Origin of the sequence: Pontibacter sp. Tf4 (assembly GCF_014212495.1) — a bacterium.
Classification (GTDB): domain Bacteria; phylum Bacteroidota; class Bacteroidia; order Cytophagales; family Hymenobacteraceae; genus Pontibacter.
The window spans coordinates 1-115,343 of sequence record NZ_JACKZC010000010.1; the positions used below are offsets into that span (position 1 = coordinate 1).

Sequence of the window (115,343 nt, forward strand, 5' to 3'; positions counted from 1 at the left end):
ACAAAGCCGGGTTAGAAGGCATGGGCGAAAAGGCTATAGGTGCGCCATCCAACCGGAACGATGCGGCCTGCGCCGTAGGGATGACCACGTTGATGAAGTGCTCGTGGATGTTGACCAGGGATTTGGAAGTGATCGTCGCTTCTGTTACCCCCTGCTCTACCGGGGCCAGCATCACGGTTTCCGGCTCCCCTTTCGTCTCATCCCAGTCGCGGTGAAAGTACTGCGCCACGGCAATGGGCTTGTCAGCTACAATATGACAGGCAGCTTCGCTGTCGAACTGGATAAACTCTCCCTGCCCGATGGTGACCGGGGCTGCGTTGTTGATGCTGACCTTGGTGTTGCAGTAGGCGGCCACCACTTTGTAGGTATGGCGGACGGCCCTGTTTAAGAGCGGCGTTGAGACGTATTCCTGGCCCCACAAACGCACCGGGAAAAGTTGCTGGTGGAAACCATCTATCTCGCGGATAAAGGTCAGATTTGGCGACATGTTAAGGCTTGTAGCAGTGACGGCAATCTTTTTCCGCCCATGAGTACCGTCGCTGATGGACCTGATCCTGCTGCCCGTCGGGTCTGCCTCACCCGAACCCGATCCTAAGGAATAGCTTTGCCCGGCCATCAGGCGCAGGGTGAAAGGCTGGTGGGCCGGCTGGCTTAGGGAAATACTGAAAGTTGGGGTTATCTCTACTATGGTGTTATCTTCTATGGCCAGTACAGTAAAGACGCTGCGAGATACACCGGGATACTGGTAGCGAAGCTCCTGGTTCAAAGTAAAGTAATCGTACCCAAGCATAGAGGCAGGGTAATGTTGTGTGATCTGATGCCTGTTGTTCCCAGCAATAGTACTGACCATCACCTCAATGGGCTTTTCAGAGGTGACATGCATATCCGATTGCTGGATCGACTGTAATGAGCCCGAACCTCGGTAATAAACTAATGGTATGGCCTTTGTTTCCCCTGCCGCAACAAAGAAAGGGGTAACATGGCCTATAGATGGAATTTCTATCTTACCGGTAGTGGCAAACGCTGATGTAACATAAAGTGTGGGGGGTTCCGTACTTGAATGCTCCCTGACAAACAACCAAAAGTCAGTACCCCCCGGACCTGGCAGTTGCTGCGCACCGGCGAGGTAAGGTAGCAGAAACAGTAAAAGATATAATAGGCACCCTTTCCTGTTTATAGCTGCATTCAGGAAACAGGCGGGGAGCAATAAGTTTGTTTTCAAGGTTAAAAATTGCCGTTTTTTCACCATACAATTAAGTAAATATATTGGATGTTAGCAATCTTTATATGCTTTAGGTAAAACAGACTTTCATCACAGTGCATCTATATATTTGAGGTTAATACGTAGATATAACTTTAAGTAATTAGTCCGGCTGATCTCGGTGTTTGTTATTAAAGTTTTAAAGCTTGAAGTTGCGATGAAGGGAAGCCAGACCCAGCCAGAGGGAGAACACCCGAGAGGTGGGCTTTGTTTTTTCGCCCTCTTGCCTGAGACGTATTATAAACTCAAAAAACATAATAGCAACAACCGTGAGGAGTACAGCAGGTTGGCAAGCATAGGCAAAAACAAGTCCGGCTAAAGGACATTTATTTAGCCTTCCTTTTGCCGGAGCGCAGTCCAGGCGAGGACACGCACGGACGCCGCTTATCTTGTCAACAGCTTTAGCTATGGTAGTCGCGGTGGCTCTAGTATGAACGGGGGAAAAGTAAAAGCCCAATCCACGATGGAAAGGACTTTTACTATGGAATAGGAGTGTGGACACTGGCTTCAAGCCCGCGCCAGCAGAGGGAGTGTCACAGAACCTGAGAATAAAAAGAATTTGCCTTCAATTATATTTACTAAATATTAATCAGGATCTCCGATAATCTTAAACCTACTCTTTGTACAATTGTAAGTAAATGTAGGAGGATATTTGCTACTATCTTTATTCTTGTTTAGCTTATTATATACATCTACCTCTTGTTCTTCACACTGCCAATCTGGAACTAGGCCTACTTGTCTTGGAGAGAACATTTGTACTAAAATTAGTGTATCAGAAACATTGTTTTTTACAAACCAGTATGTTCTATAAAACTTATCATAATAGTCATAGTAATTGGCTTTTATTGAATTCTCAAATTGTGTAATGCATACATCTTTTTTATCTGTTTCAAGATAAAATGGTTTAACTACATATCCTATTAAATCTCCGTTATTCGTAACTTCATAGCTACCACATTCTGTCTTTGAAAGAGTAATAGTAAGATCGTTCGTATTTATAATTTTTTTTGACACACTACACGAAGCAAAAATTATTAAAATTATTATAGCCAGTACCTTCATTACCTCTGATTTTAAAGTCCAAGAAGTGTTTGCAAAATATGAATTATAGGCATGTTAATACCTTGAGACGCAAGATTAGCAGGCAAAGGTTCTAAATTACCTTTTGCATCGAGTATATTTCCTTGAGTTACGCCATTTGCTTCATAATAAGCTGCTCGTCGTGGCAAACCATTTGCTTGACGTAGAATGTTTTCATAATACATAGCGTTATATTCATCAACACCTCTTTGATCCGGCGGAACTCCAAACCATGGATAATTTTTACCTCCTAGATTTTGCATGAACTTATGAGCCATTTCATGTCCTAAAACAACATAACTTGGCGAATAATTTGCTTGGCTACCCTCCAGTACTTTCTGAATATCACTTACAGAACCACTGTAATAAATATTAGGATCATGCAAGGTATTATTATTGGGACTGCCTCTTTTAACATAGTGATCTTTTGTGTCTGTAGCTAAATTGGTAACTATTGTATTGCCAAGTTTATTTCCTTGATTAGTTTTTAAATCATTAAGGACCATGTTAGAAAACTTGGTTGTCTTTCCAGTATAGGCGCTTCCATCTCTGTTATTCCAACGCTGGTTTTTTTCGTCGTAAGTAAGGTCGGCCCTCTTTCCAAAAATTCCTAAAAAGCCAGTTCTAAAACTATGTCGAATAGTATCTCCAAGTGGGTCTGAAAATCGTAACGGATTATTATCCATGCTTGCATAACCGCTTATTCTTACGTTGGGTTTAGGGTCAATTTGCCACCAACGGCCCAGTTGGGGATCAAGGATACGGAATTTGGCTTCTAAAACATTCAAATCAAGAGCATCATTTTTCTCAATGCCGTTGTACTGGAACAGGTGATCCGGTGTATTTTGCCTTTCAATGCCGGCGAGATTCAGGCCCCACGGATCGTAGTGCTACAGAAGGCAAGACTGTACCCGGTCGGTGCAATTTGTGTTACTAAAGATAGTGGATTTACTATATATAATGCGTAACGGGAAATGGCAAAAAGGAGGATTTCATAGCACGAGTGAGCCGAAGGGTAGCCTAACTTTGTGGTCTGCCGTAACTAAGTGAGCAGCCACTACCACTAAACCGCGCAATAGCATGTCTAGTGGTAGTGGCTGCTGTTCTTTTGATGAACGGCGGAAAAGTAAAAGCCAGATCCTAAAGACAAGGGCTTCTGCTGTGTTTTGCAAGCAAAATATTCACACGGACTATAAGCCCGTATTAGAGGAGGATATGGAATATCTCTTCTTATTAACTAAAAAGAACAACCAAAAGCATAACTATCAAACCAATTAATAATATTATTAATTGGATACTACCCGCTCTTGAAAATGGATTATCATTATTTTTCTTCATTGAAATATTCAACTGTTTTACTATAAATTTTATTAAACATAGTAGAGATGGTTCCTAATGCTGTTTCTTGAGTAACCTCCTGCTTAGAGTTAGTTATATTTCCAACTCTCTTAGATTGATTAATTGCTGCACCTGTTAATTTATTAGTTACAGCTCCTACAGCAACATTACTTGCCTCTTCAAGTGCTTTGTTATAATCGCCATTCGCTGTATACATTGTAGCTTTAGTCATCTTAGCAGTAGCTGAAATTCCTTCTCCAACAGGGATTAAACTAAGGGAAGCTCCTTTTGTAAAGGGAGCAGCAAGTAAGCCACCATCTGCCAGAGCTTCACCTCCTGCATCGGCCACATTAGCAGCATCTATAACCGCTTCTCGACCCAGCTCTTTCCCAGTTTCAGCAACCTTGACAGCATCTTGTGACACACCAACTACCTTAATTATTCTTCTTGTACTCTCACCCATATTTATATTAGAGGGTGTAGAGCCTGATTTATTAGACAAAAGCCTTTGAGCAGGAGCGTGAGCCTTCTGAGCAATAGCAGAATATTTAGTATAAAGTTGTACTAATTGAAATATACAGTCAGGACAATCACCATCAGGGTCATCATACCTTATAGGATTGTTTAAGTTTGAATTATAAGGAGTTAGGTCATAAAACTCCTCTACCATTGGATCTACCTGCCACCATCGGCCTAATTGCGGATCCAGCGTTCGGTATTTAGCCATGAGTACATTTAAACCCAAGTCTACTTGTTTCTCGATTCCGTTGTACTGGAACTTATGATCAGGGCTGCCTTGCCGTTCGATGCCTGCCAGGTTCAGGCCCCATGGATCGTAGTGCTCTAGAGCACATTCCAAGGCTATAAAAGTATTTCTTTTCTTATGTAAAGATAGAAGGTAATGTCAAGCAGGCAACGGATAATTTCTTGCGTAATTTATTACAGGGTTTTCTTATAACTATTTTCTGGACTACATGTATACGATCTTTACCTAGCGCAGCCTATTAGCAGCTGTAAGCAGCGCAAGAACTCTGCTAATCCTACCAAACACATTTGAAGGATAATGGCTTTAAAACTAGTATTCTACAAAGAAAGATACGGCCTATAACCCCAGCTAGTACCTCTTATAATTAATTAAAGTATTTATCCTTAATGGTATGAGGAACTAAAAGATAGATGCTGTCCTGCGTTACCAGATAGAAGTCTTCTTTTTGTTTATTATAATTAGGAGGTATCACAATTATCTCGTAACTAATTGAGTCTGATCTAGTAACTAGTATGGCATTAGAACTTTCCATATCAAGCAGACGCTTTACTGAATCAATATGTCCTTGTAGCAGGGAATCATTATAAACCTTGATTTTGCTGCTGTCTATTATCTCTTTTAGCCTTTTAGCAACTATATAATTAAAATCAGGATCTACAATAGATGCTCTACTCCTACCGCTTTCATTATTACAAGCCCAAATAATACTAGCAACTATGAATACAAGTATAGCTTTACTTAAATGATTCTTCATTTTTACTTTACTTAGTGAGGTGATCAAAGTATCTCGTTTCTCCATTGTAATTGTTTAAGTCAGATTTATTAATACCTGGCTGATCTTTATATACCGTATATACAGTTTTTGCAAACTCTTTAACAGCTGCCCTAAAGGCTTTTTCATTTGCCTTGATTGCTTTTGTATCACCAGATCTTAGAGCTTCAAAATAGCCTTTAGATGCTTCAGCGAATTTCTCCCCATTTGAAACAGTTTGCTCCCCACCTTCAAAAATTCTTATAATTTTTGCTTCGACCTCAGTAGCAAGTTCATTGTTCTTGATAGCACCGTTGTCATCTCGACCATAAAAGCTTGCCTGCCCAGCATGATAGACTTCTTCAGCTATTGTGCCAGCATTATCTACTTTTCCTGGTCTTAACTTTATGTAACTTTCATACTTCTCTACTAGCCCAGTCCACCCAAATAAACTGTGCATAGTGGTTCTTGAAGATTCGTAGCTCCCATTTTCTGGAACAAAGGCATTTGAGGTATATGAAATGTTGTAAGTTTCACTACTACTTTCTAATTGTGAATAAATACGATTAAATATTGAAGAACTGCTTTTTAGTTGTGATACTGCTGCATTGTATTTTTTTTGATCTTGGAGAGTCAGAAAGCTCTTAACATCATTCCCATCTGGATCAAGGAAAACAATAGGGTTATTGAGGGCATAATTATAGGAGGAATAGCTACTATATTTATCCGCCATCTGATCCACCACGTGCCACCTACCGATCTGCGCATCGTACATCCTGGCCCCGTAGTCACTCCAGTTCAAGCCCAGCTCTTGTTGCTTCTCCTTACCGTTGTACTGGAACAAATGATCTGGCGTATTCTGCCGTTCAATGCCCGCGAGATTTAGGCCCCATGGATCATAATGGTTCTCCTGCACCAGGATTCCCCGCTGGTGCTCCACTTCCAGGTCATCAAAATAGATGTCCACGTTTTCAAAAGCATCATGGCTTAACTCGATCATGACATAACCTGCCTTTTTCATCTCAGGCACCGTCAATTCCAGCACCTGGTGCTCCTCAAGAAGTGAAGCCTGGCCGGTAACCGCAGCCTGAGCACCAACAAGTTTTGTATCACTACCTAATTCAATTCCATAGTCATCCCATACCATGTAGTTTAAACTGGCTTTAGGCAGTGTCTGTGGATCAGGCTCCACAAGGCTTGCCACAATAGTATTGGTAACAGTATTCGTAATAACCGTTGCCCCTGCAGCATCTGTAGCGAACGAATAGCCTGGAGCATTTGTCAGTGCTGCCACAATCGCATTTGCATTTACAGTAGTACTAGGATGGCGGAGGTCCACATACTTTACATGCACCCGTGCCTTTACCTTATCACCTGGCATGACTTTTAACGTAATGCTTGGCCGTGCTATTGTGCCTGCTGCTGTGTTTAACCTTACCACTTTGGGTTGCGCATCTGTTGGATGTGCAGTTTTATTGGTGTGGTCTAGCTGAGCAATAACACTCACCCGTACATCAGGCTTGTCCTCCTGCATATTCTTATCTGGCACTCTAAAGCTGTAATCGTTAAAGTAGAAGTCCTCGTCTTCCCTCCTGTTTTCTTCCATTGTAGCCATATATACCGTTGTTGTCGGCTCAGCGAAAGCTACCCGTGTATTACCCAGATGGTCTTTAATGTGATACTCATAGTTCCACTGGCTACCATCAAGCAATACCCTACCTTCTGAAGTATGGGCAAACACAGTATCTTGTTGATAAACAAACGATCCTACGTAATCCATGGTAGCCTTAAGCGTCGTTGAGGTGCCGCCCGGGGCATATTCGAATACTTGTTTTCTTAACTTACGACCGTCACCTGCATAGGAATAAGTAATATAACCCTTATTCGTATTATTCTCCCGGACATAAATCTTCGCCGGCAGGTTCATGTCGTTATAGATTACCTTATGTATTCCTTTGTTCTTATCTCTGATCATGTTGCCATTAAGGTCATAAATATACTCCATCGTAGCAGTATCACCTTCTATATAGTTCATGATGGAACCATTATCACGGAAATCCCCGGCCGGGTTTTTACTGAGATCCAGCGGCACTACCTTATCGTTGACAACAGCCAGGCGATTGCCTTTGTAAGTATAGGTAAGGTCGTCGACCAAATCAAAGCTCATTCCATTAAAAGTGCGTCTATCGTTTGCCGAGCCTTCTTCTAATCCAAAACGCTTCATTTTGCGGATATTTCCATTGGCATCATAACCATGTTCCGGCTGTCCATTTGCATTGATGATAGTTTTAATTTCGATAGAGTATTTTTCCTTTTCATCGGTCCAACCTGCTGTCGCTGTTTCCCTGGAACGGTATAGACCATGAGTTAGGCGATTAGCTTTATCATAAGCATAGGCATAGCCTCGCTCTATTCCGTCCCCAATGCCCTTCCAGCGCATCTCTGAGATGTTGCCATTTAACTGGGCTTGTGTTAAGTTTAACACCTGATCTTGATTGTATCTTAACTCAAGGCCAAACAAATCGCCATACGGCCCTTGTCCGCTATCATTATTTTTGTCGTCTGTTTCAGAGTCCCAACTGTTAACACTTGTTAGCCAGCCACGTATGTTATAGCGGTAATCCACTGATTGCAAAAAAGCAGGAGTTTCATATTTTGTAGTGTAATCAGTAGAATGCAGCCCCTTGTCCACCAACTGCCCCAACTCGTTATAGAATGAATTGGAGAGCAAAACAAAATTTGCCGGCTCTGTACCACTTCCATTCACACTGGTCCAGATTTTATGCTCTTCTATCTTTTGCCTGCCCATGTGGTCGTAGGTAAACTTCTGGCGCACAAAATGGGTGGTTGCTGCATCTTTGTGATGAGCTGTTAAGACTTCTTCTGGACTGCCGGTGAAGTTGAACCTAGTTGTGGCTTGGTCTACTTCACCTAAGTGGTTCTTGGCCAGCACCTGAATGGGCTGATACTTCTCATCGTAAAAGGTGACAGCTTTGAGCCACTCACTGTTGTCTAGCCTGCGGGTACGGGTGCCGGTCACTTGCCCTAGGAGCCTTTCATTTTTGCTCCCTAATGTGTATCCCAGCTCTGGACTAAAGTTAAAGTCAGAGTCAGTTAAGGAACCATAGCTATCATAGTAGGTTTCTGTGAGCAGCGATGGTTCAGTTACAGGAGGAAATGCTTTTCCTAACGTATAACCGATACCCGACTCATTCCGCTTTTCAAACAGTGGAGCAGGAGCTGTCAGATCGGGCGTCGTATAATTATCAGCAGTTGCCTGCATGGTAGCCCTGTCCCTGCTGTCCGCTACCACGCCCGTCATCACCTGCCGGCCTAACTGATCATACTTAATGTACGACCAGCGCTGCGTGTTTTCAGGATTAGCAGAAGCCTGATTGGCATCCCGCGTCAGGATCACCTGGTCGCGCTTGTTATAGACCATCTCCACTTTCCCGGCCCCGGGCACCTCCTTTTCAATGATTCTTTTCCTGTTATCATACTTGTACCGGAAACACCAGTTTTCTTTAAAGGCAGGTGTTAAGGTAACCGTACCGGTAGCTGGTAAACGGCGATGACCTTCGGGTTGTATCACCAGTACCAGGTTGCCCAGGTCATCGTATACATATTGGGTCAGCATAAAACCTGCATCTGCATGCGTGGCAGTTATTGTAGCATCTTCCTGCACTTTCCGGGCGACCACACGGCCCAATAGGTCTGTATACTGTATTGTCAGAGACTCCTGCTCGTCCCGGCTTTCTGTCACATATAAAGTATTCGGTAAATAGAAGCCTGTAGATGTGATGCCATCGGTTGCAAAATCATAGTCCCAGATCCTTACTTCATCCACAAGGTTCGTACGCCATGCCGACTTGATGGTATTGCCTGTGGCTGGTCCTGCCACGGGCTGCCATGCTGCTCCAGGGGCTCCTTGTTCCAAAATTCTGCTCAATGGCGATGCTTCATACTCGGACACAGCAAATGGGCTGTTGTCTTTGGCTATCGTACCATCTCCAGGAGATGAAGGATCATAGAATGTTGCCTGCTCACTTACTCCATCCGGGCGATACATCCCCAGATCACCCTGCACATAAGGCAGGTAAGTTTTGTCTTTACGGCCTAGTGGGTCATATGTTACAGGTGTAACAATGTCCTGCTTTGAACGGCTAGCCCGGGTTAAAACAGTTTGTAGTACTCTTCCTAATCCATCAAAGTACACCACTTTCTGGCGCATAGACTCCTCTGACAACAGGTTGGCCGCAGCTGTGCTGGTAATATCTTTTTCTGTTATGGTGTTTTCAATGACGTAGTTCATATCCGAAGCCATTGGCCCGGAACTTACCCCAACAGGCGCTGCTGTGTATGTGAATGTCATGCCATCAAGCATGGCTGTTACGACTACCCTATAATACCCCCATTCTTTTACATCTATTAAAGAAGAGGCCGTTTTTCCAGTTAATGACAGCCCGTCCCGCTGCCATTGGTAACTATTGTATACTGACTGCACCGAAAGCGACACCTGGTCCCCCGGGCCTAAGATGGTTGATCCTTCCAAAACCGTTACTACCGGCACCGTGAATACGCCAGCGGTTACAGCTTTGCGACTACTCTCGCAGCCTTCCGGACTTACTGCCGCCACATAATATGTTTTAGTGGCAGATAAGTTCGGGGTAAAGGATGTACCGGTATGGACTAAAGTTCCGCCCGAAGCGGCATCATACCATCTGTAGGTTTGAGTAGAAAGCGCATGCTGTACTTCCAAAGCTACCGGCCCCGAACCAAAGCGCCCGTTGGATGAAATGACAGGCTGAGAAGGAATTGAGTTCATCGTTACCTGTACGCCTACAGCAGGGCCCCAGCAGCCCGTTTGATCATTTCTGCCCCGCAGGTAATAGGTTCGGGTGCCTGAAAGTGTTACTGCATAGGAGCTATTGCTATTAGCGGTACTCTCGCCGTTCGCATTGGTTCCCTGCCAGTACCAGGTTATGTTTCCACCATCAGGCAGCGCTCCCCTACTCAATGTTTTGGTACCACAGAAATTAGCAGACAAAAACGGCGTAGCTGGTGCTTCCGGTATTGGGTTTACCGTTACCGGGATAGCCATGGAAGATCCCCAGCAACCGGTAGCATTATCTTGCGCCCGGAAATAATAAGTACCTGACACCTGGACCGTGTGCGTTATAGCTCTATTCTCAATACCTGTGGCAGTTCCATTAGCATTAAGCCCCTGCCAATAGTGGGTCACCCCATCCGGGGCAGCCGGCAGGGTTACTGTTTTAGGACCGCAAGTATTTGTTGAAACAGTCGGAAACGGAACCGGCGGGAAAGACGGTTGATTGACATACACAGAAACACTCTTCTGCCCAGATAGGCAGCCATAGGCACTTACTCACTGTATAATTATGCGAACCTCCTGCTAAAGTATTTGGTATTTGGTAAGTACTGCCTTCATGTAGCTGCGTTCCAGAACTATCATACCACCGAAATGTGCTGGCCCCACTCCCACTGGCGGAGAGCGAAGTGCCCTGCCCGTAACAAATGGTGCCGCCCCCAGTTACGGTCGGCACTGAAGGCACAGGGTTCACATTAATTGTAATCTCAACTGTTTTTGGACTACATCCGCTGTTAGTACCTGTTATGGTATAGGTGGTTGTCACAGTAGGTGTTACTGTTTTTGAAGAACCTGTGCCTAAGCTATGGGACCAGGAATAAGTGTTGGCGCCGGAAGCTGTCAGCGTCACCGCCGTACCCGCACAAACAGTAGTGGCTGATGCCGTAACTGAAGTAGCCGGTGCCTGAACGACATTCACATTCATAGAACCGCTGGTTAAGTACATGTTTCCATTACCATCTGGGCATCCTCCGAAGGCCATTACACTATTATTCCCAGCTTGCGTCCAGGTTACGATAGCCTGATTCCCGTTTTGGACATAGGTGCCCCCTTCAATATTCCAAGTGGGCGTACTACATCCTCTTTCTCCATATGCTGTATACGTCTGTGTCGTACCAACACACACGCTTGATGGTCCAGATATAGTATACACGGCCCCACCGGGAGAACCGAACTGGGCGATAGCTGAAGGCACCCAACAGAAGAATATAATGACAAATAGAACAGTTTGCCATAACAGCGAAGTGTGGTGCTTGTAGAGGGTGTAAATATTTTTCATTCTGAGTTTTCTTTAGCTATTGGCCCTTGTAGTGGTACTGGTAAGTTTTGAGAACTTGCCCTTGATCATCCTTTGCAGCCTGCAATCTGCCAAACCCATCATATTCATAATAGGTGGTCCGGCCATTAGCATCAGTTGACGAAGTCATCCCTACTAAAAGGTCATAAGTATAGGTTGTCATAAGTGCGCCAGGAGGAGTAATTCGCACTTCATCAATTCGCTCACCATAGCATGTAACATTGCCGCCAGTATACTCTTCCTCTTCCCATGTCCATTTACCTGTAGCACTAGACCAACTATAGTAGGATAATTTACTGCCTGAAAGTGGTGTAAAATCCGCTGGGGGGGTAAAAGTGAAGTTCCCGATGTGGTACCTAGACCCCGTTTTGGCACCTTCGTCAGCTGTACCCGAATCTTCAAAGCTGGTATGAAAAACCTGGGAAGGCAGTGCATTCTGTACTCTTGCAATCGGCAACGTCTTATTATAGCCCCAAAGGAAAGAGTCTGTCAGATCACTTTGTTTAACAGCATGTAATAAGTTGCCTTTGTCATCATAAGGCCCCAGATTAAGCTCCACCTCATAACGGGCATCCTGCATGAATTGGTAATCGCTGTTTATATGTGAAACGGTAAAGTCCGTACTAGGCAGGGGTGCTTCTAATGGAGCCCTTAAAACACTTTGTAATTGTATTCCACCTGCAGTAGCTCCGTAGTCTTTGTATTGGTTAAAAGTAGCCCCCGTAAGCCTTTTAATACTCCCCTTTTCAATCCAACTCAGTTCTTCAATAACGGAGGCCGGCATAAAGGCATCCTGCATTTTCTTAATTAATAAGGGAATGGGATTATTGGCTACAGCCTGATTGATTACATTTGATGCTTCCAGTTCACAGGTGTGACTTTTATTTTCAGTATCCCCATCAGGTGTTGTAAATAGCATGCATTTATCGTAACTACTTTTATAGAGCGTTTTAAGAATGGATGAATTGTTGTAGTCAAATGGATACTTAAATTGGGCGATGTGTGTCTGTCCTTTACTATCTATCACAGACTGCTCTGCCAATAGCTTTTGATTATTGTATGTAAACTTTTTAGTGGTAACGATCGGATTAAGACCATTAACATCGTAAATAGTTTCTGTCTCTTTAATCGGCAGATAAGAATAAGTATAGAATTTATAGGGTGTCCCTTCTTCTACAGCTGAGAGATATTCATTGCAAATAATAAAGTTTCTGGCTTTCAAAGATCTTGCATATTCATTCAGTTTATTAAATGCGATGTATTCAATCTCTTTAAGCTTGACAGGATCACCCTTAAAATTAAACTGTTCTTCTTTAACAAGTTTACCCCGCTGTTCTTCATTTGATGAATAAGGATCATATAACGTTTTTGTTGGCTGTAATATCGAAGTAACTGGTGTGACTTCATCTAATCGACCATTATCAAAATTACTGTAGTAGTATATGGTATAGCTACCATCACTTCTCTTCTCCACTACCTCGCTATACCCTATGTGACTACCTTGACTATTACTGGAAGCTGGAAGTATAGATTGGGAGGAAAATACACTCTCCTTATACGTTGCAGGGGAATTAAAAGCCTTGGCCTCATAGTCATCATACAGGTACCTGGATTGTCCACCTAACACACCAGATGACGGAAGGGCAGCTACATCTGATATTGTGCTGTTATAACCAGACACATAAAAATACTCCTTCTCCAGCTTAAGGGTAGGATCATCTGTACTATAGCTACTAATCTTCCAAATTCTTACTCCTCCTGCATCTTTGTTAAAACCAGGGCTATCAACATCAGTTCTATCTTCCTTAAGATGCTTTGAATAATCGTGTTGTTCAAACTCAAAAACAGAGGTCCCTCCAGTTGGGTAAGTTATTTGCTTTAGCATGCCAGCAAGGGCTGTAACCTTATCGCTGGTAGGTTCCCTATAACCAAAGTAAGTAACAGGATTAACATTATCTTCTGGAGGTAGTTGTCTGCCATTAAAAAAGCCCCAATGATCTGTTTTGTGTGCTAGATAAGGAGGTAATAGGTTTATATCCCTATAATTAAACTTATAGGGTGGCTTTGAATTTCCCGCAGCATCTCTTTCCTGAACTTCAAGTAGCGTTAGCCTTTGCTGATTGCTGTTAGAGTAAGTGAACTCAAGACTTTTTATTAGTCTTTCCTTATTTTCAATCCGTATGGCTTGTAATTGTTTCCATTGTAGATTCTGCAGGCATTCAGGAAAAGTATATGGCGCTGAATTATGCGGGTATTGTCTCTGGAGATATGGAAAATGGTTCCCTCCATAAGGATATTTATTTTTATTCCACTTCTGGAAATAAGGGTTTGGGATGGTAAAATCACTAATGTCTTCTCCGTAGCGAAGCTCATTAGTATTATCCAGTTCAAAATACACGGTACTATTAGGAGTTACAATAGAAGCCAAATAGACCGGTGTAATTAGCTTACCTTGGTAAGCTTCATTAAGATTTAAATTTGTCACTGGCGGGCATGTTCCATTTCCGACAGATACCAACTGATAAAGTGAAGTATACATTTGGGCAATAAAACTACCCCTGTCATAATCTAAACTTATTTCATGCCCATTTTTTATAATTTTAGTTAAATACCAGGTGTCAGCAGTCCACAGGTCATTGTTTTGATTAAAAAAGTCCATACTATACTCTATGGCATCCGTATTCCCGCCAAATACAAATATTGTCCCATCTTCTGTAGTCAGTGTAAACCCAGAAAATGTCTTTGGGTAAAAAAGCACTTGCTCTCCGGATGCAGTTGGCCTAGACAGATGTTCAAAGGGCACATCTAAAAAAGCAGAAGAAGCAATTATATCAACTTTTACAGGCTTGTTACATTTTACTTTCCATGTTCCGTCTGCCCCCCAATAAAACTTACCACTATAGCCTAGAAAATTAAAGGAAAATGCATCAGGCTCCGTGTCCTTATAAAAAAGACTCCTTGCTACAAACTCCACATTACCTTTATAATCCCAATATTCGCCATCTAAAATTTCATTTTGAAAATAAAATCCTGCGTAGGAGCCTAAACTATATTGTGGATCAGTATTATTGTACTCATCCGGAAGATCGTTTACCTGCCTTGAGATCGCTCCCCCTGCATTCAGGTTCCACCCCATGCCTACCCATCCCGGATGTTGATCAGGACTGACTCCGGAGGCGTGATAACTTAATGAGATGGGAAGCGTAATACCAGCATCTTGTATAGTATACAGCGGAATATCTATAGAAGGTAGTCCAGTAAAAAAAGAAACTGGTATTTCACCAAACATTTCCAAACTTGTCGCATTCGGGCTTTGAAGGTTGTTCAGGGTCCTGTCAAGAATTAAAGGTGTTTCCTGATTCTGAGCTAAGAGTGGAATGTTAAGGCTTATTAGCAATAATAAGAGTAGAAGTCTGTTCATGTAATAGTAAGAATTAATAACTATAGTAGTTTTAATTTAGAGAAAGAGGAATAGTCTATCAATTTATTATATCAAGTAAAACATTTTAATTTGATGCAAAATCCTTGTAAGAAAGGAAACTAAATTATTTCTAAACAGGAATGTTTATACCTAAAGGTAACTTTTATATAACAAATAATATATATTAAAATTTATATATAAAATCTTATTCTATTCCGTTTATACCATCTTTTCAAACTATTTCTCTACAGCTTGAAAAGATTAGTAACTTTTAAAGTTAAGATTAACAAAGAGGTAGTAATTAGCACAAATAAAGTACTAGAATCTAGCAATCCAGCTCCACACTGACACAAACCGAATGATGTAAATGGATTCTTAAGAGTTTAATCTAAAAGCCTTCAGCTACTTCTCCAACATTTAGCGTCCATATTCATTGTAAGAGAAAAAGGTGCAACTCGGGCATCAAAGTTCATACCTCTTTCAACATAATAATTTCGTTCAAACACATAATGACCTTGTAACGCTCTTCTTGTTACAGGTTCGATTCCTCCTATTTATTTTGGACTTATTGCTTTCTATTAAATGTACTTGTTAAAAAGTCTATAAGAGTTTAAAAAATAAAGGCAAGCTATCTTGCTACACTTAAAATGAGCTTATAGCAGGTGTTATGTTAAATAAAAGTATAAAAGGAAGAAGCAGACTAAAGTTGCTTTGTATCTATAGGTGCAACATCAGTAAATCCTACTGAGAAAAACTCAGAAAGGGTAACACCAAAATAACGGCAAACCGCTTCAAGGGTTGAAAGGGTCACATTTGAGCGCCCTGCTTCTAAGCGAGCCAAATGTATACCAGTATCATGAAAAAACACTTCGAGTGTTATTTCTCTTTCTGTTCGCAGCTGTTTAACACGCGTTGATACTGCATCAAGTAGCCGTTGGTTTTTCAGTCTCGCCATTGCAAGTGGCAAGCTGTAAAATCAATGAATTCTTTTTAATGACATATATGTCATTAAAATACAAATCTACTTACCTTTGCCTAGTAAACTTTTAACCGTTACTATATGCACCTTGATTGTAAAATAACATACAATGGAGAGCCATTCAAAAATGCTGTTGCTGCTATGTACTGGACTACTTGGCCCTGGCATAGCCGGCGTTTTGGCTTTACCTATAGCATCGATACGTTGGCTCAGATGTTTCACTTAGATCATGCAAACGTCATTCAAATAGCCCTTGCTGCTAGTTCAGTAATTATAAAGTGTAAGCTTTGCAGCAATGAAATTGCTTTATCCAGTCGTGACGAATTAGAGGAGCTACAGTACCGGTTTAACGGGTATCATGTCATGTGCACTACGTGTGAATCTGAACTACATAAACAGGCAGAAACGGTGCAATCATTATTTAAAAAAGAACAATCATTAAGTAGAGCGCTAATTTCCCAAGCACCAGGCAGACAAGAATGCTATGAACGGTTAGTATCACTTTTCCCACGAGTTTTTGCTGCCGTAAGCCCGGTCGCCTTTATAGATTCCACGCAAGCCAGCAGGACTATGCTGGCAACATCTGAGAAAGACTTGTTTTACAGTACTCGTTTTTCATTTATAGTGTGTGGTAATGATAATTACCCTATTGCTGCCTTAGACTATCCTGTTGTTTATTCTAAAACAGATTGGGAAAGAAAATATACTTTTAAAAAGCGCCTACTTAACACTATCAGTCTCCCCTATTATGTTTTTCCACAGGATGAGCAAAATTTCTTTAGCGAAGAAGTTGACTCCCTATTAAAAATGGAAGAACTCAGAACTAGGTTAATAAAAACGGATATGTTAGCTGCTGCAGCCTACATAACTCAGCCACCAGCCTTTTGATCAAGATAACTTATTTATTCCCAAGACTTATGGTAACTACTTTACCTGTAAAATCCTTTAACTAACCCACTACCCTTCACCTTAAACAAGATCAAGTACAGTACTACTGCTAATGCAATTTCATTAACTCCTATTTATGCTTCCTAGTTAGAGGTTAAAGCGGATAGTTTTTAAAGCCTCAGGCATTGGGCTAATGCACCTGTGCAGCAAGTACAAAAACACATCAGCAATAACGCTAATTTCCTTTTAGGCTTTAGCGTGGATTGTCTAATTGGTTTTATCCACTCAAGCCGAGCTATAAGGAGAGGCTACAAGTTGTTACCCGCTAAAACAGACTCCCCTGTTCGGGTGCCGGACGCCAGAGAGCAGGCGTATTATGCGCTACAGAATTCACTAAGGCCGAGACGGGGTAGGCTTTCAGTTAAGCTGCCGGAAAGGGCTGCAGTAAATCGCGTAACTTATTGTAACCTTTATTTGCAGTTAGCCAGGTATCCTCCATTTCAGGATACAAAACTACCGGCATCCGATCGTGTGTCGGTTTTACCAGCTCGTAAGCTTGTGTGCTGATGATGGTAAAGGTGTTGAGCACCTTGCCCGTTTGCTTATCTGCCCAGGTATCCCAGAGTCCGGCAAACGAAAACAGTGCTTCGCTTTGCAGCAAGAAACGGTACGGTATTTTTCCGGCCGTAGTGTTGCGCCATTCATAAAAGCCATTGGCCGGAACCAGGCACCGTTTGCTTGTGATTAGCTCCCGGAAGCTAGGCTTATCCAGTAGCGTTTCAGCACGTGCGTTGATAGGCTTACTGCGTGAATTTAGATCGGTAAACCAATGCGGCACCAGGCCCCAGGAAAAAAACTGCAGCTCATCTGGTTTAGCGCCCGTAACAACCGGTAACAGGTGCGAGGGTGCGGCATTGTATCGCGCTTCCAGCTGATACTTTTACAGCAGCCGTGCTACGCGTGAAGCTTTATTATTTTTATCTTTTACTGAAATGGCTACTGAGTACCTGCCACACATAGTGTTCTTTTTAGTATGCTTTTATGCTTTTGATTGCAGGACGCAATTCGTGCAGTAACAAAAGGTAACGCGCTATTTTTTTGCATGTTTATGTATCCTATAAACTTAGTGCACGTTCAACCCTTGTTAGCAAAGCTACCCTTGTTTTCAAAGGCCATTAGTTGCAGTTTGGTTACCATAAGTTACCTGCACCGAACATGTTCCGCACCTGTTAAAACTACTTAAATTTTTTTGAAGTATGGTCGAGAAAAAACTTGTCTTTCTAGCCCGTTTCGGAAAGCCTATTTCTACGCGTTACTTTATGTTACGCACTAAAAAATACCTATTCAGAAGAGAACAGTACAAGTGTATAATTACAGGTGTTTAAAGGTGCAATCTAAAGGTGGATTAAGCTTGTTACGTCCAACACTGAAGTAGTGTAGATTGGCTCATCAGCTGAGGGGCTTACCCCTAAGTATAGGCGCTAAGGTAGAACTAGCATACCTGTTATACCTGTAACCTCTTGTTACAACTTACTGGATGGCTAATAGCACTTTAAGAACGTGCCTGAAAAGACACCATAGCTACAGCCTGAAAGACCATATGCTGTTAAAACAACGCACAAAGTTTAAACTTGAGCTAGCGCTGTTAAGGAAATTAAAGCTTGTTACTGCTCGGACAATGCTTGTTTGGCTATCCCTATTCCTAAATCTAGATCAGGCCATACAAAGGCTTTAAACACCCTTGCTCTACAATCCCAATTAAGCTCAAGAGAATGCGTTCGTATAAACCATACTTTTGTATGAACCTTAATTGATCTTGGGTAGATAAAAAAGTCTGTGCTGGATCGGCCTTTATCAAGCTATAGTGTACTCTAACCACTAAATAGGGACAGTCAGGTATGTGGCCAATACCTTAGACTTAATCTAATGGCTAATCAGGGCAGAAGCTGAAGCACAACAGGTTTAGCATCGGGTGCTGAGCCATAACATAACAAAGCGTACAATAGCCTCTTTCGTGGCCAAAGCTAAGAAGTCTGAGCCATTAAGCTCACAATTCAAGAATAGAAGTGATGCAGGTGGAAAGTAATACGAGAAGCTGAACAGGTTTAGCGCAAGTAAATACAACGGGGCTATAAAATAAAAACAGGATGCTCGGGCAGTAGCATCCTGTTAATTACAGTTCAGGGAGTAGTCGTTTTTGGCGTGGCGGCCGCCGCTCTTGCAGGAGCAGGTAGAGCATTACCCCCACCACGACAACCCCTAGGATGACCAGCAGCCATAACAGGTCAGCCCCCTTGTTACCTTGTGTTTCAGTAGGCAGCGGCAGGGCAGCTGGCCCAAATTCAAAATCAAACTCGTCCATACTTACCTTCTTTTAAAAATGATGATATGGGTTCGGGTAGCATCGACATTGGCCCAGCCATAGGTGCCGGTATACTGCACCTGTTTGTCGCCTTCTCTGCCACCAGTTAAAAAGACATTAGCGTGGTAGTGCTTTTCTTGCAACCGAGCGACAGGAACTGGCTTAGAACCATAGGAGGCATACAACTCTTGTAAGACCTGTTCGTTGTGCAGCACTTTAGCTAGCAGCGTAGCATAGGGCTCCTGCTTCCAGGGCGATGCCTGCGCTTGCTGCAATTGCTGCTCTACCACTTCCAGCTGCTGGGTGAGGGTTTTCAGGTGCTGGTCTGCTTGCTGCTGATCGGCCACATACTCGGTAAGCGAAAGCAGGTGGGTAATAAATTGAGCCCGGCTCATGCCCCTGCGGGCGGCCGCCTTGATGATCGCCTCGTTTTCCTCGGGGAAGATACGACACGCTACCGGCACGGTTCTTTGTGCTTTCTTTTTCATCTTCATTAGGGATTTAGCGTGTAACAATTCGTAACCACATGCGCTGCCAGCTTAATGCGTAAGGTAGCAGGGGTAGATTGGCTTACCATTTCTTGCCTCCTTTCTTCTGGGTTCTCAAAACGGCTTCCTGCTGAATCTCATCAATGGTACGTACCGTGTTCAGGCGCATGTAGGCTTCCAGGTGGGTGCGCTCGATGTAGATGCGCTTGCCATTAGGGCGGGAATGCTTAAGCTTTAATCCCTGGATAAGCCGGTACACGGCATCTTCTGAAATGTCCAGGTACTGGGCCGCTTCAGATACATTGAAAAAGGGTTTGGTGTGGAGTGCTTGCGCTAGCAGGATGCTCTTGATCTCTTCTAGCTCCTTTTTTAAATTGGTCATGTAACTGTAAATTTTGAATGGTGAATAAATTAGTACAGCACATAATTAGCACGCTGCTGCCCCCTTCACAAGCCAGGTGTAAAAAGCAGCCTCACTTTTGATAATTCAGCCTCACTTTTGAAGAATCAGCCTCACCTAGGAGCTTCTGAAATGACTTTTCAGCCTCAGTAAAAAAGCGTGTTGCAATTTGTTACACGCAAAAAAGACCGCTCCTGGCGGCCTCTTTTTTTGCTACTGCTACCCATCAAATAATGTTCCTACTCCGCTCCATGACCGCCACCATATCGCTGTACCATTTCTCATGTACAAGCTGCTCGTATTTCATGCGGTTGACAGCATTATTCAATTGTTTCTTGGTAAATCTTTTTCCATCGCTGCTTCGGAAGGTACCGATAAAGCGCGGGTACAACCAACGTCCAAAGCGCCGCAGCTCCGCTTCAGAATAATCTTCTAATCCCAATTCATCTTCGACGAGTAGTATATCGTTTATAGATAGCCAGCGGAACATGTGAATGAGCCTTGCTGGTCCCTTGAGCAGTCTGATCGGAGCTGCAGGACCTGTCTTACTAAATAAACTGCCTACTACAACAGCAGGGGTTTCCTTCGCATCAATAATTTTTCCTTCCACCAGAAAAGCATGAATTTTGGCCGTAGCAGTCGATGCTGGCCCTTTATCCCAAGGAAAGCCATGGGTACGGTGCATTAAGACCTTTTTGGAGCCTGCTTTTATGTCTTCTGTAGTAGCTATATCCTCTTTAACAGCACTACCAGTAATGCCTTCTTCTGCCTCCGGCACTTGGCTTGTGCTGTTGGATGCAGCAAGTTCTTCCTTTCTGTCGCTCGGCTGATCTACTGATGATGCATTGTCTATAGGCCAAGTGGCAGTAAGCGCCTTTTCTTCCTCAAGTACTGCAGCTAGGGCTACTTTTCTTTCTTTTATTAGAGAAAGGCGAACCAGCAATTGGCATACCCCATCAACTAGATACTGTACCCGCTCCTCTAGGCGATCTACTTGTCTTAACCAGTGTAGTGCCTTCTCCGGGGTAGTACCAGATAGATAGGCCAATGCAAAGCGGTGCGCCAGCGTTTCTGGCGCTAGCTGTGCGTCCAGGTCCATAAAGGGGTTGCGGTTGCTTTTGGCTTCCATTAGGGCGATGTGCGCCTGCAACACGTCATCTAGTGTATTTAAGTAGATACCGGGGCTACCTTTCGCCCTTTGCAACCGAGAGTTCATGTCTTCTAAGGCGAGTGCTGCATTGGCCCTGCCCCCGGCCAGGCTTAGCTGCGCCACCCGTAAGAGCTCCTGTTGGATGGCTTCTCCCCCGTCTTGCCAGTGGTCGTAGTACGTGGCTAACGCCTCCCAATCCATTTGATGTGCTGCTGTATTCTTTTCCATCACATCCACCATTAAAATACAATCTCGGGTAGGTTATCCACTGCCTTCTCTTTTAGCGACTCCACCAGCCTAACATACTTCTGCGTCTCCACCAGGCTCGAGTGCCCTAGCAGGCCCGATACCGAGCGCACATCCGCGCCAGTTAAGAGCAGGTTGGTGCCAAACGAATGGCGGGCGCAGTGCCAGGTGACCTTCTTGCCAATACCGGCCTTATCGGCCCAGTTCTGCAGGTGCTTGCCACAGGTGTTGCTCGAAGGCAAGGTAAAGACTTTTGGGTTTACAGGAGCTACTGGTTGAACTGCTTTCTTGTCGATTTCCTTCTCTCCTTTTTTCGTGATTGCTTTTGTAGCTTGTTTCGGCCTATCCCCGAGCAGCTTCATAGCCGTGGTGTTCAGGTTCACGATGACGTCTTTGCTCGTTTTTTGCTGCTTTAGGCGCATCACCGTGCCCGAAATGGATTTCCACTCCAGCTCGTTCACGTCGCAAAACCGAAGGCCTGTTACGCAGCTAAACAAGAAGGCCCGCTTTACTTCCGGCAGGTAACAGTCTACCGAAGCCATCTTTTGTATTTCCTCCACCGAGAGCACTTCTTTTTCAATGTCTTCACTGTAGCGGTTCTCCACCTCTTCTGCCGGGTTCTGCCCGATCAGCCCGTCTTTCACGGCCTGCTTTAATACCTTTCTAAACTTTTTAAAGTAGTTATAGGGCGTAGACCCTGAGCAACTCTGTTCCAGGTGCATACGAAAGCGCGAGCATAGCCTGACGGTCACATCCGAGAAGGGTAGCATGTCCGGCTCGCCGACAAACTTCTTGAACTTGGCCCCCATGGCCTTGATCACGCGGGCATCTTTTTTAGGATAGGCATCGGTGTACTCGTCCAGGTAAAGCAGAAAGTTGGCTTTGCGCTGCACGGAAGCTTTTACAATCTGCGTGTTTTTCGACAGTTGCAGTTCGCGCTCGGAGCGGATACGCTCGGCCAGCAGCTGGTTGTCTTTGTTAGCCGTGCGTTCTTCTGATGTTTTAGGACTGGCAATGAGATGCAATCCTAAAAAGTCGTACTTTCGCTTACCGTTTTCCTGGTAGTCTAGGTAAAACGATTCGCCACCGGAAGGCAAGAGGCGGGCACGCAGTTTGACTAGTTTGCCTTTCACCACCACACGGGTAGCAGGCACCTTTTCTGGAGCAGGTTTAGTAGAGGGTTTGGCCATGAAGTACAAGGGTGATGTAGAGGATTATTTTACGTTTTAATTGCAACACATCAAACGTAGCAAAAACAAACCAGAGTAACAAAAAAGTAACAAAATATATTTTAACACCCCCTTTTATCACCTTGTATCACCTACCTAAAAGTGCGATTAAACGCTGTTAACACGTTTTTACAAGTTGATTTTAGGTGATAGAAACATGTTCAGTTCCCCTACGGACTACTGAAACATGACTCATCCCGGAGTTTGCCTTATAGACAGAAAGGGCAGCTTCCAGAGCTTGGCCAGCGCCAGGCGGATGCGGTAAAGCGGTGCGGGAGTATTCCCGCACCGCTTTCCTGTTCTATGGGCTCCCAGACGCAGGAGGCGCTCTTTTTGTTTTTCCAGCGCCTTATCCAGCAGGAAGGCGTACACGAGCATGACGATCTGCAAGGGCTTCATGCGGTTCTCCCAAAACCATAAACGGCAACTCTCCATGCCCATTTCTGATTTATTGAAGCGGAAAGCCTGCTCTATCTGCCAGCAGCGGGCACAGGCAAAGATCAAGTGCCAGGCATCACGCTCACTTTTAACGTCTCGCCTGTGAGCAAGTACCAGGGCTGGCGGCCTTTGCGGCAGATAATCAAAGTGGGCAGTCCGGATAGTGCGGGTACAGACACGGCATCCACACCAAGCTGCGGCGATAGCTCACCTTTCGGACCATCTCCCTGACGAAGCATGAGAAGGTGGCTTTTTGCCTAAAACAGGAAGTATGCCTCTTTCATCCCAGCCTTAAACTCCGGCATGACTCATGTCTTGCTCTTTCTTGCCGTTTATTTCTTTCAGTACCTCAATTGCATTTCTAACGTGCTCCAGCGGTTTGGTCATCGAGTTAAAAACGTAGCGCACGGTACCGCTCTTGTCTATAATATAGGTTACGCGCCCCGGCACAATACCAAACTTTTTAGGAACCCCGAACATCTTCCGCACCTGGCTCCCGATGTCGCTTAACAGCACGAACGGCAGGCGGTAGTTTTGCTCAAACTTTTCGTGCGAGGCTACACTGTCGGAGCTGATACCTACAACCTCTGCATTATACTCTTTAAACACTTCGTACTGATCGCGGAACTCGCAGGCCTGTCTGCTGCAGCCGGGCGTGTTATCCTTGGGGTAAAAATACAGCACCACGTTCTTTTCCTGCAGCAGGTCCTTCAGCCTGAACAAACTTCCATCGGGTTTCACCAACTCAAAATCAGGGGCTTTATTGCCTGCTTTTAATTCCTGGTTCATAGGTCATTATCGTTTAAAGTCAATACAAACAGCGCTGTTGGCTAAAAGGTTACCGGCTGTATGTTTTACATTGTGTTTGCAAAGCTACCGCATAAATGGGCATATTTGCAGCTTAGGTTCACACATGGCACGCATCAACGTCATTATTCCGGCTTTTAACGAAGAACAATCCATCGGCAAGGTAGTTTCGGCTATACCTGCGGGACTGGTGGATGAGGTGATCGTGGTGAACAACAACTCTACTGATGCCACACCCGAAAATGCGCGCGCTGCCGGTGCCACCGTATTGCACGAACCCCGCCCCGGCTACGGCCACGCCTGCCTGAAAGGAATTGCCTACGCAGCTGCCAAACCAGCCACCACGCGCCCGGACATCATCGTATTTCTGGATGGTGATTTTTCGGATTTCCCGCATGAGCTGCCTGTAGTTGTGCAACCTATAGTTGATGGCTCAGCGGACATGGTGATCGGGTCCAGGGTGCTGGGTAAGCGCGAAAAAGGCTCTTTGCTGCCGCAGCAACTGTTTGGTAACTGGCTGGCTACGCAACTGTTGCGCCTGCTCTACGGTGTAAACTATACTGACTTAGGGCCTTTCCGGGCTATAAAGCTGGACACGCTCCTGCACCTGAACATGCAGGACCGCACCTATGGCTGGACCGTAGAAATGCAGGCCAAAGCAGCCAGGCAAAAGATACCGTATGCCGAAGTACCGGTCTCGTACCGCAAGCGCATTGGCAAATCCAAGGTATCCGGTACTATAAAAGGAAGCATACTTGCAGGCTATAAAATAATTTTGACGATATTTAGGTACATGTAGCCCCACTTTTCATGACATTGGCAGCGACCCTGGTAATAGTGATCTATAGTTTGTGCCTGGCATTTATCTTTTGCTACAGCCTGGTACAGCTTCACCTTACCTGGCTCTACCTCTACGGGACCAGACAACAACCCAAGCCAACTATAGCTTTTGATGCATGGCCTGCCGTAACTGTGCAGTTACCGGTTTACAACGAGCGTTACGTGGTGGAACGACTGCTGGAGGCCGTAGCCGCCTTCGATTACCCAGCTGACAAGCTACAGATCCAGCTATTGGACGACTCTACCGACGACACCACCTACATCATCAGCCGGAAAATAAAAGAACTTGCTCCAACAGGCATCCAGATCGAACATATCCGGAGAAGGGAACGCACAGGTTTTAAGGCGGGCGCTCTGCAGCACGGTTTACAAACAGCCACTGGTACGTTCATTGCCATTTTTGATGCCGATTTTACCCCTGCCCCGGACTTTCTGAAACAAACTATAGTTGCCTTTACCAAACCCGAGATTGGCGTCGTGCAAACGCGCTGGGGACATCTGAACAAGAATTATTCGCTGCTTACCCGGCTACAGGCCTTTGGGCTGGATGCCCATTTTACAATAGAGCAACAGGGCCGGAACAATGGCCATTTCTTTATGAACTTTAACGGCACGGCAGGCGTGTGGCGCAAAAGCTGTATAGTAGATGCCGGTGGCTGGCACGCCGACACCTTAACCGAAGACCTTGACCTGAGCTACCGGGCGCAGCTGAAAGGCTGGCAGTTTGTATATCAGCAACAAACGGAAGCGCCGGCAGAGCTTCCTGCAGCGATGGGCGCCCTTAAATCGCAGCAATACCGCTGGACCAAAGGGGCTGCTGAAACCGCCCGCAAGCACCTGGCAAACGTACTTACCTCTTCCAAAACGATTGCTCCTAAACTGCATGCCACTTTCCATTTGCTCAACAGTGGGGTGTTTATCTGTGTGCTGCTTACGGCTGTGCTTTCCATCCCGATGCTGTACATCAAACACGATTACCCGAACTATAGCTGGCTGTTTAACCTGGGTGCTTTTCTGATCATCAGCCTGTTTTCGCTGGTTTTGTTTTACTGGATTGCGGCAGGTGTTGGTGGCAAGCGGTCTTTCCGCCAGTTTATTCCTGATTTTCTTTTGTTCCTGAGCATGTCGATGGGGATGTCGTTGCACAACAGTGTGGCGGTGCTGGAAGGATACCTGGGACGTAAAACGCCGTTTATCCGGACGCCGAAGTACAACATTGTGCAGGCGCAGGACAGGTGGCAGCAGAAGATCTATACCTTACCCGGCATTGGTTTGCTAAGCTGGCTCGAAGGATTGCTGGCGCTGTATTTTGTATGGGGCATCTGGCTTGGCTTCAGGCTGGGGGATTATGGGTTGCTGCCGTTCCATGTAATGCTGGCGCTGGGGTTTGGCCTGGTGTTTTGCTATAGTTTAGTGCATAGCCGGAAAGCATGAGCGGGGAAAGAAAAACGATAGCAGCTTACGTGCTGTTAACTATATCGGGTTTGCTGTATGTGGCCCTGGGCTATGCTACGCCCCGCCAAAATTTCACGCAGCTGCTGTTGCTGTTTGCGGGTTGCTTTGCGGTGTATGTGTACATCATCAATATCCGGTTTAAACTATGGCATGGCATCGCAGCGGCTGTCCTTTTCAGGTTGTTGTTACTTTTCGCCACGCCCCAGCTCTCCGACGATTATTTCCGGTTTGTATGGGACGGGCGCTTGCTGGCTGCCGGCGTAAACCCTTACCTGTATTTACCTTCTCATTTTGTGCAGCAGGGCGCAACTATAGTTTCAGGCATAACGGACTCGCTTTTTCTGCAGCTCAACTCCCCTGACTACTATAGTGTGTATCCGCCGTTGTCGCAGGCGGTTTTCTGGCTGTCGGTTAAACTGTCTCCGGAATGTATAGCGGGCAGCGTGGTAATCATGCGTGTTATACTGCTACTGGCTGAGGTGCTGAACATGCTGCTGCTCCTGCGCCTGCTCCGTAAAACCGGCCTCCCCGATGGCTACGTGCTGCTTTATGCCCTGAACCCGCTTGTGATACTGGAACTGACCGGCAACCTGCATTTTGAGGCGCTGATGATCTCCTTTGTGCTGCTGGGCCTGTACCAGCTGTTTTACCACCGGCCGGTTTGGGCAGGTTGTGCGTTTGGGCTGGCGGTAGGTGTAAAGTTGCTGCCTTTGCTGTTTCTGCCGTTAGTATGGCGTAAACTGGGGCACCGGCAGTTCTTTTATTTTGCGGTAGCGCTGGGGCTTACGTTACTGGTTATTTCTTTCCCGCTTATCAACGCCGAGGTTATCGGGCACATCGCCAGCAGCCTGGATCTGTACTTCCGCAAATTTGAATTCAATGCCAGCATTTATTATGTGCTGCGCTGGATCGGCATTCAGTTTACAGGCTACAACCAGATAGCTTTTATCGGTCCCCTATTATCTATAGTTACCCTGGTGCTGGTACTATGGATGGCGGCTGTAATTAAACTGGGCTCGGTAAAACGGCTGATCGGCTATATGGGCGCGGCGCTCACGGTGTACCTACTGCTCACAACCACCGTGCATCCCTGGTACCTGACAACGCTCGTGGCCCTAACAGCTGCCAGTCTTTTCCGCTTTGCCATTGCCTGGTCGGGTCTGGCCATCCTGAGCTTTTCGGCGTACCGCACACCTACCTATTTCGAAGATACTGCCCTGATAACGCTGGAATATACGCTGATGCTGCTGTGGTTGCTGGTAGAACTATACCTGTACCGCCAGCGCCGCCAACACGCCAATTTAAAGTAGCCTACTCCTCGCCTATATCTTTCAGTGGTGCCGTCAGGAAGTCGTTGAACGGCTTCAGGTCTTTAAAGCCCTGTAATACCACATCCATGAAATCTTTGCTAAGCACTACTTTGTCGGGTAATGGCATGGTGGCATTCCAGCTTTTAAAGCGCAGGTATTCTATGGCCGGGTTGTCTTTGTCGTAGCCTTTGGGAGTGGTTTTTAGCTGCTCGCCTTCAATGTCTCCGAATTTCTTTTTAAAATCAGGCGCCTCTACAATCTGTTTAAAATGGTCTAAACTATAGTCTATTTCCTGGCGCACGGCTTTCAGGTAATCGGCAGGTGGCATCCAGAGCCCGCCGGCCAGAAAGGAGTTGTTGTTACCGGCCAGGTGCAGGTAGTACCCCGGCAGGATAGATTTACGACCACCTTCGGCTACATAAGCACCAAAATGATCTTTGTAAGGCCGCTTGTCGTTTGAGAAGCGCACATCGCGGTAGATCCGGAACACCAGGTCTTTGCCTTTCTGCCCGATAGCAGCCGGTTCAAAGGTTACCATGTGCTCCAGCATCTCGTCCAGGAAAGCAAGGTAGTTTTTGCGGGCTGCCTCGTAGCGGGGTTTGTTCTCGGCAAACCACTCGCGGGTGTTGTTCTTGCTGAGTTCGTTCAGGAATTGTAAAGTACTTTTATCTATAGTTGTTGCCATTTTTATAGGTTGTTAATCGCCCTGCCAGTAAGCATAGCGGCTTATCTTTTTAAGTTCAAGGTTGCGTCCGTCCCAGGTCCGCTGCCGGATCAGCTTGTTAGGGTACTCCGTTGAAAACCAATAGGAGTTCACTTTGTTGGGCGCCAGCTGCACATTTACCTGCCAGGCTTTTTCTTCCTCATCTGTTCCATTGCCAGTGGACGTACTATTTACCTGAATGGTGGCCTTGTATACAGCAGGCGCGGTGGCTTTGTTGGTTTGTTGTGTTTCGGCAATGTCGGCGTTAAAGCGTAGCCCATCCCGGAAACGCAAAGCCCGCAAACTATAGGGCAACTGGTCTTCAAACAAAAGCGCTTTGGTAAGCTGCCGGTTACCTTCGCCCTGCCCGTCGAAATACGAATTATAGTACATGCTATAGTTGTTCCCTTCGTCGGTAACGGATTTAAAGGTATTGCCGCACCACTCCTGCGACGAGGTAGTTAACTTATGCAGCTGCCAGGGTTTGCCCCGGTGCACAAATACAGAAGTGAGGTAATGGTAAGGATAATTATCGGTGGGGATGCGGCAGAACTCATTCACTTTCATCACCGGAAACAGGTCATCGCGGTTATAGTTGTCGGTTTTAACATTGTGTTCGCGGTTAAAATCCTCCTTCACTGTGATCAATGTAAACTCGAATTCCCGCTTTTTGCCGTACACTACCCGCTCTGCGTCGTAAATGGCCACTTCTGCCAGCCCATCGTCCCATAGTTTATCCATCGCCCAATCCGGGTTAAAATTTTCTTTTATGGCGTCGTAGGCGTTGGTTTCGGTGGCTTTGCGGTCCGGAGCGGGACCGGAGCAGGCCGAAAGCAACAGAAGCGTCAGAACCAGGGAATATAGTTTGCAAGCGTACATATACAGAAAAAAATTAGGTACCCTAAACGGTATTTTACCTCCAAATTAAAGCTTTTAGCTTAAAACCATACGACAGCCGGATAACTACGTACAGAAAAACAGGGCACATTACATTACGATCATGGTTTACCGCTGGCTGATACTGCTGCTACTGTTGTTGCCGGGCAGGCTGTTGGCGCAACTACCGGAACCAGCATGGTTACAAACAGAGCGGCAGGCCCAACTGATGCAGCAGGCCATCGACCTGTACAGCTGCATTTCCACTACCAATACCTGGTACACTTTGCCTGCAAACCTGCGGCTAAGCCCCGGCGATACAAACCAATACGTGCCCAACTTACAACACAACCTGCTGCTCACCCGCGATCTGCAACCCGACTATAGTATGCCTACCACCATTTACGACACCTTGCTGGTGAGTGCCGCCATGAGGTTTCAGCAACGCCATGGCCTGAAAGCGGACGGGCGCATTGGCCCCAGAACAATTGCAGAACTGAATGTACCACCTGCCCGTCGTCTGCAACTGCTCCGCAACAACCTGCAACGCTGGAAAAACACGACCTCCTGCGCTCCGCGGCCTGCCATTTACATCAACATACCAGCCTTTGAACTATACGTGCTGGATACTAGCCGCGTGCTGCTACAAATGAAAGTGATCACCGGCAAGCCCGCTACGCCTACCTACCAGATCACCACCGAATTACAGTCTATAGTAGTTAACCCTACCTGGAACCTGCCCCGCTCTATTGCCGTGAACGAGATCGTGCCCATTCTGCGGCGCAACCCTAATTACCTGAACAAACGGAACATGCGTGTTTATTTGAATGGCCGGCAGATAAACCCCTGGCGCGTGAACTGGAAAGCCGTGAACAGCAGCAACTATAGTTACCAGATCACGCAGATGCCCGGACGGGACAATGAACTGGGCGAACTGAAGTTTTTGTATGACAGCAAAGTAAACCAGTACATGCACGACACGCCCCGCAAAGAGCTTTTCGACTATTACCCGCGCGATTTCAGCCATGGCTGTATTAGATTGGAAAAACCCTACGAGCTTGCACTTTACTTACTGCAGTACCACAATGGTTTTTCTAAAGCAAAAGCCGAAGAACTGCTGCATACCAGGAAGCCCAACCACTACCTGCACGTGAGAAAGAACATGGCGCTATTTATACTTTACCAGACCGCCTGGGTAGACCAGCATGGCCTGGTGCAGTTCCGGAAAGATGTGTATGGTTATGAGAAGGTAAACCTATAGTTCGTGATCTTCTCCTGTCAGCCAGTCAAAATCCACATCTTCCACATGGTCTACATCCGATAGCTCAGGCAAAAGTTTATGCGAGAGGTGCAGGCGTTCCACATCGTAAATAGTGGCAGGCAACACTTCCGAGGTGCTCCACTGTTTATCCCGGAAAAGCTCGGGGTATAGTTTGTTCATGCCCAGCAGGTAATAACCGCCATCCAGCGCCGGCCCGATCACTACTTCGTGGGTTTGCAGCGCCTCAAAAGCCTGTTCAATTATTTCCTGGGTAAGCTGCTTGCAATCGCTGCCGATAATGACAACTGAACTATAGCCAGCGGCAAAAGCCTCTTCAAACGCAGTCTGCATTTTCTGGCCCAGGTCGCCTTCGGTCTGCAAATGGTGCTGGTAGATTTGTTTCGGCCACATGCCATCGTCTACTATATTATCGGCAAAGTAAACGGCCTTGTCAGCAGCTAATTTTTCGGTTACCTGGCGGGTATGCTGCAGCAGATGGATGTAGATCTCTAAAGCTACTTCGGGGCCAACGGCTTGGGCGAGGCGGGTCTTTACTTTGCCCAGTTCAGGGGCCCGCACAAACAGCAGTAACAGGTTTTTATGGCTCATACACTTTCTCTCCGTTGGTTAACCAGAATCCCCAGAAATCGGAATAAGGATGTATACGGCTGGTCCGGCCCCCGGCATCAAAAACCGGAAAGCCTTTGTTCACCCAGTTAAAGATACCGCCCTGCAGGTTATGTACATCCGTATAGCCTACATCCAGCAGTTTAACGCCTACATTGGCGCTCCTGGCTCCAACAGCACAGTAAAGTATCAGCTTTGCATCCTTCGGTATGTCTGCCAGGTCTTCCAGTTTAGACGTGTTATAGTTCACAAACCTTGCTCCCTGCAGGTGGCTTATTTCATACTCTGCGGGTGTCCGTATATCCAGCAACATATAGGGTTGTTCCAGCGCCTGCAGTTCTCCGGGTTCTATAGTTGGCACTTTTTGGTTTGCAACCATACTGGTGAGCAAACTATAGGCGTAGTGTTTTCCGGTGTCAGTTAAAAGGATGGCAGCAGCTATAAGGGCTACTAAAAGTAGTATGCGTTTGGTCATAAAGTAAATTGAGTGTTAAACAACTGTCTGGCCGCCGCAACTGGAACCTGCCCCTGCCGTGCAGCCATAGCAGTGCTGGTTTAGCACTATGCTGCGGTTATTCAAAGCCTGCAGGTCAAAATTGCGGATGTGTTGCGGCGCAGTTGGTGCTACGTGCAGTTCCAGCATCTGGTTAAAGTCGCAGTCGTACAGGTACCCGTCCCACCCTACCGAAATGGTATTACGACACATCACACTGGCAGCAGCAGCCGGGTTAAACGCATCCACCAGTTTCTCCATATAGCTCTCATAGTTACCACTTTGCAGCAAATACTCCAGGTAACGACTGATGGGCAGGTTGGTAATGCAGAATAATTTATTGAAATGGACACTATAGCCAGCCAAAAGGCGACGTTTGAACTCCGCTTCCAGCGTCTGCTGGGCAGCTGGCAGAAAAGCGCCGGAAGGATTATAAACCAGATCGAGTTGCAGACCTGAGTTTTCAATGCCATAGCCCACTTCGTTCAGCATCTTCAGCGCTTTGATGGATTTTTCGAACACGCCATCGCCGCGCTGTGCATCGGTACGGCTGGCCGCAAAGTATGGCAACGATGACACCACCTGTACCTTATGGGCTTTAAAGAATTCCGGCAGGTCGTGGTACTTCGGGTTGGCCAGGATAATGGTCAGGTTACACCTAACTATAGTTTGCCTGCCCAGTTTCGAGATCTCTTGTACAAACCACCGGAAGTCCGGGTTCATTTCAGGGGCACCGCCGGTTATGTCAACTATAGCCAGTTCCGGGTTATGCGCCAGCGCATCCAAACAAAGCTGCATGGTTTCGCGGGTCATGATCTCCCGGCGGTCCGGGCCGGCATCAACATGGCAATGGCGGCAGGCCTGGTTGCACATTTTGCCTACATTTACCTGCAGAATGGTAGTGCCTGTGGGTTTAAGGGGTAATAAGTTATGCTGTTGCAATTTATCGGCAAAGGCCGGAAACTGTGCTCCCTGCTGCAATACAGTCAGCTGAAAACCGGCATCAGCCAGCTCATGGTGTTGTTTTTTAAGAGAAGTTACAGGCATGCTTACATGGTCAGTTCTTTGATCTTGTTCATCATCTGCACGCCGTGCACCAGTGCCGCGCCGCCTTTAATAGCTGCTGCCACATGCACGGCTTCCATCATCTGGTTCTCATCAGCGCCTTTCTCCAGGCAATCCGACGTGTAGGCGTCAATGCAATACGGGCACTGCACCGCATGCGATACCGCCAGTGCAATGAGCGCTTTTTCACGGGCAGTCAGGGCGCCTTCCTTGAACACTTCGCCGTAGTAATCAAAAAACTTGTTGCCCAGTTCCGGCTGCAGCTCGGTTATGTTGCCAAACTTTTTCAGGTCGGCTGGGTTATAATATGTCTTTTCCATGAGTATAATTGCGTATGAATGGTTAAAACTGAAACGTTGCCTTTTGTTATAGCAACAGTAAAACTACACCTGTAAGCCCGGAATGTAAACTATAAATACGAAAAGCATAAGGCAACACGTCGTATATTTACTTTAAATACCTGATCCTATGGCCATCCAAACTATGAATCCGGCCACCAACGAGGTGGTTAAAACATTTAAACCGCATACTACCGAAGAAGTTATCCAGAAAATAGAAGCTGCAGATAATGGCTTCCGAAAATGGCGCAACACACCCTTTGCCGAGCGCGCTAACCTGATGCAGAAGTGTGCCGACATTCTGGATAACGAGGCCGAAACGTATGGCCGCATCATCAGTCTTGAAATGGGCAAGCCGCTGAAGGATGGGATTGCTGAAGTGAAGAAATGCGCCCTGGCCTGCCGTTATTACGCCGAAAATGCCGAAGATTTCCTGAAGGATGAGCTGATTGAGACCAAAGCCGATAAAAGCCTCATCGCTTACCAGCCGCTGGGTGTTATTCTGGCCGTAATGCCCTGGAACTTCCCGTTCTGGCAGGTTTTCCGGTTTCTGGCGCCAGCGCTGATGGCTGGCAACACCGGTTTGCTCAAACATGCATCCAACGTACCGCAGTGCGCGCTGGCTATCGAAGAAATTGTACGTAAAGCCGGCTTCCCCGAAGATGTATTTTATACCCTGCTTATCGGCTCAAAAGAAGTGGATGCAGTCATTCAGCACCCGGCTGTAAAAGCTGTGACCCTAACCGGAAGCGAAGGCGCCGGTGCCCACGTAGCTGCGACGGCCGGCAAAGAGATCAAGAAAACTGTGCTGGAATTAGGCGGTTCTGATCCGTTTATAGTGTTAGATGATGCCGACCTGGAACTGGCTGCTGAAAATGCGATAAAATCCAGAATGGTGAACACAGGCCAGAGCTGTATTGCCGCCAAACGGTTTATAGTGGTTGAAACTATAGCCGACGCTTTCCTGGAAAAGATGAAAGAGAAAATGGCGGCACTAAAAACCGGCGACCCGCTGAAAGACGACTGCGACTACGGTCCGATGGCACGCCCTGACTTAGCAGAAGAATTAGCAGAACAGGTTAAAAAATCCGTAGCCAAAGGCGCAGAAATAGTGCTGGATGGTGGTCAGGAGAAAAAAGGCAGCGCTTACTTTAAGCCGATGATCCTGAAAAATGTGAAGCCCGGGATGCCCGCTTACGACGAAGAAATGTTTGGCCCTGTAGCTGCCTTTATAGTTGCCAAAGACGAACAGGAAGCTATCCGCATCGCCAACGACTCCCGTTTTGGGTTAGCCGGCTCCGTCTGGACGCAGAACCAGGAACGTGGCCTGAAAGTAGCCCGTCAGGTAGAATCAGGTGCTGTGTTCGTAAATGCCATGGTAGCCTCCACCCCCGAAATGCCTTTTGGCGGCATTAAAAAATCCGGCTACGGCCGCGAGCTCTCCTACATCGGCATCCGCGAATTCGTCAACCAGAAAAGCATCTGGGTTAGTTAGAAAGTTTAGATGTTAGAAAGTTTAGAAGTTAAATATCTTATTTGGGTATATGATAATTTACATCACTATTAAGATTGTTGTATAACCACTTTTAACTTCCAAACTTTCTAACTTATACCTTAAAGATATCCCATCAGCTTATACATCATGTAACCGGCAACTTCGTGGATGAGCAGGTGCCAGTTGTTGAAGGCGGAAATACTCGGGATGATGGTTTCGTCGGGAGTCAGGTAACGGGGGCCGGAGTAGAAATCCGTGCTGTAAGGATCTGCAGCTATACCTTGTTTGGTAAAGCAGCCTTGCGCGCGGCGCATGTGAAAAGCGGAGGTTACCAGTAGCCTGTTCTTCCACTCGGGGTGGTGCTGCAGCACTTTTGCTGTGTTTACCGCATTTTCGTGGGTGTTACGGCTATTGCTTTCCGTAATAATGTCTTCTTCCGCCACGCCGGCCATTAACAATATCTTTTCGATCTGCTCTGCTTCCGGAACGGCTGTACCTGTTACCCGTCCGTCGCCTCCTGATATCAGGAACTGGTCTATTTTGCCCAGGCGGTATAGTTGCAGCGGGTGCAGAAAGCGGTCGGCTCCTTTGTGCGTATGGATACGGTCGGCCATGTCTTCGCGGTAGCCGGTTACACCCGTCAGGATGATGGCCACATTGTAATGCGCCACTTTACGCACAGGTGTAGCAGGCACCTCCCAGGCACGCCAGGCCTCTTTCTCTAAAAACGGATTAGAAAAAACAACAAGTATAGCTAGTGCTGATAGTAAAAACCTACGCTTGTACTTTGGCTTCTTCAGGAAAAGACTCAGAAACAAAAACAGCAGCACCCACAAAAAAGGCATCAGGAATAGGTGCAGCAGCTTGGATAACAGGAAGAACATAAAGGGCTGAAAGTTGAAACCGTACCGCTTAAAAGCTACAACTATAGTTTCAGTCAGTTTCTGCTTCCGAAACTTGTATGACTATAGTTTCCAGGCAAGATAGGAAAGTATGGCGAAACCTTAAAACAACTATAGCTTAGAAGAACTTGCGGAAGAGCCACATAAGCAGCGAGAGCAGTGCGCTCAGCAGCAGCATGGTGGTAAAAGGAGCAAATATTTTCACGTTCTTTTTCTCCACGCGCACATCGCCCGGCAGGTTCCCAAACCAGTTCAGTTTGTCGCCGGCAAACCAGACCAGCAGGCCTACCACCACTAAAATTACCCCAACTATAACAATGTATTTCCCGATTGGCTGCATCGCTTAAAAACTTACCCTGGCCCCCAGCGAAATGTTAACAATATCCCACAACCGAAGCGCCTCCCGCTCCTTAAACCACGATGTCGCGATCAGGTCGTATGTGCCCAGTTCGCCGTATAAGCCTATTTTATCTATACTGCTGTTACGGATATCTCTCGTGACGGATGCACCTGCAAACCCAAGTACCCGCACCTTCGGCGACCACCAGTAATAACTTTTAGGGTAATTATCGGGCCAGGAAAGCGGGTATTTGTCGTCAAAATAATAGCTGAACCCTAACCCAGCCTGTATTGGAATGACTGTGATCTGCTTGCGCCGTTTTATTTTCCAGGGTTTGTAGGTTCCTTTTAAGGTCAGCAGGTGCTCGGCCTCATCGGAGTCAAATTTGGGTACGTAGCCATACAGCAGGTCGGCGGTCAGGCGCTCCCGGGCAAACTCGTAGCTCGGGCCAACAGCCAGCATGCCCATGTTACCGGCAAACTGCAGCACGGCTGCATCGGGCACATACCAAGGCGCTTCCTGCTCCAGCGTGTCGCCGGGGAAGTGCTGGGCAAACAGATTTCCGGAATAAAAAAGAGCTACGCAAAAGCAGATAACTCTCAGGACATGTTTTCTCATCTGAAATCAGGATCTGCAGTGGATACCCGTTCAAATGTTACGCTGTTGCCGTTGGCACGCATTACAATGTATTCTTTATCCTGTGTATCGCCTACGTTCATATATTTTGTGCCGCCCTCTTTGTACTGGTACGTCTCAAAGTTATGGCCATGCCCGTGTATGCTCATGCTTACGTTGTACTTATCCATCAGTTCACGGTAACGCATCAGTTTATCGGCCCCAAACGAATCGTCGTGTGGTGGTATATGCGATAGCACAAATACCTGCTTATAGTTGGCACGGTCCTGCAGTTCGGTCTCCAGCCAGGCCAGGTTCGGGGCGGCTCCGTCAAACTCCCAGTTATTAGTGTTCAGGAAAATAAACTTGGCGTGTCCGGCCACAAAACTAAAATCGTAGGGGCCATACATTTCGCGGTATACCTGCTTGCCGTTGTTGGTGGCATCGTGGTTGCCTATTACCGTTACCAACGGAAACTTCAGCTTGCTTAAGCGGTCATTTATCAGTCGGTACTCTTTCAAAACTCCAAAATCTGTGATGTCGCCGTTGTGCAGTACAAACTGTACATCGTTGCGCTTGTTCAGGTGGTTAACGGTGGCTTCCGTTTCTTTGTAAAATCCCTGGGTATCCGATATCAGCGCAAATGTGATGGTAGCATCTGCGGGTATGTTCTGTGCTTTTATACGCTCTATGTTCTTCAGGTTCAGTTCCTTTTCGTTGTCATTCAGGCGTACTTCGTAAGGGCTGTATTCAAATTTATCGCAGGCCTGTAAAGCCATCACCGACAACACCAGTGTGGTAAGCGTAATCTTATTCCGGTAGTTAAATTTTGTAGTTGTATGTTGCATATATTGGTACTTACAGTAGTATATACCAACAGTGCAATTATTTGTTTAGAGAAAGGGAGTAATTTTTAGCTAAAAAAGTTGCTTTGAGTCTTATAATCAGATAATTCTGTAGTTTTTATACTCCCATAACCTGTAGCCTGTAATACCTTCCACAAACCGTCTTATCCTATCTTTTAAGTTAAACCGGCGGTAGCTCAGGTCATAGTCGAACTTCCAATTGATCCTATTTACCCGCTCCTGCATCACGGCAGGGTGCGTATCTTTAAAAAGTGCAAGTGCATCCACACCAGCATAATCAAATTCTTCGGCTTTGGGAATGTTCGTTTCGATCCATTCATCGGAATGGTACATGCGGTTAAAGCTCAGCTGCTTGCCCTGCATAGCACGCGGGTCTCTTACCCAGCCGTAGTGGTAAATATAAGCGTCTATCAGCTTCACGTTCAGCTTCTGGTTGTCACCTTTCCGGAAACCCTGCGCATCGCGGTACGAGTAAATATCCTTTCTATTCTTTATCACACGTATCTCGCGGCGGTACCAGCGGGTGGCCTCCCCTACATAGTCGTAGGAACCATAAAAGTGTTTGTACTTAAACAGCAGGCCGTCAACTTTCGCGTTGTCCTTGTGCTGCTGCATGGCGGCTTTTATAGTTGGCAGGTACTGTTCGTGCACTATTTCATCGCCCTGTATGTAAAAAGCCCAGTCGGCGTCCGGCGAGATGGCGGCAAACGCTTTGTCGGTTTCCTGTGCCAGCACCCGGCCGCCTTCCCGCAGACTATCGTCCCAAACGGTTTCGATGATGCGGATCTTCGGTGAATCTATACTTTGAATAAGGGCCAGCGTGTCGTCTTCGGAGTTACCAACGGCTACTACTACTTCATCGCAGATGGGCAGGATGGACCGGATTGCTTCTACTACCGGGTAGTCATATTTTATGGCATTCCGGACAAAGGTAAAACCGCTTACTTTCATGGGCATGGTTTAAGATGAAGTGGGGCGTAAAGTTACAGAAAATGCTACGAACTAACCTGCAAAAGCCGTAAATTTGAGTTCTGTTGAAGAACCAAAACATACTATAGTTTGAAAGTTTGCATTGCTGAAAAACCAAGTGTAGCCCGCGAGATAGCCAACGTAATTGGGGCCAGAACCAAGAAGGACGGTTATTTTGAGGGTAACGGCTACCAGGTAACCTGGACCTTCGGGCACTTTTGCCAGCTGCGCGAGCCCGACGACTACCGCCCCGAGTGGAAGCGCTGGAGCATACACGACCTGCCCATGCTGCCGCAGCAATACGGCATAAAACTGATGCAGGACAGCGGGGTGCAGAAGCAGTTCAGGATCATAAAACAACTACTGGACAACGCTGAAGAAGTAATAAACTGCGGGGATGCCGGCCAGGAAGGAGAAGTGATCCAGCGCTGGGTACTGACCGAAGCCAAGTACAGAAAACCTTTTAAACGCCTTTGGATCTCGTCGCTGACAGAAGAAGCTATACGCCAGGGGTTTGCTAAACTGCGCGAAGGCTCCGAGTTCGATTCGTTGTACCAGGCCGGTAAAAGCCGTGCTATCGGCGACTGGCTGCTGGGCATGAACGCTACCCGTTTGTTTACCCTGAAATACGCCAACGGCAGCCGCCAGACCTTATCGATAGGCCGTGTACAAACGCCTACGCTGGCCATGATCGTGAATCGCTACCATGAGATCATGAACTTTGTGCCGCAGCCTTACTGGGAGCTGAAGACCGTGTACCGCGAGGTAACGTTTGCCAGCACCAACGGACGTTTCCATAAAGAGGAAGATGCACAAAAGATACTGGAAGCCATTAAGCAGGCCGAGCTGACGATAACCGATGTAGAGACCAAGAAAGGTACCGAAGCACCGCGCAACCTGTTCGACCTGACCTCGCTGCAGATAGAATGCAACAACAAACTGGGCATGTCGGCAGACGAAACCCTGAAAACCGTGCAGAGCCTGTACGAAAAGAAAGTAGTGTCCTATCCGCGCGTTGATACTACCTACCTGCCTGATGACATTTACCCGAAGATACCGGGCATTTTGCAGGGGCTGGACAACTATAGACAGGAAGTAGCGCCATTGCTGCAGGACAAGATCCGGAAAACCAAAAAGGTATTTAACAACAACAAAGTAACCGACCACCACGCCATTATCCCAACCGGTGCCAGTGCCGGCAGCATCTATGGCCGCGAAGCCGATGTGTACGACATCATCACACGCCGTTTTATAGCTGCTTTTTACCCGGATTGTATTGTGAGCAACACCACGGTTAATGCCGAATCTGCAGGCTATAGTTTCAGGGTTCGGGGCAAGCAGATATTGGAGCCGGGCTGGCGCGTGCTGTATGGCGCTGAGGATGTGAAGCTGGATAACACGCCAGCTAAAGAAGGCGAAGCCGAAGAAGTAATGGCCGGTGTGCTGCCGCATTTCGAGAAAGGCGAACATGGTCCGCACGAACCGCTGCTGGAAACCAAAATGACCAACCCGCCTAAAGAGTATACCGAGGCCACCCTGCTGCGCGCCATGGAAACAGCCGGTAAACAAATGGAAGACGAAGAACTGAAGGATGCCTTGAAGGAGAACGGGATTGGCCGTCCTTCTACGCGCGCTGCTATCATCGAAACCCTTTACAAACGCCAGTACATCCGAAAGGATAAGAAGAAGATAGTGCCTACCCAGATGGGCATTGATTTGATTGGTGTGATCAAAAACCAGACGCTGAAGTCGGCGGAGATGACGGGGCAATGGGAGAAAAAACTGCGCCAGATAGAAGGCGGCGAGTTTAAAGCCGAAGCCTTTTTGCAGGAACTCCAGAACTTTGTAATAAGCCTGGTGCAGGAAGTGAAGAACGACAACGCCCGCGTAACCATCGAACCGCAGGCCGCTGCTGCTCCGGCTCCGAAACCAGCAGGTGCTGCCAAAGAGAAAAAGGCAAAACCGGCAAAAGAGAAACCTGCAGCGCCAACGCAAGGCCTTGGCTCCTGCCCTGCTTGCCAGCAAGGCTATATTGTTAAAGGCTCGTCGGCGTATGGCTGTATCCGCTACAAAGAGGGCTGCCGCTTTTTAATACCTATTGAGCAGTATGGCAAACCTCTGAACGAAAAACAGGTAACCGCCCTGCTCACCAAAGGCAAAACACCAACTATAAAAGGACTGAAAGGCGCCGATGGTAACAGTTTTGACGGCATACTGAAACTGAACGGACAACAACTACAGGTAGAGATAGCACCTAAAAAAGCAGAAACCGACCCGTTTGCCACCTGCCCGCGCTGTAAGCAAGGCAAATTGCTGAAAGGGAATACAGCTTACGGCTGCAGTCGCTTTAGGGAGGGCTGCCAGTTTAAAGTACCGTTCGAGATCGGAAGCAAAACCTTATCTGAGAAACAGATTGCCACGCTGCTTACCAAAGGCAAAACAGGGAAGATAAAAGGCTTTATATCGCCTAAGACCGGAAACGCTTTTGAAGCTGCCCTGGCTTTAAACGATGAATGGAAGGTTGTATACCAGTTTTAAACAGCAGGCAACTATAAACAGAAAAGGGCACCTGCTATAGTTGCCCTTTTCTGTTTATAAAAATGTAGAAGTTTATCTTACCGTAAAGCTAACTTTCTGCTCGGCTACGTTTGTGCGGCCATCTACAGCACGAACCAGCAACTGGTAGGTTCCCGCTGAGGCGTTGCTCATGGCAATTGTAGTATCGTACTCAAAAGCTTTCTTATCCAGTGCTCTTTCAAAAGATAACACATCTGTCTCGTTCTGCTTTACTGTAAACCGGAGTGTTTTAACAAGGTCTTTATCGAACCCAGTTATAAAAATGCGCAGGCCCTGTGTTTGCTGCACATTCTGGTTTATGGTGGGGGCGTTAATGGTCAGGCTCGGTTTAGAGCCGTCTGGCTGCATATCTCCTTCTTCAAAAAGATCTTCGCAACCGGTGAGCACAGCTATGGCAAACATAGCGGCTACTGTTGTTTTCAATTTCATGGTACTGTGGCTAAAAGTTTACGCTAAATAATGGCAGAGCCGGGTGGTGATATTCTATTTCAGGCCGGCACCATTATTCAGGCGTACCAAAGTACAAAGCAATTTTTAAGCTGCAAAAGACATTGCTTACTTTTATCTAAAATTCCATCCAAAAACCACATTCATATCAACATAATCATAAACCTCACAAGCCACTGTACTTTAACACCTTGCAAAAGGCTTCTATTTATAAAAAACAATCTCACCGCAAAACCAATCATCCTATAAATGCAATTAATCCGGGTATCGAAACACTATAGTTTCAGTGCAAAAATCAGCTGCACCATCTGCAGAAAACGGGGCTCCAATACCAGCCCTGCAGATAACTAAATGCTGTCGGTATCGTAGAAAAAAGCGTTGTGTCAATTTGTATTGGCACAGCACCAGTTAAGTATAATTTTAATCAATAAATAAATCCAAAACCTATGAGAAGCTATGAAAACTCGGGTTATAACCCGTACAATGACAACTACAGATCTGAGAGCAGAGGCTCTGGAAGAAATTATTACTCCGATAACTTTTCGAACAGAGGCACCAACTATGGCAGCAGCAGAAGCAGCTCTGATTTTGGATCTGGCAGAGATTACAGCGCAGGTTCAGGATACGGCAGTGGCTCTACCTATGGCCGCTCAGCTGGTACCACCGGCAACTATGGCTCATCGTCAGGTTACGGTTCTTCTTCCGGATATGGATCTTCATCGGGCTACGGCTCATCAAACTATAACAGAAGTTACGGCTCTTCCAGCCCGCGCTATGGCAGCGATTACGACCGCAGCAACCGCGATACCTGGAGCCGCACCGGAGACAGAATAGAGAACGCCTGGGATCGCACTAAAAACCGTGTATCCAACGCCTGGGACCGCATGACAGATGACGACGACAACAGATATAACAGAGGCTCTTACGGTTCATCGTCGAACTATGGCAACCGTTACGGATCGGGCAACAACTATGGCTCGTCCAACTATGGTTCTGGTTATGGCAGCAGCGGTATGGGTTCATCTAACTATGGCTCATCTAACTATAACACCGGCAGCTATAGTTCAGGCAACTATGGCCGTGGCACTTATGGCAGCTCTATGGGCACATCAGGTTATGGCTCCGGCAGCTACAACCGCTCATCCAGCGATTACGACCGCGACCGTTACGGAAACGAAGACCGTGGCTTTTTTGACCGTGCCGGCGATGAGATAAAGTCATGGTTTGGTGATGAAGAAGCAGAGCGCCGCAGAAGAATGGACGAAATGCGCGACCGTGAAAACGACAACGACTATAACCGTTATGGGAGCAGCAGCCGGTCATCAGGGACCTATAGCGGACCTCCCTACTCTTACGGATCGTCTTCGCGAAGAGACTATGAATGGTAGAACTAACTACCGGCGGCCGTATAGTTACGGTTACCAGTGGTAATTCTCCGATTGGATAGTGGATGGAACTCCACAAAAAATGCCCCGCTGTTGCAGCGGGGCATTTTTATTTGCACATTTGCTCTCTTTTAAAAACGGCAGGCAGCTATCGTTTACTTGCCTGTTATGTCTAATTGATTTTCAGCCAATTACTTATACTTTATCATGAAAAGAATTTTACTTCTGATCTGTTTCTTCTCTTTTGCGCTTGGCGTATCGGCACAGCAGCTGGGCGTAAAGGCCGGCGCTACTTATGCTACCTTTAGAGGCGCCGACGCTAAAAACTATGACCACCGCTTAGGTTATTCGGCCGGTTTATTTTACCAGCAGCACATCAACGACCTGATCGGGATACAGATAGAAGCCCTGTATACCTCGCGTGGCGCTAAAGTAGAGAATGTATCCTCAACAGGTGTGAAGACTGAGGACAAGTTCAGAATGAATTATGTGGATGTGCCCTTGTTGCTGCACTTTTCGGCAGGTGGCCTGTTCTTTGACTTAGGTCCGCAGGCAAGCTTTATTGCCAAAGCGCGTCGCATCATCGAGACCACGTCGGCAGATGGCAACACTACTACTACCAAGGAGAACAACATTACCGACCATCCTTATACTGTTGACCTGGGCTATGCAGCAGGCATTGGCTACCGTGGCGCCAGCAACATTGGCCTGGAAGTACGCTACACCGGCGGCCTGAAAGACATAGACGACGAAGGCCCGTTTGTGAACCAGGAGCGCCATAACTCCACTATTTTCCTGATGCTGAGCTACCTGTTTTAAGAAGCAGTAACTATAGTTTATAAAAAAGCCCCGGCCAGCAGCCGGGGCTTTTGTTTGGTATGTAGCTTATTTTAAACTGATAAAGACGCAGGTTCCTCTATTACACTATAAATATGCTCGTAACGCTTAAACCCCTGTACATCAACTTTCAGGTCGCGTAGCAAGCCTTCCTTAATGTCGTAAACCAGCCCATACAACCTTGGCGGGTTATCCGATAGCATGGCATTCTGGATGATGGATGTTTTGGACAGATTATGCACCTGCTCGATCACGTTCAGTTCTACCATGCGGCGCAGCCGGGCTTCTTCATCGTATATGCTCATCACTTCGCGCTCGTGCTGCCTGATCACATCTTTAATGTTGCGCAACCAGTTATCGATCAATCCATATTGTTTATTGCCTGCCGCAGCCGCAACCCCACCGCAACCATAGTGGCCGCAAACTATAATATCTTTCACTTTCAGCACTTCCACGGCATACTGCAGTACCGAAAGCAGGTTCATGTCGGTGTGTACTACCAGGTTGGCAATGTTGCGGTGCACAAACATTTCGCCGGGGCCTGTTCCGGTAATCGCCGAGGATGGCACACGGCTATCGGAGCAGCCGATAAACAGGTAGCGCGGCTCCTGGCCCAGGGCAAGCTTGTTAAAGTAATCCGGGTCTTCATTCAGTTTATCCGCAACCCACTTGCGGTTATTCTCCATTATCTTTCTCATATCTGTCGTTGTTACTCGGTTTTTAATTTTTCGCTTCAATTTTATACCTGGTTAGTGAACATTCAGCGCCGCTACTTCCGGTACGTTCAGCACCTCTGCCACAATGTTTCGTTCGTGGGCGGTTTGCTTAAACTCCTGGATCGCTTCCAGCACATCGTAATCTATAAATTCAGAGTTCTCACCGTCTATGATCACATGGCTGTTGCCCGGCAGGTGTTCGAGGGTCAGCACAATACTGGCCTTGTTCAGAAACGAGACGTGCTCACTTAACCTTAACCGGATGATATCCTTTTCCCGCTGCTCCTCTTTATGGTAAAAGTATGGCGATCTATAGTTGGCTTTCAGGATAAAGAAGATACCCACGGCAAGTCCCACGCAGATACCTATCAGCAGGTCGGTGAACAGGATGGCCAGGATGGTAACCGCAAACGGTATAAATTGCTCGGAACCTAGCCTGAACTGTGATTTGAACAAGGTTGGTTTGGTTAGCTTATAGCCCACCACCAGCAGCACCGCCGCCAGCGCCGACAACGGCACCTGGTTCAGGAAACCCGCCAGAAACAGCACTGATAATAGCAGAAACAAGCCATGTATAAAGCTGGACATTCTGGTTTCGCCGCCGGCTACAATGTTGGCAGAGCTGCGTACAATTACCGCCGTCATGGGCAGGCCGCCCAGCAAACCACTGATGATATTCCCAACTCCCTGCGCTTTTAGCTCGCGGTTGGTAGGCGTGCGGCGCTTGTGCGGGTCCAGTTTATCTACTGCCTCCACGCTCAGCAGGGTCTCTAAGCTGGCAACTATAGCAATGGTAAAGGCCACTACATAAAGCGATGGATTGGAAAAGACGCTGAAATCGGGCAGCTGTAACTGATTCCCGAGGTCGGCAGCGCTGGAGATGAATGGCAGGTTAACCAGGTGGCTCGATGTGATCTGCAAAGCAGGAAAATAAGTCCCGAACAGGGCATTGATACCTACCGAAACCAATACCACAATTAGGGCGCCCGGTACAAACTTAAACAGTTTAATACGCTTTACCGGTTCGGTATCCCAGAGCACCAGGATGACCAGCGACACAGCTCCAACTATAAAAGCACCTACGTTTATGCTGGACAAAGCACTGGTGATACCCGAAAAGGTGTTCTTGCCATCGGCCTGCGCAAAATACAGGCTCCCGAAAAAGTCATCATCGGCACCTAAAAAATGCGGAATCTGCTTCAGGATGAGGATAAGGCCGATGGCTGCCAGCATACCACGGATAACCGACGAAGGAAAGTACAGCCCGATCACCCCGGCCTTCAGGAAACCAAGTACCAGCTGCAATACACCGGCCAGCACTACTGCCAGCAGAAAGGCTTCGTACGTCTGTAGTGTTTCTATACCGTTCAGTACAATTACTGTCAGCCCGGCGGCCGGGCCGCTTACACTCAGGCTCGACCCGCTTAACCACGATACCACCACACCACCAACTATACCGGTGATCAAACCTGCAAAAAGGGGTGCCCCCGAAGCTAAGGATATACCTAGGCAAAGCGGCAGGGCCACTAAAAATACCACCAGACCAGCCGGAAAGTCTTTTCCTAAGCTGGCAAAAGCTGTTTTTGTTCTCTCTTCTGAGCGCATAAATTAATCTGTATTCTAATCCGGTAAAGCAATTGCCCCGCCCCAAAACGGGACAGGGGCAAAAGCCATTAGTCTCACCTAATGCTCCAAAAGTATAGTGGCGGCATTAAGGCGGAATTAAAACGAGATTAAAAAGAGATTAAAATCAGGAATGAGCTGTTGGAGCGCCATTGGCCTGTGGCAGGGTAAGCATAACTTCGGTGCCCTGGTTAATCTGTGACTTTACGACAATTGAACCACGATGCAGCTTAAGAATCCGCTCAGACAGCGGTAACCCTATGCCATGGCCAGTGATGCTGCGTACGTTCTCTGCCCTGAAGAAAGGCACAAAAACGTGCTTCAGGTCTTCTTCGGCAATACCGAGGCCTCGGTCCTGTACCAGCAAATGCACATCCTTTTTATCTACCACAATAAGCACCGAAGCACTTTTGCCCGACGGCGAAAACTTAATGGCGTTCTCGATGACATTAACTATAGCTATCAGCAACAATGCTTCGTTGCCTTTCACAACCAACCGGTTTTCGTCTTCCGGAAAATCAGCGAAGTTGATGTGTATCTGTGCCTCCGGCTGGCGTTTCAGCACCTGGTCATGCGCCATCCACACCAGTTCATCAATGCGCAGGTGCTGCCGGGTAATTTTTGACTGATCGATGCTGGCCTGGGCAATCTGGAGCAACCCATTGGAAAGTTCGGTAAGCAGGCGTACATCATCCAGGGTAGAATGTAACACACGCTGGTATTCTTCCGGTGTACGGGGCTTCATCAGGGCCACTTCCAGTTCGCCCATCATGGTAGTAAGCGGCGTGCGCAGCTCATGCGAGGCACTGGAAACAAAGGTGCTCTGCATTTCAAATGCCAGTTCCAGACGCTCCAGCATTTTATTAAAGGTCTGCGAAAGCTGTGATATCTCGTCTTTGCCATCGGCATCGCTCACGCGCATATGCAGGTCCGAAGCCGTAATTTTCTCTACTTCGCTTACTACTTTAGTGATGGGCCGCAAAGCCGCCTTGGCAAAAAACCAGCTTGCCGCCAGCACCACTACCAGCGAGCCCAGCAAGCCAACTATAAGTATCACCTTCAGGTGCTCCAGTTTTTTTAAACTATAGGCATCTATAGATGAAGCCAGGACAACATACTGCCCTTCAGAAGTAGTGTAAAGGATACCAACAACCTGCCTGATATCCTGCTCATAATGTACTTCCTTTTCGGTACGTATGCGCTGCAACAGCTCCGGGCTGATCTCCAGGTCGCCGGTGCCCTCTGTAAATATACGCCGGCCACGTTCATCAAAAATGTTTACCACCTCGTATGGCAATGCCTGGTAGTAACGTATCTGGTTCCGACGGCGGGTCTCGGTATCAGCCTGTGTGTTTTCCAGCGCATAGCGGGCTACTGCCTGGGCACGTACTCGTATGCGGTCATAAAAATCTTCCTGCCGGTAAATAGACGTAAAGTAGTAGATCACCAGCGAGAACAACACCAGTATAAGCGCAAAAACACCAGCAAACTGCAGCGTTAATCGGGTTCTGATCTTCATGCGTCGTGCTGCTCTTTTAATACATACCCCATCCCTACTAATGTATGGATAAGCTTGTTCGGGTGGTCTTTGTCTATCTTTTTGCGCAGAAAATTAATGTATACATCAATTACGTTGCTGCCGGTATCAAACGATGTTTCCCAGACCTGCTCTATAATATCTACCCTGGATACCACACGTTCCTTGTTGCGCAACAGGTAATACAGCAGGGCAAATTCGCGGGCAGTTAAGTTTACCGGTTTCCCTCCGCGGTTTACTGTTTTCTTTGCCAAATCCATCTCCAGGTCGGCTATGCTTAGCTTTTCGCTGGTAGCATTGTCGGTGCCACGACGGGTAAGCGCCCTGATGCGGGCCAGCAGCTCTTTAAACTCAAAAGGTTTGGTCAGGTAATCGTCGGCGCCGGCATCCAGGCCGGTTATTTTATCGTCGGTGGCGCCAAGGGCGGTAAGCATCAGTATAGGCACAAGCTGGTTCTGCAACCTGATCTCGCGGCACACTTCCAGGCCATTGCGGTTCGGCAGAATCACATCCAGTATGATCAGGTCGTACTCGTTCTGCAGGGCCAGCTTTATGCCGAAGGTACCATCGTATGCCTGTTCTACTTCATAGGTCTGTTCTTCCAGCCCGCGCTTAATGAAGGAGGCTACTTTGGGGTCATCTTCTACCAGCAGTACTTTCATACAGGTTTTTGCTTCTCTTGCTTTTTTGCTTCAACTTTGGCTACAAGGCATTTGTTTACAGCCGCGAGCTTTTGCAAAGGTACGCGCAATATCTAAAAGAGCCACGCAACGTTTTACTACTATGGCACATTCGCATCACCACTGGCATGATCATCACCATCATGGAGGCAGCAATATAAAGCTGGCTTTTTTCCTGAATCTGGGCTTTACTATTATTGAGTTTATCGGCGGATTCTGGATAAACAGCGTGGCCATTATGTCGGATGCCCTGCACGATCTCGGTGACTCGCTCTCGCTGGGGCTGGCCTGGTATTTCGAAAAGCTATCCAAAAAAGGCAGCGACAGCACGTTCTCGTATGGGTACAAGCGGTTCTCGTTGCTCGGCGCTGTTATCAATTCGGTTATCCTGCTGGTTGGTTCGTTCTTTATCCTTTCAGAGGCTATTCCGCGCATCTGGAACCCCGAAGCGGTAGATGCTGCCGGTATGATTGGTTTTGCAGTGCTGGGAATTATTGTGAACGGGGCGGCTTTTCTGCGGCTGAACAGTGATAACTCTATAAACGAACGGGTGGTACGGCTGCACCTGCTGGAAGATGTGCTGGGCTGGGTAGCGGTGCTGGTGGGTGGCGTAGTACTTTACTTCTTCGACTGGCCTGTGATCGACCCGCTCTTATCCATCGGGATTACTTTGTTTGTACTATATAATGTCATAAAGAACCTGCGCCAGAGCCTTACCATTTTGCTGCAGGGAACACCACCCGAACTGGATACCGAAGCCATACAACAGCGCATTACCAGCATTCCGGCCGTAGACTCCATACACGACCTGCACATCTGGACGCTGGATGGCAGCTACAACGTGCTTACTTTACACGCCGTGGTAGCCGACGACCTGCAGCTGCACGAAGCCGAAAACATAAAACAACAGATACGCCACCTGCTGACAGATGTAGGTGTGCAGCATATTACCATAGAACTGGAAGTACCCGGCTACGCCTGCGAACACGCAGACTGCGGCAATCCTAATTCTGGTTAAGCAGCACAGCTTCGCGTATCAGCTCGGCAAAATAGGTTTCGTCAATATCTTCGGAAGTACGGATCTTGATGTGGTAGGGCTGGCCGTTGCGGCTCACCAGCCGGCGGGCAGGGTCAGAGAGCTCTTTGCCCCTGAAAAAGCCGAAATGAATGCCACTGCGGGAAGAAGCGAAGTAACAAACAGGACCATAGAAAAAATAACACGGGTTATCCCAGCGTACACATTCTTCCAGGTGTGCCACCGAGCCATTTATGATACGCCTGATCTCCTGTGCCAGCACAATCTTTTCAGGGCTCAGTTTTTCGATGTACTCGTCCACCTGGTTGGTTGTAGCTTTCGTTCTCATAGTTCAGATATGCTTTCAGCAAGTTAATCGCTAAATATACAATTTATTTAATGTTCAAGCGAGTAGCACCTATTTTATTTGCTGATTGTCCGGATCAGGATTTCCAGGATTGGGCTGCTGGTTTAGTTAGATGCTATAGTTTTATAGTTGAGGAATTACACATCCCTACCCCTCTCAAGAGGGGAATCTCTGTCCTTGCTATAGTTTGAGTTATAGTTTTATAGTTGCTGTTGGTCATTCTCCTTCAAAGGTGGACTTTTAGACATAGCTATGGTTGCAGCTATAGTTCTATAGTTGCGCTGGTCCAACCACCCCTGCCCCTCAGAGCTACGCTCGCTACCTTCGAAATCACTTCTCGGTAGTCCAAGGAGGGGAGTTTAGGTTACTGCTATGTTAACAGCTATAGTTCTATAATTATAGTTTTAACACCCCTGCAGTCCCCTCAAGGGGACAATCTCTGCCTTTACCAGCTTAATAACTATGTTTTATAGTTTCAGCCCACGGGCAGGGCAGGTTTACCTGTCCCTATGGAAATACAACCACGAGAAAAACAGATCTGCCTTAACCAAGAATGAAAAAGGAAACCATAGCTACATCATATACTATCGAGTATGATTTCAGTCTTTGGGTTGAGCGCCTTGTAGATTTCCGGTGCTGAAAGCATTGCGAGGCACGAGCAAAGGAAATGTACACCGCGCGATGCCCGAAGACGGGGCCTCCCGGCCCGGGAGGGAGCCGAGCTAACTATAGAACGATAGGCTCATAGAGCTCCCAGGATTAGTGGAAACTATAGAATAACGGCTTGTCTCCAGTTGCAATTGGCCTCAACTATAGCACCAGACACTCACAGGAGCTGTGCACACTGTGAGGTCTTAAGCAACTATAGTCTGAGATAGATTTCTCGCTGCACTCGAAATGACAATAGTGGGAACTATAAGACACAAAGATCCTTCAAAGCTAAGCCGACCGAATTCGACTCACGTCTCAGCCATGCTCGGAATGACAACAGTAAACTATAATACTACTACCCCTTGCCTCAACCGCTCTAACAACCTCGTTTCCAGTTCAGGTAGCTGACAGAAGCCTTTAGAGATAAGCTCGGTGCCCTGACGCGTGCGGAGGTACACGCTTGGAAAATTGGTTGCGCCCAGGGCGGCAGTAGCTTCAAACTCGTCGTCTAATTGCTGCATCACCTCATCCGACTCAAAAAGGGCCAGAAAAAGGTTCTCTGAAACGCCGAACAGGCCTGCTATTTTAACCAGCACTGCAGTATCGGTCAGGTCCTGCCCGTCGGCAAAGAAAGCGGAATGCATAGCGCGAAGCACTTCTAACGTTAGTACCGGGCGTAACAGGCGCATACACAGCAAGGCACGGCAGGCAGGTTCGGTGGAAAACACATAGTTCTTCTGCAGAAAGAAACGGAAATCGAAGGGCAGATGCGTGCGCTGTTGCACCCAGTGCCAGTTGGTGGCGAGCCGCTCCCGTTCTTCGCGTTTCAGGGGTTCGGTATTGTAAGCCTGCAAATTTCCTAACTGCACCTGTACCTGTAAGCGCCCCTGCCATAAGGCAGCCAGCCGGCGTACCACATAGGTAAAACCGTAGCACCAGGCGCACATTGGGTTGGTAATATAAAAAATAGTAGGCGTATTTGGAGACTGTACCATTTGTAGCCGCTTGGGTTTAACTATAGTTTACAGGTGCCAGGCGTTTCAGGTTGTTCGTTATTGATTGATTGCTGATTGTTGATAGTTCTTAAGAGTCTGCATTCATAATTCATAATTCATAATTCATAATTCATAATTCATAATTCATAATTCATAATTCATAATTCATAATTCATAATTCATAATTCATAATTCATAATTCATAATTCTAATGATAGATCATCTTCACGGTCATCCCGCCATCTATAGTTAAACTTTGGCCCGTAATAAAACCTGCCTTCTCAGAACATAAGAATAACGCTGCTTCTGCAATATCTTCCGGTTTACCCACACGGCCGACCGGGTGCTGCTCCTTATCTTCTCTGGTGTGCGACGGGGTGTACTTCTGGCTTTTCTTCTGCCACTCCCCTGTTTCTATCCAGCCCGGAGCAATGGCATTCACTCTGATCTTATCTTTTGCCAGGCTCACTGCCAGCGAATGCGTAAGTGCTTCCAGCCCGCCTTTAGAGGCAGAATAGGCAAATGTATCGGGCTCCGACATAAAAGCCCGTGTGCTGGTAATGTTCAGGATGGCAGGATGTAAGGACTTACGCAACAAGGGCAAACTATATTTACTGCAGAGCAAAGGCCCCCGCAGGTTCACGGCCAGCACACGATCAAAGTCCTTCATCTGCAGTTCATCCAGGTTCCCCATAAAAGGATCCGCAATCCCGGCATTGTTGATGAGGACATCCAGTTGGCCATGCTTCTCACGCACGTACTGCAGCAAATCAATAACCTGCTGCTCAGAACTCACATCGCAGGCGATAAAGTCTATTGTTAAATTTTCTTTGGAAAGTCTCGCTACAGCTTCCTGTCTGGCTTCTTTATCAGCATCTGCTATCAATACATATGCCCCGGCTTTTGCAAACGCCTGAGCCATACCCAGGCCAATACCTTGGGCACCCCCCGTTATTAAAACAACTTTGCCTTTATAGTATGTATCTGCCATTTAATTACCATTAACGAACTGCTTAAGATAGAAAGTAAAAATAAAACCCGCTGCCAGTTGCTGATTGCACTCCGGCAGCGGGTTTATAGTGATCAAACTATAGTTATCGTTTATCCAGTTGGCGTTTCAACTTTTCTGAAACATTATCCAGCAGCTGGTACCAGTTATCGCCTTCATCATGGGCAAACACATCGTTGCCAGGCACACCCACGCGCATGCGCACACTTTTCTGGTTTGTGGCCTGGTTTGCTTCCTCTTTAAAATAAACATCCACCGAGTCTATTTTGGTACCATGGCGCTTCAACTTTGTAATTATCTCGCGGATGTTCTGCTGGATGGTGTCGGGAATTTCAATGTCTACCGCTTGTATGTCTAATTTAATGCCTTCAAAGTTCTCTGTGTAGTTCATATGCATTTGTTTTCATAAGTGATGCCGGCAATTTTACCGGCTTTATTTGTGTAAAATTAAACGTACAGGCACGGCTTAGGTTCTTGCGGTATGGCTATAGTTTTGTGCTGTTCGGGCAGGTTATATTCACAACATAAAATATTTTACTCATTTTTCAGACCAACTACTTGACTTTACGTAAACCGTTATTAACTTTGAAACTCAAAGTACTTTATTATGAACCAACAGCAAGACCAGTTAGCTACCCTGCACGAGATCCGGAACATCATGGATCGTTCTTCCCGGTTTATTTCGCTTAGTGGACTTTCGGGTGTGGCGGCAGGCGTATCGGCGCTAATAGGTGCAGCTGTCGTAAAATGGTACCTGGTAACAAACAATATCGTTTACAATGAGATTTATGGCCTTACGCTAACCAGAGAGGCTATTATCTTTATACTATCGGTTGCAGCCTTGGTATTTATACTCGCCCTGTCTTCGGCTACCTATTTTACGGCACGCAATGCCAAGAAGAAGAGCCATCGTGTATGGGACAGCAAAACAGAGCGCATGCTGATCAACCTGTTTATACCCCTGGCAGCTGGAGGCATTTTCTGCGCTATACTGATGTATCATGGCCTGTTTTATTTGGTGGCACCGGTAATGCTTATTTTTTATGGTTGCGCCTTACTAAATGCCAGCAAGTATACACTGAGCGATATCCGGTACCTGGGCATTATTGAGATTGCACTGGGGCTTGTCGCCAGCTTTTTTGTGGGGTATGGTTTATTAGCCTGGACGTTGGGGTTTGGAGTGCTGCACATTGTGTACGGTACACTGGTGTATTTTAAATACGAACGCTAACAGGCACGTGAAAGATTACCTTGAAAATATAAATAAAGCCTTCGAAAGCAGGGCGCGGTTAGGCATTATGTCGGTACTGATGGTGGAAGAGAAAACCGATTTTAACACCCTGAAAGAGACGCTGCAGCTAACAGACGGTAACCTGGCAAGTCACCTGCGTGCACTCGAAGATGCCAACTACCTGCACGTAGAAAAGCAGTTTGTAGGTCGTAAGCCAAACACTACTTACCAGGCTACCGATGCGGGCCGCGAAGCTTTCAAGAGCCACCTGGACGCACTGGAGCAGTTAATTTTAAATAACCGGAACGGCATCTAAATTTTTTTATCCATCAACTTTGAAACTCAAAGTACTTTAAAGGAAAAAATTAAAATTTTATAAACGATGACACATCAAAGCGAAATACACAATCAGCCTGTTCATCCGGCTCCTGTAGGGAAGCGGATGTTGCTGGGCGCAGGAATAGGTTTGCTGCTTATCTCCTTTTTCCTGATCGGGGCAACAAAGGCGCCTGAGTGGCCAACCTACTGGTGGATCAGACCCTTGCTGGTGGTACCAGCAGCTGGTGCACTGGGCGGGCTGTTCTTTTATAACATGGATCACCTGCGCAGCCAGGGCGGCTGGAGAACCGGACTTGCAAATGTACTGAGCCTGCTCGTGTTTATAGTTGTGCTGTGGTTGGGCACTGTTTTAGGCCTTGCTGGCACTTTGTGGGATTAAGAAAACCTGAACAGCAATTGAGAATCAAAATCTGAAACTATAAACTATAGCAACATGACTGAAAGAAACGAATACCAGGGCGAAGTGGCCAAGAACGACGGCTCTACGGCCCTCACCATCATCAGCTGGATTTTTGGGCTGGCTTTTTTTGCGATCGGCATCGTGAACACGTTCTGGGGAGGCGATACCGGCTTCGGAATTTTTATAGTGCTGCTCTCGCTGGTCTATTTTCTTCCGGCAAACGAGATCTTCCATAAAGTAACGGGCTACCGGCTTCCCCAATTCAGATTACTAAAGATCCTGCTCGGCATCTTCATTATTTGGGCAGCTATGGGCGTTGGCGAACTATTCGACAAGATCGAAATGATGACACAAAGCTTTTAGTAAAAAATGTAACTATCACATAATAGATCAATTAACTTAAAAACTAAATTTTATGGTAACTCAAAACAAAAGACTTATTGGTATTGTGCTCGGAGTAGCGCTTATCCTTTCTATTCCCTTAATAGCCATGCAGTTTACAAATGAAGTAGACTGGAAGCTGTTCGACTTTGTGATCATGGGTGTACTGCTGCTCGGCACAGGTCTGCTATGCGAACTGCTGATCAGAAAAGTAAGGAACATGAATTACCGCATCGGCCTGATTGCTCTGGCACTGGTAGTGCTTTTCCTGATCTGGGCTGAACTGGCCGTGGGCATTTTCGGGACGCCATTTGCCGGTAGTTAAGCAGCCAAACTATAGTAAGAGAGGATAAATAAAACTTAAACGAATCAGTGATGGAAAACAAAACAACAATGCCAAACAAGTCAACCATCTGGACTATAGGCGCATGGGCATTCAGTATACTGGTGATACTGATCGGGATACTGAACCTGTTTCTGGTGCACCCGGTTCCGGGAATTGCTTACCTGCTTATTTCGCTGGTATTTCTTCCGCCTTCCAATACCTGGTTCAGGAGGAAATTCGGCTTTTCCTTTCCGTTACTTATCAAGATTGTGCTGGGCGTGGTGCTGATCATGTTTACGCTTGGTGTCAGCGACATCGGCGACATGATTGACAAGCTGTAATTCTGACATAGCAACTATAGCTTAATCCGGCAATAAATACATCAGCCATGAAAAACGAAATACTAACCCACCTGAACGATCCGGGCCGGCTAGAAAAACTATACCGAAGCAACAAAGCGCCTTTTACGCAGGAGTTCAGAGCCATTTACCCCGACCTGAAAGGCAACCCACTTGCAGAGTTCTGGAACGAACGCCTGCGCTACGAGAGCGACGACATTTCGTGGGGCACCAGTCGGGATCTGCTGCTGGTAGTACTGGCGTCGCTGGTGGCAGGGTTCATTGCTAAAATACCGGCTTACCTGCCTGTGGAGGAAGAATTTTTCTATCCCCGCAACATCGGCTTCATTGTTTTCCCGCTGCTGACGGCTTATTTTGCCTGGAAGAACAAGTTGCAGGCTTACAAAACAGCGCTGCTCGGTGCCATCATGCTCGTATCGCTGGTGTACATCAACCTGCTGCCTGGCACTACCACAACCGACACCTTGGTATTGGCCTGCCTGCACCTGCCTTTGCTGCTTTGGGCTGTGCTGGGCGCGGCCTTCACCGGTAACGACTTCAACAACTATAGCCGTCGACTCGGGTACCTCCGCTTTAACGGCGACCTGCTCGTTATGACCGCCCTGCTGGTGATTGCCGGCGTGATCATGACAGGCATTACCATCGGTTTGTTCGCCATTATCGGGCTGCAGATAGAGCAATTTTATGCGGAGTATATTGGTGTTTTCGGGGCGGCGGCCATTCCTATAGTTGCTACGCACCTTACCCAAACCAACCCGCAACTGGTAAACAAGGTTTCGCCTGTCATTGCCAAAATATTCAGCCCGCTCGTGCTGATCATGCTTACCATTTACCTGATCGCAATCCCCTTCTCCGGCAAAGACCCTTATAACGACCGCGATTTCCTGATCCTATTTAACATCCTGCTGATCGGGGTAATGGCGCTTATCTTTTTCTCTATTGCCGATAATTCCCGGAAAGAGCAGGACGCCACCAGTACCTGGATCCTGTTGCTGCTGGCTATAGTTACCATTGTGGTAAACAGCATTGCCTTGTCGGCCATTATGTTCCGGATAGCCGAATGGGGCATTACACCAAACAGGCTGGCCGTTTTAGGCAGCAACATCCTGATACTGTTTAACCTGATTCTGGTTACCGGTTCACTTTTCAGGTCAATTACTAAAAAATCTGACATCACAGCATTAGGCAGATCGATAGCCGCTTACCTGCCGGTGTATTTTATCTGGGTAGTTATCGTGGTGTTCCTGTTCCCGGTGCTGTTCGGGTTTAAGTAAACAGCAGCCTCTTACATTCTCTTTTCAAAAAATATCCATCTATCCGGCACTCAAGTGGTGGGGTGCCGGAACTATGTCTAAAATAAAATGAAAACACTGATAAAAACGCCTGTTAAAACCGAGCTCAACCTGAAGCTTATCGGTGTAGGGCTGATTATAGTTTCCTTCCTGTTGTTTATGCTTCCGGAGTGGGGCGTCGGGGCAACCGATGAGGCTTCGTTTGGACTCTTCTGGATGAACTATAGCCTGACTGCCGTTTACTTTGTTGTGATGTTATCCAAGGGAGTATTTTCCTTTAAACGGCCTTTCCGGCACTTGGAATACCTTTATCTCTACCTGGTACTTTTTATCATCAGTTGTTACGCGCTTAACCGCCAGATGAGCATTTTCCAGGATTCTGTTCCCTGGCTCGAAGCTTTTATCACACTTTTCTGCGTAACCCTGATGGCCTATAGTTTCCGGGAGCTGTTACCGAAAAAACTGAACCAGGTGCTGCTCTTTGTACTTGGCGCCGGATCTGTGCTGTGGTTATACTATGCCATTTACCTGTTGCCACTTTACATCATCAGTATTTTCGGGGTGCTGGCCTTGGGCATGTCGTTACACACCTATGTTCCGCTTTGGGTTGCAATATGCCTGGGAGTTGGGGTATATAAAGCCGCAACTGAGGACAGGCAATACCTGCGCACTTTTGTGGCTGGTGCCGCTTTCCCTGTTCTTTTCGGCATCTTTTACATCTGGCAATGGCAAAACCGTAACGAGCAGCTCGCCTTTAGCGGTAACGATTATGTGATTCAGGAAGATGAAACGCTGCCACGCTGGGTAAAATTAAGCCAGCAGTTACCAGCCGATTACCTGACCGAACGCATATTAAAGACCGACCTTGTTTACCAGGTTCCTACTGGTGAGTTCAGTATGTGGGATATGCCCCGAGAGAATTTTGAGGAAGTAAAACGCCACGACCCACTTGTGAGTTTAGCGGTGCTGTTGCTGGGCGAACCAAACCTGGACAGGAAAGAGAAGATTAAAATACTGGAAAGCATATACGACGCGCGGCACCAGGCCGAGGAGCGGCTTTGGTCGGGTAATAACCTGAAAACAGCCAATGTAGTGTCGCAGGTGCGCATTTACCCGAACTATAGACTTGCCTACACAGAGAAGGTGCTAAGCGTGCATAACAACATGGCGCACAGCAATAACCAGCAGGAAGCAATCTATACCTTTTTCCTGCCCGAAGGCAGCGTAGTGACGTCGCTCTCGCTCTGGATAAACGGCCGAGAAGAGAAAGGCTACCTCACTACCAAAAGCAAAGCACAAACCGCTTACAAAACTATAGTTGGCGTTGAAGCCCGCGACCCATCGGTAGTGCATTGGCAGGAAGGCAACAGGGTATCGGTAAGAGTTTTTCCGTGCACCCCGGAAGAAAACCGCCAGTTTAAGATTGGGATTACCTCTCCCCTTCAGCAGCAGGGCGAAGCGCTTGTTTACCAGAACATTTACTTTACCGGACCAAGCACACTGGGCGCTACTGAAACATCTGTGGTGTATCTGGATGAGAATGTAAACGGCCTTGAATTACCCTCAAACTATAAACTTACGCGCAGCAACACATACAAACGCCAGGGAAACTATAGCCAGGACTGGAGCCTGCGATTTAACGCTCCTGCCTTAGCGAACAGCAGTTTCAGCTTTGCCGGCAACAACTATAGTTTAACCGAACTGCCGCAACAGCTTGTACCATTTGAGCCACAGCAACTCTACCTGGACATAAACACCAGTTGGTCGGAGAATGAATTTGAGCAGGTATGGGATATGGCAAAACAAAAGCCGGTGTATGTGTGGGATGGGAAAATGGTGCAACTGAACGAGCAGAACAGGGCAGAACTATTTAGCCTGCTGCAACAGCAACGCTACTCCCTCTTCCCGCTACACATGATCAAAAACCCGGAGCAGGCACTGGTCATCAGTAAAAGTAACGGTGTATCTCCTAACCTCAGCGACCTGAAAGATACCCCATTTGCAGAACAGATGGCAGAAATTTTGCCGCAACATGCAACTATAAGCGTGTTCTCGCTTGGCGAAAAGTTATCGCCCTACTTTAAGAGCCTGAAAGAATTACGGGTAATTGCTCCTTTGCACGGCGACACTAAACAACTGGCTACACTACTGCAGAACAAGCAGTTTATCAACACAACTATAGATCATAACACCGTTCGCCTGGGACAGTCCGGGCTGGCTATAGTTAAAACAAATGCAACTATAGCCGGCGGCACAGCGCCAGACCATGTTCTGCGGCTGTTTGCTTATAACCACGTGCTGCAGCAGATCGGGGCACGGTATTTCAGTAAGGATTTTATAGAAGATGCGCTGATCGCAGAAGCCACCCAGGCCAATATTGTAAGTCCGGTATCCAGCCTGATCGTGCTGGAAACACAGGCAGATTACGAGCGCTTCGATATCCAGAAAAGTAAAGCCAGCCTGGGCAATGCCAGCATGAACGGCTCGGGTGCGGTACCGGAACCGGAAGAATGGGCACTCATTATCCTGGCTGCACTGATCATTGGGTATTTCACCTTAAAACCATACTTCCTGAGATGAAGTTAACTGCTGTAAGGCCTACAGAGCAATGGCTGATTCCGCTGCTGGTCATGAGTCTGTATTTGCTGGCTGGTGGTTTTCTGCTGGGCGAGTACCTGCTCTGGGACAGCCAATGGTTACTGGCCTTGGTACTTGTGCCTTTTGTAGCGCAGGTACAGCCGCAAAAGGCACTCTCCTCATCGCTGTTGATTGCAACTATAGTTCTGGCCATTGTTGCCACCACGCTGCAAAACAGCACCTTATATTTCTTTGCATTTGTAGCAGCACTCTGGTGTGGCGCGCAGCTTATAGTTGGCAGAATCTCCATTTATCCCGTGCTTTTGCTTGCAGTAGCCTCGCCTATCTTTAAGTACATCGCCAACATCATCAGTTTCCCGCTCCGGATGGAGTTAACTACCTGGGCTGTGTGCATCCTTAACACGATGGAGAAACAGGCCGAAGCTGCCGGTAACATCATCCTGGTAAATGGTGAAGAGTTCTCTGTAGATCCGGCTTGTGCTGGTTTGTCGATGCTGTCGCTGGCCCTGATCCTGGCTGTTTTTATTTTGGCGCACCTGCAGAAGACCTATCAGAGAAAATTTCCGCTCTGGTTTATTGGCCTGATGCTGGGCTTTATGTTGTTCCTGAACCTGGTATCAAACTTACTGCGCATCCTGTTGCTGGTTTGGTTTAAGATCCTGCCCGGAAACCCGCTTCACGATGTGATAGGCTTGCTTTGCTTGCTGGCTTATGCACTGGTGCCCTTTTATTTCACGGCAAAAAGGCTGCAACAATACCTATCTGAAACAACTACAAATGCAGCGCGGAAGTCAACTGTCAGTTTAAGAGGCTCCTTACTGCTGAACTATCTGCTACTGCTTTTGATGACCGGAATTGGGCTGACAGTAAAACGAGATAAACCCGAGATGGTACTGGAACAAACTATGCCGCAGCTAAACGGTTTTCAGGTAGCCACGCTGGGGAACGGGGTTACCAAATACAGCAACGAAAACGTATTGGTCTACCTGAAACCGGTGCAGGCTTTTTACTCTACGGAACATCACCCGTTAATCTGTTGGGAAGGAAGCGGCTACAAGTTCAGACATGTGCAGCAGCGGCAGGTGGGCAACTATACCGTGTATGTGGGCGAGTTACAAAAAGGGAACGACACCCTTTACACGGCATGGTGGATGGATAACGGGCAACACAAAACGATAGACCAATGGGACTGGCGCACGCGCATGCTGAAAGGGGAAGCGAAGTTCAGGCTGGTAAATGTTACGGTTGCGCAAAAAAAAGAACTGCCCGAAGCTATAGTTACTGTTATAGAAAGCCAAAACAACTATAGCCACGCAAGCACAATGCAATAAGCCTCCCAAAACTATTCTCAACTATAGGCACCAAGTTTCTGCAGAAATTTCAGACCTTTGCTGCCGAATTTATCTAACCTATAGTTTCTTACATCAATGGCATTTAACGCGCTTAAAAAATTACTGCTGGTGGGTTTGTTCCTATATCTGCCGCTTCAGGGTATGGCCTGGGGCATGCTGGGGCACCGCGTAGTAGGCGAAATTGCAGAACGTAACCTGAGCTGCAAGGCAAAAAAACAAGTAAAGAAAATCCTGGGCACCGAGTCGGTAGCCATGGCCAGCAACTGGGCCGACTTCGTAAAATCGGAGCCGAGCTACAAGTACCTGGACACATGGCACTACGTAAACTTTAAGTCCGGCATGAACAAGGACGAGTTTACCGCCGCCCTGATGGCCGATACCACGACCAACATACACACCAAACTGAACATGCTGGTAGCTGAGCTGAAGAAAAAAGACCTCCCAAAAGACAAAGCCCAGATGTACCTGCGCCTGGTGATCCACATGGTAGGCGATATTCACCAGCCGATGCACACTGGCCGTCCCGATGACCTGGGTGGTAACCGTGTAAAACTGTTCTGGTTCGGAGAGCCGACCAACCTGCACCGCCTCTGGGACAGCGACCTAATCGAATCGCAGGATCTGAGCTATACTGAGTACAGCACGCACCTGAACCACACGACCAAAGCCCAGCGCAAAGCCTGGATGAAACAGCCGGTAAGCGAGTGGTTATACGAATCGTACCTGGTGAGCAACAAGATCTATAGCGAAGTGCAGCCGGAACAAAAACTGAGCTACCGCTACAACTACGACAACGTTGATACCCTGAACCAGCAACTACTGAAAGGTGGTATTCACCTGGCCGGTCTGCTGAACGATATCTTCGGTTAAAATAGTTTACCTGAAACTATAAAAAGCCTTTCTGCTATAGTTGCAGGAAGGCTTTTTTGTTCTGTAACTATAGTCCAGTCTACTTTTGCTGTTCCGGATTTGCAATCCGGAACCTATTAGCTGCGGATTTGTAATAAGTATGTTTGCTATTCGAGAAGGCCTTTACAATTGCGGATTACAAATCCGCGGTTACTATACTTTCGGATTGCAAATCCGAAAGAGCGAAAGCCGTAAACTTTGATAAGCAGTTTGTATGGTTTGAAGCTATAGTTCCATAGCTGAGACGCAACGTATTGCGTCTCCACATTCCCCAACTTTATAACTTTTTAACCTCCAAACTTTCTAACTCTCCAAATCCTTCCTGCGTTTAATACAGCAAGTTTAAACCATTAAAGTTGAAGGCTATGAACACCCTACCCGTCAACTGGCTTACCGAAGGACTCATCGACTTTGAGTATAAAAAGTACCTGCTGCTGGCTTACCTGCAGGCAGCAAAAACCGAGTTTGGCCAACAACGCCTCTACCCGGTATTTTCAGACCTGATCATGCATTACCGCAACCTGAAGCAGGTTAAAGAGCACAAACAGCTGGTTTACGAGCAGTTTCCGCAGCGCATCAGCCGCGCCGATTTTGAGAAGCTGGAGCTGGTATACCAGAAAATCGTGGAAGACGACGAAACTATGCAGCAGATCGAGGAGATCATTCAGTATGCCACGCCACTGTTCACCCAAACCCTGGAAGAAGGCAAGGAACTATACGAGTTTGTGGAGAGTAATCTCGAAATCAGTCCGGTAGGCATTACGCCCATGTACCACGACGAAGGCTACCTGTTCCTGGATGCTTTTCCGGGCAAGGAGACACAGGTGTACCTGTACCGCATCACGGTGTTTAAAAACACATACGAGCAGTACCGCGGCATCAATACCGAGCATGTGCAAACCGTGCGCCGAAGCCTGGCCCTCACCCACGAAAACCTGAAAGTACAACTACTGAAGGAGAACAAAGAGCTGCCCAACCCTGCCACTTTTGCAGTTATAGCGCGGGTGCCGGTACCGCTGGAGCACAGCCTGCTGCCTATTGCCAAGCGCTCGCTGGTAAAATATGTAGCAAAATTAAGCGCCTGAACTATAGCAGCTCCAGCGTATAGTTTATGGTGGATGTTTTGTACAGCACCATGGCTACAGAGCAGTATTTTTCCAGCGACAGCTCGATGGCGCGGCGAACTTTGTCTTCGGGCAGGTTGCCGCCAAGCATAAAGTGCAGGTTAATGTTGCGGAATTCGGTATGCTCGTTTACAGGTTCGCGATCGGCTGTAACTTTTATATCAAACGAAGTAGCTTCCAGGCGCTGCTTCTTCAGGATCATGATCACGTCGATGGCGCTGCAGCCACCCAGGCCCATCAGCAGCATCTCCATTGGGCGGGCGCCCTGGTTGTGTCCGCCAATTTCTGGGTTTGCGTCCATGTGCACTGCCACACCAGATGCCCCGGTAGCAGCAAAATGAAAGTCCTGGTCCAGGCGGGTAAGGTTAATTTCCATGAGTTTTAATTTTACACGAAAGTATAAACTCTGCCCTTCCGGTCAAAATGCGTTATCCGTTGGTCGTTAATCGTTGTTTGCAGACACTTTCATTTTAATTAAATAAAAGAATGCTCCGGCCATTTAAACTATAGTTTCATAGCAGACTTGCCGATTATTTTTCCCCTTGGGTTTTACAGCGAGCAACCAGCAACAGACAACGACCAACAATACTTAAAACATCGACCAAAATCTCATCGGTTTCTTATGCCTTTTTATATAGAAATGCGGTGCATTGGTATAATCTGTTTTAGCAGGTCGCAAATGCTCTGTTTCTTTGTAGTGTGGAGTTCGAAGTACCCCGCGTGGTTGGATTTTTAAGAACATTTCCGATAAAAAACTATGAAGAGACACGTATTATTGTTAGCCCTTGGCCTGTCGTCGGCCACTGCATTTGCGCAGGGGCAGGCAGCACCCCAGGGTCGTGCGGCACAGCAGCCGGCAGCTACCATGCCGGGCGCAACTATAGCCAAAGGTAACGCCAAAATAAGCGGTGTGGTGTTAGATGCCGACACCAAAAGCCCGGTAGAATTTGCTACTGTAGCCCTTGTAAGCGTAGCTACCGGCAAACCTGTAGATGGCACCATGGCCGATGAGAAAGGCCGTTTCACGATTCAGAAGGTAGGTGCCGGCAACTATAAGCTGCTGGTTTCCTTTATCGGGTATGAGCAGAAAACACTGGCCGCGTTTACCGTTAAGTCTGACAACGACGATGTGAACCTGGGCAGCATTACCCTAACCTCCAGTGCTCAGAAACTGACCGAAGTAGTGGTGACCGGCGACAAGCCGCTGGTAGAAGAGAAAATAGACCGCACCGTTTACAACGCCGAAAAAGACATTACCAACGCCGGTGGCAACGCCGCCGATGTACTGCAGAAAGTACCGTCGCTGTCGCTGGATAACGATGGCAACGTGCAGCTGCGCGGTAGCTCCAACGTGCGTGTGCTTATCAACAACAAGCCTTCTGCTATCATGGCCGGCAGCATCGCCGATGCCCTGAAGCAGATCCCGGCCGACCAGATCAAATCGGTGGAAGTGATCACATCGCCATCTGCCAAGTACGATGCCGAAGGTACAGCCGGTATCATCAACATCATCACTAAAAAAGACGGTGGCCTGCAGGGTGTTACAGGATCGGTAGCACTTACGGCCGGTACCCGTGCCAGCAACGGCAATGCCAGCGTAAATGTGCGCCGCGGCAAGCTAGGCATTAATGCCAACATCGGAGCGCACACGTTCTACAACAAAGGCGATATGACCAACGTGACAGCTGCACCGGGTTATGTAACGCCATCCGTTGACCGCCGCGTTACCAGCCAGTCCGGCGATACGCAGATAAACGGAAGATTCCTGAACGGCCAGTTCGGATTTGATTACGACTTTACGCCTAAGAACACCCTGTCGGGTAGCATACGCAGCAACGGTGGTCGGTTTAATATGGAAAATGACCAGCAACAACTGGTAACCAAGGGCGGTGTTGAGGATGCTGTAAATACTTACGCAACTGACATCCAGAACCGTAACGAGCGCTTTGGCACAGACTATAACCTGGACTTTGTGCATACATTTGCCAAGCCACAGCAGGAACTGACCCTCCTGTCGCAGTACTCGGTTACTGACGCCGATACCCGCAACAACCAGGACCGCTACTATACCAACGAAGCACCTTTTTACCTGCAGCGTAACAACAACGACGGCGGCAACAAGGAACTGACTTTCCAGGTGGACTACGTGCATCCGTTCCAGAACAAGCAGCTGATGGAAATCGGGGCTAAAAGTATCTTCAGGGATGTGACCAGCGATGCCGTATACAGCAAAGACGACCGGGGAGATGAAAAAGGAGGTGACATGAGATTCGATTACGGCCAGAACGTGTACGCCTCGTATGTAACCTACGGCTTTGCCATCCGCAAAAAGCTGAACGTGAAACTGGGTACCCGCTATGAGTACACCGATATATCCGGCGACTATAACAGAACCGAAAACAACGGCCCGGAAGAGGTAAAGAACTATAAGGACGATTATGACAACCTGATCCCGAGTGTAGCTTTATCTTATACCATAAAGGACAAGCACACCATTAAGGCAAACTATACACAGCGTATTCAGCGCCCATCGCTTAATTACCTGAACCCGTTCAGACAGGATCAGGCCCCGGGAACAGTTGTGCGCGGTAACCCGGGCCTGGATGCCGAACTTACAAACCTGTACGAACTGGGCTATAGTTCATACTTCACCAAAGGTTCGGTCAGCACCAGCCTGTACATGCGCCAGACAGATAACGCCATCGAAACAGTGCCGGAGTACGAACAAGAGACCAACTCCACCGTGCTCACATTTGATAACGTGGCCGTGAACAAAACCTACGGTATCAGCCTGTTTGGTTCTGTAATGCCGGTAAAAGCCTGGACAATAGGTGGTAGCTCCAACATTTATTATGTTGACCTGAAGAGCAAAGATTACGCGAACAACGGCTGGATGTATAACATCAACGCTAACTCATCTTACAACTTCGGGAAAGGTTTCAGTGCGCAGTTTAACGGGGGCTTTAACTCGAAGCGCATTCAGCTGCAGGGTAACTTCGCTTCTTTCTCTTACCACAGTTTAGCGTTTAAAAAGGAGCTGTTTGGTGGCAAAGGTGGTTTAAGCCTGGGTCTGGATAACCCGTTCCGTAAGAGCATGAAGATGGAGATCGACGTGAACGCCCTGGAATACGAGCAGCACATCCGCATCAACAACTATAACCGTGGCGCCAAGGTTACCTTTAACTATAGCTTCGGTAAAATGGAGCAACAGCGACCGCCACGCCGCAAAAAAACAATCCGTAACGATGATGCCAAACAAGGCGAAGGAAACGGATTACAATAACCAATTTGCTTAACCTGTTTTATGAAAGCAAAAGCCCCGCCTGGTTCAGGCGGGGCTTTTTTATTGCTGGCATTTAAATTCTTAAACTATAGCCACTTGCGGAGTATGGCAATTAATTCGGATCGGGTAAAAGGCTTACACAGGTGGTCGTCCATCCCGGCCTCCATACTTTTGGCAATGTCGTGGTCATAAGCGTTTGCTGAGAATGCAACTATAGGTTTCTTGAACCCGGACCTGCGCAGTTTCCCGGTCGCTTCCAGCCCATCCATGCCCGGCATCTGAATATCCATAAATACAAGGTCGAACCGGGTCTCGGCGCAGGCCTGCAGCGCACTTTCGCCGTCCATGGCAGTTGCCACCGTTGCCCCGAACTGTTCCAGCATTTCCTGCATCAGGAGCACGTTCATCGGGTTATCGTCTACCACCAGCACACACGTATTTGCAGGGAGCTGGTAATTTTCGTCCTGTGCAGTTAGTTCTGGAGTTTCGGCAACTTTTGTGGCCTGTGTCAGGGCTACGGTAAACCAGAAGGTAGTACTGCCGGCCTGGCTGTCCACTCCTATCTCACCCTGCATCAGGGACACCAGTTTTTTAGAGATGGCCAGTCCAAGCCCAAAGCCACCGTATTTGCGCGTAGTAGACTGGTCTGACTGCGTGAAGGCGTCAAAGATCATTTCGAGCTTATCGGCAGGTATGCCTACGCCGGTATCTGTTACACTGAAGCGCAGCACAATTTCCTCTCCGGTGCATACTGTATCCGGGGCACAATGTATACTTATACTGCCTTCATCGGTAAATTTAATGGCATTGCTAACTAAGTTTATAAGCACCTGCGCAATACGGGTCGGGTCTCCGTTTACTACCTGCGGCACAGCTTCATCAAAACTATAGTTCAGAACCAGTTTTTTGCCCTGGGCCAGGTAGCGGTACGGCTCCAGGTGCGATGCTACGGTTGCCCTGATATCGAATGGTATCTTTTCTATCTCGATCTTGTCCTGCTCCACCCGGTGCAGGTCCATGATATCTTTCAGCAGTTTGGTGAGCGTGGAGCCAGAGGTACGGATCAGATGGACGTATTGTGCCTGTGCATCGCTCAGCGGCGTTTCCTGCAACAGGCTGGTAAAACCCATTATCCCGTTCAGTGGTGTGCGTATCTCGTGGCTCATGCTTGAGAGGAAACCGCTCTTGGCCTCGTTGGCAGCTTCGGCTTTCTCTTTTGCCTCCTGCAGTTCGCGCTCCTTGTTCTTTAGCTCGGTTATATCTTTGGCTATGATCAGTATGCCGTCGGTTTCCTGCCTGTTACTTTTCAGGTAAGAGAAAGAGCAGGAAGTTGGAATGGTCTTATCGGAACTGGCGCGCATCAGAAACTCGGTGTTCAGGCATTTGCCTTCTTCCTGTAGTTTAAAAAATGCTTCCAGCAGGCGCAGGCTTTCTTCTTCATCAAACAATACCGATACATGCTCTCCTACCAGATCGGCTTCGCGGTAGCCTGTGGCTTCTTCAAAAGCGTGGTTGGCGTTGCGAATAGTATAGTCCGTGTTCAGTACGAGCAGCATATCTACCACGCCTTCGTAAATACTCCGCATAAAATCCCGCGACACGGTGGAGTTCTTCAGTTCCTGCCCAAGCATACTGATACCGGCAATAACGGCATCCATTTCGTCTCCGGTCTCTGATACATCCAGTTCGTAGTCGAAATTACCGTTTGCTACTTCGGCAATCAGCATGATGATTTCCTCTATTCGTTTCTTCAGCACTTCCACTTCTTGTACTTCTCTAAGTTCCCGGTACAAAGTTCGCTACTCTCTTTCAATCAAAAAAGTAGCTTCCATTAATTCCATTGTAAAATTATCTTTGGCCTGGTAATAACCTACTTTAGGGTATACTGCAGCGCCTATTCTTTTTTTCTCGAGCGATGCCGAAATGCCAAAGTTTATTTTTGGACAACTCAGTGTATTCGCCCGGTTTATGATCTGGAAAAGCGCCTGCCGATAAACCCCGTATTCCATCAGGTAAGCATAATCCATCCCGATCAGCATTGGGCTGTATACCTTAGCCTCATTTATATGGCAGAAGCATACGGCCACCGCTTTGCTGCTGGTGTTTTGCTCTTCTTTCAGGTACAGCAGGATGAATTCCCAGTCGGGGCTCTCGTTTATTTCGGCAAACAGCTTTTCGGGGAACAGAAAATTATTGATTCCGAGGTTATGCTCCTTTACCTGCTGAAAGAGCTGGTAAGCGTGGGCCAGTTCCGCTGTAGTCAAGTTGCTCTTAACTTTTACCTCGTAAAAAGGCTGGTAGCGTTTGATTTTCTGGACATAGTGGCGCCTGCTTTTCTGGGAGAGCCCTGCCACATAAGCATCTTCCGCCTGGCCAGCCAATCCCGCTATTTCACATGACTCCGGCAGGTCCACTTTCACAAACCCCTGGTCTACCATAAACTCGTGCATTTCCTGGTCGGCAGCGTCGAAATCGCGGAGAAGGATGGTGGCGGCCTGTTGCTTTTCCTGTTCTGAAAAAAGCTCCTCCAGCAAAAGTCTCAGGGCAGGTTTCCAGCTATCGCTACTCCGGTCCAGGTACAGGTGACTGCCTTCGGTAAACAAACTACCCAGCACAATGCCTTTCGAGGTCAGGTAGTAGGGGTTCAATTCCCGCTCCTTCTCAATTTCCCGCGATACGGATACCTGCGAAAACATATCCTCCTTGCAGAGCGCCGTACAGGCAAAGGTCATCAGTACGACCTTACCAGCCGAATCCTCTACCACATAATACCTGAAATCATGGTTGTTCTCCGGCTCCTTGTTATTGCTGAAAGAGCGCTCCAGAAACTGCATTCCTTTCCAGTCGAACATGGCGCGGTGGCCCAGGTACTGGTTCCAGTCGGCTTCGGCTATAGTTGCTATAGTTGTATATCTCTTAAGCTGAAGTGTTGTAGCAGCTGGTTTAGCTGCAGTTGGTACAGGGCTGACTATAGCCGGCGGCATTTTAAACGCTTTTCGTATATTTTCTTCTGTCTGGCCGGTAACCTGCAGGGCAAGGGCAAAGTGATGCTGTAGTTTACGCACCAGCAAAGCAATATCTTCAAAAGAGTTGCCCAGCGAAAGGGTGATCCGGATGCCGATATTTTTGGCAGGCACAGCCGGGAAAGTAGCCAGGTTAACATACACGCCTTCCTGCAGGAGTTGCTGCACCAGGTAATTGCCCATTTCCATAGTTCCGGTGCCTATAAAAAAGATGGGACTGTTGTTTTCGTGCACTAAAGGCAGACTGGTTGCGCGGAGCAGCTCATTAAAGTAGGTTATACGCTCCTGCAGTTCCTGCTGGTAACTATAGATCTCGTTGCTGAGGTGTATCCTGGCCGAAGCAATGGCCGCCCCCAGCGTAGCCGGCTCTATCTGCACCGAGAAAGTAAGTGGCCCACCAGAGTTGCTCACTTTGTCGCGCCATTCCTGGTTTGGGAAAAGCGACAGCCCGCCGCATGCGCCAAACGCCTTGCCAAGGTTTGCCGTGAGCACCATTTTACGGTATAGTTTGCCCTCCAGCTGGCTCATGACGTACCCCGTGCCATGCTTTCCGGCCCAGCTCATGCCATGCGCATCATCTATATACAGGTATAACTGCTCGTACTTTTCAGCCAGGGCTATCAGTTCCTTTACAGGAGCATAGTCCCCGTACATCGAGTAAACGCCATCAGCCATATACCATATCCGTTCGTATTTGTTCCGCTGCTTTATCAGGCGGTCTTCGAGCATTTCGAGGTTGTTATGACGGATCATTTCTACAGAAACACCCTGCCCCAATAACTTCTTTACTGCTTCCTGCATGCTGGCGTGCGCCTGGTGGTCTAATATTACCAGATCCGTCTGCCGGATAATGGCCGGTATAGTGGTCTGGTGCGCAAGGGTACAGTTCTTGGATATCACGACCGGTGCTTGGTACATCTGCTCTATCAGGGCCTCCAGCTCACGGTAAAGCGGGTTCGAAACATAGGTACGCGACATCGGGAATTGTGTACCGTAGCGCATGATGGCATCTATAGCTCCCTGCTTCAGAGCGGGGTGATGTTCCAGACTAAGATAGCCACAAGTCCCAAAATGAGAAACTTTCTCCCCATTCAGAGTAAGCACTCCCCCGTTCAGCTCCCTGTCTTCGGCATGTAAATGTATGATTCCCTTTTTCTTAGACACCGATAGCACTGAATCTACCGTATCTATTATATTGTTATGCCTGATTTTTGCCACTAAATTTTGTAAACTTGCCGTGTGTTGCTGCTAAACAATACTGTTGCAACATATAATTTCACTTTTAACAATTATTTTGGAAAAGAACACTGATATCTATGAAACGCCTCATGCGAAGATGTTCATAGAAGATGGTATCCTTCATTTCTATTACAAAGAGATCAACACGATGGATCTGGAAGTTGCCCGCCAATGTGTGAGCGACCGGATGAGCTTTACCAAAAATCAGGCCTACCCTTGTCTGGTAGATGTGATTAAGCTGAAAAATTTCACGAAGGAAGCCCGCGATTATTTTGCCTCAGATGGCAATGTAGGCATTACGGCAAACGCTATTCTGACCAGTTCTACGGTAACCAAAATGATGGCTAATTTTTACATTACGGTAAACAAGCCCCACAACCCTACCCTTATGTTTACCGACAAACAGAAAGCGTTGGAGTGGCTCAAGCAGTTTAAGTAAGACTTCCTGAGAAACCGGAAACGGCCCTCTGCATAAGTCCAAACGCAGCACCTTTACTGAGATAACTGTCTTTATTTTACATATGCCTTATAAAGCTTTTCCTTGGCCGGGAAAGCTTTTTTTGTTTAATAATGCTGCTATCAGAACCGGCCCAAAAGCGTAAACTATAGTGTAATATGTTTAACTATAATGCCTACGATTATGAACGAGACTGAATATAGAGCGCGCGGAAACTGGAACGAGCTGAAAGGCAAAATCAAGCAACAGTACGGCGACATGACCGATGATGACCTGACCTACGATGAAGGCAAACAGGACGAATGGCTGGGCAGGTTGCAACAAAAAACAGGCAAAGCCAAACACGATCTTAAAAAATGGATCGATTCGTTGTAGCAGCTGTTTCCCGCCAAGTCTGGCCGCTTGGTTTGAGCACGCATAAACTATAGTTGCACCTCCAACACCCTGGGCTAAAGGTATCTATAGTTTTAAATGTGCTTAAAAACGAAGGGCACTTCAAACAAAAAAGCACTTATCTCTTTTTAGAAATAAGTGCTTTTTACTTGTGGGCCCAGCTGGAATCGAACCAGCCACCTACTGATTATGAGTCAGTTGCTCTAACCGAATGAGCTATAGGCCCGTCCCTGAAAGTTGGCGCTAAAAAGTGCTTTCTTTGATTTGGGAGTGCAATTCTACATATTTGTACTGAGATTTTCAAACTGAACGCAAAAATTTTTCTGTGGATCTACAAAATATCAAGAACATCATCTTCGACCTGGGCGGGGTGATCATCAACATAGATTATCAAAAGAGTTTACACGAGTTGCTGAACTATAGTAGAACCGGCACAGCCATGGAGTTTACCCAGAAAGCACAGTCCAAGCTGTTCGACCTGTATGAGACCGGGCAAAGCACCTGCCAGGAGTTCCGTGACAGCCTGCGCCAGGAATACGACCTGCAGGCTACCGACGAGGAGATTGACGCCGCCTGGAATGCCATGCTGCTGGATATACCAAAGGAGCGCATCGACCTGCTGCAGGAACTCGGCAAAAACTACAGGTTGTTCCTGCTGAGCAACACCAATGCCATCCACCTGAAAAAGTTTAACGAGATCGTAGCGCACAGCTTTACCATCCCGAACCTGGACTCCTTATTTGAGCAGAGCTACTACTCGCACCTGGTGGGCAAGCGCAAACCCGATGCCGCCATTTTTGAGCAGATACTGGCAGAGAACAACCTGAAAAAAGAAGAAACCCTGTTTATAGACGACAGCATACAGCATATTGAGAGCGCACGCAACATTGGCTTACACACCCTGCACCTGCAGCCGCCGTTAACTATAAATTCGTTTTTTAAGAATGCCCTTCAGTAAGCAGCAGCGCACATACGGCCTGCATCTACTGCTGTTTATAGTTACCTGCCTTACCACAACTATAGCCGGCGCCGAATGGATGACGGACAGGCTGTTCTTTGTGGGCCCGGAAGGCTTAACCTGGACCGGAACCTTTACCTGGGCTGAAGTACTGGCAGGCTTATACTTTTCGGTACCATTCCTGGGGGTGCTCACCGTACACGAGTTCGGGCATTATTTTACGGCCAGGCACTATAAAACACGTGTTACACTCCCCTATTACATTCCGCTGTGGTTTGGCATTACGGCAGCCATTGGTACGATGAGTGCCTTTATCCGCATCAAAAGCCGCATTTACTCGCGCCAGCAGTTCTTCGACATTGGTATTGCCGGACCGCTGGCCGGGTTTATAGTTGCTATTCCGCTGCTGTGGTATGGCTTTACGCACCTGCCGGCACCAGAGCATATATTTACCATTCACCCGGAGTACAGGCAATTCGGGCTGGATTATGCCGCGCATGTGTACGAGCAGACGATGGGTAATTTTTCACTGGGCAAAAACCTATTGTTCGTGTTCTTTGAGCAATATGTAGCCAACGGGCCGGTGCCAAATGCATACGAGATCATCCATTACCCGCTTTTGTTTGCCGGCTACCTGGCACTTTTCTTTACAGCCTTAAACCTGCTCCCGATCGGGCAGCTGGATGGCGGACATATTCTGTATGGCTTGCTGGGATCTAAGCGATTTAACAGGCTCTCTCCCGTCTTTTTCTCTTTCTTTATACTATACGCCGGCCTCGGGGTAGTATCGCCGCACAACACACCACTCTGGTCCGATGAGCTGCTGTTTTTCTTTGTGCCTTTCACCTACTGGGCCTTCCGGAAACTGATTGCTGACCGCCGCTATAGTATGAGTGCAGCACTGTTAATGCTGATGCTGCAGTATAGCTTAGCTACCACTTTACCTGATTGGGCCGGCTATATCTGGGTGTGGCCGACGTATGCGTTGTACCTGGTGTTTGTGCTGCAACCAGCGGTGCCAAAGTTACCTTTCGCGGTTTATGCAGCTATCGTTATCCTGGTAGTGCAGTTCTTCATCTCGTTCCTGTTTCCGGGGGCGGATGGCTATAGTGGTTGGCTGCTGTATGGGCTGTTGCTGTCGCGGGTGATGGGCCTGTTCCATCCGTCCTGCCCCAACGAGCGGCCTATTACTCCCCTACGGAAAGCACTGGGGATACTGGCCTTTGTCATTTTTATCCTCTGCTTTACCCCGACACCATTCATCATCGAATAACACACCAACCTAAATAGCGCACTAAAAAGCCCGGACCAGTTAAACGGCTCCGGGCTTTTTACTTATTGTTAAACTATAGTTTTAGCCATTGTAGGTCTGTATACCGCCTAACAGGTTGCGCACATTGCTAAAGCCCTGCTGCTGCAGAAAAGCCTTTGCCGTGGCCGAGCGCGCCCCTGATTTACAGTGCACGATCACTTCCTGCTCTTTCAGGTCTTCCAGGTCATCCAGGCGCTGTGGCAACGTACCGAGTGGGATGTTCTGTGAGCCGGCAATGTTGCTTTCCTGGTATTCCCAGTCTTCGCGTACATCTATAATAACCGGTGTTTCGCCTTTGTTCAGGCGTTCTTTCAGCTCTTCTGCCGTAATATCTGTCGTGATCATAGAGTTATTATTACTTTTCTGGTGATGATTGTTTTGCCTGTATTTATCCGGAAAGTGTACATACCAGCCGGCAGGTGACTCAAATTTAAGGTATTTACCTGAGCATTGCGCTGTTGGGCATAAACTTGCCTGCCGGTTACATCATAAACAACTATAGATCTATAGTTGCCGCTTAACTGCAACTCGCCTTTGCCCGGGTTAGGGTAAACCTCTATGGCAGCTGTTTCAGGCGTTTCGTTCTCTATGCCAAGTGCCGAGCCGGTCATCAGGGGGCGCAGCATAACAGCGCCCTGCAGGTAGGTATCGGGTTGCCAGCCGGTGTTGCTGCTCCATATAAAACGTGTGCCCGGGCTGTTGCTATTCCTGTCGAAACCGAAGTTAATGAACTGGTTGGCCGGCTGGCTCCAGCCCAGGTAAAAAATACCACTCACAGATACGGGCTGGCTTAGCACCACTTCGTAAAATTCGTTTTCTGCTTCGGTGTACTTTACCTCAAAGCTTTCCTGGTGCAGCACACGGCCTGGCTGGCCATTTTCTTCTTCCCAGATCCTGAGGGTAAGTTGACGGCCTTCGTGCAAAGGTGGTATAACCGGGAAGTAAATCTTAAACCCGCGCACCTGGTCCGGACGGTTCAGCTCGAAACGCATGGCAACCTGCGTTGTATTGCCGGAAGCCAGCAGCGCAAAGCCGCCTTCGGCTGTGCCATCGTCATAGGCAAAGAAATCAGCAAAGGTGGTGTAACGAAAGGTCGTGTCGTTGGCAGCCTGTAGCGGGTTTTGCTCCTGCGTATTTAGCCGGAACCCATGCACCAGCGTGAAACCCGCAGATGGCAAAGCAGTACTGTTGACACGTGGCTTTCCGCCGATTTTATACTGCCACGCCTTAGCAGGCACCAGCCCCTGCGCCACCAGAAACGTATCGGCAGCGGAAGTACCGGCCCGTTTCAAAAACCCACGCCAGCTAATGGCGCCTGGCACAATGCCTAAGTTGTTCAGGGTTGCTGTCACAGAATCGGCAAGGGCTGCTTCGGGATTCTCGAGGAATTGGATCGCCGGCATGGCGGTATAGTTACGGAGCAGTGGTGAAACCGGCTGGCTGATGGCAATATCGCGGGTTGTGTTCTGCCCCTTGCGGCGGTTTTTATCCAACTCTATGTAGTCCAGGTTCCAGATATCAAGTAAACCGCTTCGTTGGCCAATGTTGCGGAACCTGAACTGGAATTCGTTATGAAGGTAGCGGGCTTCTTTTAACCCCAGAAATACCTGTGTAAAATCCGTTGTCTGGCCCGGAGCGTTCTGTCGCCATACCTGCTGCCAGTTACCGGAGCTGTCTTTAAAATCGAGGGCCAGGTAAAAAGAGTTTTCTACCGTTCTGTCCGGTACATTTCCCACTCCGCCCGACTGCCAGTAAAAACTCAGGTAAACCGAATCGGCAGGTGTAAGCGCGCCTAAGCGAATGGGCTGTGAGGTAAGCGTATCGGAAGGGCCAGGGTTGGTAGCGCCGGGCAGGTAGGGCTTGCCTGCTGTATTTACCCCGTCAAAAGTCGCTACATTTTTAGTGACCGGTTTATCGGCAAACCGGTTGCTGACATACACGCCGCCGTTTATCCAGCGTGCAGGATCGGGCTGGTTGGTAGTGGTAGCAAAATCATCGAAAAAAGGCAGGCCTACTGCAGCTACTGATGCCGTTCTATAGTTACCGCTGTATTGTACCTGGCGCTGTTCTGCGGGCAGAGGCGTAAATACCACCTGCGCCCGGGCAGCCCAACTATAGCTACAAAGTACAACGGCAAGCAGCAGGATCTTTTTCATAGGGTTCGGCAGATGAGGGAACAAAGGAAGAAGTTAGGGATTTTATGGGTTAAAAGCCATCACCTGTACGCAATTTTTGAGTTTAAGTAAACTACTTAAACCAAAACGCCCGCCACAGGGGCAGGCGCTATAGGTATGGTACGTTGTTTACTCTATGGTCTCGATCGGTTCGGTACCGGCCACCCACAGGTCCACCAGTTCACCTACACGTATTTTGGCACCTACTTCGGCAAACGGACGCTGTTTCAGCACTGTTCCATCCGGCTCGCTGCTGCCCTGCACGTAAAGTATGTTGCCTATCTGCAGCCCCTGCCCTACCAGCAGCACCGACGCTTCATCAACCGGCATTCCTACTACATCCGGCACTTCAAACTCGGTATTGCCCAGGCCATCGCCTACGTGCAGGTCCACTACCGAGCCTTTTGGTATCAGTTCGCCCGGCTTTACTTCTTTGCCATTCACCAGCTGTTTCAGCACCGCGTTTTTCTGCAGGTCCGGTACATTTTTGATCTTGCCTACTTTCAGATCGTAGCTTTTCAGGATCAGTTCCGCATTCTTCACCGACCCGTCGATCAGTTTTGGCATCTTGATCATCGGCGGGTTTTTCATGTTGATGGAGATGTAGATCTTGCGGCCCTCCTTTACCTGCGCGCCCGGTGCCGGGTCCTGTGTTAAGATCTCGAACGGCTTGCGGTCAGAATTGTAACTGGAGTCGTTTACAAAGTAGTTCAGGTTCTGCTCTTCCAGAAAAGCTTCGGCATCCGACAGCAGCATCCCTGTAATTTTAGGCACTGGCACGCTCTCGCCGTGGTTGGTACTCGATGGCAGGTAAAAGTAAAAGAAGCCTATTACAAGCACGCCAACTATAGCTGCCATAATAGCCAGGTGCTTCAGCACATCGGCAAACGAATTCGCTTTTAACATTTTTTTCTTAGACAATAGATGTTAGACAATAGACATAAGACTTTTTATCCTGCACTATTACCAACTTTCTAACTTATAAACTTTTTAACTTTCTAACTATAAGACGCAAGGTATTGCGTCTCTACACTATCGCTTTCATCTTCGTTCGCTCCACGCCGTAGGTCAGGATGCGGTCGATGAAGTCGTATGGTTTGTAGCCGTTGATGGCGGTCTGGTGGAAAATACAGGTTGCCGGCGTCATGCCTGGCAGCGAGTTTACTTCTATGATGATCGTTTCCACTTCATCGTTCTCCAGCACACGCACAAACGCATCGATACGCGCATAGCCTTCAATGTTCAAAATCTGGGCCACACGCTTCAGGTCTTCCTTCACCTGGTCTGATATCTTCTGACGACGCTCCGGGTCAGCGGCATAACGCGCAGGCGTAATGTTTTGTCCTTCTCCAGCTAAAAACTTCTCTTCCAGGCTCAGAACTTCGCCTTCAGCTAATGCTTCCGATGCTTCAAATACTTCGTACTGCACGCTTCCGTCCGGGCCATGCGTTGTCAGCAAACCGCCGGTAATTTCCAGGAAGTGCTTGGCGCCGTTTCTGGAGATAAGCGTCTCTACTAAAAAGCCCTGTTTATTCGGGAATTCTTCTTTAAAACCTAATGACAAGGTGCGGGCACAATCAGTATCCAATTCTTCCATTTCGCGGAAGATCAGGGTAGTAAAGGCTTCCAGTTCGGCACGGTTCTTTATCTTTTTCACAGCAGAGCTGCAACCATCGTCGGCTGGCTTGGCAATGAACGGATAAGGGAAGTCGGTTTCTATAGTTTGGAAGAAGGCTTCTTTATCCTGCAGCCAGTCTTCTTTCCAGGCCATGCGGTGCTTGGCAACCGGCACGCCATGTTTGCCCAGTATTTCGTTGGTTTCGTACTTGTTTATAGTTATCTGCGACGAGCGGATACCCGAACCGTTGTACGGGATGTATAGTTTCTCCAGCTCCGCCTGCAACGCGCCATCTTCACCCGGACGACCATGCAATGCGATAAACACGGCATCTACCAGGTTTTTCAACTGGCTATAGGTGATGCGCTGTGGCTCCTGTAGCGTGCTGCCTGTATACTTGCGGGTGATACTTTCAGCTTCTTCTGCGATCTGGGCCAGCACAGGGTGCGGCTTCCCACCATTCTCAAAGTACAACACCTTCTCTTTAATGTCGTCTGCATTATCCTTCAGCATGATGTTGATCGGGATGGTATACAAACGGTGCTCTTCGTTGCTGCCCGTCAGGAACACCGGAACCGGCTCATACTTTACAGACGAAGAAAGCTTTTCGTAAATGTTACGGCCACTCTCCACCGAAATATGGCGCTCCGACGAGTAACCACCCATGATCACACCCACCCGGATCTTATCATGGCGATGCGCCTGCTCTTCCCTGATGCTCTTATCCAGTTCGGCCAGCAGTTTGGTAAATTTCACCGTGTCCTTGCCAGACTTCAATCGTTCAGCAATGGATGTACGGATAATATAAGTCAGGAATTGTGATGGGTTAAGCCCGATCTCAGCAGCCTGGTGGAAGAAGAATGACGACGGCAACATACCCGATGTGGTATTCGGGTCGTTCAGGAATATCTCGTTGTTATCGGTAATAAAGCCATCCAGGCGCGCATACACGTTAAACCCGAAGGCTGTGAACAAACGGCTGGTAGCTTGTCTTATGCTTTGGATCTGCTCTGTTGGCAGGTTAATTGGCGTAATTTTACGGCTCAGACCCGGCAGGTATTTCGAACGGTAGTCAAATACTTCGCTACCCTTCACGATCTCGGTTGGCGGCAAGGCAATTGGCTGACCCTGCTCATCCTGCACTACAATGCAAGAGAACTCTTTGCCACGGATAAAGGCTTCTACTAACACCTGTTGCTCATGCTCTATGTTGGTCAGCGTAATTGTATCAGTAGCAGTTGTGTTGAAGGTGTTGTTTATATGGTTGAACAGTTCTTCCGGGTGGTAAACTATAGTTTTGTCCTCTAGCTGCACCGGCATACCGATGCCTTCACGAATATCCACCAGCTGCTTGATGCTCATGAGCTGCTTCTCCTCGCCCATTGCCAGCCACTGTGCTTTGTAAATGGTTTTGGTAAAGAAACTGCGCTCTACTCCTAGCTCAAAAACTGAAAAGTCATTCTCTTTTATAATAGAAACCCCGATAGAAGAACCTTGATGCGGTGCTTTTAACACTAGCGGCAAGCCAAGATCAGCTACCAGTTTCTCAAATATCTGCGTACGGTTCTGCTTATCAGACCACTCTGTATAGTTGATGATGCGGTAATCCGGTGTCGGGAAGCCGTGCTGTTTTAGCATTTCCTTCTGCGCCACCTTATCAATACCGATCGCCGACGGAAGTATACCCGAGCCTGAGTAAGGAATATGATACCACTCCAGCAAACCCTGAATACTACCATCCTCGCCATAAGGGCCGTGCAGTGCCAGAAACGCAAAATCAAAATGATTCCGGAATTCGTTTGGCTGCAGACGCTTGCCGGCTTTGGCTATAATTTCGTCCTGCTCTTCTATATTCAGTTCACCCAACGATTCCAGGTATACCTGCAGGCTGTGCTCACTTTCCGGAAGCGCATCAACCGGCGGATAAAAGTCGCGGATCGTACCTTTGTAAATGTACTGCCAATCTAAAAGTATAAAGTTGCCCAGGCTGTCCACAAATACCGGAGCAGCTTCAAAAAGGGCTTTATCTAAGTTATCGTAAACCGTACGGCCACCTGCAAACGAGATCTCACGCTCACGCGACGGCCCACCGAAAATTATTCCTACTCTCATTCCTGCAAAGGTAATAAATTGGAAGCGTTTATTAATAGGGTTAAAAGGTAAGGGTTTTATTTAGAATTTATAACTGGAAGTATAGGTTCAATAGTATAATTCTATTGTCATGTCGAGCGATAGTCGAGACATCTTAAGTGTCATATAATACCTATTGTCATTTCGAGTGCAGCGAGAAATCTATCTCAGCTCATAGTTAATTAAGACATGGCAGCGTGCGCAGCTCCTGCTAGCGTCTGGTGCTATAGTCGACGTTACCTACTAACCGAACCAAGCCGTTGTTCTATAGCATCTACCAATCCTGGGAGCTCTAAGAGCCTACCGTTCTACAGTTTCTTTGGCTCCCTCCCGGGCCGGGAGGCCCCGTCTTCGGGCATCGCGCTGCTTTCGCTTCCTTGGCTCCTAACGTCGCCATGCCTGACGGCACCGGAACCTCTCGAGGCGCTCAACCCAAAGACTAAAAACAAGTTCGATAGCTACGACTAAGGCTATAGTTACTGTGCTTACTTTTAGTCAAAGCAGATTGGTTTTTCTCTTGGTTGTATTTCCCTAGGGACAGGTAAACCTGTCCTCTTCGTGTACTGTAACTATAACACAATAGTCGCAACTGTAACAAAGGCCAAAAGCTCCCCGCCTTAGACAAGGAGGGGCAGGGGTGGTTGGACAACTACAACTATAGAACTATAGCCGTTGACGCTGCAAGAGCTCCGCACAGTGCCAAGCCAAAATCCTGAAAATCCTAAGATCCTGCAAATCCTGATTCAGACAAACTATACTGTTTTCACTATATTTGTTCATCTTTATAAATTTCAGCAACAAAATAAGCTGAAACTCGAACAACGTTAACAAGAAATAAAACTATAACCTTACCACATGAAGACGATTGACCAGTATAACTTTGCCGGCAAAAAAGCGCTGGTGCGGGTAGACTTTAACGTACCACTCGATGCCGATTACCGCATCACCGACGATACCCGTATCCGGGCGGCCGTACCTACCATACAAAAGATTTTAGCCGATGGCGGCGCTGTTATCCTGATGTCGCATTTGGGCAGACCGAAGGCCGGGCCAGAAGAAAAATACTCGCTGAAGCACCTGGTTAACCGTTTGTCGCAGGAGTTTAATACGAATGTACTTTTTGCTGAAGATTGCGTTGGGCCCCAGGCAGCACAACTGGCGCAGGAGTTAAAACCAGGCGAAATCCTGCTTTTGGAGAACCTGCGTTTCCATAAGGCCGAAGAAAAAGGCGATGCTGATTTTGCAAAAGAGCTAGCCACACTGGGCGATGTGTATGTAAATGATGCCTTCGGAACGGCTCACCGCGAGCACGCTTCTACGGCGGTTATTGCCCGCTACTTCCCGAAAGACAAAGTGATGGGCTACGTGATGCAGGCCGAACTGGACAATGCCCGTCGTGTGCTGGGCAACGCAGAGCGTCCTTATACTGCTATTATGGGTGGCGCTAAGATATCGGACAAGATCCTGATCATCGAAAAACTAATGGACCGCGTGGACAACCTGCTGATCGGTGGCGGTATGAGCTACACATTTGTGAAAGCGGATGGCGGCGAGATCGGTTCGTCGTTGGTGGAAGAAGATAAAATTGACCTGGCGAAGCGACTGATTGCCATGGCCCGTGAAAAAGGCGTGAACCTGATGATTCCGGTTGACTCGGTTATTGCCGATGCATTCAGCAACGAAGCCAACATCGACACCAGCCTAAGCCACCACATTAAACCGCTCTGGATGGGACTTGACATAGGACCAACTGCCCGCGAAATGTACGCCGACGTGATCCGCAACTCTAAAACGATACTTTGGAACGGCCCGATGGGTGTATTCGAGATGTCGAACTTCTCGGTAGGTACAGAAGCTATTGCCGATGCTGTGGTAGATGCTACGCGCATGGGGGCATACTCGCTGATCGGTGGTGGCGACTCTGCTGCTGCGGTTAACAAGTTCGGCTATGCCGATAAGGTTTCCTATGTATCGACGGGTGGCGGTGCGCTGCTGGAGTACATGGAAGGCAAAACCCTGCCAGGTGTAGCTGCCATAGAGCGCGACGATTACTAAACTATAGTTTGCTATAGTTGCAAAACATGACTCATCCCGGAGTTTGCCTTATGGACAGAAAGGGCAGCTTCCAGAGCTTGGTCAGCGCCAGGCGGATGCGGGAAAGCGGTGTGGGAGTATTCCCGCACCGCTTTCCTGTTCTATGGGCTCCCAGACGCAGGAGGCGCTCTTTTTGTTTTTCCAGCGCCTTATCCAGCAGGAAGGCGTACACGAGCGTGACGATCTGCAAGGGCTTCATGCGGTTCTCCCAAAACCATAAACGGCAACTCTCCATGCCCATTTCTGATTTATTGAAGCGGAAAGCCTGCTCTATCTGCCAGCGGCGGGTATAGGCAAAGACCACATGCCAGGCATCACGCTCACTTTTAACGTCTCGCCTGTGAGCAGGTACCAGGGCTGGCGGCCTTTGCGGCAGATAATCAAAGTGGGCAGTCCGGATAGTGCGGGTACAGACACAGCATCCACACCAGGCTGCGGCGATAGCTCACCTTTCGGACCATGTCTCTGACGAAGCGCAATAAGGTGGCTTTTTGCCTAAAACAGGAAGTATGCCTCTTTCATCCCAGCCCTAAACTCCGGCATGACTCATGTCTTGCTCTTTCCACTAAAAATCTTTTGTGATAGTAACCCCTAACCAACACGCTCTCCCATTTTATCGCAAACTATAGTTTATACTTTTGCTTCATACATTCTATAAGCGCTTTTTCCTTGTCGAAATCAAGTTTCTGGGCAGCAAAATATTTCCAGATACCATCGATATGGATCAACAGAAGTTCTGCCTCCAGATCAGGGTTGCTATAGTTTAGCTCCCGGAAACACTCTGCCAGCCGGACCTGGCAGGGGCGCATAAAATTTTCGTGGTAACGGGCCGATATCGGGTTAAGGGCCATGATCTTGTATTGCATTTCCCAGAAACCAGGGTTCGAACGTGTCAGCAGGATCGGGAGCTCAATCATATTACTGATATATTTTATTGCCGTCAGTCCTTTCAGGTATAGGTTCGTTTCTAAAGCTGCTGCCTGGTAAGCTTTTTTAAGGATCGCCTCCAGTAGCTGATCTTTGGAACCATAGTGCTTGAAAATGAGCGCTTCTGATGTGTTTGCTTCCGCAGCAATAGACTTGGTGGATGTTGCCCGGGCACCATTTTCCGTAAACAGCTTTAAAGCAGCATCCAGTATCGCTTGTTTCTTACTCATTTATTCACTTCATAATCCTGAAAAAGGCATCTAAACCCTTTCCAGAATAACAGCATATCCCTGCCCCACTCCGACACATATTGTCGCCAGAGCGTATCGCTTCTGCTGTCTTTTAAGCGAAAGCGCAGCGCTTAACACAATGCGTGTACCCGACATACCGAGCGGATGCCCCAATGCAATAGCGCCGCCATTTACATTTACGCGCGCATCATCATCGGCCAACCCTAGGGCTCTGGTACAGGCAAGGCTTTGTGCGGCAAAAGCTTCATTCAGCTCAATAATGTCCATATCCTCTAACCGTAGACCCGCTTTTTCTAATGCCTTTTCAGTGGCGGGTACAGGTCCGATTCCCATAATGCGGGGCTCTACGCCCACTACTGCCGAGCTAACGATGCGGGCCAAAGGTGTCAGTTTATACTTTTTCAGGGCATCTTCAGAGACCACATAGGTAGCAGCTGCACCATCGTTTAACCCCGAGGCATTGCCAGCGGTAACAGTACCATCGGTTTTAAAGGCAGGCTTTAGTTTGGCCAGTGTTTCTATAGTTGTGTTGGGCCTTACAAATTCATCTATTGAAACTATAACCGGGTCGCCTTTACGTTGTGGTATAATTACAGGCATGATTTCTTCCGCCAGGTTTCCGTTTTCCTGCGCTCTGGTGGCTTTCATCTGCGAGTGGTACGAGAACTTGTCCTGGTCTTCACGGGAGATCTTATACATTTCAGCCAGGTTCTCGGCTGTAATGCCCATCGGGTCCACGCCGTACATTTCCTTCATTTTGGGGTTTACGAAGCGCCAACCGAAGCTGGAGTCAAACATCTGGGAATCGGTGCCGAAAGCTTTGGTAGGTTTGGAAACAACCAATGGGCCACGCGTCATGTGCTCTACGCCACCGGCGATAAACACATCGCCATCACCAGCCTTTATAGCCCGGGCTGCATTTATTACCGCAGACATACCGGAAGAGCATAAACGGTTAACGGTTTCGCCTGGCACCGTTACTGGCAAACCCGCCAGCAAACCAGCCATGCGTGCCACGTTGCGGTTATCCTCACCGGCCTGGTTATGGCAACCAAGAATCACATCATCCACCGCTTCTTTAGGTATGTCCGGATTCCGGCTGATCAGTTCTTTTATCACCATAGCTGCCAGGTCATCCGTACGAACCGGTGAAAGCTCGCCCCGCAGATTACCGATCGGGGTTCTGATTCCATCTATGATATAGGCTTCTTTGCTCATAATTTTAACTTTAAAGGTGTTGTATTCAGTTTGTTTTCTTTTTGATATTTTCAGACAGGAAGGCTGTGACAGTGGAAACGCCAAGTCCGATCATACAGCCTAACGTTACGGATACAAACCGCTCTACTGCCGCCCAGTTGGTCATGGTTTCCTGTTCATGTATCACCACGATGATAAGGGCAACTACGGCTGTCCGCGCCACATTCATCAGCTTAAAGAAATGGCAGATAACTATGGCAAGCGTAATACCAAGTACCATCATAACCACTTCCGGCAGCGGCAGTAAAAAGCAGAACAACCCCACACTGGACCCGATCAGGTTAGATTTTACCCGTTCGTTGGTCAGCTTGGGCGAATCTTTTACTTCCGGCGACAGCACAAGTATGATCGAAAGCATTGTCCAGTATAGTTCGAACTGCGGGAAAGCCAGGTATAACAGATAACCGATCAGGAAACCAACCGAACAGCGGACAATGTATAAGATCATGTCTGCATCTATGCTATACTTTCTGCCTTCCATGGTTTCGGTTATAGTTTGTACTCAGGGAAAGAAAGTCAGCAGCTCGTTCTTTTGCTCGCGAAAGCATCCCCTGTTCAACCCGGAGCATTGCTCTACTCCATAAGCGCCTCTTTAAATTTCGCAGTGGTTTTGCTCCGCACCTCTTCCAGGGTAGCGCCGGGCATGAGCTCTGTAAGAGTCAGTTGTCCGTCAATAAACCTGAAAACTGCCAGGTCCGTGATGATCATATCTACCGCTTTAAGTGCCGTTAATGGCAGCGAGCAGGTAGGTACGATCTTGGGCGAACCGTCTTTGTTGGTATGGGTCATGGTGATGATGAGCGTTTTGGCTCCGGAAGCAAGGTCCATGGCGCCGCCAACACCCAGCAGTGGCTGACCAGGCACGGCCCAGTTAGCCAGATTAGCTTTTTCGTCTACTTCCAGGCCACCCATTACCGCAATGTCCACGTGTCTGCCGCGTATCATGGCAAACGAGTCGGCACTATCGAAATAGCTGGCGCCCGGCAGGGCTGTAACCGGAATTTTACCGGCGTTTACCGGATAATCCATTGCACCGCCGCCATCGGTCGGCGCCGGACCAACGCCCAGCATGCCGTTCTCGGTGTGCATCACAATACCATCTTCAGGCGTGATCAGGTCGGCCACCAAGGTCGGGATGCCAATGCCCAGGTTTACCACATCTCCTTTTTTCAGTTCCTTCAATGCACGTTTGGCCATGTTCATGCGTCTTTCACTTACTTTCCGGGAAGAGTCTACAGAGGCTGAGGAACCCAGGTCTTCCGGTGTAAGGGTTGCCTGCACCAGGTAATTCACATAAGAACCCGGAGTATGTACATGTTCCGGGGCGATCTCACCTACTGGCACAATTTCTTCGACTTCCGCAATTACAAGATCGGCAGCGGTGGCCATGGCACGGTTAAAGTTCTGCTCTGTCATGCGGTAAGTCAGGTTGCCGGCGGTATCAGCTTTCCAGGCGCGCACAAAAGCCACGTTGCCCCGTATACCCTCCACAAAAACCTGCTCCACTCCCCTAATCATTTTTGTTTCGCGGCCTTTTGCCAATTCGGTACCAGCTGAGGTTGGCGTATAAAAACCACCAATACCGGCCCCGCCTGCACGTATGGCTTCAGCCAATGTACCCTGCGGTAACAGTTCGTATTCTACTTTACCATCCTGTGCCGCTTTCACTGCTTCCGGGTTACTGGTAAAGAAAGAACCGATCATTTTTTTGATCTGCCCGTTGCGCAATAGCCTGCCGCCACCTATACCGGCTTCGCCAACATTGTTCCCGATAAAGGTCAGGTCCTTTGTTTTGGTTTCAGCCAGTGCGTGCATCAGGTGTACCGGGTTACCCGTCATCCCGAAGCCACCCTGCAATAAAATATCGCCATCCTTTACCAAAGCAACTGCTTCTTCAAGGGTTATCTGTGGTACCGATTTCATCTTTATATCAATGGAAAAATTTTCAAATAAAAGTCGCCTTCATTTTTGGCTGCGTATAGTATATTTTTTGCAAATGCAGCAGGCTGTTCTACACTGGATAAATGGTTGGCATCGAGTTGCACATGCCGTGTGCGGGGTATGTTGGTTGCCAGAAAATCACCGTCTTCTGTGGTGGTCACTTCGTCCTGGGTGCCGCTAATGATGAGCGTAGGAACGCTCAGCTTTGACAGCTCCTCTCTGAAATCCGCATCCCGCACGGCAGCGCAATTAGCAACATAACCTTGCAGAGAAGTTTGTTTGAATTTCTCCAGCACAGCGTCAACAATAGCTTTATGCTCTTTCCTTAATTCAGGGGTGAACCAGCGTTGTGCCGTGCCATCTAAAATGCTCTGTAAACCATGTTCTTTTACCTGCGCAATGCGGGTGTTCCAGCCCTCTGCGGTCCCGATCTTAGCTGCTGTGTTGGCAATGATGATCTTTTTGAAGCGCTCCGGTTTGTGTATGCCCAGCCACTGCCCGATCAATCCACCCATCGACAACCCGCAGAAGTAAACTTTGCCTAACTTTAAATGGTCCAGCAGGTCAATTACGTCCTGGCCCAACTCAGCTATAGTTACCGCATCCGAACTGATAGTACTCTGCCCGTGGCCCCGGGTATCATACCGCACGATATTCAGATGCTCCCTTAGGATATGTGCTACCTCATCCCACATCGACAGGTCTGTGCCCAGCGAATTTGAGAACATAATGGTATCATCATGCCCCAGGTCTTCATAGGTATAAAAACAGTCGTTATCAGCGATTTTTATAGTTGGCATAGGTTGTTGTTTCTATCTTATAGTTTGACTGGCTGATACTTATTCGGATGCAGCAGTTTGCTCCCGGCTAAAAACACAGATAAGATGGAGTTATAAACTATAGCTCCATCTCATCCGGAAATTATAGTTTAAGCTGGCCCGTGCGTACGCTCGATCTCTGCGGAGAACACACCTTCTTTCTCTTTGTGTATCTCAAAATCAAAATCAATGGAAGCAAACGGCTCATCGATGTTGAATTTCTCTTTTGCTTCTGTAGCTGAATAGCGGGTAATATGCGGCACCAGTTCTTCACGCGTGGCAAAAGCAAAATCATCCCAGATAAGCGGATCGCCTTCGATGTTGATCTGTGTGGTTAGTTTGCGATGTCCTTCGGCGGTTACAAAGAAGTGGATATGCGCCGGGCGACTGCCGTGGCGACCAATGGCTTTGAGTAACTGGTCTGTAGCGCCGCCCGGCGGACAACTATAGCCAACCGGTAAAATGCTCTTGAACCTGTATCTGCCGTTATCGTCAGTAATAATAGCTCTTCGTAAATGGAATGGCGGCTGAGAAGAATCAAAAATAGAGTACATGCCTCTCAGGTTGCAATGCCACACTTCTACTTTAGCGTTTGGAACCGGCTTGCCCGAATCATCACGTACTTGGCCCTGCATGTATAGTCTTTCCCCACCTACTTCTGGCTCCGTTTCAAGCTCAGCATAGGCATAAGATTCCGGTGAACCCGGCACGTAAAGCGGGCCTTCAATAGTTCTTGGCGTACCGCCTGTTATACCGGCTTTAGCTTCAGCTTCGTCCATACGCAGGTCCAGGAAGTGCTCCAGGCCAATGCCAGCTACCACCAGTCCCCATTCGTTATTTTTACCGGTTAGTGTCAGCCAGTCTACTGCTTTCCAGATTTCTTCCGGCTGAATATCCAGGTCTTCGATGGCGTAAAACAGATCGCGGGTAAGGCGGTTTACAATCTCTTTTATACGATCCGAGCCGTGGCCCTGTACCTCTGTAGATTTTATCCTTTCGATAACTGCGTCTATCTGACTTCTTTCCATGTTAGTAAAGTTTTAAGGTTATAGTTTAGATTGTTAAAAGGTGCTTGTTTAGTGGGCTTCTTCTTCGTTTTTGACAGATGAGTAATGCTGGCAGAGCGCTGTTACTTCTACTTCCATGAACGGGTAAAGCGGAAGCGACATCAGGATATCGTGCAGTTCGCCGGCACTGGCAACATTAAAAATGCTGATGTTGGCGTACTTGCCTGCAATACGCCAGATGTGCGTCCATTTGCCCTGCCGTTGTAAGTCTTGCGAAAGTGCTTTTTCCTTCGCTTTCAGGTCATCCACATAGGTCTTATCCAGGTCCAGAGGGATATTCACTGTCATGTGCACATGAAATAACATAGTTTATTTTCTTTTATATTTTTCTACCTGATTCATATCCAGCGCTATCCCTAATCCCGGGCCCTGCGGAATCTGCATCACGCCATCGGCATAGGTCAGCTTTTTTGTAACGATGTCGTCGGTGAGCAGAAGTGGTCCGAAGAGCTCGGTGCCCCAGTCAAGGGTAGCGAGGGTGCTGAAAACATGTGCTGAGGCAACTGAGCCAATCGTACCTTCCAGCATAGTTCCGCCATAAAGGCTTATGCCTGCGCCCTGTGCAATGGCTGCTTGTTTCTGAATATTAGTCAGGCCACCTGCTTTTGAGATTTTTAAGGCAAACACACTGCCTCCACCAATTTTGGCGAGCTTAAAAGCATCCGACACTGTTCCGGCAGCTTCGTCGGCCATGATCGGTACTTTAAAGAATTGGGTAAGCCGGGCGAGTCCGTCGAGGTTTGTTTTGACAATGGGCTGTTCGATCAGGTCGATGCCCGCGTCCTGTAAGTACGCAATGCCTTGCTTGGCTACACCTTCTGTCCAGGCCTGGTTAATATCAACTGTTACTACTACTTCTGGCCCTACAGCATTTTTAATAGCGGCTACGTGGGTTACATCAGTCCGCCAGTCGTTGCGGCCAATCTTTAGTTTAAAGGCTTTGTGCCGGCCGTTTTCCAGGAGGGTATGCGCTTCCTGAATGTCTTTATCCGTATCGCCGCTGGCAAGTGTCCAGAGCACGGGTAAGGTTTGGGTAACCGCCCCACCCAGTAGCGTGGCAACCGAAACACCTAATCTCTTGCCCTGGGCATCTAAAAGGGCCGTTTCGATGGCGGATTTTACAAAGTGGTTGCCTTTTATAGTTTGCTCCAGCAAGGCCATAATGGCATTTAAACTCAAGGCAGATTTACCCTGCAGCAGCGGAGCAATGTACGTATCGATCGTCAGCTTCATCCCTTCCGGCGATTCGTCGCCGTAGCTAAGGCCGCCTATAGTTGTGGCTTCGCCTAACCCTTCTATTCCATCGCTGCAAATCAACCGCACAATTACCATGGTCTGGTTGCGCATAACGGCCATCGACAAATGGTGCGGGCGTATGGTAGGCAGGTCAACTATAAGCGATTCAATACGCTCTATTTGTATGTCTTTCATATAGTTAGCTGTACGAGTAAACTTAAAAATGAGTGTTCACTTACTTTAGGAAGTAACCACTCACTAAGTATTACAAATGTAGCCGTACAGCCCTCCGGGGGATAGGATTTATCCTTTAATATTAAGACAAATCGAACATGATGTGCTTACGAATTATTAACGCCTATCTTTTTGCGGAATTCTACAGGGGTCTGGCCAGTTCTTTTCTTAAAAATTCTGGCAAAATAGGCGGGATCATCAAAGCCAAGTGTATATGAAATTTCTGAAATACTGCTTTCTACATCAGAAAGTGCCAACTGGGCTTTGGTAATAAAGTGGTCTATCAGAATATCTTTAGGTGATTTACCAGCAATATCCCGGCAGATGCGGCTAAGATGCCCGGTTGAAATGGATAGGTCACGGGCATATTCTTCCACATGTTTTTTGTAAGATTCTTCTGCCCTGATGAGTTGATGAAACCTGCGATAATAGACTTTGCTGCTGTTGGAAGAAGCAAAAAACAGGGACTTTCTGCCCAATGCAATCCGATACAACTGCACAAGCATCTGCCCTACCAGGTGCTGTAGCATCAACAAGCGCCCCGGCAACTGGCTGTTATACTCTGCCACACACTTCTGCATGGTTTCAAATACTTCTGAAATGGCCGATTGCGCTGGAGAAACTTCAACAATATGAATTTCTTCCATCCCGAAAATAACATCGGCTTCGCGTTGCAGCATGTGCTCCAGCACCGTGTCGGCCAGGTTCAGAATCCAGCCGGTAACATGCGTCTGGTGCACAAAACCATGCTCTATATTTTTAGGGACAACTATAAATGTGGGACCTTGTATTTCGGTTTTCTCTGTTCCGCAATAAAACTCCGTTTGGCCACTCTGGATCAGGAATATCTGCAGAAAATTATTGTGCGCGTGTAGTTTTACATGTCCCTGGTGTTGTTTGCCGATTTCCCCGAATGGGTGCACATTGATAAGGCCTTTTGCAAATTCGATGGAGTTGGTGCCGTAAAGTCCTTTGTAAAACCGTTTTGTGTGCATGCTTTAAGTTCAAACTTTTAGGGGCGAAAACAAAGCAATTACCCCGTTTTAAAACCTGGAACAATAAAAGATTTATCCTCAGGATTGTTTACCCGAGTTGGCAATAAGACAGGAATGAAAATAAGCAGGACAGATCAGGTTGCTTCAGGAGCTATAGTTGGCTGCTTTGTTTCGTAAGGTTTCCCGATCAGCTTTACTTCGTAGGCATTGCTTACGCCTTTCAGGTTCAGGTAACTACGGCCCATAGAGTAAGGTGGATTTTTGAGAAGACGATAAGCCAGATCAGAGATCACAAAGCTGTTATTGAGCTCCCGGGTGGCGGCCTGCAGTCGGGCTGCAATGTTTACCGGATATCCCATTACGGTCAGGTTGTTGCTTAGGCCAATGCCTACGTTTCCTACGATCACCTTGCCCACATGCACGCCAATACCTACCTCAAACGTATGGCTAAAATAGGGCCGCATGTACGTATTGTTAAAGATACGGAGGTCTGCCAGAATTTTTAAGCCAGCTAGCACCGCCGACTCAGTGGCCTGCTTTATTTTACTGTTCAGTCCGAAAACAGCATAAAGCCCGTCGCCTGCGGTTTCTATGATCTCGCCATTATAGTGTGTAATGGCATTCTGGAAAATGGCAAAGATCCGGCGCATGATATGGATCACATCAAAAGGCAGGCTCGCCTCAATGAACGGTGTAAAGTCGCGGATATCGATAAAGAAAAGTGCCAGCTTTCTACGCTCGCCCATCACCCTGGTCGTATCTTCCGAATCATTGATAAGAATGTAACGGTCCGTTTCGTCCCGGATCAGACGCTGCACTTCTACCCCATCGCCGTTTACCCGCGACTGGCAGGCTAATCTTACGTTATCCGGAAACTTCTTTACATTTTTGATGGCCCGCTCATAACTGGTGGGCGGGGTAAGCTGTTCCTGCCCCTGCAACACCAATACCCTACAAGTAGTACATTGCCCTTTCCCACCACAGGCGTGGTAGTGTGGTATACCAGCAGCCAGCGATGCCTGAAGCATTGTCTGGCCTTCTTCTACAGGCACCACCTGCTCGCCTTTGAAATTTACATAGTAGGGCATCAGCACATATCGTTTACTTATAGTTTACACATTTTCACCGGCGTCCTCTTTCACCAGATCCTGGTACTCAGGGTGCTTTTTAAGATAGGCCCGCATATAAGGACATAACGGAATTAACTGTAATCCTCTTTCACGGATCTGCTCCAGCGCAAACTTTGTCATGGCGCCGGCTATGCCACGGCCTTCCAGCTCCTTTGGCACCTCAGTATGCAACACAGTTATTACGCCGGGACGAAGCTTATAGTCTATAATTGCCGTGTGGCCTTCTATAGTTGTCTCGAACCTGTGCTGCGCCGGATTATCTTTTACTTCAATTTCCATAGTTTTAACCTTTCTCTACTACTGACAGAATTTTGCCGGCCAGGCCCAACTCTTCCTGCAGAATAGTGTGTGGCCGGCCAGGGTATATTTTTTTGGTAACAATAGCGCCCAACTTTTCCATCGTTTTGGCCGTCTCATCTACTCTGCTTACGGGCACATGCGGATCAGGGTCGCCGGTGGTAAGCAGTACCGGTGTACCGTCAAAATTGCCTTTATAGCGGTCAGTAACCAACTGCTGCCCGATAAGACCTCCAGTAAACAGCAACAGTCCGCCATACTTTCTGGCATTTCGGGTAGCATATTCTGAGGTTAGACAAGCGCCCTGCGAAAAACCACCCAGGTATATATCTTCACTTTTTATGCCCTGCTCCAGTATAATTTTTACTACTCCGTCCAGTAACTCCAGGGCAGAATCCAGGGCTGGTTGATTCTGCTCTTCAGGTGCCATAAAGCTATACGGATACCAACTATGGTTTGTAGCCTGCGGTGCATACAGTGTAAAGTCCTGCACGGGCAAGTGGTTCGCCAGGTCCAGTATACTTTGGGCAGATGCCCCACGGCCATGCACCAGTATCAGTGCTTTACCTGTTTCGGATAAAGGTTTGCCCCGCGTGATGACGTCGTTCTTATGTGTGTACATGTTACTCTCTTTTATCAACTATGGCGCTTAGCCTTATTTCAATGTCACGAACACCGAACTGCGCGTAGCAGGCTTCAGGTTACGTGTTTTGTGTCCTTTGCCGGTCGTATCCTCCAAAAGCAGCACGTGCCCGGTTTCAAATTGCCGCTTTTCGCCTAACGAGGTTTCTATCTCAATTCCGCCATCCATCAGGAAAAGGTATTGCCTTTCAGGTGCATTATGAAAATCGTAGTCGTACGTAGATTTTACCTTCCTGAAAATAATACGCTCCACCTCTTCCCGCTCCGACAAAAAACCTATTTCTCCTTCTTATTCCAGCGGTCTTGAAAGGTCTTCGAAGCGGCTGTCTCCGTTTTCATCGGCGTATATTCTTGTGATGGCATAAGCGTCCATAGTTTTCGTGTTTAATGAATGATGAAACTATAGTTTAGTGCTGCGCGGGCTTAGTCAACTTTAGGCAACACAGCTTCTATCTCGGCTCTGCGTGGCTCGTACTGCGGCGGCAACAGCAGATTACTTCCCAGTTTATCCCAAGGCTCATCAATGCCGAAGCCCGGGTTATCGGTAGCAATTTCGAACAGCACACCACCCGGCTCCCGGAAATAAAGCGAATAGAAATAGTTTCGGTCTATCTTATTGGTAATGTTGTAGCCCAGGCCGGAGATCTTATCATGGAACTGCATCAATTCGTCCTCATTTTTTACCCGGAAAGCAATGTGGTGGTTAGTACCAGCCCCACCAATGCCGCGCGCCTCGTTCGGTAATTCTACCATGTCAATGATGTTGGCTGTATCCACGGCGTCGGTTTTGTAGCGATAGCGGTTACCACTTTGCTCTTGCAAACTATAGCCGAAAATATCGGTCAGGATTTTCGCTGTTTTCTCTTTATTCTGCAAGGTTAGGGTTACGCCATGGAAGCCTTTAGTTGCCACATTTGCCTTCACTTCATCAGTTTCCCAAGGCTTGCGGTTATCGCCGTTTTTCGGGATCACCAATTCCAGTTTTAACCCATCCGGGTCCAGAAAGGTCAGGTATTTTTCGCCAAACTTTTCGGATGGCTTGTTGTAGATCACGTTGTGCTTTTCGAAGCGGTCTATCCAGAAATCGAAACTGCCTTCCGGCACGGCGTAGGCAATGTTGGTGGCCATGCCTGTACCGGCGCTGCCCCGGCGGGCCCCTTCGTATGGGAAGAACGTCAGGATGGTACCGGCACTGCCTTTTTCATCTCCGAAATAGAAATGGTAAGTGCCCGGGTCATCAAAGTTCACGGTCTTTTTGAGCAAACGCAGTCCCAGTACTTTGGTGTAAAAATCTAAATTCTGTTTGGCCATACCCGCAATCGCTGTGATGTGGTGCAGCCCTGCTATCTTCGTTTCCATTATCTTATTTTAGAATGATATTTCAAGAAAAATTTAAAAGAGGTCAATCTTCTGCCTGTCTTAGGACTGCTTTACAAGCTGAACTTCAGCCAGTAACCTGATCTCATCACTTACTACTACGCTGCCGGCTTCTGTAACGGCATTCCAGGTAAGGCCAAAGTCCTTTCGACTGATCTTCCCTTCCACTTTAAAACCGGCTTTTGTTTGTCCGTAAGGGTCCACTACTATACCACCAAGCTCCACGCCAACAGTTACCGGCCTGGTCACATCGCGGATGGTCAGGTTGCCATGCAACAGGTAATCATTGCCGCCTACGTTCTCATAACTTTTGCCTTCGAAACGTATCTCTTTATACTTCTCAACCTCAAAAAAGTCTGCCGATTTCAGGTGTGTGTCGCGTTGCTCATTGTTGGTGCTGATCGAGTTAACATCGGCTGTGAAGACAATCTTCTCTGCGCGCGTGAACTTGTCGTCTGAAGTGATTGCCTCTATGTTAAAATTTTTGAAGTAGCCGGTCACCGTCGTGATCATCAGGTGCTTTACTTTAAACTGTACTTCGCTGTGTGTCGGGTCTGATACCCATTTTATAGTTGCCATTTCTGTTTCTTGTTTTAATTTTTGGTATTGCTCTGTTAAATCAACAAAACAAATGTATGTACATTTAATGTATATACAACAATTACTGTTTTAATTTTGTTTCGCCCAATCACAATGTCTCTCGAACATAAGCCGCGAAAGCTTCCGTAACTACCTCAAAAACACAGAGAACTATAGTTTATCAGGCTCCATTCTTTGATACCTGAAAGGCTTACCAGTTACAGTAAGATTGAAGGGAAACTATAGCTGGTTTAGATCTATAGTTAGTTATAAAAAACTATAGGCTGGAACAGCAAATCATACACTTTTAATAGAAACTATAGTTGATAGAGCGGGATGAGCTGATCGATTTTGCCAAACAAACTACACCTATCGTTTAAAACTATAGGTAGACTGCCTGCCATTATTATGCGTACTGCTATAAGTGTAGGTATGACGATCAATTTTAACTAATCTTATGATGGAAGAGCAGCACAACGATAACGGGCAGGGCCATATACGTTTACTTGTTTTCTCGGCTTCTTTGAGACAGGATTCACTTAACACCAAACTGGCCAGACTGGCAGCAGAGGTCATCCGCAAAAATGGTGGTACCGTTGACTTTGCCTCGATGGAAACGTTTGATTGCCCAAGCTTTAACCAGGACCTGGAAGTAGACAACTATCATCCGGAGGGCGCAATAGCTTTTCGTGAACGTATCCTGTCAAACGATGCTTTCATCATTGCCTCGCCGGAGTATAACGGCTCCATGCCCGGCATTATCAAGAATGTAATCGACTGGACCTCCCGCTTCCGTCCGCAGCCTTTTAATCAACACCATGCCCTGCTTATGTCTGCCTCTCCGTCTATGGCCGGCGGTAACCGCGGACTTTGGTCCCTCCGGATCCCATTAGAGCACTTGGGTACCAGGGTGTACCCGGATATGTTCTCGCTGGCGACAGCCCACCAGGCATTCGACTCAGAAGGAAAACTGAAAGATGAAACCCTGGCAAAACGCTTTGAAGACAACCTGGTCGGGTTTATGAACCAGGTAGAAGCATCCAAACACTATCCATGCATCAAAAAAGCGTGGGTGGAATTCCTGGGCGAAAAAGCAGACAAAGAAACAGAGCGGGTGGAATAACCTATCAGACTTACCCGGAACTATAGCCAGAACCCTGCACATCTTTCCTGTACTGTTCTTCCTGACTTCACCTGAAGTTACAGGTCATTTCTGTATTCCTCATATTCAGCTATAGTTCACCAACTATAGTTTTGTGGCTTTAAAGTGCTGCATTAATTCCTTTCCACTTATCTCATCTATAGTTACAAACAACTGCGGCCATCTGCTAACCTGCGGTAAGGTAAAATACGGCTATAGTAACACTACACCCTGTAGTAAAAAGCATTGTTAAGAAAAAAGGAAAGCTGCATATAAGGGAACAATTTTAAACTTAATTTTGCTACCTATAAAAAATTGTAACTTACTGCATTTAAGCAACCGTCGGGAATCGCTTTGGTTCCTGTTTTAACCCTGAACCGGCTTATGCAAGAATTATACACCGTATGCTAACAATCCAGAAGCTGTTAAGTGCTGCAAAGGAAAATCAGCGCGTATTTGTCGGAATCACATCTGGGTTGTTCCTCTTTTTTGCACTCATTTTCGGCATTTCCTATAACCTGAAGCGAGAGTCCGAAATATCACGGTGGGTACTTCAGGCTCAGGAAGAAATTTACCAGATCGAGAAAACCATCTCGCTGATGAAAGACTACGAGACCAGTTCCCGTGGTTACCTGCTCACCGGACAGGATTCCTATGAAAAACCCCTAAAAGATGCTGCCAGCCACCTGGATGTTGTGATACAGGAATTAGAGCAGATGGCTGCTGACAATGAGATCCAGAAAAAAAACCTCGACTCCCTGGTTTTTTACCTGAGAAAAAAGGCTGCATTTTCGACAAAGATCATAGAGATTAAGCGCCGGCAGGGACACGAAGCGGCCATGCAGATCTTCAGGACCGATATTGGCATGAAGTACATGGATAAGATCAGGCATCATGCTGATATTATGCACGCACATGCCAGAGCCGAGTTAGCCCAGCAAAAAAAGGAAAGCAAAGTAGCAGTGCGCATGACTAACCGTTTTTTAACGGTAGGAGTCATCTTTTTCGGCATATTGCTCCTATACGCCATCTGGAAAAGCCTGCAACAGGAAAAGGAAAAACGGTTTGCCGCCATCCAGCGGAAAGCAGCAGAGGAAAAACTGAAAGAGTCGGAAAAAAACATGCAGGCCATTCTGAGCAGTTCGCAGGAAGCTATCTATTTACTGGATCTGAACTATAGAGTGGTATTGCTGAACGACCACAGCCATAGTATTATACAGCAGGCCTACGGTGTAGATTGTAAACCGGGAGATGATTTCCGTATGCTGTTTGATGATGATCAATTAGAAAAGATCGCAATAATTTATAACCAGGTACTTGAGGGCAAGAAGATAGATGTAGAAAGAACTTTCCCGTTAGCTGACGGAGAAGCCTATTACGTTTCTACCTACTTCCCGGTAAGAGACACCGACGGTACCATTATCGGTGTCTGCTGTGCCTCCAAAAACATTACCCAGCGCAAGCTCAGCGAAGAAGCTGTCCGAATTGCAAACGCCGAGAAAGAAGAATATCAGTCGCGTTTCAAGGCCATTCTGGACTGCTCTCCGCAGCCAGTTCTGATCAAAGACACCGAGGGCCAGCACATTTTCTCCAACAAGGCATTCCATCAGCTTTTTGATTTGGGAGAGAGCGAGGAGCCAAACTATAGTTTACAGGCCGTTTTAGATGATACAATGGTGTTGGCTGAAGTTGAGGCTACATACGATGCCAACGGTAACAGCAAACCGAGCTCGAAAGCATGGCAGCAGCAGGTGGTATTGCACAACGGCCAGGTACTGGAAATGGAGATTGTAAAGTTCCCGCTTTACGACCGCCAGCAGCAACTGTTCGGGGTTTGTACGCTTTTCAAGGATATAACCGAGCAGATAAAGCACCAGCAGCAGTTGGTGGAAGCCCGCGAAAATGCCGAGCAGGCCGAACGCTTGCAGGAGCAGTTTTTGGCCAACATGAGCCACGAACTCCGCACTCCTATGAACGGCATCATCGGCATGGTAAACCTGCTCTTAACTTCATCATCCTTACAACCCGACCAGAAAGGACGCCTCCAGGTTATCAAACATTCTTCCGATACTTTACTTAACCTGATTAACGACATTCTGGATCTTTCTAAAATAAAAGCAGGCATGCTGACGATAGAAAAACTGACATTTGATTTTAATGACACCATCGCGGGTACTGCTATGCTGTTTCGCGAAAGAGCCCGCGAGAAAGGCATCAAACTGGCCGTATCTGCAGATCCGTTCATTCCACGGTTCCTGACCGGCGACCCGCACCGCTTAAACCAGATCCTGAATAACCTGCTGAGTAATGCAGTAAAGTTTACAGAGAAAGGCTTTGTGCGCCTGGAAGCTACGCTGCTTAGCGAGACCGAAGACCAGGCTATAGTTGAGTTTACAGTCAGCGATTCGGGTATTGGCATTGACACCAGCAAGTTGGAAACGATCTTCGATAATTTTACCCAGGAGTCGACTGATATTTCGAGTAAGTATGGCGGTACAGGTCTTGGGCTTGCCATTACCAAAAGACTGATCGAGTTGCAGGGCGGCGAGATTACGGTTGAAAGTGTAAAAGACAAAGGCACAACCTTTACCTTCACGATAAACTATGGCATTGCCCACGATACCAGCAATGTAGTAGTAACCAACAACCAGGCAGCCACAGCATTTGTAAAGAAAAACTATAGCGGAAAACGCGCGCTGATTGTGGAGGACAATGAGATCAACCAGGCGGTACTTACCTCTTCCCTGAACCAGTATAAAATGGAATCGGTTGTTGCTAACAATGGCCAGGAAGCCGTGGATCTGCTACAAGCCGGCGAGCGTTTCGACATCATTTTTATGGACCTGCGCATGCCGGTCATGAATGGTTTCCAGGCAACTGCTTACATCCGCCAGACACTGCAAAACCAGACTCCTATAGTTGTGCTTACGGCCAGTGTACTGCGTAACGAGCGCGACCGCTGCCTTGAGATCGGCGCTTCGGACTACATGGCCAAACCTTTCTCTATCAACGACCTGGCAAAGACCCTGGAGCGCTTTATATCGGAACAAACCGAACCTGCAACTATAGCTACTCCTGTTGAAACTATAGCAGGCAGCCCGGCTGAAAAACCTTATAGTATCGCCAGTTTACTGCAGCTAAAAAATCCTGATTTTATTAAAAAGATTCTGGCCCTTTTCACAAGTAATCTGCCGGAATACCTGCAGGAGCTGAAAGACCTGGCAAGCGCCAACCATAAGACAGAATTCTTAGAGAAAGCGCATAAAATAAAGGGCAGCCTTTCGGCCATCCAGATAAATGAACTTTACCAGCTGATACTTTTGATGGAAGAAGAAGCTCCGGAGCAGGAAAACCTTGCTGTTTTTGAGCCGCAGATTGACAGGTGCCTTGCGCTTTGCACGGCGCTTATGCCAGCCATTACCACAGAAGTAGAAGCACACCTTTCCCTAACAGAAACAGACGCCTAAGTACCATGAAGATTTTAATTGCAGAAGACGAGCCGATTACCCTTGCCACCATGGAATTTCGCCTGGTGAAAGACGGGCACGAAGTGATCAGCGCAGAAAATGGCCAGGATGCACTTGCCAAGCTAACAGAAGTTACGCCGGACCTGGTAATTACCGATATCATGATGCCTTTTGCGTCGGGCCTGGAAGTGCTGAGTGCTGTAAAGAAGCTGAATGCAAACATTCCGGTGATCGTGCTATCGGCCATGGGCCAGGAAAACGTGGTGCTGGAAGCCTTTACGTTAGGTGCTGACGATTATATTACAAAACCCTTCAGCCCGAACGAACTGGCCTTGCGTGTAAAGCGGTTCTCGCTGCGGACTTCTTAAACTATAGTTAGTAAAACAAGTGACTTCAACCCTCTCTACAGCACTTCAGCAGTTAGCGCGCTTTACCAGCATCGAGTTGTTTTTTATAGCTATTAGTGTGCTCGCCACAATCATTATTGCCCTGATCGGCGCCATGCTGTACATTATGCTGGCAAAAAAGAACATCGCCAACCGGCAGGCGCAACTACAGCAACAGTTTAAATACTGGCTGGTAAGCATCATTCTGCAGGACGCCGACCAGCAGCAACGCTTTGAGATACCGGATGACATTAAGCCACTGGTGCACCGACGCTTTGCAAGAAAAGCCTTATTAGCCGAATTGGTCCGACTGAAAAATGACCTGAGCGGACAGTCGGGCGACAACCTGATAAAACTGTACAACGAGCTGCGGTTAGACAGGCTGTCGGCGTATGATATGCGCAATGGCAGGTGGTTTGTAAAGGCCAAAGGCATACAGGAACTGGCCGTAATGGAACAGACAGCCTACCTGAATGAGATCTATCCGTTAGCCAACCATCGTCACCCGATGGTACGCATGGAAGCACAGATTGCCCTGGTTTATCTGCAGCAATACGATGGCCTGTCCTTCTTCGAAAATCTGAAGTACCCGCTTACCGAATGGCACCAGATCAAGCTGCTCCAGTTGCTGGCAAACCATCCTATTCCTTCCGAAACTATAGTTACCAGCTGGCTCAACTCAACTAACCCAAGTGTGGTGCAGTTCACGCTTAAGCTCATTGCCGAGCAGCATGCCACGCAGTTCCAGAACGAAGTAATTGCCTGCTTAAGCCACCCGGACGATGCCGTGCGCAGACAGGCCATTGGGTGCTTAGGCGAAATACCATCTGCTCCGGCTGCCAATGCCTTGCGCGCGCGTTACACTAACGAAAGCAGCAAAGTACTACAGCTAACTATACTTTCAGGCTTGATGAAAACAGGAACTGCAGGCGAGCTGCCTTTTCTGCAGGAACTACAATTAGCACAGGACGAAAGCGTACGGCTGGCTGCCCTAAAAACCATACAGCACCTGCAACAGCAAGCGTAAACAAACTATAGCTCAAACTTTTAGCCAACCCAAATACCGAATTACTGCATGGCCTTTTTATACAATCTGTTTCACTATGGACTACTGGTGTATGCCGTTTCCATGTTGAGCTGTTACATTTTTCTGGGGACACTTGCTATAGTCGAAGCTGTTAAATACCTCCGCCGCAGTCGCCTTACCAACTATAACCTGCTCGCGTCCTCTCCCTTTGCACCCTCGGTAAGTATACTTGCTCCGGCTTATAACGAAGGCGCCAACATCATCGAAAACGTGCGCTCGCTGCTCAGCATCTACTACAACAACCTGGAGCTAATCGTGATAAACGATGGCAGCAAAGACGACTCGATGGCGAAGTTGATTCAGGCCTATCAACTGGAGCCGGTACAGCTAAACTACCACCAGCAGCTGGCTACCAAGAAAGTAAAAGCTGTTTATAAAAGTACCAACCCGGTTTACAGCAAACTTCTGGTTATAGATAAGGAGAATGGCGGCAAGGCTGATGCGCTTAACTCGGGCATAAACCTGGCTACCAACCAGTATCTGGTTTGCATTGACGTGGATTGTATTCTGGAGCAGGATGCCCTACTGAAGCTTGTGAAGCCGTTTATGGATCAGACGGATAAAAAGGTGATTGCCACAGGCGGTGTAGTTCGGATTGCGAATTCCTGTGTGTTTAAAAACGGGAAACTGATTGATGTTAACCTGCCGAAAGATTTCCTGCCACGCGTGCAGGCACTGGAGTACATCCGGGCGTTTTTACTTGGCCGTATGGCCTGGAGCAACCTGAATGGTTTGCTGTTGATTTCCGGTGCGTTTGGCGCGTTTGACAGGCAGGTAGCTATAGATGCCGGAGGCTACAACCACAACACTGTGGGCGAAGACATGGAGCTGGTAGTGCGCATGCGCCGTTATATGGCAGACCGCAAAATTCCGTACAAAGTAGCGTTTATCCCGGACCCGCTGTGCTGGACAGAAGCACCGGCCAGTTACCAGATTTTAGGAAGACAACGCAACCGCTGGATGCGCGGAACCATCGAAACGCTGAGCATGCATCGCAAGCTTTTCCTAAACCCGAAGTATGGCGTGCTGGGGATGATGAGCTATCCTTACTGGCTGTTTTACGAACTGCTTGCGCCAATTATAGAGTTTACAGGTTTTGTTATCTTCCTGATTCTCGCGTTTATGGGCTACATCAACTGGCCTTTCTTTGCAGTACTAACAGCCTTTATCCTGATCTTTGGCTGGCTGTTTTCTACGTTCGCGATACTGATGGAAGTGGCTACCTTTAACCAGTACAAAAAGCGCGGCGAACTACGCAAGCTTATCCTTACGGCTATAGTTGAGCCATTCGCTTTTCATCCGTTTGTGGTGTGGTCATCTATAAAAGGCATCTGGGACCTACTACGCAAGAAAAACTCGTGGGGCGAAATGACCCGCCAGGGCTTTAACACTGCACCAACAGAAGCACCTAAAGCTTAAGCAAACTATAGTTTAAAACCGGAACTGGTAAAGTGTGGAAATGTTCAGCTGGTTGCCTTTGGTTTCCGGCAGGTATTCTACGTTTTCGTAATTGCCGTTCAGGGAGAAAATGTGTCGCTTGGCCACTGCAAACCTGTAGCCCCCACCAATCCGGAAGGACTGTAGTTTCTCATTGCTGTTTAACCGCACCGCCTGCGAACGGTCGTCCGGCGAAACGCCCCAGCCAACTATAAGCGAGGCGTAGTTATCAGCGCCTTTCAGATAATAGCGCGTGTTTAAACTATAGGCATTTGCTACGCTGTTATTCCCCTGCGTGAGGTAGGTTCTGCCATTGACCCAGAAATTCTGAATATACTTGCCCACCGAAAAAGTATATGCCCAGATCGACTCATCGAAGCGCAAAAACCTCGCTCCTGCTTCCACTTCCCAGGCTTTCGGCAGATTGGCATACAACGACAAGCCCGCTCTTACTTTCGGGAAAATTGGCAGATCAGCTGAATAGGCAAAACTGGTGTAAGTGTAGAATGTTCTGGAAAGCCTAGGATAAGCGTCTGCTTCAAACTGCCAGCCTTTAGACGCAAACCTGTTTGCATAGTTTACACGTCCGGTTATAGGGCCTATTTTGGTTTGCCTTCCATAACTGATACCCGCCAGGTGCCAGGCATCCGCAAACTGCTCGTCAAAATGGGTATAGTCGTAGGTTAGTTCTATGCGGTTTTCATAACTATACTCGCGTAATTGGCTGGTTAAGGCAAGCAACTGGTCATTATTAGGGTCGCCTGCCAAAAGGCTGTCAGCCAGACGATAGGCTTGCTTATAGTTGGCCTTACCTGCCAGCACCGTAGCTTTCCGGGTTAAAAGTCCGCGCGACTGCGGATGTTGCGTTAACCCGGCAGCAAGATAATGAAGCGCTTCGTCGTATTGTTTCTCAAAGTACAGCACATCCGCTAAAGCCTGCGTTGCATCTTCGTAAGCGGGCATCTGCTCATACGCCTTTTTCAGTTCAACTATAGCCGAGTCTGCAGCACCATTCCAGTAATACAGCCGGCCTAACAAGATACGGGCATCTATGTACTCCGGGTCCTGCTGCAAAACCTGTTTGCAAAGTTGTATTGCCTGGCTATAGTTTTTCTGCTCAAAAGCAATTTCCCGGGCTTTCTGAAAATCAGTTTCCGTGGAAGATTGCGCAAAAGTTAAGAATGGAAACCAGCCGGTTAAGACTAAAAAAGTAAGTGTAAAGAGAAGTGCTTTCAAGGTGATACAACCAGAAGATGAAGAAAAAGCCAACGTAAGGTCAAATTTAATACTTCGAAGGTAAAACATTTTCCGAACTCAAATGACATTTTATAAGCAGTTCCTATAAAAGCGGTTACCCGCACCTGGGTTACACATGCGCCATGCAAATAGTTACTGTTTCAACATCCCTGAATCAAACTATAGTTACCCTGATAAAAAGCATTATCAGAAGGTAGGAAGCTGCAACTCCATAGATTATAAAAATTCTAAATTCATATTTCTGTTTGGTATTGAGAACATTAGAACTTACTTTAAGAGTCTGGAAACTGTATCTATAGCTTATTCAGCCTGTATCTGCAGCTTTTGTCCAGCTTTTAATTACTAAAGTTTAAAATATAGCATCACCTTTACCGCGTGGATACCGAACTCTGGGATAAAATAAGACAGAGCGATAAAGCAGCCTTCATGGTACTGTATCAAAATCAGTATCAGCAGCTTTATGCCTTTGGCTGCCGTGTGCACGCAGACCGTGAGGTAGTAAAAGACTGCATTCACGAAATGTTCTGTGAAATATGGAACGGCCGTCACCGGGTGCAATCGGTGTCCAACAGCCGCTCTTACCTGTTCACTTACCTGAAACGGAAGATCCTGAAAGAAGTGCAGCGCGTGAAGTTAAGCGACCAGTTGCCAGAAGACCTCAACTATACGGGCGATGACTTGCAGGAAGCTTCGTATGAAGACATCCTGGTAAAACTGCAGACCGATGAAGCCACCCGAATAAAACTGCAGCAGGTGCTTTCAAAGCTTTCCCAGTCCCAGCTGGAGATCATCCGGATGAAGTTTTACGAAGAGCTCAGCTTTGAGCAGATCGCATCAATTCTCAATATAGAGACACGCACGGTTTACAACCACATCTACGAAGCACTGAAGCGCTTGCGCCAGCACATGAAGGTACTGATTCCCTTTCTGTTGGCTGCAAATGACGTTTTAAAAATTATTTCAGAAAAAGTCTGGTAAATAGCCCACGAATCCGACACTGCTCTCAAAAGGCACTCTACCTCGGATCAAATGGACTACACCTTATACAAAGCGGAAGACTTTGCTGCAGATGAATCGTTTATCAGCTATCGCTTAAGAACTGATAAAACGGCCATCGACTTTTGGGAAAACTGGATCAGTCGTCATCCCGAGATGATAGACGAAGTGATGACTGCCGAGCACCTGGTTGACCTGCTTCATATCCGATTGCCACAGGAAGAGTTTGAAGCCGAATTCAATCGTCTGCAGGATTTCATTCAGTCGGACGTTGCTACCACGCAAACCCGGTTACAGCAATACAGAGCAGGAAAACCTGCCCGTCGTAACATAAGACGCTGGGCTGTGATAGCGTTTGCCTGTGCATCGGCCTTTCTGATCGTTATCTTACGCAAGCCAGCCGACAAAGCCCCTGTTGCAAACCCAACCGAATGGGTAACCACCTACAATCCTCCCGGCCAGCGCAGTACTATACAACTAACAGATGGCTCTACTATCATCTTAAATGCCAACAGTACCCTGACCTACCCGAAAGCCTTCAGAGGAGAGACTCGTGAGGTAAAACTGGAAGGGGAAGCTTTTTTTGAGATCGCCAGGAACCCACAGCAGCCCTTTATAGTGCGGGCGGATAAACTGACAACCACTGTGCTTGGCACCAAATTCAATATCAGGTTTACACCGGGCAAGGATAAAATAGAAGTTGCGCTGGTAGAAGGCAGCATTAAAGTGGGAGCAGATGATCTGCAGCAGGAGGTCATTTTAAAACCAAATCAACAGATAACCTACTCCGAAACCGACAAAACGCTTACCACAACCGCCTTTAATGCCGGGGAGCTGTTAGGCTGGACAAACGGTACCCTGTCGTTCCACAACGCTTCCTTTAAAGAAGTGTCTGACAAGCTGTATCAGAACTATGGCATTACCCTCCTTAACGAGAGCCCTAATAAGCAGTGGAGCTACAGCGGAAGATTTGAAAACAAGAATTACTTAGCGGTTATAAAAAGCATTTGCTATGCAAAGCGCCTTTCTTATACCATTCAGCAGGATACAGTTATTATAAGATAGATTATGGTACATCTCACCAGCCTTAAACCTTTTGTTACGCGTTTTTACCTGTTGCTGCTGGCCTGCCTGCTGCTGGTTCTCTCCTGCCCTGTTGCCTACGCACAACAATCCACCGACTGGAAAAAGATCAATGTCAGTGTGCAGGCAACCGGGCAACCTATCCGCCAGGTGTTAAATACTATTGAAAAACAGATCAGCATGAACTTCAGCTACGATGCCGCTGAGGTAGACCTGGATCAGAAAATAACCATCACGTTTAAGGGCAGCCTTTACAATGCTTTCCGGGAAATCGGCACACTGGCAAGCCTGGATTTCCTGCAGAACGGCAACACCATTACCATCCGGAAAAGAAAGACTACCCTGAATGTGGCGGATGCAAGGGTCATAAACGGGAAAGTAGTTGACAAGGAAGACAACACGCCGCTGCCAGGCGTTATGGTGGTTGTTAAAGGAACAACCAAAGCTACTTCCACTGACCTGAACGGGGAATTCTCTTTCAGGTTGGTAAAAGAGAACATACCTGCCACCGTGCTGGAGTTCCGGTTTATGGGCATGCGCACGCAGGAAGTGGTGATCGGCAACCAAAGCCGCTTTGAAGTTGCCCTGGAACAGAATGCCCACTCGTTGCAGGAAGTGGTGGTAACCAGCTCTTACGAAGGCGAAAAGCGACGCGAGGAAGTAGTGGGCAGTATCAGCCAGCTTTCGTCAAGGGAACTACAGGTTGACAGACCGATAGAGAGCTTTGATAAAATGATGCAGGGCCTTATTGCCGGTGTGCATGTAGAAACATCTACGGAACCGAACAAACCGGTTAAAGTGAACATCCGCGGCCAGAACTCTTTTACCAGTTTCGGTGGAAAAAGGAATACTTCCACACAACCTTTATATGTTGTGGATGGTGTGCCTATGTATGAGCAGCAGCGGGGCGATGAGAGCCTTGTCTTCAGCGATGAGAATTACCTTAACCCTTTATCTAATATCAACCCGCAGGATATCCAGTCGATCTCCGTGCTGAAAGACGCTTCCGCTTCCGCCATCTATGGTGCTGATGCGGCAAATGGTGTGATCATCATTACAACTAAAGCAGGCAAAAGTGGCAAACCAAAGATAAACTTCGATTATTCGACCGGTGTTTCCACGTTCATCAACGAGTTTAAATATCTGAGCGGCCCGCAGTATTATGAGCTTCTGCGCGAAACGTACATTAACAATAAACTTCCTGTTAAAACAGCCGAAACTCTGGCTGGCAGCAAAACTATAGACACAGACTGGTTTGATCTGCTGAACCGCAATGGCAGCTACCAGAATGCAAACTTCAGCTTAAGCGGCGGCAGCGAAACAACCACCTACCGCTTCTCAGCCGGCTACATGAATCAGCAGTCGAGCGCAAAAGGAAATGAGCTAAGCAAAATGTTCGTTAACCTGCGCCTGAACCATAAGCTATCCGATAAGTTAGAGTTTGGTGTGAAACTGAGCCCTACCCTAACCCGCCAGTCCGGTGTGAATAGTTTCGGTGGCATTATTTTACCGCCAAATATTGCGGCCTACGACGAAAACGGCAATCCCAATGAGCTGCCGAACTTTAAAGTAGCCAACCCGGTTGCTGTGCAGGAACAGAACGAAGACTTCCATGAAGGGATCTCGTTAACCGGCTCTGCAAACCTGAACTATAAAGTAACACCGGCACTCAGCTTTTCGGGTACGGTCGGTACCGATTATTATGACAAGAAGGAAACGCAGTTCCGGTCGGCACGCAATGCTACGGGGCGTAACCTGAACGGTGCGCTGCGCATTTACGACAGAAAGAACCTGGGCTGGATCGCGTTTATGCAGGGGATGTACGATAAAACATTTCTGGACAAGCATAGTGTTAACATAATTGCCGGTACGCAGGTACAGGACCAGGAAACTAACCTGCTTTATGGGTATGGGTCCGGCTTTACCTACGACCGGATGCGTGAGCTAAGCCAGGCGCAGAATGAGCAGTCCGGTTCCTCCAAGAACGCAAAGGCCACTTTATCTTACTACGCACAAGCGGGTTATGACCTCAATAAGAAGTATTTCCTGAACGTAAATGCACGGGCTGACAAATCATCGGTGTTTGGCGGCGACAAACAGGTTGCCTTAAATGGTTCGATTGGCCTGGGCTGGATTGTGACCAAAGAAAGCTTTTTACAACCGAATGCCATCCTGAACCATATGCGCCTCCGGGCCAGCTATGGCTCAACGGGTAATTCACGCATCGGTACGTATGCAGCACGTGGTCTTTATGCATTTACCGGCACTTCTAACTATGATGGTAACACCGGTTCTGTGCCGGATGGATCTGCTGCCCCAAACCCGGACCTGGGCTGGGAAAAAAGTATCAAGCTTAATGTTGGCATGGATGTCTCCCTTTTCAACCGTATCGATATCACCGCTGAAGTTTACCAGAATACCATAAAAGATTTGATCACGTCGGTTGAAGTACCGAATGAAATAGGCTTTGAGACCGTATCGGCCAATACCGGCACCATGCAGAACCGTGGGTTTGAGCTTACCATCAACAGCACCAACGTACAGAAGCAGGACATGTACTGGACCAGCAGCTTTAACCTTGGTTTGAACCGCAATAAAATTACGGCCCTTAACAATGGCTTGCTAAGCCAATACTCTGCTGCTACCAGTGCTTCTGTTAACCGGGTAGGCATCAGTACAGGCAGCATCTGGGGTTATGAATGGGGAGGCGTGGACCCGGCCACAGGGGAAGAATGGTTTTATGACAAACACGGAAACAGGCTGAGCGCAAGAGAAATAAATGCACTTCCTATTTCAGAGGGTAAGGTGATTGGTGACCGGCTTCCGCTGTTTGAAGGCGGCCTGGTAAACACCCTGAACTACAAAGCACTGACCTTCAGCTTTAACATCATTTACTCCTACGGTGCCAGTTTCCTGGCCGATTATACTGTTCAGTCGGACGGACGGAATCTGGACCACCGCAACCAGAGCATCAACCTGCTTGACAGATGGCAGCAACCCGGCGACATGACCAATGTACCAAAGCTTTACTTTCCACGACCTATGTCTATAGTTAGCAACTCGTCACGGTATGTGCATGACCTTACCCACATCAAGCTATCCAATGTTTCGCTGACCTACCAGTTACCGGAACCGATGACGCGATTCCTGCACCTGGAGAACCTGTCGGTGTTTACCAATGCATCCAACCTGCTTTACTGGTACCGGGAAAAAAGCCCGGAAGGCAGAAACGGAATAGCAGAAACAAGATTTATTTACCCCGAAATGATGACCGTAACCGGAGGAATCAGGCTCGGATTTTAATTGCAGCAACATGTTTAAACGAAAATATATCATCACTTTTTGCCTGCCTCTCACCCTGCTTGCGGTTACCGGCTGTGAGAGCATCCTCGATAAAGAGCCTACCGACCGACTTTCGGTGGAAGAGACGTTTAAGGACCTGGATGGCGTGAAGACCGCGCTGGCAGGTGCGTATGGCTCCCTGATGGAAATTGAGACCTACAACGCCCGGCTCATGCTTTACCCCGATGTAGCAGCCGGTAACAGCCATTACATCAACCGCCAGACCGATTTCCTGTACGAGGAATATAATTTCAGCCAGTCGGCGCAGGAAGGAACAATGCAGGAATCCTATGTTTCCCTGTATAGTACCCTGAACAACGTCAACAACATAATCAGGTATACTCCTACTACCCTTTACGCGACCGAAAAGAACAAGAACAGGGTATTGGGCGAAGCCAGTACGCTCCGTGCACTGATTCATTTCGAACTGGTACGCCTGTATGCCAGGCCTTATGCCCACACAGCAGATGCCAGCCACCCGGGTATAGTTTTGAGCCTGAAAAACAGGTCGTATGCTGATCCGCTTCCGGAACGGGCTACGGTAGCCGAAACCTACGCAGCCATTGAGGAAGATCTTTTAAACGCCATCGCATTTTTTGGCAACAGCAATGCAGTTTTCAAGGGCAGTAGCCAGTATTATTTCAATGCCAGTTCAGCAAAGGCGCTGCTTGCAAAAGTATACCTGTACAAAGGCGACTGGAACAAGGCCTATACCTATGCCAATGAAGTGATCAGCAGCAACCAGTACCAGTTACTGCCAAACAGTACGTATGCGGCCAGTTGGGATGCTAAAAATCCGAGCTCAGAATCGGTATTTGAACTGGCAATCGGTCCAGAGTTTTCGGGTACCAGCCTGGGCAGCTATTATGATGTACTGGATAGCAGGCTCACCTTTGCAGCAACCAATGACCTGCTATCGCTTTACTCTGAAACAGATGTGCGGGGTGTAAAAAGCCTGTTTAACAGCAAAGACATAAACGGAACGCCCCATTACTTCACCAGAAAGTACGGCAAAGGCGGCGTGAACGCTACGAACGTAAAACTGCTTCGCCTCTCTGAGATGTATTTGATACGGGCAGAAGCGGCAGCGGAATTGAACAACCTGACACAGGCCAACCAGGACCTTAACCTTATCAGACTGCGGGCCGATACAGCAGCCGCAGAACTTGAGATAACCGATAAGCCTGCCCTACTGGATGCTATTTTACTGGAGCGCCGCAAGGAACTTGCCTTTGAAGGAAACTTACACTTCGACCTTATGCGCCGCAAGCAGGGCATCAGCAGAACAGATTGCAGAGCACAGGTTTGCAGCCTGCCTTATGAGGATGACAGGCTCGTGCTTCCCTTACCAAAGAGTACGACCGATGTTAACCCGAAGCTTAAACAAAACCCCGGATATTAATTCACTTAACCTTATTTATTCACCTTTATAGTACTAAGACCATGACTAAACTGCTAACCCGTTACCTGACTATAGCTGCCATGCTGTTTGTCGCCACCGCCTGTGAGAAGAATGATGAGCCGGCACCACCAGCCACGGTAGGCCTTTCGTTTGCTGAGGAAGCAACCGTTATTGACAGAAACACGGATGCAAAGACCGCTACTATAGTTATAAACGTAGATGCGCCGCTTACAAAAACCGAACTGGAACAACGCCTGAAACTGAACTATACATCAGAGTCGGCTAAGGAGAATACGGACTACCGAATCGTTAGCCAGACAATTACGGAAAACCCGTTACGCGTAGCCCTCGAGGTAGAAGCACTTCCTTCGCTGGCACGTACCAGCCAGGAAATAACCATCTCTTTCGACCAGAGCATGCAGCCTATTACCTTAGGCACCATCCCTGAGTTTACGTTAACGCTGTTGCCTTACTCTCCGGCCAGCACCTGGGCCGACCCAAGCAATATCTACTATCAGCCTAAAGTATATTATAACAATCCGGAAACCGGTACCTGGCAATCTATAGCGAGTAATTTTACAGTACTTGTTGAAGATGATGCCGCAGTGCTTGGCTTTGTGAACAATGCCGTGGCAGAAAGCGGCGTTGCCCTGTTTAATATGGTCAGACTCTATAGTGCAGAAATAGGATCAACCAACATTAAAACAGCCCGCATTAACTCCGAAAGAACACTTGAATTCATTCCATCGGCGGCTGGTGCAAAACAGGGCACAGTGAACGTCATTCCGCAGGATGTTACCATTACACGTGCCAATGGCACTACGTTTAAGATCGGTATCAGCGGCCAGGGCACTTACAACGAAGAAACAGGCCTGATCGATGTAGTTGTAAACTTTAACGAAACAGCTATCGGCGGGGCAGCATCTGTTGCAAGAACCTACAAAATAAGCACTGTAACTTTATCCCTGTAGCATGGCTTTTAAAAAACATCGTAGCTTAACTATACTTACGTTAGTGGCTACCTGTATGGCACTGGTCTCTTTTATAGATTTCGGGAATGAACCTGCCTACACGGTAGAGGAGCTTCGCCGCATCTATAGCGGAGACCAGTCCAACTGGCCAGCCCCTCACCTGGACCCTGAAGCAAGAGAAGGGTTCCGGGATATAGGCAAGCTTGGTAAAATGGAGTACCCTGCCGACAACCCTTATTCCAAGGAAAAAGAACTGCTGGGTAAAACGCTTTTCTTCGATCCAAGGCTTTCGCTTTCGGGGCAGATTGCCTGTGCTACCTGCCACGACCCTGAACTAAGCTGGGGTGATGGCAGACGGGTATCCTATGGCCACGACCGGCAGACGGGGAAACGCAATGCCATGACGATCATCAACACAGGGTATTACCATACTTTTTTCTGGGATGGCCGGTCGCCAAGCCTCGAAGACCAGGCACAGTTTCCGGTACAGGATAAAGTGGAAATGGCCCAGAGCCTGAAAGCGATGGTTAAGAACATAAAAGCGATAAAGGGTTATAAACCAAAGTTTAAAGAAGCATTCGGTTCGGACGAAGTGACGCTGGAGAAGATCCAGAAAGCCATTGCTACGTTCGAGCGCAGCATCGTCAGCAACTCCAGCCGCTTCGATTCCTTCGTTTCAGGTAATCCCAAAGCCATGACCGATATGGAGATAAAAGGCCTGCACCTTTTCCGGACAAAAGCCCGCTGCATTAATTGCCATAACACGCCGCTTTTCTCCGACAATAAATTTCATAACGACGGGCAGGCCTTGTACGGCTCTAAAATGGAGGACTTTGGCAGGTACCACTTAACCGGGAAGCAGGAAGATATCGGGGCATTTAAAACTCCGTCCTTGCGCGAGACAGCCTTGACAGGCCCCTGGATGCACAACGGAAACTTCCCATCTTTAAAGGATGTGATCGAGTTTTATAACCTGGGTAATCCATCGCCAATACAACGGCATGTAACGGTAGATGAAACCAAGCGCCCCATACCGTCTCCCCTGCTCCGCAAACTTAACCTGACACTGGAAGAAAGACAGCAACTTGAAGCATTTTTAGGAGCTATCAGCACCCGCACGCAGCGGATGGCGCCACCTGAACTGCCTCAGTAATTCCTGAATTTTCCGGTACCCGCATTCAAACTATAGCTCACCACAAAACCAGATCAAAGAGGCCACTCCAGGTAACAGGGAGCGGCCTCTTTTTTATCACGAAACCGTGTTTTTATACATGCTGCACCCCGGTAAACAAGAATATTTCTCGCCCAGAACCAAGCACATCACACCAACTTATAGTTGTACTTTTTGCACCAGAACTATAACTATAGTTTTGAAACGTTTTTAAACATTTTTTAAGAATGCCTGTAATACGAGCATCATTTGTATATACAGCGCTACATGAGATCAATACTTCTACTTTTATTTATGCTACCAAGCCTGGTGTATGCCCAGACGGGCATTATTACCGGTACCGTGCGCAACCGGAACACACAGGAACTGCTGATTGGCGTAACTGTGCAGGCAGAAGGTAGCCAACTTGGTACTGTCACCAACGACAAAGGCGCTTTCAGGATAGAGAATATACCGGTAGGAAGTTACACCGTCAAAACCTCTTACCTTGGTTACCAGTCGCAGTCGCGGTTTAATGTGAACGTGACGGCAGGCAACGTACAAATCCTGAACTTTGAACTGGTACCGGAAGCCAGCACCCTGCAGCAGGTGGAGATCGTCGCCAATCGCAGGCAAAGCGCTGCTGTAGCCGACCTGATCACACCGCTGTCGGTGCAGAGCCTAACCACAGAAGAGATCCGCAGCAACCCTGGCGGCAACTTTGATATTTCTAAAGTGGTGCAGGTATTGCCGGGTGTCGCTACCAATGGCACCGGTGGCGGCAGCCGCAACGACCTGATCATACGTGGTGGTGCCCCCAACGAGAACGTGTATTACTTAGATGGCATCGAAATTCCCCTCATCAACCATTTTACTACGCAGGGCAGCGCAGGCGGCGCCACCGGCATTTTAAACGTTTCTTTTGTTGAAGACCTGAAAGTAAGCTCTTCCGCCTTTGATGCCCGGTACGACAATGCCCTTGCTTCCGTCTTTGAGTTCCGGCAGCGCTATGGCAACCCCGAGCGTTTTTCCGGAAACGTGCGCCTGAGCGGCTCCGAATTTGCCACTACGTTGGAAGGTCCGGTTGGCCCTAAAACAACGTACCTGGTATCAGCCCGCAAATCGTACCTGGAATTCCTGTTCAAGTTGTTGGACCTGCCTATCCGCCCGAGCTACTGGGATTTTCAGTATAAAATTGATCATCAGCTTAACGACAAAACATCCATCTCGCTTATTGGCGTAGGTGCTATAGATGATTTCTCGTTTGGCGTGCCGCGCGAAAGCACACCCGAGAACGAATACATCCTGCGCTCCACACCGTACATCGACCAATGGAATTACACCGCCGGTATAGCTGTAAAAAGGCTGATAGCGGACGGCTACATTAACCTGGCGCTGAGTCGCAACGCATTTAACAACTCCCTGACCAAGTACGAAGCAGCCGAAGAAGGAGAAAGCAACAACCTTACCCTGAACACAAATTCCCGGGAAACGGAAAACAAGCTGCGCCTGGATATAAACAAATATAAGAATGGCTGGCGCTATGCCTATGGTGTTTCGGGGCAGTATGTACAGTTCAGCAACGATATCTTTAATATCATCCGGAAGGAGCTGCGCGATGAGCAGGGCAATCTGGTGCAACCCGGGGTAACACTGGACTATAACACCAACCTCGAGTTCTTCCGTTACGGCGCTTTCGGGCAGGTTTCCAGGTCGGTGCTGGAAAACAAGCTGGGCCTTTCGCTGGGCATCCGGACTGACCTGAACTCTTTTACCGAAGACGGCAACGATCCGCTGAAAACCCTTTCTCCAAGGCTGGCGGTTTCTTACCTCCTGAATGATAAATGGACCATAAACGCGTCGTCAGGTATCTACTATAAACTGCCTATCTATACCGTGCTGGGCTACCAGGACGAGGGCGGGTACCAGAACAAACAAGCCGACTATACCAGATCCATCCACTATGTGCTGGGCACGGAGTTTCTGCCACGCCAGGACCTACGCTTTACTCTGGAAGGATTTTACAAAGACTATAGCAACTACCCGGTGTCGGTCAGAGATGGTATTTCGCTGGCAAATCAGGGCGGCGAATTTGGCGCTATCGGCAATGAAGCTATAGTTACAAATGGAAAAGGCAGAGCGTATGGTGCAGAATTTTACCTGCAGAAGAAGCTGACAGGCACCGTTTTCTCGGTATTATCCTACACCTATGTGGTCAGTGAGTTTGCAGGCCTGGATGGCCGCTACATTTCCAGCGCCTGGGATTATCGCCATCTGATATCGGGCTTGCTCGGTAAAAAGCTGCCGCGCAACTGGGAGTTCGGAGCCAAGTACCGGTATGCCGGAGGCGCACCCGCTACCCCGTTCGACCTGGAAGCATCCCGCAGAAACTATGCTTCGCTGGGGGTCGGCATCCTGGACTACGCACGATTAAACTCCGAACGGTTAGACCCTTTCAGCCAGCTGGATGTACGCATCGATAAAAAGTGGAACTTCAACCGTATTACCCTGGACCTGTTTCTGGATGTTGCTAACGTACTGGCCAGCAACACTCCGGGCTTCGACCGCTATACGTTCCAGCGCAATGCTGATAACACAGGTTTTGAAACGACTGATGGTAACCCGTTACGCCCGGACGGCAACAACGCCATACCCGTAATACTTAAAAACAACGACGGAAACCTGGTGCCAACGCTGGGTTTTATAGTTGAGTTTTGAACAGGAAACTATAGCAGCACAATTACAAACAAGGCTCCATACTATGAAAAACATAAAGACACTTGCCACACTCAACGCAGTTTTCTTTCTGCTGCACTTATTGCCTTCGCAACTGACACAACTGAAGCTTTTCAATGACCAGACAATAGGCGATGTATCAGCTAAATATCCGGCACTTTTTACACCGGCAGGCATTACGTTTTCTATCTGGGGAGTTATCTATCTCGCCCTCTCCGCTTTTTGTATTTATCACCTGTTAAAGGCGTTTAAGGAACCTGCCGGGCACGAGGCCAATACCGACCTGCAGCAACTGGGCTACCTGTTTATGGTCAATAACCTGGCAACCGGGCTCTGGACCATTGCCTGGGTAAACGAGTGGCTGGCCCTTTCGGTGGGGCTGATACTGGTACAGCTGATAACGCTACTTGCCATGCACCTGCGCCTGGGTATTTTTGATAGTAACCGATCGGCTGCTTCGAAATGGTTTACCCAAGTGCCGCTCAGTCTGTACTTCGGCTGGATCATCATTGCTACGGTTGCCAACATCAGTGCTGCATTAGTGGGCTGGGGCTGGAATGGCTTCGGATTAGCGGATAGTACCTGGACTATAGTTATGATCACAGCAGCTACCCTGATCGTGCTGTTTGTAGTATATACCCGCTCCAATTCATTTGTTGGTCTGGTTGGTGTATGGGCGCTGTACGGCATCATTCTGAAACACCGCAGCATGAACCTGGCAGAAAGCCCGCAGATCATAACAATTGCCTGGATCGGCCTGGCTGTGCTGGCCCTTGTGGTTGCCCTGATCTTCTACCGGAACTATAAGCTAAAACAACAAACTGCTCTGCATTCCTGAGCTCACAAGGGAGTGATATTCTGAAGCAATAGCATCTGCTGAACTGCATTCCGAGCTAAAGAGGAGGGTGTTACTTTTTGTCCAACAGAACTGCTCGTTTGTCTATTTTCGATTCGTATAAAAAAACAGAACTTTGCCGCCAGACCGAACGATAGACTATGCACATCATCATCCCCGACGATTACCAGAAAGTTGTCCGCTCGCTGCCCTGCTTTCAGTTACTCAGCGGCCACCAGGTTACCATCTACAACGATACCATTAAGGATATCCCAACTATAGTTGCGCGCTTTAAGGATGCCGATGCTTTGGTGCTTATTCGGGAGCGAACTGCGATCACAGAAGAACTGGTATCGCAACTGCCCAACTTAAAACTCATTAGCCAGACCGGAAAAATATCCAACCACCTGGACCTACAGGCTTGTACCAACTATAGTATTGCTGTAGCCGAAGGGGTTGGCTCCCCGGTAGCTCCGGCCGAACTGACCTGGCTCCTGATCATGAATGCGCTCAGGCAAGTGCCACAGG

102 protein-coding genes, 1 tRNA gene and 1 pseudogene (1 of these 104 running past the window's edge) are annotated in these 115,343 nt (G+C 47.7%); 41 read left to right on the forward strand and 63 right to left on the reverse strand.

The window, feature by feature from the left end:
- The 9 genes and pseudogenes from H7F15_RS16020 to H7F15_RS16055 form a co-directional block, all read right to left on the reverse strand.
- On the reverse strand, window positions 1-883 hold an 883-nt coding region (locus tag H7F15_RS16020; RefSeq protein ID WP_185198011.1), incomplete at its 3' end, for an IgGFc-binding protein.
- Window positions 884-1,846: 963 nt separating this feature from the next.
- On the reverse strand, window positions 1,847-2,323 hold the full coding sequence (locus H7F15_RS16025; RefSeq protein ID WP_185198012.1) for a hypothetical protein: 477 nt from the start codon (window positions 2,321-2,323) through the stop codon (window positions 1,847-1,849).
- An 11-nt stretch (window positions 2,324-2,334) separates the two neighbouring features.
- A pseudogene (locus tag H7F15_RS16030) lies at window positions 2,335-3,216 on the reverse strand (RHS repeat-associated core domain-containing protein); the annotation flags it as partial.
- A 449-nt stretch (window positions 3,217-3,665) separates the two neighbouring features.
- Window positions 3,666-4,538, reverse strand: coding sequence for an RHS repeat domain-containing protein (locus H7F15_RS16035; protein ID WP_185198013.1), 873 nt, complete (start codon window positions 4,536-4,538; stop codon window positions 3,666-3,668).
- Between the two features lie 271 nt (window positions 4,539-4,809).
- Complete coding sequence (locus tag H7F15_RS16040; RefSeq protein ID WP_185198014.1) at window positions 4,810-5,244, reverse strand: hypothetical protein; 435 nt, start codon at window positions 5,242-5,244, stop codon at window positions 4,810-4,812.
- Window positions 5,207-10,540, reverse strand: a complete 5,334-nt coding sequence (locus tag H7F15_RS19340) for a DUF6443 domain-containing protein (protein ID WP_221627102.1) — start codon at window positions 10,538-10,540, stop codon at window positions 5,207-5,209. Before H7F15_RS19340 ends, H7F15_RS16040 begins: the two co-directional genes overlap by 38 nt.
- Complete coding sequence (locus tag H7F15_RS19680) at window positions 10,470-11,363, reverse strand: hypothetical protein (protein ID WP_221627103.1); 894 nt, start codon at window positions 11,361-11,363, stop codon at window positions 10,470-10,472. The genes H7F15_RS19340 and H7F15_RS19680 overlap by 71 nt, the downstream gene beginning before the upstream one ends.
- Window positions 11,364-11,379: 16 nt before the next feature.
- Window positions 11,380-14,802: an RHS repeat domain-containing protein gene (locus H7F15_RS16050; protein WP_185198015.1), complete on the reverse strand. Its 3,423-nt coding sequence runs from the start codon at window positions 14,800-14,802 to the stop codon at window positions 11,380-11,382.
- Between the two features lie 700 nt (window positions 14,803-15,502).
- Window positions 15,503-15,757, reverse strand: a complete 255-nt coding sequence (locus H7F15_RS16055) for a helix-turn-helix domain-containing protein (protein ID WP_185198016.1) — start codon at window positions 15,755-15,757, stop codon at window positions 15,503-15,505.
- Window positions 15,758-15,862: 105 nt separating this feature from the next.
- Here H7F15_RS16055 and H7F15_RS16060 point away from each other — a divergent pair, with 105 nt between their 5' ends.
- The gene (locus H7F15_RS16060; RefSeq protein ID WP_185198017.1) at window positions 15,863-16,669 is read left to right on the forward strand and encodes a hypothetical protein; all 807 of its coding nucleotides are present in this window, start codon (window positions 15,863-15,865) and stop codon (window positions 16,667-16,669) included.
- A 421-nt stretch (window positions 16,670-17,090) separates the two neighbouring features.
- Here H7F15_RS16060 and H7F15_RS16065 read toward each other — a convergent pair whose 3' ends face one another.
- From H7F15_RS16065 to H7F15_RS16105, 9 genes are all read right to left on the reverse strand, one after another.
- A complete protein-coding gene (locus tag H7F15_RS16065) occupies window positions 17,091-17,600 on the reverse strand; it encodes an SOS response-associated peptidase (RefSeq protein ID WP_255481298.1) in 510 nt (169 codons plus the stop codon).
- Window positions 17,601-18,842: 1,242 nt separating this feature from the next.
- Window positions 18,843-19,031 (reverse strand): hypothetical protein, encoded by a 189-nt coding sequence (locus tag H7F15_RS16070; protein WP_185198018.1) that lies wholly within the window; start codon window positions 19,029-19,031, stop codon window positions 18,843-18,845.
- Window positions 19,032-19,033: 2 nt separating this feature from the next.
- Window positions 19,034-19,519 (reverse strand): hypothetical protein, encoded by a 486-nt coding sequence (locus tag H7F15_RS16075; protein WP_185198019.1) that lies wholly within the window; start codon window positions 19,517-19,519, stop codon window positions 19,034-19,036.
- An 82-nt stretch (window positions 19,520-19,601) separates the two neighbouring features.
- Complete coding sequence (locus H7F15_RS16080) at window positions 19,602-19,901, reverse strand: helix-turn-helix domain-containing protein (RefSeq protein ID WP_185198020.1); 300 nt, start codon at window positions 19,899-19,901, stop codon at window positions 19,602-19,604.
- A gap of 244 nt (window positions 19,902-20,145) precedes the next feature.
- A complete protein-coding gene (locus H7F15_RS16085; RefSeq protein WP_185198021.1) occupies window positions 20,146-21,297 on the reverse strand; it encodes a hypothetical protein in 1,152 nt (383 codons plus the stop codon).
- 11 nt (window positions 21,298-21,308) lie between these two features.
- Window positions 21,309-22,505, reverse strand: a complete 1,197-nt coding sequence (locus H7F15_RS16090; protein ID WP_185198022.1) for a site-specific integrase — start codon at window positions 22,503-22,505, stop codon at window positions 21,309-21,311.
- 231 nt (window positions 22,506-22,736) lie between these two features.
- On the reverse strand, window positions 22,737-23,048 hold the full coding sequence (locus H7F15_RS16095; protein WP_185198023.1) for a hypothetical protein: 312 nt from the start codon (window positions 23,046-23,048) through the stop codon (window positions 22,737-22,739).
- Window positions 23,045-23,221, reverse strand: coding sequence for a hypothetical protein (locus H7F15_RS16100; protein WP_185198024.1), 177 nt, complete (start codon window positions 23,219-23,221; stop codon window positions 23,045-23,047). Before H7F15_RS16100 ends, H7F15_RS16095 begins: the two co-directional genes overlap by 4 nt.
- Window positions 23,222-23,273: 52 nt before the next feature.
- The gene (locus H7F15_RS16105; protein WP_185198025.1) at window positions 23,274-23,771 is read right to left on the reverse strand and encodes a peroxiredoxin; all 498 of its coding nucleotides are present in this window, start codon (window positions 23,769-23,771) and stop codon (window positions 23,274-23,276) included.
- A 124-nt stretch (window positions 23,772-23,895) separates the two neighbouring features.
- Between H7F15_RS16105 and H7F15_RS16110 the strand changes: the two genes are divergently transcribed.
- From H7F15_RS16110 to H7F15_RS16120, 3 genes are read left to right on the forward strand one after another with little or no spacing between them, the layout of a single operon-like run.
- Window positions 23,896-24,588: a glycosyltransferase family 2 protein gene (locus H7F15_RS16110; protein WP_185198026.1), complete on the forward strand. Its 693-nt coding sequence runs from the start codon at window positions 23,896-23,898 to the stop codon at window positions 24,586-24,588.
- An 11-nt stretch (window positions 24,589-24,599) separates the two neighbouring features.
- On the forward strand, window positions 24,600-26,063 hold the full coding sequence (locus H7F15_RS16115) for a cellulose synthase family protein (protein ID WP_185198027.1): 1,464 nt from the start codon (window positions 24,600-24,602) through the stop codon (window positions 26,061-26,063).
- Window positions 26,060-27,394 (forward strand): glycosyltransferase 87 family protein, encoded by a 1,335-nt coding sequence (locus tag H7F15_RS16120; RefSeq protein WP_185198028.1) that lies wholly within the window; start codon window positions 26,060-26,062, stop codon window positions 27,392-27,394. The genes H7F15_RS16115 and H7F15_RS16120 overlap by 4 nt, the downstream gene beginning before the upstream one ends.
- Window position 27,395: 1 nt before the next feature.
- Here H7F15_RS16120 and H7F15_RS16125 read toward each other — a convergent pair whose 3' ends face one another.
- Together H7F15_RS16125 and H7F15_RS16130 are read right to left on the reverse strand one after the other, a co-directional pair.
- A complete protein-coding gene (locus tag H7F15_RS16125) occupies window positions 27,396-28,079 on the reverse strand; it encodes a DUF2461 domain-containing protein (RefSeq protein WP_185198029.1) in 684 nt (227 codons plus the stop codon).
- A gap of 12 nt (window positions 28,080-28,091) precedes the next feature.
- Window positions 28,092-28,976 (reverse strand): hypothetical protein, encoded by an 885-nt coding sequence (locus H7F15_RS16130; RefSeq protein ID WP_185198030.1) that lies wholly within the window; start codon window positions 28,974-28,976, stop codon window positions 28,092-28,094.
- A 121-nt stretch (window positions 28,977-29,097) separates the two neighbouring features.
- Here H7F15_RS16130 and H7F15_RS16135 point away from each other — a divergent pair, with 121 nt between their 5' ends.
- A complete protein-coding gene (locus tag H7F15_RS16135) occupies window positions 29,098-30,234 on the forward strand; it encodes a murein L,D-transpeptidase (protein ID WP_185198031.1) in 1,137 nt (378 codons plus the stop codon).
- Here H7F15_RS16135 and H7F15_RS16140 read toward each other — a convergent pair.
- The 4 genes from H7F15_RS16140 to H7F15_RS16155 are packed head-to-tail and all read right to left on the reverse strand — an operon-like array spanning window position 30,229 to window position 32,739.
- Entirely contained in the window at window positions 30,229-30,843 is a 615-nt protein-coding gene (locus H7F15_RS16140; RefSeq protein WP_185198032.1) for a TIGR04282 family arsenosugar biosynthesis glycosyltransferase, read from the reverse strand. The genes H7F15_RS16135 and H7F15_RS16140 overlap by 6 nt on opposite strands.
- The gene (locus H7F15_RS16145) at window positions 30,833-31,336 is read right to left on the reverse strand and encodes a rhodanese-like domain-containing protein (protein ID WP_185198033.1); all 504 of its coding nucleotides are present in this window, start codon (window positions 31,334-31,336) and stop codon (window positions 30,833-30,835) included. Before H7F15_RS16145 ends, H7F15_RS16140 begins: the two co-directional genes overlap by 11 nt.
- A gap of 15 nt (window positions 31,337-31,351) precedes the next feature.
- A complete protein-coding gene (arsS, locus tag H7F15_RS16150) occupies window positions 31,352-32,401 on the reverse strand; it encodes an arsenosugar biosynthesis radical SAM (seleno)protein ArsS (RefSeq protein ID WP_185198034.1) in 1,050 nt (349 codons plus the stop codon).
- A 2-nt stretch (window positions 32,402-32,403) separates the two neighbouring features.
- Window positions 32,404-32,739: an arsenosugar biosynthesis-associated peroxidase-like protein gene (locus tag H7F15_RS16155; RefSeq protein WP_163916249.1), complete on the reverse strand. Its 336-nt coding sequence runs from the start codon at window positions 32,737-32,739 to the stop codon at window positions 32,404-32,406.
- Between the two features lie 148 nt (window positions 32,740-32,887).
- On the opposite strand from H7F15_RS16155, the gene H7F15_RS16160 reads away from it, so the two are divergent.
- Window positions 32,888-34,252, forward strand: a complete 1,365-nt coding sequence (locus H7F15_RS16160; protein ID WP_185198035.1) for an NAD-dependent succinate-semialdehyde dehydrogenase — start codon at window positions 32,888-32,890, stop codon at window positions 34,250-34,252.
- A 119-nt stretch (window positions 34,253-34,371) separates the two neighbouring features.
- Here H7F15_RS16160 and H7F15_RS16165 read toward each other — a convergent pair whose 3' ends face one another.
- The 5 genes from H7F15_RS16165 to H7F15_RS16185 form a co-directional block, all read right to left on the reverse strand.
- A complete protein-coding gene (locus H7F15_RS16165) occupies window positions 34,372-35,136 on the reverse strand; it encodes a YdcF family protein (RefSeq protein ID WP_185198036.1) in 765 nt (254 codons plus the stop codon).
- Between the two features lie 136 nt (window positions 35,137-35,272).
- Window positions 35,273-35,494 (reverse strand): DUF2905 domain-containing protein, encoded by a 222-nt coding sequence (locus H7F15_RS16170; RefSeq protein ID WP_185198037.1) that lies wholly within the window; start codon window positions 35,492-35,494, stop codon window positions 35,273-35,275.
- Between the two features lie 3 nt (window positions 35,495-35,497).
- Window positions 35,498-36,112, reverse strand: coding sequence for a hypothetical protein (locus H7F15_RS16175; protein ID WP_185198038.1), 615 nt, complete (start codon window positions 36,110-36,112; stop codon window positions 35,498-35,500).
- Window positions 36,109-36,957 carry a metallophosphoesterase gene (locus H7F15_RS16180; RefSeq protein ID WP_185198039.1) on the reverse strand — a complete coding sequence of 283 codons (849 nt, stop codon included), beginning with the start codon at window positions 36,955-36,957 and terminating at the stop codon, window positions 36,109-36,111. Before H7F15_RS16180 ends, H7F15_RS16175 begins: the two co-directional genes overlap by 4 nt.
- Window positions 36,958-37,053: 96 nt before the next feature.
- The gene (locus tag H7F15_RS16185; RefSeq protein WP_185198175.1) at window positions 37,054-37,926 is read right to left on the reverse strand and encodes a glycosyltransferase family 2 protein; all 873 of its coding nucleotides are present in this window, start codon (window positions 37,924-37,926) and stop codon (window positions 37,054-37,056) included.
- A 108-nt stretch (window positions 37,927-38,034) separates the two neighbouring features.
- On the opposite strand from H7F15_RS16185, the gene H7F15_RS16190 reads away from it, so the two are divergent.
- Window positions 38,035-40,482 carry a type IA DNA topoisomerase gene (locus H7F15_RS16190; RefSeq protein ID WP_185198040.1) on the forward strand — a complete coding sequence of 816 codons (2,448 nt, stop codon included), beginning with the start codon at window positions 38,035-38,037 and terminating at the stop codon, window positions 40,480-40,482.
- A 72-nt stretch (window positions 40,483-40,554) separates the two neighbouring features.
- On the opposite strand, the gene H7F15_RS16195 is transcribed toward H7F15_RS16190, so the two are convergent.
- Window positions 40,555-40,950, reverse strand: coding sequence for a hypothetical protein (locus H7F15_RS16195; RefSeq protein WP_185198041.1), 396 nt, complete (start codon window positions 40,948-40,950; stop codon window positions 40,555-40,557).
- Between the two features lie 464 nt (window positions 40,951-41,414).
- On the opposite strand from H7F15_RS16195, the gene H7F15_RS16200 reads away from it, so the two are divergent.
- Both H7F15_RS16200 and H7F15_RS16205 read left to right on the forward strand, forming a co-directional pair.
- Window positions 41,415-42,356 (forward strand): SWFGD domain-containing protein, encoded by a 942-nt coding sequence (locus H7F15_RS16200; protein ID WP_185198042.1) that lies wholly within the window; start codon window positions 41,415-41,417, stop codon window positions 42,354-42,356.
- Window positions 42,357-42,560: 204 nt separating this feature from the next.
- Window positions 42,561-43,172 (forward strand): porin family protein, encoded by a 612-nt coding sequence (locus tag H7F15_RS16205; protein WP_185198043.1) that lies wholly within the window; start codon window positions 42,561-42,563, stop codon window positions 43,170-43,172.
- 71 nt (window positions 43,173-43,243) lie between these two features.
- Here the strand turns inward: H7F15_RS16205 and H7F15_RS19350 are convergent, their stop codons facing one another.
- From H7F15_RS19350 to H7F15_RS16220, 4 genes are all read right to left on the reverse strand, one after another.
- A complete protein-coding gene (locus H7F15_RS19350) occupies window positions 43,244-43,888 on the reverse strand; it encodes a carbonic anhydrase (protein WP_221627104.1) in 645 nt (214 codons plus the stop codon).
- 51 nt (window positions 43,889-43,939) lie between these two features.
- Complete coding sequence (locus H7F15_RS16210; protein WP_221627105.1) at window positions 43,940-45,511, reverse strand: SulP family inorganic anion transporter; 1,572 nt, start codon at window positions 45,509-45,511, stop codon at window positions 43,940-43,942.
- A gap of 145 nt (window positions 45,512-45,656) precedes the next feature.
- Window positions 45,657-47,048: an ATP-binding protein gene (locus H7F15_RS16215; protein WP_185198044.1), complete on the reverse strand. Its 1,392-nt coding sequence runs from the start codon at window positions 47,046-47,048 to the stop codon at window positions 45,657-45,659.
- The gene (locus tag H7F15_RS16220) at window positions 47,045-47,728 is read right to left on the reverse strand and encodes a response regulator transcription factor (protein ID WP_185198045.1); all 684 of its coding nucleotides are present in this window, start codon (window positions 47,726-47,728) and stop codon (window positions 47,045-47,047) included. The genes H7F15_RS16215 and H7F15_RS16220 overlap by 4 nt, the downstream gene beginning before the upstream one ends.
- A gap of 121 nt (window positions 47,729-47,849) precedes the next feature.
- Here H7F15_RS16220 and H7F15_RS16225 point away from each other — a divergent pair, with 121 nt between their 5' ends.
- Window positions 47,850-48,764 (forward strand): cation diffusion facilitator family transporter, encoded by a 915-nt coding sequence (locus tag H7F15_RS16225; protein WP_185198046.1) that lies wholly within the window; start codon window positions 47,850-47,852, stop codon window positions 48,762-48,764.
- On the opposite strand, the gene H7F15_RS16230 is transcribed toward H7F15_RS16225, so the two are convergent.
- The 4 genes from H7F15_RS16230 to hpf all read right to left on the reverse strand — a co-directional run bounded on the left by H7F15_RS16230 (window position 48,751) and on the right by hpf (window position 52,174).
- Window positions 48,751-49,110 carry a DUF1801 domain-containing protein gene (locus tag H7F15_RS16230; RefSeq protein WP_185198047.1) on the reverse strand — a complete coding sequence of 120 codons (360 nt, stop codon included), beginning with the start codon at window positions 49,108-49,110 and terminating at the stop codon, window positions 48,751-48,753. The two genes, H7F15_RS16225 and H7F15_RS16230, sit on opposite strands and share 14 nt — an antisense overlap.
- Before the next feature lie 1,013 nt (window positions 49,111-50,123).
- Entirely contained in the window at window positions 50,124-50,774 is a 651-nt protein-coding gene (locus H7F15_RS16235; RefSeq protein ID WP_185198048.1) for a DsbA family protein, read from the reverse strand.
- A gap of 208 nt (window positions 50,775-50,982) precedes the next feature.
- Window positions 50,983-51,765, reverse strand: coding sequence for an SDR family NAD(P)-dependent oxidoreductase (locus H7F15_RS16240; RefSeq protein ID WP_185198049.1), 783 nt, complete (start codon window positions 51,763-51,765; stop codon window positions 50,983-50,985).
- 103 nt (window positions 51,766-51,868) lie between these two features.
- Entirely contained in the window at window positions 51,869-52,174 is a 306-nt protein-coding gene (gene hpf / locus H7F15_RS16245) for a ribosome hibernation-promoting factor, HPF/YfiA family (RefSeq protein ID WP_185198050.1), read from the reverse strand.
- Between the two features lie 216 nt (window positions 52,175-52,390).
- On the opposite strand from hpf, the gene H7F15_RS16250 reads away from it, so the two are divergent.
- The 11 genes from H7F15_RS16250 to H7F15_RS16300 all read left to right on the forward strand — a co-directional run bounded on the left by H7F15_RS16250 (window position 52,391) and on the right by H7F15_RS16300 (window position 62,054).
- Window positions 52,391-53,014, forward strand: a complete 624-nt coding sequence (locus H7F15_RS16250; protein WP_185198051.1) for a hypothetical protein — start codon at window positions 52,391-52,393, stop codon at window positions 53,012-53,014.
- Between the two features lie 7 nt (window positions 53,015-53,021).
- Window positions 53,022-53,330: a transcriptional regulator gene (locus H7F15_RS16255; RefSeq protein WP_185198052.1), complete on the forward strand. Its 309-nt coding sequence runs from the start codon at window positions 53,022-53,024 to the stop codon at window positions 53,328-53,330.
- A 66-nt stretch (window positions 53,331-53,396) separates the two neighbouring features.
- Window positions 53,397-53,732 carry a potassium transporter KefB gene (locus H7F15_RS16260; RefSeq protein ID WP_185198053.1) on the forward strand — a complete coding sequence of 112 codons (336 nt, stop codon included), beginning with the start codon at window positions 53,397-53,399 and terminating at the stop codon, window positions 53,730-53,732.
- 54 nt (window positions 53,733-53,786) lie between these two features.
- Window positions 53,787-54,116 (forward strand): hypothetical protein, encoded by a 330-nt coding sequence (locus tag H7F15_RS16265; protein WP_185198054.1) that lies wholly within the window; start codon window positions 53,787-53,789, stop codon window positions 54,114-54,116.
- 52 nt (window positions 54,117-54,168) lie between these two features.
- Window positions 54,169-54,459 carry a hypothetical protein gene (locus H7F15_RS16270; protein WP_185198055.1) on the forward strand — a complete coding sequence of 97 codons (291 nt, stop codon included), beginning with the start codon at window positions 54,169-54,171 and terminating at the stop codon, window positions 54,457-54,459.
- 50 nt (window positions 54,460-54,509) lie between these two features.
- Window positions 54,510-54,800, forward strand: coding sequence for a hypothetical protein (locus H7F15_RS16275; protein WP_255481289.1), 291 nt, complete (start codon window positions 54,510-54,512; stop codon window positions 54,798-54,800).
- A 47-nt stretch (window positions 54,801-54,847) separates the two neighbouring features.
- Window positions 54,848-56,092, forward strand: a complete 1,245-nt coding sequence (locus H7F15_RS16280) for a DUF4153 domain-containing protein (RefSeq protein ID WP_185198056.1) — start codon at window positions 54,848-54,850, stop codon at window positions 56,090-56,092.
- Between the two features lie 87 nt (window positions 56,093-56,179).
- Window positions 56,180-58,690: an XrtN system VIT domain-containing protein gene (locus H7F15_RS16285; RefSeq protein WP_185198057.1), complete on the forward strand. Its 2,511-nt coding sequence runs from the start codon at window positions 56,180-56,182 to the stop codon at window positions 58,688-58,690.
- Complete coding sequence (gene xrtN, locus H7F15_RS16290) at window positions 58,687-60,039, forward strand: exosortase N (protein WP_185198058.1); 1,353 nt, start codon at window positions 58,687-58,689, stop codon at window positions 60,037-60,039. The genes H7F15_RS16285 and xrtN overlap by 4 nt, the downstream gene beginning before the upstream one ends.
- Before the next feature lie 96 nt (window positions 60,040-60,135).
- Window positions 60,136-60,930: a S1/P1 nuclease gene (locus H7F15_RS16295; protein WP_185198059.1), complete on the forward strand. Its 795-nt coding sequence runs from the start codon at window positions 60,136-60,138 to the stop codon at window positions 60,928-60,930.
- A gap of 404 nt (window positions 60,931-61,334) precedes the next feature.
- Window positions 61,335-62,054 (forward strand): hypothetical protein, encoded by a 720-nt coding sequence (locus tag H7F15_RS16300; protein ID WP_185198060.1) that lies wholly within the window; start codon window positions 61,335-61,337, stop codon window positions 62,052-62,054.
- A 1-nt stretch (window position 62,055) separates the two neighbouring features.
- On the opposite strand, the gene H7F15_RS16305 is transcribed toward H7F15_RS16300, so the two are convergent.
- A complete protein-coding gene (locus H7F15_RS16305) occupies window positions 62,056-62,469 on the reverse strand; it encodes an OsmC family protein (protein ID WP_185198061.1) in 414 nt (137 codons plus the stop codon).
- Between the two features lie 381 nt (window positions 62,470-62,850).
- Here H7F15_RS16305 and H7F15_RS16310 point away from each other — a divergent pair, with 381 nt between their 5' ends.
- Window positions 62,851-65,376, forward strand: coding sequence for a TonB-dependent receptor domain-containing protein (locus H7F15_RS16310; protein WP_185198062.1), 2,526 nt, complete (start codon window positions 62,851-62,853; stop codon window positions 65,374-65,376).
- Between the two features lie 86 nt (window positions 65,377-65,462).
- Here the strand turns inward: H7F15_RS16310 and H7F15_RS16315 are convergent, their stop codons facing one another.
- Together H7F15_RS16315 and H7F15_RS16320 are read right to left on the reverse strand one after the other, a co-directional pair.
- A complete protein-coding gene (locus tag H7F15_RS16315) occupies window positions 65,463-67,169 on the reverse strand; it encodes a PAS domain-containing hybrid sensor histidine kinase/response regulator (protein ID WP_185198063.1) in 1,707 nt (568 codons plus the stop codon).
- Window positions 67,170-67,175: 6 nt separating this feature from the next.
- Complete coding sequence (locus H7F15_RS16320; RefSeq protein WP_185198064.1) at window positions 67,176-69,563, reverse strand: aminotransferase class I/II-fold pyridoxal phosphate-dependent enzyme; 2,388 nt, start codon at window positions 69,561-69,563, stop codon at window positions 67,176-67,178.
- Between the two features lie 130 nt (window positions 69,564-69,693).
- Between H7F15_RS16320 and H7F15_RS16325 the strand changes: the two genes are divergently transcribed.
- Together H7F15_RS16325 and H7F15_RS16330 are read left to right on the forward strand one after the other, a co-directional pair.
- Window positions 69,694-70,077 (forward strand): hypothetical protein, encoded by a 384-nt coding sequence (locus H7F15_RS16325; protein ID WP_185198065.1) that lies wholly within the window; start codon window positions 69,694-69,696, stop codon window positions 70,075-70,077.
- A 201-nt stretch (window positions 70,078-70,278) separates the two neighbouring features.
- Window positions 70,279-70,470 carry a CsbD family protein gene (locus H7F15_RS16330; protein WP_185198066.1) on the forward strand — a complete coding sequence of 64 codons (192 nt, stop codon included), beginning with the start codon at window positions 70,279-70,281 and terminating at the stop codon, window positions 70,468-70,470.
- Between the two features lie 170 nt (window positions 70,471-70,640).
- On the opposite strand, the gene H7F15_RS16335 is transcribed toward H7F15_RS16330, so the two are convergent.
- Window positions 70,641-70,714 (reverse strand) — tRNA-Ile (locus H7F15_RS16335).
- Between the two features lie 99 nt (window positions 70,715-70,813).
- Between H7F15_RS16335 and H7F15_RS16340 the strand changes: the two genes are divergently transcribed.
- Entirely contained in the window at window positions 70,814-71,446 is a 633-nt protein-coding gene (locus tag H7F15_RS16340) for an HAD family phosphatase (RefSeq protein WP_185198067.1), read from the forward strand.
- Complete coding sequence (locus tag H7F15_RS16345; RefSeq protein WP_185198068.1) at window positions 71,433-72,719, forward strand: site-2 protease family protein; 1,287 nt, start codon at window positions 71,433-71,435, stop codon at window positions 72,717-72,719. The genes H7F15_RS16340 and H7F15_RS16345 overlap by 14 nt, the downstream gene beginning before the upstream one ends.
- Before the next feature lie 81 nt (window positions 72,720-72,800).
- Here H7F15_RS16345 and H7F15_RS16350 read toward each other — a convergent pair whose 3' ends face one another.
- The 4 genes from H7F15_RS16350 to H7F15_RS16365 all read right to left on the reverse strand — a co-directional run bounded on the left by H7F15_RS16350 (window position 72,801) and on the right by H7F15_RS16365 (window position 78,662).
- Complete coding sequence (locus H7F15_RS16350; protein WP_185198069.1) at window positions 72,801-73,103, reverse strand: rhodanese-like domain-containing protein; 303 nt, start codon at window positions 73,101-73,103, stop codon at window positions 72,801-72,803.
- Entirely contained in the window at window positions 73,100-74,914 is a 1,815-nt protein-coding gene (locus H7F15_RS16355; RefSeq protein WP_185198070.1) for a T9SS type A sorting domain-containing protein, read from the reverse strand. Before H7F15_RS16355 ends, H7F15_RS16350 begins: the two co-directional genes overlap by 4 nt.
- Window positions 74,915-75,061: 147 nt before the next feature.
- Window positions 75,062-75,838 (reverse strand): PASTA domain-containing protein, encoded by a 777-nt coding sequence (locus H7F15_RS16360; RefSeq protein ID WP_185198071.1) that lies wholly within the window; start codon window positions 75,836-75,838, stop codon window positions 75,062-75,064.
- A 121-nt stretch (window positions 75,839-75,959) separates the two neighbouring features.
- Window positions 75,960-78,662: a D-alanine--D-alanine ligase gene (locus H7F15_RS16365; protein ID WP_185198072.1), complete on the reverse strand. Its 2,703-nt coding sequence runs from the start codon at window positions 78,660-78,662 to the stop codon at window positions 75,960-75,962.
- 873 nt (window positions 78,663-79,535) lie between these two features.
- Between H7F15_RS16365 and pgk the strand changes: the two genes are divergently transcribed.
- Entirely contained in the window at window positions 79,536-80,735 is a 1,200-nt protein-coding gene (gene pgk / locus H7F15_RS16370) for a phosphoglycerate kinase (protein WP_185198073.1), read from the forward strand.
- A gap of 31 nt (window positions 80,736-80,766) precedes the next feature.
- Here pgk and H7F15_RS16375 read toward each other — a convergent pair whose 3' ends face one another.
- From H7F15_RS16375 to H7F15_RS16450, 16 genes are all read right to left on the reverse strand, one after another.
- Window positions 80,767-81,078: a hypothetical protein gene (locus H7F15_RS16375; protein WP_185198074.1), complete on the reverse strand. Its 312-nt coding sequence runs from the start codon at window positions 81,076-81,078 to the stop codon at window positions 80,767-80,769.
- A 319-nt stretch (window positions 81,079-81,397) separates the two neighbouring features.
- Window positions 81,398-81,931, reverse strand: coding sequence for a TetR/AcrR family transcriptional regulator (locus tag H7F15_RS16380; RefSeq protein WP_185198075.1), 534 nt, complete (start codon window positions 81,929-81,931; stop codon window positions 81,398-81,400).
- 30 nt (window positions 81,932-81,961) lie between these two features.
- Window positions 81,962-83,170 carry a 3-oxoadipyl-CoA thiolase gene (gene pcaF, locus H7F15_RS16385; RefSeq protein WP_185198076.1) on the reverse strand — a complete coding sequence of 403 codons (1,209 nt, stop codon included), beginning with the start codon at window positions 83,168-83,170 and terminating at the stop codon, window positions 81,962-81,964.
- Window positions 83,171-83,195: 25 nt separating this feature from the next.
- Window positions 83,196-83,690 (reverse strand): aromatic acid exporter family protein, encoded by a 495-nt coding sequence (locus tag H7F15_RS16390; protein WP_185198077.1) that lies wholly within the window; start codon window positions 83,688-83,690, stop codon window positions 83,196-83,198.
- Window positions 83,691-83,782: 92 nt separating this feature from the next.
- Window positions 83,783-85,132 (reverse strand): 3-oxoacid CoA-transferase, encoded by a 1,350-nt coding sequence (locus tag H7F15_RS16395; RefSeq protein WP_185198078.1) that lies wholly within the window; start codon window positions 85,130-85,132, stop codon window positions 83,783-83,785.
- A 2-nt stretch (window positions 85,133-85,134) separates the two neighbouring features.
- On the reverse strand, window positions 85,135-85,950 hold the full coding sequence (pcaD, locus tag H7F15_RS16400; RefSeq protein ID WP_185198079.1) for a 3-oxoadipate enol-lactonase: 816 nt from the start codon (window positions 85,948-85,950) through the stop codon (window positions 85,135-85,137).
- A 128-nt stretch (window positions 85,951-86,078) separates the two neighbouring features.
- Window positions 86,079-86,996: a catechol 1,2-dioxygenase gene (gene catA / locus H7F15_RS16405; protein ID WP_185198080.1), complete on the reverse strand. Its 918-nt coding sequence runs from the start codon at window positions 86,994-86,996 to the stop codon at window positions 86,079-86,081.
- Window positions 86,997-87,044: 48 nt separating this feature from the next.
- Window positions 87,045-87,341: a muconolactone Delta-isomerase gene (catC, locus tag H7F15_RS16410; RefSeq protein WP_185198081.1), complete on the reverse strand. Its 297-nt coding sequence runs from the start codon at window positions 87,339-87,341 to the stop codon at window positions 87,045-87,047.
- Window positions 87,342-87,344: 3 nt separating this feature from the next.
- Window positions 87,345-88,466: a muconate/chloromuconate family cycloisomerase gene (locus H7F15_RS16415; protein WP_185198082.1), complete on the reverse strand. Its 1,122-nt coding sequence runs from the start codon at window positions 88,464-88,466 to the stop codon at window positions 87,345-87,347.
- Between the two features lie 146 nt (window positions 88,467-88,612).
- On the reverse strand, window positions 88,613-89,500 hold the full coding sequence (locus H7F15_RS16420; RefSeq protein WP_185198083.1) for a helix-turn-helix domain-containing protein: 888 nt from the start codon (window positions 89,498-89,500) through the stop codon (window positions 88,613-88,615).
- A gap of 134 nt (window positions 89,501-89,634) precedes the next feature.
- Complete coding sequence (locus tag H7F15_RS16425) at window positions 89,635-90,588, reverse strand: adenylate/guanylate cyclase domain-containing protein (protein ID WP_185198084.1); 954 nt, start codon at window positions 90,586-90,588, stop codon at window positions 89,635-89,637.
- Between the two features lie 24 nt (window positions 90,589-90,612).
- Window positions 90,613-90,909, reverse strand: a complete 297-nt coding sequence (locus tag H7F15_RS16430) for a GNAT family N-acetyltransferase (RefSeq protein WP_185198085.1) — start codon at window positions 90,907-90,909, stop codon at window positions 90,613-90,615.
- Between the two features lie 4 nt (window positions 90,910-90,913).
- Entirely contained in the window at window positions 90,914-91,549 is a 636-nt protein-coding gene (locus H7F15_RS16435) for an alpha/beta hydrolase (protein WP_185198086.1), read from the reverse strand.
- A 33-nt stretch (window positions 91,550-91,582) separates the two neighbouring features.
- The gene (locus H7F15_RS16440) at window positions 91,583-91,840 is read right to left on the reverse strand and encodes a hypothetical protein (RefSeq protein WP_255481290.1); all 258 of its coding nucleotides are present in this window, start codon (window positions 91,838-91,840) and stop codon (window positions 91,583-91,585) included.
- A 152-nt stretch (window positions 91,841-91,992) separates the two neighbouring features.
- Window positions 91,993-92,928 carry a ring-cleaving dioxygenase gene (locus H7F15_RS16445; protein WP_185198087.1) on the reverse strand — a complete coding sequence of 312 codons (936 nt, stop codon included), beginning with the start codon at window positions 92,926-92,928 and terminating at the stop codon, window positions 91,993-91,995.
- Between the two features lie 60 nt (window positions 92,929-92,988).
- On the reverse strand, window positions 92,989-93,525 hold the full coding sequence (locus tag H7F15_RS16450) for a YceI family protein (RefSeq protein ID WP_185198088.1): 537 nt from the start codon (window positions 93,523-93,525) through the stop codon (window positions 92,989-92,991).
- A 457-nt stretch (window positions 93,526-93,982) separates the two neighbouring features.
- Here H7F15_RS16450 and H7F15_RS16455 point away from each other — a divergent pair, with 457 nt between their 5' ends.
- The 5 genes from H7F15_RS16455 to H7F15_RS16475 all read left to right on the forward strand — a co-directional run bounded on the left by H7F15_RS16455 (window position 93,983) and on the right by H7F15_RS16475 (window position 101,025).
- Window positions 93,983-94,648 carry an NADPH-dependent FMN reductase gene (locus tag H7F15_RS16455; protein WP_255481291.1) on the forward strand — a complete coding sequence of 222 codons (666 nt, stop codon included), beginning with the start codon at window positions 93,983-93,985 and terminating at the stop codon, window positions 94,646-94,648.
- 422 nt (window positions 94,649-95,070) lie between these two features.
- Window positions 95,071-98,133 (forward strand): ATP-binding protein, encoded by a 3,063-nt coding sequence (locus H7F15_RS16460; RefSeq protein WP_185198089.1) that lies wholly within the window; start codon window positions 95,071-95,073, stop codon window positions 98,131-98,133.
- Between the two features lie 5 nt (window positions 98,134-98,138).
- On the forward strand, window positions 98,139-98,501 hold the full coding sequence (locus H7F15_RS16465; RefSeq protein WP_185198090.1) for a response regulator transcription factor: 363 nt from the start codon (window positions 98,139-98,141) through the stop codon (window positions 98,499-98,501).
- 19 nt (window positions 98,502-98,520) lie between these two features.
- Window positions 98,521-99,546: a HEAT repeat domain-containing protein gene (locus H7F15_RS19685; protein ID WP_185198091.1), complete on the forward strand. Its 1,026-nt coding sequence runs from the start codon at window positions 98,521-98,523 to the stop codon at window positions 99,544-99,546.
- 48 nt (window positions 99,547-99,594) lie between these two features.
- Window positions 99,595-101,025 carry a glycosyltransferase family 2 protein gene (locus H7F15_RS16475; RefSeq protein WP_185198092.1) on the forward strand — a complete coding sequence of 477 codons (1,431 nt, stop codon included), beginning with the start codon at window positions 99,595-99,597 and terminating at the stop codon, window positions 101,023-101,025.
- A 12-nt stretch (window positions 101,026-101,037) separates the two neighbouring features.
- On the opposite strand, the gene H7F15_RS16480 is transcribed toward H7F15_RS16475, so the two are convergent.
- Window positions 101,038-102,279, reverse strand: coding sequence for a YaiO family outer membrane beta-barrel protein (locus tag H7F15_RS16480; RefSeq protein ID WP_185198093.1), 1,242 nt, complete (start codon window positions 102,277-102,279; stop codon window positions 101,038-101,040).
- Window positions 102,280-102,675: 396 nt separating this feature from the next.
- Between H7F15_RS16480 and H7F15_RS16485 the strand changes: the two genes are divergently transcribed.
- The 9 genes from H7F15_RS16485 to H7F15_RS16525 all read left to right on the forward strand — a co-directional run.
- Complete coding sequence (locus tag H7F15_RS16485) at window positions 102,676-103,278, forward strand: sigma-70 family RNA polymerase sigma factor (protein WP_185198094.1); 603 nt, start codon at window positions 102,676-102,678, stop codon at window positions 103,276-103,278.
- A 51-nt stretch (window positions 103,279-103,329) separates the two neighbouring features.
- The gene (locus H7F15_RS16490) at window positions 103,330-104,361 is read left to right on the forward strand and encodes a FecR family protein (RefSeq protein WP_185198095.1); all 1,032 of its coding nucleotides are present in this window, start codon (window positions 103,330-103,332) and stop codon (window positions 104,359-104,361) included.
- Between the two features lie 3 nt (window positions 104,362-104,364).
- Window positions 104,365-107,682, forward strand: coding sequence for a SusC/RagA family TonB-linked outer membrane protein (locus H7F15_RS16495; RefSeq protein WP_185198096.1), 3,318 nt, complete (start codon window positions 104,365-104,367; stop codon window positions 107,680-107,682).
- A gap of 10 nt (window positions 107,683-107,692) precedes the next feature.
- Window positions 107,693-109,123 (forward strand): RagB/SusD family nutrient uptake outer membrane protein, encoded by a 1,431-nt coding sequence (locus H7F15_RS16500; RefSeq protein ID WP_185198097.1) that lies wholly within the window; start codon window positions 107,693-107,695, stop codon window positions 109,121-109,123.
- Between the two features lie 41 nt (window positions 109,124-109,164).
- Window positions 109,165-110,094: a hypothetical protein gene (locus H7F15_RS16505; RefSeq protein ID WP_185198098.1), complete on the forward strand. Its 930-nt coding sequence runs from the start codon at window positions 109,165-109,167 to the stop codon at window positions 110,092-110,094.
- A gap of 1 nt (window position 110,095) precedes the next feature.
- Entirely contained in the window at window positions 110,096-111,247 is a 1,152-nt protein-coding gene (locus H7F15_RS16510; protein WP_221627107.1) for a cytochrome-c peroxidase, read from the forward strand.
- A 285-nt stretch (window positions 111,248-111,532) separates the two neighbouring features.
- A complete protein-coding gene (locus H7F15_RS16515) occupies window positions 111,533-113,962 on the forward strand; it encodes a TonB-dependent receptor (RefSeq protein WP_185198099.1) in 2,430 nt (809 codons plus the stop codon).
- 43 nt (window positions 113,963-114,005) lie between these two features.
- Window positions 114,006-114,818: a hypothetical protein gene (locus H7F15_RS16520; protein ID WP_185198100.1), complete on the forward strand. Its 813-nt coding sequence runs from the start codon at window positions 114,006-114,008 to the stop codon at window positions 114,816-114,818.
- Between the two features lie 158 nt (window positions 114,819-114,976).
- Window positions 114,977-115,343, forward strand: partial view of a D-2-hydroxyacid dehydrogenase family protein gene (locus tag H7F15_RS16525; RefSeq protein WP_185198101.1) — the start only. Its footprint extends 602 nt past the window's final position; only the first 367 of its 969 coding nucleotides appear in the window; the start codon lies at window positions 114,977-114,979; its stop codon lies off the right edge, out of view.

Excerpts from the sequence above, each read along its gene's own strand:
- H7F15_RS16445 (WP_185198087.1), bottom strand. The coding sequence starts at position 92,928 with ATGGAAACGAAGATAGCAGGGCTGCACCACATCACAGCGATTGCGGGT.
- hpf (WP_185198050.1), bottom strand. The coding sequence starts at position 52,174 with ATGAACTACACAGAGAACTTTGAAGGCATTAAATTAGACATACAAGCG.
- H7F15_RS16055 (WP_185198016.1), bottom strand. The coding sequence starts at position 15,757 with ATGGCGAGACTGAAAAACCAACGGCTACTTGATGCAGTATCAACGCGT.
- H7F15_RS16360 (WP_185198071.1), bottom strand. The coding sequence starts at position 75,838 with ATGTTAAAAGCGAATTCGTTTGCCGATGTGCTGAAGCACCTGGCTATT.
- H7F15_RS16380 (WP_185198075.1), bottom strand. The coding sequence starts at position 81,931 with ATGAGTAAGAAACAAGCGATACTGGATGCTGCTTTAAAGCTGTTTACG.
- pcaD (WP_185198079.1), bottom strand. The coding sequence starts at position 85,950 with ATGCCAACTATAAAAATCGCTGATAACGACTGTTTTTATACCTATGAA.
- H7F15_RS16040 (WP_185198014.1), bottom strand. The coding sequence starts at position 5,244 with ATGGAGAAACGAGATACTTTGATCACCTCACTAAGTAAAGTAAAAATG.
- H7F15_RS16220 (WP_185198045.1), bottom strand. The coding sequence starts at position 47,728 with ATGAAAGTACTGCTGGTAGAAGATGACCCCAAAGTAGCCTCCTTCATT.
- H7F15_RS16060 (WP_185198017.1), top strand. The coding sequence starts at position 15,863 with ATGCACCTTGATTGTAAAATAACATACAATGGAGAGCCATTCAAAAAT.
- H7F15_RS16510 (WP_221627107.1), top strand. The coding sequence starts at position 110,096 with ATGGCTTTTAAAAAACATCGTAGCTTAACTATACTTACGTTAGTGGCT.
- H7F15_RS16390 (WP_185198077.1), bottom strand. The coding sequence starts at position 83,690 with ATGGAAGGCAGAAAGTATAGCATAGATGCAGACATGATCTTATACATT.
- H7F15_RS16225 (WP_185198046.1), top strand. The coding sequence starts at position 47,850 with ATGGCACATTCGCATCACCACTGGCATGATCATCACCATCATGGAGGC.
- H7F15_RS16495 (WP_185198096.1), top strand. The coding sequence starts at position 104,365 with ATGGTACATCTCACCAGCCTTAAACCTTTTGTTACGCGTTTTTACCTG.
- H7F15_RS16455 (WP_255481291.1), top strand. The coding sequence starts at position 93,983 with ATGATGGAAGAGCAGCACAACGATAACGGGCAGGGCCATATACGTTTA.
- H7F15_RS16125 (WP_185198029.1), bottom strand. The coding sequence starts at position 28,079 with ATGGCAACAACTATAGATAAAAGTACTTTACAATTCCTGAACGAACTC.
- H7F15_RS16450 (WP_185198088.1), bottom strand. The coding sequence starts at position 93,525 with ATGGCAACTATAAAATGGGTATCAGACCCGACACACAGCGAAGTACAG.
- pgk (WP_185198073.1), top strand. The coding sequence starts at position 79,536 with ATGAAGACGATTGACCAGTATAACTTTGCCGGCAAAAAAGCGCTGGTG.
- H7F15_RS16205 (WP_185198043.1), top strand. The coding sequence starts at position 42,561 with ATGAAAAGAATTTTACTTCTGATCTGTTTCTTCTCTTTTGCGCTTGGC.
- H7F15_RS16355 (WP_185198070.1), bottom strand. The coding sequence starts at position 74,914 with ATGAAAAAGATCCTGCTGCTTGCCGTTGTACTTTGTAGCTATAGTTGG.
- catC (WP_185198081.1), bottom strand. The coding sequence starts at position 87,341 with ATGTTATTTCATGTGCACATGACAGTGAATATCCCTCTGGACCTGGAT.
- H7F15_RS16425 (WP_185198084.1), bottom strand. The coding sequence starts at position 90,588 with ATGCCCTACTATGTAAATTTCAAAGGCGAGCAGGTGGTGCCTGTAGAA.
- H7F15_RS16460 (WP_185198089.1), top strand. The coding sequence starts at position 95,071 with ATGCTAACAATCCAGAAGCTGTTAAGTGCTGCAAAGGAAAATCAGCGC.
- H7F15_RS16300 (WP_185198060.1), top strand. The coding sequence starts at position 61,335 with ATGAACACCCTACCCGTCAACTGGCTTACCGAAGGACTCATCGACTTT.
- H7F15_RS16140 (WP_185198032.1), bottom strand. The coding sequence starts at position 30,843 with ATGAGCCATAAAAACCTGTTACTGCTGTTTGTGCGGGCCCCTGAACTG.
- arsS (WP_185198034.1), bottom strand. The coding sequence starts at position 32,401 with ATGCCTGTAACTTCTCTTAAAAAACAACACCATGAGCTGGCTGATGCC.
- catA (WP_185198080.1), bottom strand. The coding sequence starts at position 86,996 with ATGGAAAGAAGTCAGATAGACGCAGTTATCGAAAGGATAAAATCTACA.
- H7F15_RS16230 (WP_185198047.1), bottom strand. The coding sequence starts at position 49,110 with ATGAGAACGAAAGCTACAACCAACCAGGTGGACGAGTACATCGAAAAA.
- H7F15_RS19350 (WP_221627104.1), bottom strand. The coding sequence starts at position 43,888 with ATGAGAAAGATAATGGAGAATAACCGCAAGTGGGTTGCGGATAAACTG.
- H7F15_RS16310 (WP_185198062.1), top strand. The coding sequence starts at position 62,851 with ATGAAGAGACACGTATTATTGTTAGCCCTTGGCCTGTCGTCGGCCACT.
- H7F15_RS16260 (WP_185198053.1), top strand. The coding sequence starts at position 53,397 with ATGACACATCAAAGCGAAATACACAATCAGCCTGTTCATCCGGCTCCT.
- H7F15_RS16280 (WP_185198056.1), top strand. The coding sequence starts at position 54,848 with ATGAAAAACGAAATACTAACCCACCTGAACGATCCGGGCCGGCTAGAA.
- H7F15_RS16180 (WP_185198039.1), bottom strand. The coding sequence starts at position 36,957 with ATGCAACATACAACTACAAAATTTAACTACCGGAATAAGATTACGCTT.
- H7F15_RS16465 (WP_185198090.1), top strand. The coding sequence starts at position 98,139 with ATGAAGATTTTAATTGCAGAAGACGAGCCGATTACCCTTGCCACCATG.
- H7F15_RS16435 (WP_185198086.1), bottom strand. The coding sequence starts at position 91,549 with ATGTACACACATAAGAACGACGTCATCACGCGGGGCAAACCTTTATCC.
- H7F15_RS16365 (WP_185198072.1), bottom strand. The coding sequence starts at position 78,662 with ATGAGAGTAGGAATAATTTTCGGTGGGCCGTCGCGTGAGCGTGAGATC.
- H7F15_RS16430 (WP_185198085.1), bottom strand. The coding sequence starts at position 90,909 with ATGGAAATTGAAGTAAAAGATAATCCGGCGCAGCACAGGTTCGAGACA.
- H7F15_RS16505 (WP_185198098.1), top strand. The coding sequence starts at position 109,165 with ATGACTAAACTGCTAACCCGTTACCTGACTATAGCTGCCATGCTGTTT.
- H7F15_RS16270 (WP_185198055.1), top strand. The coding sequence starts at position 54,169 with ATGGTAACTCAAAACAAAAGACTTATTGGTATTGTGCTCGGAGTAGCG.
- H7F15_RS16160 (WP_185198035.1), top strand. The coding sequence starts at position 32,888 with ATGGCCATCCAAACTATGAATCCGGCCACCAACGAGGTGGTTAAAACA.
- H7F15_RS16110 (WP_185198026.1), top strand. The coding sequence starts at position 23,896 with ATGGCACGCATCAACGTCATTATTCCGGCTTTTAACGAAGAACAATCC.
- H7F15_RS16295 (WP_185198059.1), top strand. The coding sequence starts at position 60,136 with ATGGCATTTAACGCGCTTAAAAAATTACTGCTGGTGGGTTTGTTCCTA.
- H7F15_RS16050 (WP_185198015.1), bottom strand. The coding sequence starts at position 14,802 with ATGAACAGACTTCTACTCTTATTATTGCTAATAAGCCTTAACATTCCA.
- H7F15_RS16420 (WP_185198083.1), bottom strand. The coding sequence starts at position 89,500 with ATGCACACAAAACGGTTTTACAAAGGACTTTACGGCACCAACTCCATC.
- H7F15_RS16475 (WP_185198092.1), top strand. The coding sequence starts at position 99,595 with ATGGCCTTTTTATACAATCTGTTTCACTATGGACTACTGGTGTATGCC.
- H7F15_RS16120 (WP_185198028.1), top strand. The coding sequence starts at position 26,060 with ATGAGCGGGGAAAGAAAAACGATAGCAGCTTACGTGCTGTTAACTATA.
- H7F15_RS16165 (WP_185198036.1), bottom strand. The coding sequence starts at position 35,136 with ATGTTCTTCCTGTTATCCAAGCTGCTGCACCTATTCCTGATGCCTTTT.
- H7F15_RS16155 (WP_163916249.1), bottom strand. The coding sequence starts at position 32,739 with ATGGAAAAGACATATTATAACCCAGCCGACCTGAAAAAGTTTGGCAAC.
- pcaF (WP_185198076.1), bottom strand. The coding sequence starts at position 83,170 with ATGAGCAAAGAAGCCTATATCATAGATGGAATCAGAACCCCGATCGGT.
- H7F15_RS16105 (WP_185198025.1), bottom strand. The coding sequence starts at position 23,771 with ATGAACCAGGAATTAAAAGCAGGCAATAAAGCCCCTGATTTTGAGTTG.
- H7F15_RS16075 (WP_185198019.1), bottom strand. The coding sequence starts at position 19,519 with ATGAAAAAGAAAGCACAAAGAACCGTGCCGGTAGCGTGTCGTATCTTC.
- H7F15_RS16215 (WP_185198044.1), bottom strand. The coding sequence starts at position 47,048 with ATGAAGATCAGAACCCGATTAACGCTGCAGTTTGCTGGTGTTTTTGCG.
- H7F15_RS16275 (WP_255481289.1), top strand. The coding sequence starts at position 54,510 with ATGGAAAACAAAACAACAATGCCAAACAAGTCAACCATCTGGACTATA.
- H7F15_RS16025 (WP_185198012.1), bottom strand. The coding sequence starts at position 2,323 with ATGAAGGTACTGGCTATAATAATTTTAATAATTTTTGCTTCGTGTAGT.
- H7F15_RS16350 (WP_185198069.1), bottom strand. The coding sequence starts at position 73,103 with ATGATCACGACAGATATTACGGCAGAAGAGCTGAAAGAACGCCTGAAC.
- H7F15_RS16330 (WP_185198066.1), top strand. The coding sequence starts at position 70,279 with ATGAACGAGACTGAATATAGAGCGCGCGGAAACTGGAACGAGCTGAAA.
- H7F15_RS16250 (WP_185198051.1), top strand. The coding sequence starts at position 52,391 with ATGAACCAACAGCAAGACCAGTTAGCTACCCTGCACGAGATCCGGAAC.
- H7F15_RS16080 (WP_185198020.1), bottom strand. The coding sequence starts at position 19,901 with ATGACCAATTTAAAAAAGGAGCTAGAAGAGATCAAGAGCATCCTGCTA.
- H7F15_RS16210 (WP_221627105.1), bottom strand. The coding sequence starts at position 45,511 with ATGCGCTCAGAAGAGAGAACAAAAACAGCTTTTGCCAGCTTAGGAAAA.
- H7F15_RS16285 (WP_185198057.1), top strand. The coding sequence starts at position 56,180 with ATGAAAACACTGATAAAAACGCCTGTTAAAACCGAGCTCAACCTGAAG.
- H7F15_RS16195 (WP_185198041.1), bottom strand. The coding sequence starts at position 40,950 with ATGAAATTGAAAACAACAGTAGCCGCTATGTTTGCCATAGCTGTGCTC.
- H7F15_RS16170 (WP_185198037.1), bottom strand. The coding sequence starts at position 35,494 with ATGCAGCCAATCGGGAAATACATTGTTATAGTTGGGGTAATTTTAGTG.
- H7F15_RS16145 (WP_185198033.1), bottom strand. The coding sequence starts at position 31,336 with ATGACCAAACGCATACTACTTTTAGTAGCCCTTATAGCTGCTGCCATC.
- H7F15_RS16200 (WP_185198042.1), top strand. The coding sequence starts at position 41,415 with ATGAGAAGCTATGAAAACTCGGGTTATAACCCGTACAATGACAACTAC.
- xrtN (WP_185198058.1), top strand. The coding sequence starts at position 58,687 with ATGAAGTTAACTGCTGTAAGGCCTACAGAGCAATGGCTGATTCCGCTG.
- H7F15_RS16240 (WP_185198049.1), bottom strand. The coding sequence starts at position 51,765 with ATGGCAGATACATACTATAAAGGCAAAGTTGTTTTAATAACGGGGGGT.
- H7F15_RS16395 (WP_185198078.1), bottom strand. The coding sequence starts at position 85,132 with ATGAAATCGGTACCACAGATAACCCTTGAAGAAGCAGTTGCTTTGGTA.
- H7F15_RS16265 (WP_185198054.1), top strand. The coding sequence starts at position 53,787 with ATGACTGAAAGAAACGAATACCAGGGCGAAGTGGCCAAGAACGACGGC.
- H7F15_RS16490 (WP_185198095.1), top strand. The coding sequence starts at position 103,330 with ATGGACTACACCTTATACAAAGCGGAAGACTTTGCTGCAGATGAATCG.
- H7F15_RS16305 (WP_185198061.1), bottom strand. The coding sequence starts at position 62,469 with ATGGAAATTAACCTTACCCGCCTGGACCAGGACTTTCATTTTGCTGCT.
- H7F15_RS16415 (WP_185198082.1), bottom strand. The coding sequence starts at position 88,466 with ATGAAAGACATACAAATAGAGCGTATTGAATCGCTTATAGTTGACCTG.
- H7F15_RS16175 (WP_185198038.1), bottom strand. The coding sequence starts at position 36,112 with ATGAGAAAACATGTCCTGAGAGTTATCTGCTTTTGCGTAGCTCTTTTT.
- H7F15_RS16130 (WP_185198030.1), bottom strand. The coding sequence starts at position 28,976 with ATGTACGCTTGCAAACTATATTCCCTGGTTCTGACGCTTCTGTTGCTT.
- H7F15_RS16100 (WP_185198024.1), bottom strand. The coding sequence starts at position 23,221 with ATGCTTCGTCAGGGAGATGGTCCGAAAGGTGAGCTATCGCCGCAGCTT.
- H7F15_RS16520 (WP_185198100.1), top strand. The coding sequence starts at position 114,006 with ATGAAAAACATAAAGACACTTGCCACACTCAACGCAGTTTTCTTTCTG.
- H7F15_RS16515 (WP_185198099.1), top strand. The coding sequence starts at position 111,533 with ATGAGATCAATACTTCTACTTTTATTTATGCTACCAAGCCTGGTGTAT.
- H7F15_RS16185 (WP_185198175.1), bottom strand. The coding sequence starts at position 37,926 with ATGAAAGTAAGCGGTTTTACCTTTGTCCGGAATGCCATAAAATATGAC.
- H7F15_RS16090 (WP_185198022.1), bottom strand. The coding sequence starts at position 22,505 with ATGGCCAAACCCTCTACTAAACCTGCTCCAGAAAAGGTGCCTGCTACC.
- H7F15_RS19680 (WP_221627103.1), bottom strand. The coding sequence starts at position 11,363 with ATGAAAAATATTTACACCCTCTACAAGCACCACACTTCGCTGTTATGG.
- H7F15_RS16235 (WP_185198048.1), bottom strand. The coding sequence starts at position 50,774 with ATGGTACAGTCTCCAAATACGCCTACTATTTTTTATATTACCAACCCA.
- H7F15_RS16500 (WP_185198097.1), top strand. The coding sequence starts at position 107,693 with ATGTTTAAACGAAAATATATCATCACTTTTTGCCTGCCTCTCACCCTG.
- H7F15_RS16085 (WP_185198021.1), bottom strand. The coding sequence starts at position 21,297 with ATGGAAAAGAATACAGCAGCACATCAAATGGATTGGGAGGCGTTAGCC.
- H7F15_RS16115 (WP_185198027.1), top strand. The coding sequence starts at position 24,600 with ATGACATTGGCAGCGACCCTGGTAATAGTGATCTATAGTTTGTGCCTG.
- H7F15_RS16070 (WP_185198018.1), bottom strand. The coding sequence starts at position 19,031 with ATGGACGAGTTTGATTTTGAATTTGGGCCAGCTGCCCTGCCGCTGCCT.
- H7F15_RS16345 (WP_185198068.1), top strand. The coding sequence starts at position 71,433 with ATGCCCTTCAGTAAGCAGCAGCGCACATACGGCCTGCATCTACTGCTG.
- H7F15_RS16135 (WP_185198031.1), top strand. The coding sequence starts at position 29,098 with ATGGTTTACCGCTGGCTGATACTGCTGCTACTGTTGTTGCCGGGCAGG.